This window comes from Sulfurimonas sp. (genome assembly GCF_041563495.1).
In the GTDB taxonomy this organism is placed as follows: Bacteria; Campylobacterota; Campylobacteria; order Campylobacterales; family Sulfurimonadaceae; genus Sulfurimonas.
In genome coordinates this window covers 115,344-230,686 of sequence record NZ_JBFFMZ010000003.1, presented here as the reverse complement: position 1 = coordinate 230,686, position 115,343 = coordinate 115,344, and the positions used below count along the sequence as shown (strand labels likewise).

The 115,343-nt window shown below is 35.6% G+C and carries 119 protein-coding genes and 3 pseudogenes (1 of these 122 only partly in view); 58 read left to right on the top strand and 64 right to left on the bottom strand.

The annotated features are described in order from the left end of the window. A protein-coding gene (locus ABYK18_RS04655) for a di-trans,poly-cis-decaprenylcistransferase (protein ID WP_373035487.1) crosses the window boundary here: on the bottom strand, positions 1–183 show its 5' end (the start). Its footprint begins 495 nt before the window's first position; the window shows 183 of its 678 coding nt (coding positions 1–183); it begins with the start codon at positions 181–183; its stop codon lies beyond the left edge, outside the window. A 2-nt stretch (positions 184–185) separates the two neighbouring features. Next, positions 186–1,454, bottom strand: coding sequence for a bifunctional phosphopantothenoylcysteine decarboxylase/phosphopantothenate--cysteine ligase CoaBC (gene coaBC / locus ABYK18_RS04650; RefSeq protein ID WP_373035486.1), 1,269 nt, complete (start codon positions 1,452–1,454; stop codon positions 186–188). Between the two features lie 135 nt (positions 1,455–1,589). On the opposite strand from coaBC, the gene ABYK18_RS04645 reads away from it, so the two are divergent. Then, positions 1,590–2,702, top strand: a complete 1,113-nt coding sequence (locus tag ABYK18_RS04645; protein WP_373035485.1) for a multiheme c-type cytochrome — start codon at positions 1,590–1,592, stop codon at positions 2,700–2,702. Positions 2,703–2,726: 24 nt separating this feature from the next. On the opposite strand, the gene ABYK18_RS04640 is transcribed toward ABYK18_RS04645, so the two are convergent. The 11 genes from ABYK18_RS04640 to ABYK18_RS04590 form a co-directional block, all read right to left on the bottom strand. Then, the gene (locus ABYK18_RS04640; RefSeq protein ID WP_373035484.1) at positions 2,727–2,912 is read right to left on the bottom strand and encodes a hypothetical protein; all 186 of its coding nucleotides are present in this window, start codon (positions 2,910–2,912) and stop codon (positions 2,727–2,729) included. Positions 2,913–3,007: 95 nt separating this feature from the next. Continuing rightward, on the bottom strand, positions 3,008–4,219 hold the full coding sequence (locus tag ABYK18_RS04635) for an EAL and HDOD domain-containing protein (RefSeq protein WP_373035483.1): 1,212 nt from the start codon (positions 4,217–4,219) through the stop codon (positions 3,008–3,010). A gap of 65 nt (positions 4,220–4,284) precedes the next feature. Continuing rightward, the gene (locus tag ABYK18_RS04630) at positions 4,285–5,484 is read right to left on the bottom strand and encodes a class I SAM-dependent rRNA methyltransferase (protein WP_373035482.1); all 1,200 of its coding nucleotides are present in this window, start codon (positions 5,482–5,484) and stop codon (positions 4,285–4,287) included. Continuing rightward, the gene (locus ABYK18_RS04625) at positions 5,481–7,091 is read right to left on the bottom strand and encodes a YcaO-like family protein (protein ID WP_373035481.1); all 1,611 of its coding nucleotides are present in this window, start codon (positions 7,089–7,091) and stop codon (positions 5,481–5,483) included. The genes ABYK18_RS04630 and ABYK18_RS04625 overlap by 4 nt, the downstream gene beginning before the upstream one ends. After that, the gene (locus tag ABYK18_RS04620; protein WP_373035480.1) at positions 7,091–7,726 is read right to left on the bottom strand and encodes a helicase-related protein; all 636 of its coding nucleotides are present in this window, start codon (positions 7,724–7,726) and stop codon (positions 7,091–7,093) included. Before ABYK18_RS04620 ends, ABYK18_RS04625 begins: the two co-directional genes overlap by 1 nt. Before the next feature lie 77 nt (positions 7,727–7,803). Next, on the bottom strand, positions 7,804–8,181 hold the full coding sequence (locus ABYK18_RS04615) for a VOC family protein (protein ID WP_373035479.1): 378 nt from the start codon (positions 8,179–8,181) through the stop codon (positions 7,804–7,806). A gap of 20 nt (positions 8,182–8,201) precedes the next feature. Beyond that, on the bottom strand, positions 8,202–8,804 hold the full coding sequence (locus ABYK18_RS04610) for a hypothetical protein (protein ID WP_373035478.1): 603 nt from the start codon (positions 8,802–8,804) through the stop codon (positions 8,202–8,204). Continuing rightward, positions 8,804–9,652, bottom strand: a complete 849-nt coding sequence (locus tag ABYK18_RS04605) for a L,D-transpeptidase family protein (RefSeq protein WP_373035477.1) — start codon at positions 9,650–9,652, stop codon at positions 8,804–8,806. Before ABYK18_RS04605 ends, ABYK18_RS04610 begins: the two co-directional genes overlap by 1 nt. Beyond that, positions 9,649–10,239 (bottom strand): class I SAM-dependent methyltransferase, encoded by a 591-nt coding sequence (locus tag ABYK18_RS04600; RefSeq protein ID WP_373035476.1) that lies wholly within the window; start codon positions 10,237–10,239, stop codon positions 9,649–9,651. Before ABYK18_RS04600 ends, ABYK18_RS04605 begins: the two co-directional genes overlap by 4 nt. Positions 10,240–10,253: 14 nt before the next feature. Continuing rightward, on the bottom strand, positions 10,254–10,880 hold the full coding sequence (locus tag ABYK18_RS04595; RefSeq protein ID WP_373035475.1) for a helicase-related protein: 627 nt from the start codon (positions 10,878–10,880) through the stop codon (positions 10,254–10,256). Between the two features lie 193 nt (positions 10,881–11,073). Next, positions 11,074–12,213 (bottom strand): N(5)-(carboxyethyl)ornithine synthase, encoded by a 1,140-nt coding sequence (locus tag ABYK18_RS04590; protein WP_373035474.1) that lies wholly within the window; start codon positions 12,211–12,213, stop codon positions 11,074–11,076. 307 nt (positions 12,214–12,520) lie between these two features. Here ABYK18_RS04590 and ABYK18_RS04585 point away from each other — a divergent pair, with 307 nt between their 5' ends. From ABYK18_RS04585 to ABYK18_RS04575, 3 genes are all read left to right on the top strand, one after another. Then, positions 12,521–13,105, top strand: a complete 585-nt coding sequence (locus ABYK18_RS04585; RefSeq protein WP_373035473.1) for a hypothetical protein — start codon at positions 12,521–12,523, stop codon at positions 13,103–13,105. Between the two features lie 54 nt (positions 13,106–13,159). Continuing rightward, on the top strand, positions 13,160–13,450 hold the full coding sequence (locus ABYK18_RS04580; protein WP_373035472.1) for a hypothetical protein: 291 nt from the start codon (positions 13,160–13,162) through the stop codon (positions 13,448–13,450). A gap of 279 nt (positions 13,451–13,729) precedes the next feature. Continuing rightward, positions 13,730–13,852, top strand: a complete 123-nt coding sequence (locus ABYK18_RS04575) for a hypothetical protein (RefSeq protein WP_373035471.1) — start codon at positions 13,730–13,732, stop codon at positions 13,850–13,852. Positions 13,853–13,878: 26 nt separating this feature from the next. On the opposite strand, the gene ABYK18_RS04570 is transcribed toward ABYK18_RS04575, so the two are convergent. From ABYK18_RS04570 to ABYK18_RS04495, 16 genes and pseudogenes are all read right to left on the bottom strand, one after another. Beyond that, a complete protein-coding gene (locus tag ABYK18_RS04570; protein WP_373035470.1) occupies positions 13,879–14,421 on the bottom strand; it encodes a ketopantoate reductase family protein in 543 nt (180 codons plus the stop codon). Between the two features lie 65 nt (positions 14,422–14,486). Further along, positions 14,487–14,933 carry a hypothetical protein gene (locus ABYK18_RS04565; RefSeq protein WP_373035469.1) on the bottom strand — a complete coding sequence of 149 codons (447 nt, stop codon included), beginning with the start codon at positions 14,931–14,933 and terminating at the stop codon, positions 14,487–14,489. A 56-nt stretch (positions 14,934–14,989) separates the two neighbouring features. Further along, positions 14,990–15,154 carry an ORF6N domain-containing protein gene (locus ABYK18_RS04560; protein ID WP_373035468.1) on the bottom strand — a complete coding sequence of 55 codons (165 nt, stop codon included), beginning with the start codon at positions 15,152–15,154 and terminating at the stop codon, positions 14,990–14,992. A 360-nt stretch (positions 15,155–15,514) separates the two neighbouring features. After that, a complete protein-coding gene (locus tag ABYK18_RS04555; protein ID WP_373035467.1) occupies positions 15,515–17,461 on the bottom strand; it encodes an ATP-binding protein in 1,947 nt (648 codons plus the stop codon). 23 nt (positions 17,462–17,484) lie between these two features. Next, positions 17,485–19,854, bottom strand: a complete 2,370-nt coding sequence (locus tag ABYK18_RS04550; protein ID WP_373035466.1) for an AAA family ATPase — start codon at positions 19,852–19,854, stop codon at positions 17,485–17,487. Then, entirely contained in the window at positions 19,841–20,959 is a 1,119-nt protein-coding gene (locus tag ABYK18_RS04545; RefSeq protein WP_373035465.1) for an exonuclease SbcCD subunit D, read from the bottom strand. Before ABYK18_RS04545 ends, ABYK18_RS04550 begins: the two co-directional genes overlap by 14 nt. A gap of 60 nt (positions 20,960–21,019) precedes the next feature. Then, a pseudogene (locus ABYK18_RS04540) lies at positions 21,020–21,355 on the bottom strand (CZB domain-containing protein); the annotation flags it as partial. 111 nt (positions 21,356–21,466) lie between these two features. Beyond that, positions 21,467–22,147, bottom strand: a pseudogene (locus ABYK18_RS04535) (methyl-accepting chemotaxis protein); the annotation flags it as partial. 18 nt (positions 22,148–22,165) lie between these two features. Continuing rightward, positions 22,166–22,465, bottom strand: a pseudogene (locus ABYK18_RS04530) (HAMP domain-containing protein); the annotation flags it as partial. A 126-nt stretch (positions 22,466–22,591) separates the two neighbouring features. Beyond that, on the bottom strand, positions 22,592–23,893 hold the full coding sequence (gene glmU, locus ABYK18_RS04525; RefSeq protein ID WP_373035464.1) for a bifunctional UDP-N-acetylglucosamine diphosphorylase/glucosamine-1-phosphate N-acetyltransferase GlmU: 1,302 nt from the start codon (positions 23,891–23,893) through the stop codon (positions 22,592–22,594). Next, positions 23,890–25,197 carry a purple acid phosphatase family protein gene (locus ABYK18_RS04520; RefSeq protein WP_373035463.1) on the bottom strand — a complete coding sequence of 436 codons (1,308 nt, stop codon included), beginning with the start codon at positions 25,195–25,197 and terminating at the stop codon, positions 23,890–23,892. The genes glmU and ABYK18_RS04520 overlap by 4 nt, the downstream gene beginning before the upstream one ends. Further along, on the bottom strand, positions 25,181–25,855 hold the full coding sequence (locus ABYK18_RS04515; RefSeq protein ID WP_373035462.1) for a phosphatase PAP2 family protein: 675 nt from the start codon (positions 25,853–25,855) through the stop codon (positions 25,181–25,183). Before ABYK18_RS04515 ends, ABYK18_RS04520 begins: the two co-directional genes overlap by 17 nt. Further along, positions 25,852–27,282: a glycosyltransferase family 39 protein gene (locus ABYK18_RS04510; protein ID WP_373035461.1), complete on the bottom strand. Its 1,431-nt coding sequence runs from the start codon at positions 27,280–27,282 to the stop codon at positions 25,852–25,854. The genes ABYK18_RS04515 and ABYK18_RS04510 overlap by 4 nt, the downstream gene beginning before the upstream one ends. Continuing rightward, the gene (locus ABYK18_RS04505) at positions 27,266–28,489 is read right to left on the bottom strand and encodes a glycosyltransferase family 9 protein (RefSeq protein WP_373035460.1); all 1,224 of its coding nucleotides are present in this window, start codon (positions 28,487–28,489) and stop codon (positions 27,266–27,268) included. The genes ABYK18_RS04510 and ABYK18_RS04505 overlap by 17 nt, the downstream gene beginning before the upstream one ends. Before the next feature lie 32 nt (positions 28,490–28,521). Next, the gene (locus ABYK18_RS04500; protein WP_373035459.1) at positions 28,522–29,427 is read right to left on the bottom strand and encodes a lysylphosphatidylglycerol synthase transmembrane domain-containing protein; all 906 of its coding nucleotides are present in this window, start codon (positions 29,425–29,427) and stop codon (positions 28,522–28,524) included. Positions 29,428–29,479: 52 nt separating this feature from the next. Next, positions 29,480–30,874, bottom strand: a complete 1,395-nt coding sequence (locus tag ABYK18_RS04495) for an ArnT family glycosyltransferase (RefSeq protein WP_373035458.1) — start codon at positions 30,872–30,874, stop codon at positions 29,480–29,482. A gap of 134 nt (positions 30,875–31,008) precedes the next feature. On the opposite strand from ABYK18_RS04495, the gene ABYK18_RS04490 reads away from it, so the two are divergent. From ABYK18_RS04490 to mog, 13 genes are all read left to right on the top strand, one after another. Further along, entirely contained in the window at positions 31,009–31,773 is a 765-nt protein-coding gene (locus ABYK18_RS04490; protein WP_373035457.1) for a motility protein A, read from the top strand. A 15-nt stretch (positions 31,774–31,788) separates the two neighbouring features. Next, a complete protein-coding gene (locus tag ABYK18_RS04485) occupies positions 31,789–32,568 on the top strand; it encodes an OmpA family protein (RefSeq protein WP_373035456.1) in 780 nt (259 codons plus the stop codon). Then, entirely contained in the window at positions 32,568–33,302 is a 735-nt protein-coding gene (gene fliP / locus ABYK18_RS04480; RefSeq protein WP_373035455.1) for a flagellar type III secretion system pore protein FliP, read from the top strand. The genes ABYK18_RS04485 and fliP overlap by 1 nt, the downstream gene beginning before the upstream one ends. A gap of 12 nt (positions 33,303–33,314) precedes the next feature. After that, entirely contained in the window at positions 33,315–34,424 is a 1,110-nt protein-coding gene (gene trmA / locus ABYK18_RS04475; protein ID WP_373035454.1) for a tRNA (uridine(54)-C5)-methyltransferase TrmA, read from the top strand. A 1-nt stretch (position 34,425) separates the two neighbouring features. After that, positions 34,426–35,124 carry a hypothetical protein gene (locus ABYK18_RS04470; RefSeq protein ID WP_373035453.1) on the top strand — a complete coding sequence of 233 codons (699 nt, stop codon included), beginning with the start codon at positions 34,426–34,428 and terminating at the stop codon, positions 35,122–35,124. A gap of 17 nt (positions 35,125–35,141) precedes the next feature. Then, positions 35,142–36,926: a DNA helicase RecQ gene (gene recQ, locus ABYK18_RS04465; RefSeq protein WP_373035451.1), complete on the top strand. Its 1,785-nt coding sequence runs from the start codon at positions 35,142–35,144 to the stop codon at positions 36,924–36,926. A 58-nt stretch (positions 36,927–36,984) separates the two neighbouring features. After that, entirely contained in the window at positions 36,985–38,391 is a 1,407-nt protein-coding gene (locus ABYK18_RS04460) for a COG3400 family protein (RefSeq protein ID WP_373035450.1), read from the top strand. A gap of 77 nt (positions 38,392–38,468) precedes the next feature. After that, positions 38,469–39,518, top strand: coding sequence for a 3-dehydroquinate synthase (gene aroB / locus ABYK18_RS04455; protein WP_373035449.1), 1,050 nt, complete (start codon positions 38,469–38,471; stop codon positions 39,516–39,518). Then, entirely contained in the window at positions 39,519–41,171 is a 1,653-nt protein-coding gene (locus ABYK18_RS04450; protein WP_373035448.1) for a mechanosensitive ion channel domain-containing protein, read from the top strand. It abuts the gene before it with no gap. Next, positions 41,172–42,419 (top strand): tRNA (N(6)-L-threonylcarbamoyladenosine(37)-C(2))-methylthiotransferase MtaB, encoded by a 1,248-nt coding sequence (gene mtaB, locus ABYK18_RS04445; protein WP_373035447.1) that lies wholly within the window; start codon positions 41,172–41,174, stop codon positions 42,417–42,419. After that, entirely contained in the window at positions 42,406–44,049 is a 1,644-nt protein-coding gene (locus ABYK18_RS04440; protein ID WP_373035446.1) for an AAA family ATPase, read from the top strand. The genes mtaB and ABYK18_RS04440 overlap by 14 nt, the downstream gene beginning before the upstream one ends. Continuing rightward, positions 44,036–44,557 carry a pimelyl-ACP methyl ester esterase BioV gene (bioV, locus tag ABYK18_RS04435; protein ID WP_373035445.1) on the top strand — a complete coding sequence of 174 codons (522 nt, stop codon included), beginning with the start codon at positions 44,036–44,038 and terminating at the stop codon, positions 44,555–44,557. Before ABYK18_RS04440 ends, bioV begins: the two co-directional genes overlap by 14 nt. A gap of 165 nt (positions 44,558–44,722) precedes the next feature. Next, the gene (gene mog, locus ABYK18_RS04430) at positions 44,723–45,256 is read left to right on the top strand and encodes a molybdopterin adenylyltransferase (RefSeq protein ID WP_373035444.1); all 534 of its coding nucleotides are present in this window, start codon (positions 44,723–44,725) and stop codon (positions 45,254–45,256) included. On the opposite strand, the gene ABYK18_RS04425 is transcribed toward mog, so the two are convergent. From ABYK18_RS04425 to ABYK18_RS04405, 5 genes are all read right to left on the bottom strand, one after another. Next, positions 45,249–46,025: an exodeoxyribonuclease III gene (locus ABYK18_RS04425; RefSeq protein WP_373035443.1), complete on the bottom strand. Its 777-nt coding sequence runs from the start codon at positions 46,023–46,025 to the stop codon at positions 45,249–45,251. The genes mog and ABYK18_RS04425 overlap by 8 nt on opposite strands. 88 nt (positions 46,026–46,113) lie before the next feature. Continuing rightward, positions 46,114–46,995, bottom strand: coding sequence for a CoB--CoM heterodisulfide reductase iron-sulfur subunit B family protein (locus tag ABYK18_RS04420; RefSeq protein ID WP_373035442.1), 882 nt, complete (start codon positions 46,993–46,995; stop codon positions 46,114–46,116). Positions 46,996–47,005: 10 nt separating this feature from the next. Further along, entirely contained in the window at positions 47,006–47,986 is a 981-nt protein-coding gene (locus tag ABYK18_RS04415; protein ID WP_373035441.1) for a succinate dehydrogenase/fumarate reductase iron-sulfur subunit, read from the bottom strand. 9 nt (positions 47,987–47,995) lie between these two features. Then, on the bottom strand, positions 47,996–49,708 hold the full coding sequence (gene sdhA / locus ABYK18_RS04410) for a succinate dehydrogenase flavoprotein subunit (RefSeq protein ID WP_373035440.1): 1,713 nt from the start codon (positions 49,706–49,708) through the stop codon (positions 47,996–47,998). 164 nt (positions 49,709–49,872) lie between these two features. After that, positions 49,873–51,078 (bottom strand): GGDEF domain-containing protein, encoded by a 1,206-nt coding sequence (locus tag ABYK18_RS04405; RefSeq protein WP_373035439.1) that lies wholly within the window; start codon positions 51,076–51,078, stop codon positions 49,873–49,875. A gap of 88 nt (positions 51,079–51,166) precedes the next feature. Between ABYK18_RS04405 and ABYK18_RS04400 the strand changes: the two genes are divergently transcribed. The 4 genes from ABYK18_RS04400 to ABYK18_RS04385 are packed head-to-tail and all read left to right on the top strand — an operon-like array spanning position 51,167 to position 54,681. Further along, the gene (locus ABYK18_RS04400; protein ID WP_373035437.1) at positions 51,167–51,985 is read left to right on the top strand and encodes a thiamine-phosphate kinase; all 819 of its coding nucleotides are present in this window, start codon (positions 51,167–51,169) and stop codon (positions 51,983–51,985) included. Between the two features lie 12 nt (positions 51,986–51,997). Beyond that, positions 51,998–53,074 (top strand): tRNA pseudouridine(13) synthase TruD, encoded by a 1,077-nt coding sequence (truD, locus tag ABYK18_RS04395; protein WP_373035435.1) that lies wholly within the window; start codon positions 51,998–52,000, stop codon positions 53,072–53,074. Between the two features lie 13 nt (positions 53,075–53,087). Next, entirely contained in the window at positions 53,088–53,906 is an 819-nt protein-coding gene (locus tag ABYK18_RS04390) for a phosphatidylserine decarboxylase (protein WP_373035434.1), read from the top strand. Then, positions 53,899–54,681: a hypothetical protein gene (locus tag ABYK18_RS04385; protein WP_373035433.1), complete on the top strand. Its 783-nt coding sequence runs from the start codon at positions 53,899–53,901 to the stop codon at positions 54,679–54,681. The genes ABYK18_RS04390 and ABYK18_RS04385 overlap by 8 nt, the downstream gene beginning before the upstream one ends. 13 nt (positions 54,682–54,694) lie before the next feature. On the opposite strand, the gene ychF is transcribed toward ABYK18_RS04385, so the two are convergent. The 10 genes from ychF to ABYK18_RS04335 form a co-directional block, all read right to left on the bottom strand. Continuing rightward, positions 54,695–55,795: a redox-regulated ATPase YchF gene (ychF, locus tag ABYK18_RS04380; RefSeq protein ID WP_373035432.1), complete on the bottom strand. Its 1,101-nt coding sequence runs from the start codon at positions 55,793–55,795 to the stop codon at positions 54,695–54,697. Positions 55,796–55,876: 81 nt separating this feature from the next. Further along, positions 55,877–57,811, bottom strand: a complete 1,935-nt coding sequence (locus tag ABYK18_RS04375) for an EAL domain-containing protein (protein WP_373035431.1) — start codon at positions 57,809–57,811, stop codon at positions 55,877–55,879. Positions 57,812–57,891: 80 nt separating this feature from the next. Next, positions 57,892–58,437 carry a hypothetical protein gene (locus ABYK18_RS04370; protein ID WP_373035430.1) on the bottom strand — a complete coding sequence of 182 codons (546 nt, stop codon included), beginning with the start codon at positions 58,435–58,437 and terminating at the stop codon, positions 57,892–57,894. After that, positions 58,437–60,419: a TonB-dependent receptor plug domain-containing protein gene (locus tag ABYK18_RS04365; RefSeq protein ID WP_373035429.1), complete on the bottom strand. Its 1,983-nt coding sequence runs from the start codon at positions 60,417–60,419 to the stop codon at positions 58,437–58,439. The genes ABYK18_RS04370 and ABYK18_RS04365 overlap by 1 nt, the downstream gene beginning before the upstream one ends. A gap of 103 nt (positions 60,420–60,522) precedes the next feature. After that, complete coding sequence (locus ABYK18_RS04360; RefSeq protein ID WP_373035427.1) at positions 60,523–61,059, bottom strand: GNAT family N-acyltransferase; 537 nt, start codon at positions 61,057–61,059, stop codon at positions 60,523–60,525. Between the two features lie 184 nt (positions 61,060–61,243). Continuing rightward, the gene (locus ABYK18_RS04355) at positions 61,244–61,951 is read right to left on the bottom strand and encodes a tetratricopeptide repeat protein (RefSeq protein ID WP_373035426.1); all 708 of its coding nucleotides are present in this window, start codon (positions 61,949–61,951) and stop codon (positions 61,244–61,246) included. 82 nt (positions 61,952–62,033) lie between these two features. Further along, entirely contained in the window at positions 62,034–62,903 is an 870-nt protein-coding gene (locus ABYK18_RS04350; RefSeq protein ID WP_373035425.1) for a DMT family transporter, read from the bottom strand. Next, a complete protein-coding gene (locus tag ABYK18_RS04345; RefSeq protein WP_373035424.1) occupies positions 62,900–64,312 on the bottom strand; it encodes a leucyl aminopeptidase in 1,413 nt (470 codons plus the stop codon). The genes ABYK18_RS04350 and ABYK18_RS04345 overlap by 4 nt, the downstream gene beginning before the upstream one ends. A gap of 65 nt (positions 64,313–64,377) precedes the next feature. After that, a complete protein-coding gene (locus ABYK18_RS04340; RefSeq protein WP_373035423.1) occupies positions 64,378–65,016 on the bottom strand; it encodes a hemolysin III family protein in 639 nt (212 codons plus the stop codon). Beyond that, entirely contained in the window at positions 65,000–65,596 is a 597-nt protein-coding gene (locus ABYK18_RS04335) for an STAS/SEC14 domain-containing protein (RefSeq protein ID WP_373035422.1), read from the bottom strand. Before ABYK18_RS04335 ends, ABYK18_RS04340 begins: the two co-directional genes overlap by 17 nt. A 196-nt stretch (positions 65,597–65,792) precedes the next feature. Between ABYK18_RS04335 and ABYK18_RS04330 the strand changes: the two genes are divergently transcribed. Continuing rightward, complete coding sequence (locus ABYK18_RS04330) at positions 65,793–66,362, top strand: class I SAM-dependent methyltransferase (protein WP_373035421.1); 570 nt, start codon at positions 65,793–65,795, stop codon at positions 66,360–66,362. 9 nt (positions 66,363–66,371) lie between these two features. Here ABYK18_RS04330 and trpB read toward each other — a convergent pair whose 3' ends face one another. Genes trpB through folD form a run of 7 tightly spaced genes read right to left on the bottom strand, consistent with a single transcriptional unit; the run spans position 66,372 to position 71,264 of the window. Continuing rightward, positions 66,372–67,571, bottom strand: coding sequence for a tryptophan synthase subunit beta (gene trpB / locus ABYK18_RS04325; protein WP_373035420.1), 1,200 nt, complete (start codon positions 67,569–67,571; stop codon positions 66,372–66,374). After that, positions 67,571–68,119 (bottom strand): adenine phosphoribosyltransferase, encoded by a 549-nt coding sequence (locus ABYK18_RS04320; protein WP_373035419.1) that lies wholly within the window; start codon positions 68,117–68,119, stop codon positions 67,571–67,573. Before ABYK18_RS04320 ends, trpB begins: the two co-directional genes overlap by 1 nt. A 17-nt stretch (positions 68,120–68,136) precedes the next feature. Next, complete coding sequence (locus tag ABYK18_RS04315; RefSeq protein ID WP_373035418.1) at positions 68,137–68,469, bottom strand: hypothetical protein; 333 nt, start codon at positions 68,467–68,469, stop codon at positions 68,137–68,139. A 9-nt stretch (positions 68,470–68,478) separates the two neighbouring features. Then, the gene (gene rpiB / locus ABYK18_RS04310) at positions 68,479–68,910 is read right to left on the bottom strand and encodes a ribose 5-phosphate isomerase B (RefSeq protein ID WP_373035417.1); all 432 of its coding nucleotides are present in this window, start codon (positions 68,908–68,910) and stop codon (positions 68,479–68,481) included. Positions 68,911–68,921: 11 nt separating this feature from the next. Then, positions 68,922–69,596, bottom strand: a complete 675-nt coding sequence (locus tag ABYK18_RS04305; protein ID WP_373035416.1) for a site-2 protease family protein — start codon at positions 69,594–69,596, stop codon at positions 68,922–68,924. Beyond that, a complete protein-coding gene (gene lepB, locus ABYK18_RS04300; protein WP_373035415.1) occupies positions 69,583–70,392 on the bottom strand; it encodes a signal peptidase I in 810 nt (269 codons plus the stop codon). The genes ABYK18_RS04305 and lepB overlap by 14 nt, the downstream gene beginning before the upstream one ends. Next, complete coding sequence (gene folD, locus ABYK18_RS04295) at positions 70,392–71,264, bottom strand: bifunctional methylenetetrahydrofolate dehydrogenase/methenyltetrahydrofolate cyclohydrolase FolD (protein ID WP_373035414.1); 873 nt, start codon at positions 71,262–71,264, stop codon at positions 70,392–70,394. Before folD ends, lepB begins: the two co-directional genes overlap by 1 nt. 156 nt (positions 71,265–71,420) lie before the next feature. Here folD and ABYK18_RS04290 point away from each other — a divergent pair, with 156 nt between their 5' ends. Further along, on the top strand, positions 71,421–71,765 hold the full coding sequence (locus tag ABYK18_RS04290) for a cytochrome c (protein ID WP_373035413.1): 345 nt from the start codon (positions 71,421–71,423) through the stop codon (positions 71,763–71,765). Next, positions 71,755–72,678 carry a CoA ester lyase gene (locus ABYK18_RS04285; RefSeq protein ID WP_373035412.1) on the top strand — a complete coding sequence of 308 codons (924 nt, stop codon included), beginning with the start codon at positions 71,755–71,757 and terminating at the stop codon, positions 72,676–72,678. The genes ABYK18_RS04290 and ABYK18_RS04285 overlap by 11 nt, the downstream gene beginning before the upstream one ends. Here ABYK18_RS04285 and ABYK18_RS04280 read toward each other — a convergent pair. The 3 genes from ABYK18_RS04280 to ABYK18_RS04270 are packed head-to-tail and all read right to left on the bottom strand — an operon-like array spanning position 72,675 to position 76,222. Next, positions 72,675–73,868, bottom strand: a complete 1,194-nt coding sequence (locus ABYK18_RS04280) for an OprD family outer membrane porin (protein WP_373035411.1) — start codon at positions 73,866–73,868, stop codon at positions 72,675–72,677. The two genes, ABYK18_RS04285 and ABYK18_RS04280, sit on opposite strands and share 4 nt — an antisense overlap. Then, positions 73,855–75,282 carry a DASS family sodium-coupled anion symporter gene (locus tag ABYK18_RS04275; protein WP_373035410.1) on the bottom strand — a complete coding sequence of 476 codons (1,428 nt, stop codon included), beginning with the start codon at positions 75,280–75,282 and terminating at the stop codon, positions 73,855–73,857. The genes ABYK18_RS04280 and ABYK18_RS04275 overlap by 14 nt, the downstream gene beginning before the upstream one ends. 52 nt (positions 75,283–75,334) lie before the next feature. Continuing rightward, entirely contained in the window at positions 75,335–76,222 is an 888-nt protein-coding gene (locus tag ABYK18_RS04270) for an energy transducer TonB (protein ID WP_373035409.1), read from the bottom strand. 92 nt (positions 76,223–76,314) lie between these two features. Here ABYK18_RS04270 and hemL point away from each other — a divergent pair, with 92 nt between their 5' ends. The 3 genes from hemL to ABYK18_RS04255 are packed head-to-tail and all read left to right on the top strand — an operon-like array spanning position 76,315 to position 78,422. Continuing rightward, positions 76,315–77,607, top strand: a complete 1,293-nt coding sequence (gene hemL, locus ABYK18_RS04265) for a glutamate-1-semialdehyde 2,1-aminomutase (RefSeq protein WP_373035408.1) — start codon at positions 76,315–76,317, stop codon at positions 77,605–77,607. After that, positions 77,600–77,932 carry an AtpZ/AtpI family protein gene (locus ABYK18_RS04260; protein ID WP_373035407.1) on the top strand — a complete coding sequence of 111 codons (333 nt, stop codon included), beginning with the start codon at positions 77,600–77,602 and terminating at the stop codon, positions 77,930–77,932. Before hemL ends, ABYK18_RS04260 begins: the two co-directional genes overlap by 8 nt. Next, positions 77,916–78,422, top strand: coding sequence for a hypothetical protein (locus ABYK18_RS04255; protein ID WP_373035406.1), 507 nt, complete (start codon positions 77,916–77,918; stop codon positions 78,420–78,422). The genes ABYK18_RS04260 and ABYK18_RS04255 overlap by 17 nt, the downstream gene beginning before the upstream one ends. A gap of 12 nt (positions 78,423–78,434) precedes the next feature. Here ABYK18_RS04255 and ABYK18_RS04250 read toward each other — a convergent pair whose 3' ends face one another. Both ABYK18_RS04250 and rpoD read right to left on the bottom strand, forming a co-directional pair. After that, positions 78,435–79,118 carry a hypothetical protein gene (locus tag ABYK18_RS04250; protein WP_373035405.1) on the bottom strand — a complete coding sequence of 228 codons (684 nt, stop codon included), beginning with the start codon at positions 79,116–79,118 and terminating at the stop codon, positions 78,435–78,437. Positions 79,119–79,121: 3 nt separating this feature from the next. Beyond that, entirely contained in the window at positions 79,122–80,978 is a 1,857-nt protein-coding gene (gene rpoD, locus ABYK18_RS04245; protein WP_373035403.1) for an RNA polymerase sigma factor RpoD, read from the bottom strand. Positions 80,979–81,122: 144 nt separating this feature from the next. On the opposite strand from rpoD, the gene ABYK18_RS04240 reads away from it, so the two are divergent. The 12 genes from ABYK18_RS04240 to ABYK18_RS04185 all read left to right on the top strand — a co-directional run bounded on the left by ABYK18_RS04240 (position 81,123) and on the right by ABYK18_RS04185 (position 91,254). Next, the gene (locus tag ABYK18_RS04240; protein ID WP_373035401.1) at positions 81,123–81,944 is read left to right on the top strand and encodes a flagellar hook-basal body protein; all 822 of its coding nucleotides are present in this window, start codon (positions 81,123–81,125) and stop codon (positions 81,942–81,944) included. Positions 81,945–81,955: 11 nt separating this feature from the next. Beyond that, complete coding sequence (gene flgG / locus ABYK18_RS04235) at positions 81,956–82,744, top strand: flagellar basal-body rod protein FlgG (protein ID WP_373035400.1); 789 nt, start codon at positions 81,956–81,958, stop codon at positions 82,742–82,744. Positions 82,745–82,871: 127 nt separating this feature from the next. Continuing rightward, positions 82,872–84,992, top strand: a complete 2,121-nt coding sequence (locus ABYK18_RS04230) for a methyl-accepting chemotaxis protein (RefSeq protein WP_373035399.1) — start codon at positions 82,872–82,874, stop codon at positions 84,990–84,992. Positions 84,993–85,339: 347 nt separating this feature from the next. Continuing rightward, on the top strand, positions 85,340–85,843 hold the full coding sequence (locus tag ABYK18_RS04225) for a 3-isopropylmalate dehydratase small subunit (RefSeq protein ID WP_373035398.1): 504 nt from the start codon (positions 85,340–85,342) through the stop codon (positions 85,841–85,843). Continuing rightward, positions 85,843–86,910 (top strand): 3-isopropylmalate dehydrogenase, encoded by a 1,068-nt coding sequence (gene leuB, locus ABYK18_RS04220; protein ID WP_373035397.1) that lies wholly within the window; start codon positions 85,843–85,845, stop codon positions 86,908–86,910. Before ABYK18_RS04225 ends, leuB begins: the two co-directional genes overlap by 1 nt. A gap of 15 nt (positions 86,911–86,925) precedes the next feature. Next, positions 86,926–87,174: a tetratricopeptide repeat protein gene (locus ABYK18_RS04215; protein WP_373035396.1), complete on the top strand. Its 249-nt coding sequence runs from the start codon at positions 86,926–86,928 to the stop codon at positions 87,172–87,174. Beyond that, on the top strand, positions 87,165–87,536 hold the full coding sequence (locus ABYK18_RS04210; protein WP_373035395.1) for a hypothetical protein: 372 nt from the start codon (positions 87,165–87,167) through the stop codon (positions 87,534–87,536). Before ABYK18_RS04215 ends, ABYK18_RS04210 begins: the two co-directional genes overlap by 10 nt. Then, complete coding sequence (gene purU / locus ABYK18_RS04205; RefSeq protein WP_373035394.1) at positions 87,533–88,369, top strand: formyltetrahydrofolate deformylase; 837 nt, start codon at positions 87,533–87,535, stop codon at positions 88,367–88,369. The genes ABYK18_RS04210 and purU overlap by 4 nt, the downstream gene beginning before the upstream one ends. Next, positions 88,369–88,839 carry a tRNA (cytidine(34)-2'-O)-methyltransferase gene (locus ABYK18_RS04200; protein ID WP_373035393.1) on the top strand — a complete coding sequence of 157 codons (471 nt, stop codon included), beginning with the start codon at positions 88,369–88,371 and terminating at the stop codon, positions 88,837–88,839. The genes purU and ABYK18_RS04200 overlap by 1 nt, the downstream gene beginning before the upstream one ends. Continuing rightward, the gene (locus tag ABYK18_RS04195; protein WP_373035392.1) at positions 88,836–88,985 is read left to right on the top strand and encodes a hypothetical protein; all 150 of its coding nucleotides are present in this window, start codon (positions 88,836–88,838) and stop codon (positions 88,983–88,985) included. Before ABYK18_RS04200 ends, ABYK18_RS04195 begins: the two co-directional genes overlap by 4 nt. Positions 88,986–89,207: 222 nt before the next feature. After that, the gene (locus ABYK18_RS04190; protein ID WP_373035391.1) at positions 89,208–89,867 is read left to right on the top strand and encodes a S24 family peptidase; all 660 of its coding nucleotides are present in this window, start codon (positions 89,208–89,210) and stop codon (positions 89,865–89,867) included. A 16-nt stretch (positions 89,868–89,883) separates the two neighbouring features. Beyond that, positions 89,884–91,254, top strand: coding sequence for an SH3 domain-containing protein (locus ABYK18_RS04185; RefSeq protein WP_373035390.1), 1,371 nt, complete (start codon positions 89,884–89,886; stop codon positions 91,252–91,254). Positions 91,255–91,262: 8 nt separating this feature from the next. Here ABYK18_RS04185 and ABYK18_RS04180 read toward each other — a convergent pair whose 3' ends face one another. Together ABYK18_RS04180 and ABYK18_RS04175 are read right to left on the bottom strand one after the other, a co-directional pair. Next, positions 91,263–91,568 (bottom strand): flagellar basal body rod C-terminal domain-containing protein, encoded by a 306-nt coding sequence (locus ABYK18_RS04180; protein WP_373035389.1) that lies wholly within the window; start codon positions 91,566–91,568, stop codon positions 91,263–91,265. A gap of 120 nt (positions 91,569–91,688) precedes the next feature. Continuing rightward, on the bottom strand, positions 91,689–92,888 hold the full coding sequence (locus tag ABYK18_RS04175) for a tetrahydrodipicolinate N-succinyltransferase N-terminal domain-containing protein (RefSeq protein WP_373035388.1): 1,200 nt from the start codon (positions 92,886–92,888) through the stop codon (positions 91,689–91,691). A gap of 119 nt (positions 92,889–93,007) precedes the next feature. Between ABYK18_RS04175 and ABYK18_RS04170 the strand changes: the two genes are divergently transcribed. Continuing rightward, positions 93,008–93,511 (top strand): ankyrin repeat domain-containing protein, encoded by a 504-nt coding sequence (locus ABYK18_RS04170; protein ID WP_373035387.1) that lies wholly within the window; start codon positions 93,008–93,010, stop codon positions 93,509–93,511. A 13-nt stretch (positions 93,512–93,524) separates the two neighbouring features. On the opposite strand, the gene ABYK18_RS04165 is transcribed toward ABYK18_RS04170, so the two are convergent. Next, positions 93,525–93,716 carry a hypothetical protein gene (locus tag ABYK18_RS04165; protein ID WP_373035386.1) on the bottom strand — a complete coding sequence of 64 codons (192 nt, stop codon included), beginning with the start codon at positions 93,714–93,716 and terminating at the stop codon, positions 93,525–93,527. Between the two features lie 107 nt (positions 93,717–93,823). On the opposite strand from ABYK18_RS04165, the gene ABYK18_RS04160 reads away from it, so the two are divergent. Then, positions 93,824–95,062, top strand: a complete 1,239-nt coding sequence (locus ABYK18_RS04160; RefSeq protein WP_373035385.1) for an EAL and HDOD domain-containing protein — start codon at positions 93,824–93,826, stop codon at positions 95,060–95,062. Positions 95,063–95,064: 2 nt separating this feature from the next. Here the strand turns inward: ABYK18_RS04160 and ABYK18_RS04155 are convergent, their stop codons facing one another. Continuing rightward, complete coding sequence (locus ABYK18_RS04155; RefSeq protein WP_373035384.1) at positions 95,065–95,670, bottom strand: DUF6166 domain-containing protein; 606 nt, start codon at positions 95,668–95,670, stop codon at positions 95,065–95,067. A gap of 244 nt (positions 95,671–95,914) precedes the next feature. Here ABYK18_RS04155 and ABYK18_RS04150 point away from each other — a divergent pair, with 244 nt between their 5' ends. The 5 genes from ABYK18_RS04150 to ABYK18_RS04130 are packed head-to-tail and all read left to right on the top strand — an operon-like array spanning position 95,915 to position 101,520. Further along, positions 95,915–96,202: a hypothetical protein gene (locus tag ABYK18_RS04150; protein WP_373035383.1), complete on the top strand. Its 288-nt coding sequence runs from the start codon at positions 95,915–95,917 to the stop codon at positions 96,200–96,202. 59 nt (positions 96,203–96,261) lie between these two features. Then, positions 96,262–98,649, top strand: coding sequence for an RND family transporter (locus ABYK18_RS04145; RefSeq protein WP_373035382.1), 2,388 nt, complete (start codon positions 96,262–96,264; stop codon positions 98,647–98,649). Beyond that, positions 98,646–99,428 (top strand): outer membrane lipoprotein-sorting protein, encoded by a 783-nt coding sequence (locus ABYK18_RS04140; protein ID WP_373035381.1) that lies wholly within the window; start codon positions 98,646–98,648, stop codon positions 99,426–99,428. The genes ABYK18_RS04145 and ABYK18_RS04140 overlap by 4 nt, the downstream gene beginning before the upstream one ends. Positions 99,429–99,431: 3 nt before the next feature. After that, positions 99,432–100,874 carry a DUF1302 family protein gene (locus ABYK18_RS04135; RefSeq protein ID WP_373035380.1) on the top strand — a complete coding sequence of 481 codons (1,443 nt, stop codon included), beginning with the start codon at positions 99,432–99,434 and terminating at the stop codon, positions 100,872–100,874. A 52-nt stretch (positions 100,875–100,926) separates the two neighbouring features. Continuing rightward, positions 100,927–101,520 carry a hypothetical protein gene (locus ABYK18_RS04130; protein ID WP_373035379.1) on the top strand — a complete coding sequence of 198 codons (594 nt, stop codon included), beginning with the start codon at positions 100,927–100,929 and terminating at the stop codon, positions 101,518–101,520. 5 nt (positions 101,521–101,525) lie between these two features. On the opposite strand, the gene ABYK18_RS04125 is transcribed toward ABYK18_RS04130, so the two are convergent. Together ABYK18_RS04125 and ABYK18_RS04120 are read right to left on the bottom strand one after the other, a co-directional pair. Then, the gene (locus ABYK18_RS04125) at positions 101,526–102,593 is read right to left on the bottom strand and encodes a sensor histidine kinase (protein WP_373035378.1); all 1,068 of its coding nucleotides are present in this window, start codon (positions 102,591–102,593) and stop codon (positions 101,526–101,528) included. Further along, entirely contained in the window at positions 102,580–103,233 is a 654-nt protein-coding gene (locus ABYK18_RS04120) for a response regulator transcription factor (protein ID WP_373035377.1), read from the bottom strand. Before ABYK18_RS04120 ends, ABYK18_RS04125 begins: the two co-directional genes overlap by 14 nt. Before the next feature lie 136 nt (positions 103,234–103,369). On the opposite strand from ABYK18_RS04120, the gene ABYK18_RS04115 reads away from it, so the two are divergent. Next, complete coding sequence (locus ABYK18_RS04115) at positions 103,370–104,131, top strand: hypothetical protein (protein WP_373035376.1); 762 nt, start codon at positions 103,370–103,372, stop codon at positions 104,129–104,131. A 32-nt stretch (positions 104,132–104,163) separates the two neighbouring features. On the opposite strand, the gene ABYK18_RS04110 is transcribed toward ABYK18_RS04115, so the two are convergent. Further along, the gene (locus ABYK18_RS04110) at positions 104,164–104,736 is read right to left on the bottom strand and encodes an adenylate kinase (protein ID WP_373035375.1); all 573 of its coding nucleotides are present in this window, start codon (positions 104,734–104,736) and stop codon (positions 104,164–104,166) included. 8 nt (positions 104,737–104,744) lie between these two features. Further along, positions 104,745–106,502 (bottom strand): aspartate--tRNA ligase, encoded by a 1,758-nt coding sequence (gene aspS, locus ABYK18_RS04105; protein WP_373035374.1) that lies wholly within the window; start codon positions 106,500–106,502, stop codon positions 104,745–104,747. 165 nt (positions 106,503–106,667) lie between these two features. Here aspS and ABYK18_RS04100 point away from each other — a divergent pair, with 165 nt between their 5' ends. The 11 genes from ABYK18_RS04100 (at position 106,668) to ABYK18_RS04050 (ending at position 115,075) form a co-directional block, all read left to right on the top strand. Beyond that, entirely contained in the window at positions 106,668–107,522 is an 855-nt protein-coding gene (locus ABYK18_RS04100) for an NAD(+)/NADH kinase (RefSeq protein ID WP_373035372.1), read from the top strand. 2 nt (positions 107,523–107,524) lie between these two features. After that, positions 107,525–109,060 carry an ATPase gene (locus ABYK18_RS04095; RefSeq protein WP_373035371.1) on the top strand — a complete coding sequence of 512 codons (1,536 nt, stop codon included), beginning with the start codon at positions 107,525–107,527 and terminating at the stop codon, positions 109,058–109,060. Next, on the top strand, positions 109,057–109,833 hold the full coding sequence (locus tag ABYK18_RS04090) for a TatD family hydrolase (RefSeq protein ID WP_373035370.1): 777 nt from the start codon (positions 109,057–109,059) through the stop codon (positions 109,831–109,833). Before ABYK18_RS04095 ends, ABYK18_RS04090 begins: the two co-directional genes overlap by 4 nt. 137 nt (positions 109,834–109,970) lie before the next feature. After that, positions 109,971–111,119 (top strand): LysM peptidoglycan-binding domain-containing protein, encoded by a 1,149-nt coding sequence (locus tag ABYK18_RS04085; RefSeq protein WP_373035369.1) that lies wholly within the window; start codon positions 109,971–109,973, stop codon positions 111,117–111,119. Further along, positions 111,112–111,930, top strand: coding sequence for a septal ring lytic transglycosylase RlpA family protein (locus tag ABYK18_RS04080; RefSeq protein ID WP_373035368.1), 819 nt, complete (start codon positions 111,112–111,114; stop codon positions 111,928–111,930). The genes ABYK18_RS04085 and ABYK18_RS04080 overlap by 8 nt, the downstream gene beginning before the upstream one ends. Before the next feature lie 2 nt (positions 111,931–111,932). Continuing rightward, a complete protein-coding gene (hisB, locus tag ABYK18_RS04075) occupies positions 111,933–112,505 on the top strand; it encodes an imidazoleglycerol-phosphate dehydratase HisB (RefSeq protein WP_373035367.1) in 573 nt (190 codons plus the stop codon). Then, positions 112,502–112,996, top strand: a complete 495-nt coding sequence (locus ABYK18_RS04070; RefSeq protein ID WP_373035366.1) for a KdsC family phosphatase — start codon at positions 112,502–112,504, stop codon at positions 112,994–112,996. The genes hisB and ABYK18_RS04070 overlap by 4 nt, the downstream gene beginning before the upstream one ends. A 1-nt stretch (position 112,997) precedes the next feature. Beyond that, the gene (lptC, locus tag ABYK18_RS04065; protein WP_373035365.1) at positions 112,998–113,519 is read left to right on the top strand and encodes an LPS export ABC transporter periplasmic protein LptC; all 522 of its coding nucleotides are present in this window, start codon (positions 112,998–113,000) and stop codon (positions 113,517–113,519) included. Positions 113,520–113,521: 2 nt separating this feature from the next. Continuing rightward, a complete protein-coding gene (lptA, locus tag ABYK18_RS04060; protein ID WP_373035364.1) occupies positions 113,522–113,989 on the top strand; it encodes a lipopolysaccharide transport periplasmic protein LptA in 468 nt (155 codons plus the stop codon). A 2-nt stretch (positions 113,990–113,991) separates the two neighbouring features. Further along, positions 113,992–114,624, top strand: a complete 633-nt coding sequence (yihA, locus tag ABYK18_RS04055) for a ribosome biogenesis GTP-binding protein YihA/YsxC (RefSeq protein ID WP_373035363.1) — start codon at positions 113,992–113,994, stop codon at positions 114,622–114,624. Then, positions 114,617–115,075 (top strand): N-acetyltransferase, encoded by a 459-nt coding sequence (locus tag ABYK18_RS04050; protein ID WP_373035362.1) that lies wholly within the window; start codon positions 114,617–114,619, stop codon positions 115,073–115,075. Before yihA ends, ABYK18_RS04050 begins: the two co-directional genes overlap by 8 nt. Positions 115,076–115,343 lie beyond the last annotated feature (268 nt).

The window sequence follows — 115,343 nt, the reverse complement described above, 5'->3', positions numbered from 1 at the left end:
GTTTTCAGTTGAAAAGGCATATAGTGTAAGTCTCTCTATATCTTGGTTGTTTGAGCAGTAAGTTGTTATCTCTTTAACTACCTTGGCACCTGCTTCATGTCCTTTGACTCTTTTTTTACCGCTGAGTTCCGCCCAACGGCCGTTACCGTCCATGATTATGGCAATATGTCTAGCTTTATTCATTATTAAAGACTTTTCGCATGCTTTAAGATATCAAAAGCCAGGCTTAGCTTATCGGCACTTGGAAGTGATTCTATTTTATCAGGAGTTATAAACTCTATCTTATTTGTATCGCTTCCAAAACTAGAAGAGTCTTTTAAAATATTCAGACATACTGCATCTACTTCTTTAGAGTCTATCATCTTTGAAGCATTTTTCATTGCACTCTCTTGTGCCATTTCAGCTTTAAAACCTATAGTTGTGATACCGTTTTTGTCTATGGAGTTTAAAATGTCAACATTTTGTTTCAGGCTTAACTCAAAAGTATCACCCAGCATCTCTTTTTTAAGTTTGCCTTCTTGTGTATACTCCGGGATGTAATCACTAACAGCTGCTGCCATAAAAAGATAGGGCTGCTTCTGTATCAGGTGTATCTGCTCATCCCTCATTAGAGTAGCTTTTGAGAGTTTCCCTTTTTTAGCGATGCGAATGGAATTAGTCAAATATTCCAGCATCTCATCTGAACTTTCAACGTCAATGGTGTGCATGTCTTTAGGAATATTATCTTCAAACCTTGTAGCTATAAGATTTACATCTGCGCCTTTGCAATAAAGTGCAGTTGCAAGAGATGAAGCCATCTTTCCGCTTGAGAAGTTTGAAAGATAACGGACATCGTCAATCTTTTCTATAGTCCCGCCACCCGTTACTATGACTCTTCTATTACTCCAAAACTCTTCTTGAAGGAGAACTCTGGCTCCATGCCAAAATATATCTATGGGCTCTGCCATAGCTCCATCACCCGTAGTCTTACAAGCTAGCTCTTTTGTCTGCGTATCTACCATTTCGTAGTTTGCAATAGCCAGCATCTTTAGATTACCTTTTGTAATAGGGTTTTCAAGCATATTTGTGTTTGCAGAGGGTGCTAGTATTTTAGTGTTTGGATATGCAAGTGCACATTGAAGCAGCATATTGTCTGCTATGGCATTGGCAAGTTTAGCAATGGTGTTTGCAGTTGCAGGAGCGATAATGAATATATCAGCCCACTCGGTAGTTTTTATATGATTGTGGTCAGTTACCCAAGATTCGTTTAAATCATCCAGAACCTGATTTGAAGTAAGTGTCTCAAATGTAAGAGGAGTTACAAATTTTTTGGCTGCTTCACTCATCACAACTTTTACATTGGCACCTGCTTTAACAAAGAGTCTTACAAGTTCAAGGGATTTATAAACGGCAATCGAACCAGTAACTCCCAAAAGTATTTTTTTGCCTTTGAGTAAATGTGGCGGAATAAGCATAAAATCACCTCTATAAGTATTTAATGGATTATACCAAATTTATTTGATAGAATATTTACATATTGATATATATCAAGTCAACTTCAAGAAAGTTTGATAGAATTTCAACTTATAATAACTAAAAGGATAGTTTATATGAAAACTATAATCTACATTTTGGCACTGGGTTCAATGATTTTTGCGTCTGCAAATACGGCTGATACAGCCGCTTGTAAAAAGTGTCATCCGATTATTGCTGCAGAATTTCAAACTTCTATGCATAAAAAATCTTCTATATATGAAGATAAAATCCATAAAGCCGTATGGGACAAGCATCCTGCAAAAGCTAAAGATGATTACAAATGTGCCAAGTGTCATACACCAAATGTAACACTTGAAAAAGACAGGCATGAAGGAATTACATGCATTAGTTGTCATACCATTAAGGACGTAGAAAAACATCCTAAAGCCAATAAGAATATTTACACTGATAAAGATAAGACTTTTTACTCGGCAGAAGCTGGCAGAGAAAGTGAAACAATTAAATATAAACAGACATCATCACTTTTTGGGATGAGCAAGTCAACGGTTGGTTCCGCATATCATGATATAGATTATACGAATGAAAAATTTTATAACGGTCAGATATGTATGGGTTGTCATTCACATAAACAAAACTCACATGAGTTCTCTGTTTGTACGACTGATGAAAAGGGTGCAAAAGATAAACAATCTAACTGTATAACTTGCCACATGCCAAAAATAGATGGAACTGCTACAACGGTAAGATTAAGTAAACAACATGCTTTTCACGGTTTTGCCGGTGCAAGAGTAAAACCTGAGATGCTGAGTAAATATGTAGAGTTGAGTTTTGTGAATGCAAACAGAGGCTTTGAAATCACTATAGATAATAAAGCACCTCACAACTTGATGACTCACCCATTGAGAGTAGTGCAACTAAGAGCCACGCTTATAAGAGATTCAAAACATACAGAACTAAAGACACACACTTTTGTAAAAATCATCGGCAAAGACGGTAAACCTTCTATGCCTTGGGTAGCTACGGAAGTTGTAAAAGACACTATGATAAAAGCGAATGAAAAAAGAGTAGTTAAATTTGATAAAGCTTTACAAAGCGGTGATAAGATAGAAGTAAAATTAGGTTACTTCGTTGTAAATCCTAAAGCAGTTAAAAAGTTAAATCTTCAAGATGAAAAAGAGGTTACTAAGTTTACAATACTAAAAAGTGAATACTTCAACGTAGAGTAAATAAGTATATAGAGCAAGAGGCTGCTAAGTGCAACTTCTTGCTTGAATGTTCTTAACACACTCTTTTACTTTCTTTAAAAGAGGCATCTCTTCAACAGAAGACTCCTTCATTAGACACTTTTCTTTAAAATCTGTTTCTACGCAGACAGTTTTTGATAACCCACAATATTCATCATGCTGACATGAATCATTGTTTTTTAAAGTCGACATTATTCGTCCTCATTTTATGTTGGACAATTATATGATTTTTTAAGTAAATATGCAACTTAAATACACAAAACATAACAAAAATATTGTTTTTAGATTTAAAGTTTCTCTTTGTCTATTTCAACTCCGCCATATTCAAGAGTATAAATCAAGTCTGTAGTATTTAGTTTTGCAAAATTAGCTAACATTATCTTTTTTAGGTAGTCTTTCTCAGCATCTTCTGCTCTTTGGAGACTACCTGCAAAGATGCCTTTTTTGTTAAGAACCAAAGAAGTTATGTCTTTATCCATATTTATGTGATTCATCAATTCTTTAATATCTGTCTCAAAGATAGAACTCAGCATCGAAAACATACCCGCTAAGTAAGCTTTGTCTTTATCTTTTTGCGCAGCTTCCGCTTCCATTCTTTCAGCTCTTTTGATTGCAAGAGCCAGTATTGTCTGAGAGGCAGGATTTTGTGAAGCTTCAGAGTACAGATATACCATAAGCCATCTAAGAAGCTTTGACCTGCCCATTAGAGTAATTACTTGAGTCAATGATTCTATCTGTACGTCAAATTTTTTAGAGTTGTTAAAAAATTGAACGAGTTTAAAAGACAGGTCAGGCTGTTTTTTTATGAAAGCTTCGAGTTGCTCAGTAGAGTCATTGTCTTTTATGATTTTTATTAACTGTAATATGACGACTTGAGCCGGTTCTTTTGAACCTATTATTTCCATAACAACCGGTTTATCCAGATAGTGACCTTGAAAATAATCAAATCCCATTCTTAAGTATTTTGTATGGTCATCTTTTGTCTCAATATTTTGAGCCAGCAATTTAATTCTGGTGCCTTTGAATTTTGCCATGACTCTTTCTAGATTCTCAGGTTCTGATAATACAATATCCATTTTTATAATGTCTATAAAATTAAACAGTCTGCTGAATTTTGTAATCATTTCAGCACTTGAATCAAAGTGTTCTAAGGAGAGTTTAAAACCTCTTTTTTTATATTGTATGATTTTAGCAATTATCGTTTCTGTCAGCTCTATGTCTTCTAAGATGTTTAAAACAAATCTATTGTTATCCAAAACATCCAAAATCCCTTTTTGTAGCGTCTCTTCATTTACATTTATAAAGGCTAATGTTCTTTGACCGAGCAGTTTATCTAATTCAACACTGCTGATAGAACTTATGATTAACTTCGCAGTTCCCTTGACAGTGGTAGATAAGTCGGTAGTGTGGTTTTCACTGTCTTTAAAAACAAGCTCATAAGCAAAGGTTTGATTTCTGTTATCAAATATTTTTTGTTTAGATATACTAATTATATTCATTATTTATATCCTTGCTCTTTTTGATATTATATCATCTTATACGAGCTTGATTGTTGAAAATATGATTATTTGATTTTTCTGATAATCACGACTTTAAGATAATTCCCTTCTTTAAACTTGTCATTGACCTTGAAATCTTTTGGCAAGGAGAAGCTTTTTTCTACATTATACTTCCCTTTTAACTCTCTAAAAGCCTTAGATATAAAGTCTCTAAATGTCATCATACTAAAGTTTGCAGCATTTGTAGAAGCGACAATAATACCATTTTTATTGGTTATTTGAATGGCTTCTTTTAGAAGTTTCACATAATCTTTTGAAGCACTGAATGTATGCTTTTTTGATCTTGCAAAGCTAGGTGGATCAAGAACTACCAAGTCAAATAATAGTTTTTTTCTTAGGGCATATTTAAAGTAGTTAAAAACATCTTCTACAAGAATATTTTGAGTATTGGCATCTATGTTGTTTATGCTGAATTGTTCTTGCGTTTTAGAGAGGCTTCTTTTGGCAAGGTCGACACTTGTGGTGTTTTTTGCACCTCCAAGTGCTGCAAAGACTGAAAAGGCACCTGTGTAAGAAAAGGTGTTTAATACTGTTTTGTCTTTTGCATACACGTCACGGATTGTTTTTCGCACATCTTTTTGATCTAAGAAAACCCCTACCATAGCTCCATCATCCAAGTATACGGCAAAGTTGGCTTTGTTTTCTTTTACGATGAGAGGAGAGGGTGCTTTTTCTCCACATACAAAATCATCAGCATCATCAAGATACTTTCCTTTAGTGTCAAATCTCTTTTTTTGGTAGATGCCTTTATAGTCCACCAGTGATTTTAGAGCTTCGAGTATCTCGGCTTTAAGTTCATATATCCCTATTGAATACCAGGTAATCATATAAAAATCGTCAAAGTAGTCTATGGTTAGACCGCCGACTCCATCGCCTTCACTGTTGAAGACTCTGAAAGCTGTAGTATTTTTATCTTTATAAAAGTCTTCTCTGTATTCTATGGCAGATTTTATTTTTTTTGCAAAGTAGGCGGCATCTATATTTTCATTTCGCTCGTAAGAGAGAACCCAGCCGTAACCTTTGTTCTGGATGCCGTAGTATCCTTTTGCTATAAATGTGTTTTTTGCATCTACTAGGTTTATTATTGTCCCTTCCTGTGTTACTTTGCTCCAGTCAATAACGGACTCTTTAGAGATTAGCGGATAGCCGTCTTTATAGTCAACTATAAATTCAGGCTTTATTATTAAGTCTATTTCTGTTTTCATACTTTTTTACTCTCTAGGCGGTCATACATGGCCAGTATGTTATGGTAGTCACTATGTAGAGTCGTGTTTATAAGGTAATCATCACCATCTAGTATTTGTAAAGCTTTTTGTACCTTTTCCTGCGTAAAAATATTGTAAAGAGCTTCTTCATACTCTGCAAAGTCTAATTCTGATTCTTCCATACGAGCCAACTCTACGATTATATGACCAAGTTTGTCTTCCCCAAACTCAAGCAGTTCAAGAGCCTCTTCATAGTCGTTTAGCAAGAGGTATATTTGTGCTTTAAACTCTCTCATAGTGAAGTTATTCTCAAAAATAACACCGATATATTTTTCTATATTAAGTGAGTCTTCAAGTGATTCTATACTCATCATAATATCTTGTGGATCATAATCATGGAAGTTTAAGACCATGTCACGAATCTCTTTGGCAATGTTTTTGTTGTTGTATATCAAGTCTTCTATCGGATATACCTCAGACACGCCAGGTACTATCATCTGACAAGAGTAAAAACCAAGATAGTCATACTCTCTTAAGTAGCTCTCTTTGTTCATTTTGTTTAAGATGTTCATCAGATAGTCATACTCATCTTTGCTTGTCTCGCCAGCATAAGTAAAAGGACAATACTCAAAACTTTTTTTGGCACTTAAAAATCCAAAGCCGAGTTTTCCGTTTGAATCTACAAAGTGAGATTCGAGATTGAAACTGTCAGAGACTATACTCATATCAAAAGTCGGTATTTCAAAAGTATCAAGATTTTCTAAAGAACGTCCCTGCATAAGCTCTGTCATTGTTCTCTCTAAAGAAACTTCCAAAATAGGATGTGCTCCAAAAGATACGAAAAGAGTAGAGTTTTTAGGGTTGATAAGTGAGATGGCGGTAACGGGAAACTTTCCGCCGAGTGAAGCATCCAAGACTTCGACGATATAGCCAAGTTCTCTTAGTGAGCAAACATCTTTGTAAACTCTTGAAAATGACTCTAGAGTTGTTTTTGGAAACTTTGGAAGTGCGTAACCGTTTTTGATTATCTCTATTTTTGCATAACGTTCAAAGATCTCACTCAGAGCTTGAACTTGAGCCTCTTGAGGTGTATTTCCCGTAGCCAAGCCATTACTTACATAAAGGTTGCCAAGTATATTTAGAGGTATATATACCTTTTTTTTAGTTGAGTGTTTTATAAAAGGTAGAGAAACAATCTTGTCGTCATAGTCGCTGTTAAAATCAACTAAATCATCGTCGCTTAGCTGTTTATTTGGGTTGTAAACTTGACGCAGTTCATCGTTTAAGTAGTCTCCTCCAAACTCAAAAGCGACTTCATCGGGATAGTATTTTCGCTTTGGAAGATGAAAATCTATAAAAAAATTGTTTGTCTGAAGTCGCTCTATATACTCACCCAAAGCACTTGCAACAGATGCATCTGAGACTATTCCTTTTCCGTTTGAGTATATATGTCTTGGTGCTTCGATTGAGGTAAGGTTTACGGAGTAGCAGTTTTGCAGTGGATGCTTTTGTTGTGAAAATATTGTCTCACAGCCGACATCAGAGAGTACTGCTCTCATCTTCGCTATGGACTCTTCAAGCGGTGCATTTTTAGATAAAAGGTTCATTAATCGATTTCTTTTTCAGACTTGTTTTGTGTCTTCTTTTTACCGTGACGCGGTTTCTTTTTTTTATCTTTTGCAGGTTTTTCAGTTTGGTTTGGAGTTGTAGTTACAAAGCCTTGAACTTTTTCTTGCGGGATATCCATTCTCATCATTATCTCGATAGTGCGAAGTGTTTTTTCTTCTTCGGGAGTTACAAAAGATATAGATTCTCCTATCTCATCAACATAACGAATACGCATGAAGTAGTCTTCTTCATGTGTAGGAAGTTCGTAGTTAGCCATGACTTGTATGTTGGTCAACCCAAGTGGTTTTAAAATCATATCTGTAGTTATAAGTATGTTCAGTTTAGATGCATTGAAAGCTCTGGAAGCTTCTTCTAAGTCCGCTTTTCTATGGTTTCCGTGAACTACCACAGCCTTTATATCATGAGCTTCAAGGTAAACACCGAGTTCATTCGCCGAGCGTTTGCTTCTTGCAATGACAACAGTTTGCTTTTTGTCGCTGTTTTTTAAAAACTGTTCAAACATATATGCTTTGTCGTGCTTTTGTACTAGGTAAACTATTTGTTTAGTTCTTGCGCCTACGCTTATGTTGTCATAGTACTTTTTTTTGCTGATTTTTTTAGGTTGTTCAGGCATATAATGGGTTCCTTGAAGATTTGAAGCAATTATAGCTGAGTACACATAAAAAGATGGTCCTTCAAATGTGGTAATGATTAATCTATAACATAATCTTTTGTCAGAATCTCTAAGATATGACCGTTTTCATCTCTAAAATAAACACCGCGACCTCCATAATGATTGTTTGTCTTTGCATCATCTAGTTTATAAGGACCGCTTCCATAGACGACACTCTCTTTTTTTATGCGCTCAAATATCTCATCAAACTGTTCATCACTTACTTTAAAAGCGTAGTGCATCTTGGAGAACTTTTTTTCATCACGGAAGTCTAGTGTAAGCGTAGAATTTACCTTAAGTACCGCAAAATCTTCCCATACTTTTAAAAACTTAAAACCAAATATCTTCTCATACCATTTAGCAGATTTTACTTTGTCGTATGCCGGAACAATTGTATGGTTAAGCGTTATCTCCATAATTTTCTCCTTGTGTTAACTTATGAATCCACAGATTCGGAAATAGTCAGTTTTGTATATCTGTTTTGTTTTTCGAGAATGACTTCTACATTTGCAACAACTGCATGACCTATAAGAGCTAAAGAACTCTCAAAAGATTCGGCAACATGCACAAAAGGAAGAGAAAAAGGCATGATAATCTCTGCTATGTTTTTTTCACGTATGATATCAACACAGGCATTTATCAACTCTTCGTAGACCAACTTGTTTGTAGCACGTTGTATTCTATACTCTTTCATGTACTCCAGATTGTTTATTAGGACTTCTTTTTCAAGTTCATCCAACATATCATGATTGTCTACCTCTGAAATCTCAAGGTCTAACTTGGCTTTATACTTAGAAATATGTTCACGAAAAAATTGGTCAAAATCTGGTTGGTACTTATATAGCAATTCAAAGACTTCACTCTCGTCAAGCTTTTTTTCGGGATTGATTGTGGTTTTGGTGTCTTTTTCGAGCTTCCCTAAAAAGCTAAGCATCTGAGCGGCAGGTTCTATATAGATGTATTTATCTTCTTTACCTATGGAAAAATCAACACCTGTCGAACTTATAAACGGCTTGCTTCCAACATATTTTAATCTCATTATATTTTATCCAGTACAAGCATGAATTCACCGGCTAGTGAATAGTTTGTCGGGTTGTTTGGCGGTTTTTTATATGGATGTGTCCATTTTTTGCCATCGTACAGATGCTTAAAAAAGACTAGATTATTGTCCAAATAGACGTTTAAATCACTGCTCATGCGTATGCATCCGTGTGATTGCGGATGTCCCAACGAATTACCGCTGATATGTGCATGCATCGCAAATTTTAGTTTTCCGTTTATGATCTTCCATTTTTTTGGGTCTGTGATTTTTGTGTTATTCTTATCAAAAGTATTGTAGCGAATACTCTTTTGCTCACCAAAATAAAATACATAATTGTCTTTTTTACCGTATGGCATCGTAATATTGTCTCTGTACATCTCTCCCTCAGAACGCCAACCGCTTTTGATGCTAAAAAAGCCCGCAGGTGTTTTGAAGTAGTGATCTTCCCCGTTTGTCACTTCCTTTTCCCTTTCTATGTTTCCGGTTGATATAAAGTCAAATCCTACCGGATAAAAATCTTTTACTTCGTTGTCCCACAAGACAACTATAAGCACTTGTTTTGAGAGGTCTACTAAAGTCAAAAATTGTGAAGAAGCCAAATATTTACTCTTTTTAAAAAGATGCTTTTTTGCTCTTTTCCAGTAATTGTTATAGATGCGAAACTTTTTAGCCCTTTGCTTGAGAGCTTTGTCAACCAGAGATTTCTTCCTGTACTTCGCATATAGCGGTTTTATGATGACATTATTGTAAAAATTTTGCTGAATGGCTTTTACGTTTAGTGATGATGCTTGTAAAAAAGATATTAGAAGAACAAGAGAGATAAAAATTTTTAAAAATATTTTCATCCAATCAACCTAGCTACAAGTACTTGCTTTTTCATCTTGTATATCTCATAATCCTCATTTTCAAACTCATTATAGTATAAAATCTGCCACGAATCGTCCAGCATGCTTTTTAGCTCTTGTGGTTTTAGCAGATTATCCGAATTTGATTCTTTTTTTTCATTGTCATCACTGATCATGTATGTCTCAACAAAAAGTATACCGTTTTTTTTAAGTGCGTTAAAGGCAGATGTTAAAACTGTTCTGTCGAGAAAATTTGTCATAACGATTATATTATATACATCTTTTTTGATTTCATATGTCTGCAAATCAGCTTGAGATGCATTTATCTTGGAGAGAAGGTTTTTTTTCTGAGCTTCAGCATCTAACGCTTTTATGGCTGCCTCTGCAATATCGAGTGCATCTACATCAAAACCGCACTCGGCTAAAAAGATGCTGTTGCGTCCAGCACCGCAAGCCAAATCTAAGGCTTTACTTCCTTTGCAATGTACAATGAAGTCTTGCAGGTTCTGACTAGGCTTTCGTGGTCTTAGCAGTTGACTTTTTTCGAGATACTTTGCATCCCATTTCTCTTTATCTTTAACTGACATTATCTATCTGACTTTTACTCTTGAGATATGTTTTGCGTACTCTTTTTTTTAGCGTGACGAGGTTTTTTCTTTTTGTCTTTTACCGGTTTTGGCACATCTTGAGTTGATGGCACAAAATCTTTTACATCTTCTTCTTGCATCTGTGTTTTCATAAGAAACTCTATAGTAACAAGTAGTTTTTCATCCTCAGGAGAAACCAAAGAGATGGACTCTCCTCTCTCGTCTACGTAAAGAACACGTGCATAGTAGTCATTTGGCTCTACGGGAAGGTCATAGCTTATGATTTTTTCAATATTCTTTAAATCAAGAGCCTTTAAAATCATGTCAGTAGTTATTAAAATGTTTATTTCGCCTGCATCAAAAGCTTTAGCAGCTTCAACTTGTTGCTCGGTTCGATGGTTGCCGTGTATGGAAAGGGCTTTTATATCTTTGGTTTTTAGATATGAGCTTAACTCGTCAGCGGAGCGTTTACTTTTTGTAATAATTACAATATTTTTTCCAGATGAATTTTTAATAACCTGCTCAAGCATGGCAGGTTTGTCGTGGGGCAGTACATAATGAGCAAGTTGTTTTGTCCGTTTAGCAACACTTATATGGTCGTAGTACTTTTTAGTCTTTTTTTTACTTGTTTGTTCCGGCATAAAGTTTATTCCTTGGAAGTGCTGCTTATATTTGTGAAATTATAGCTGATTGTGTATAAACAATTGTGCTATTTACAAAGTTAACACTTTCCCAGCCCTCTTCAGCACCGTTTTGCATCTATAAAGAGTGATGAAACATTTGATTTTAGGATAGCGTTTGATATCAGATGTTTCAATTTTATCTACCGAATAATCAAGAATTTATATCTTTATATACATGCGGATAATTTGCTTGACGGTTTTGAAACAGCAAAATATTCGGCTTTTTAATCACTCCATCATCAATATTTATAGCCTGTCGAATAGTTTCGTCTTTTTGCCATCCTTCTCGACCGGACATAACAGCCTCTAGATGGACAATAAGTGCAGCTGAGATTGACCTTGTAGCACTTTCCCAAAGATAGTTAGGTGTATGATCTACAGCATAGTAATCGACAACTCCCACTTTAAACATCGGCTTTTTGAATGAAGTCGGTTTTGCAAAATAAAATCCCATTCCCTCGTCGCAACTGACATCAATGATCAGACAGCCGGGCTTCAGGCATGATTTCTCACTTTCTATCACGTAGTCAATAGGCTTATCAGGCTCTTGAAAAGTTCCGTTTATGATAATGTCTGATTCGCTTATGAGGTCACACAGAGGACGTCTGGCACCATCGTGTTCTACTACAACCATACGTGATTCATCTGCTTTACCAGGAAGGATTGTTACATACTCACAGTCTAAAACCTCTTCTCTTACTTCGTGATTAGGGCGCTGAATACAGATGGTAACATCTCTAAATCCATGGGCTTTAAGTGCGTAAATAGCTCCGCGGCTGACCGCTCCGAAACTAAAAATAATGACTTTACGCTGGTTTCCGTAGTGTCCGTCTATTCCTTTTAGTTGCAAAGCATGTAGCACTGCGCAGTAACCGGCCATTTCGTTGTTTTTGTAAAAGGTGTGGCGTCCGACTTCTCCCTTTGGACCCCATACGAACATATCTTCAAAGGCGATGAGTGTTTGCTTGCGGTCGATGGCAATCTGTGTCATCTCTCGTTGTTGCACACAATGCGGATAACCCCATAAAATGCCACCTTCACGAAGCTCTAGCAAATCGGCAGGAACTGGTTTGGCTATGATGACAGCAGTGTAGTTGGAGAGAAGTTCGCTGCGAGAAGCGATGCCTCCCGTCATGTCAGCTATAACCGAATCGGCTATACCATACGGCTTTCCATAACCCTCTTCAAATATCATTTGACGGCGGACATGTTCTGGAATGCGAGCTAGGTGTTCTGGATGGATTGGCATACGTTGTTCATCTTCTTTTTTTGAAGTCCCGATGACTCCCACTGTAAATAGGTTGATAGTGTTTCCTTTTTTGAAACTATAATGGATACTTTTTTTCATGATTGAACAATCTTTTGTAGCATGAAGTAATAAAACTTTTGCTTTGTAGAAACGGAGTAAAGAGAGAGAAAAAACCTGTTAGTTAGAACATGTACGTGTTCATGAAACTATAATCATTATACCCGTTTGTTTCTAAGTAAGAGCTTGGCAGTTATTTGAGTAGTGCTGTAGCACTTACAATATCTCCAATAATAATAGCCTTATGGTAAATAATAGTATAATTAAAACAGAAAAAGTGATGGTGATTTTCATGAAAAAAGATATCATAGGACGTTATGAATGTACTGAGAGCGGAGAGATTATTGTTGATATTTCTACACAAAAGGTAGAAGATCTGTATGATGATTTTGACAGGCGTTCACACTTCTTAAAAAAAGATTTGAATCAGGATTTGGTCGAGTATATAATCGATAGTGTTACAGAGATAGATAAAAGGGAGTTCATTGTTCAGTTTAACCTCGAAGTAGCGGCGGAAAAAGAGTCTATAACCAGAGTGAAAAACAGTGTTAAGAACTTTTTTGTATATATGCAGGAACTTGAGCGCAGAAAAATGAAAGAGATGGGAAGAACATCTATAATCCTCTTTCTCATAGGATTTATCATTGCTTCGATCTCTGTTTTGATGAATCAAAGTGAGATTGTCAAGACGAGTGTAATGGCCGGCGTCGTTGCAGAGGGTTTGACTGTCGCTGCCTGGGTTTCACTGTGGGAAGCACTGGCAACTATCTTGATCAAGTGGATGCCTCACAAAAAAAAGATCTCGATTTATCAGCGAATAGCAGATGCCAAAGTAGTGTTTAACTTTCCAGATACGAGAACTATCGCCAAAGTGTAAAGTTTACAATCTATGATATAATTAAAACATGAAAACTTAATGAAGGGGTGTGTCATGAAAAAAGATGAAATGATCGAAGAAACTAAGAAACAGCTGGTTAAGTTCCAAAAAGAGATAGATGAGATTAAAGAAGCGAGTTCACATCTAAGTGAAGAAGCTAAAAAACAATTTGAGATAGGTGCGAAGGAGCTGGAAAGTCTTTATAAAGATGCAGATGAAAAACTTGGCGCTCTTTCAAATAAGGCTGAAGAAAATTACAAAGATGTAAAAGACTTTGTAGAGTTGACAAATAAAGCTCTGAAACACTCTTTTAACTACTTTATGTCGCATTATAGGAAGAAATAGAAGTCTAGAAGTGTTTCGAAAATAGCCTCGAATACTGAATATTCAACTATTGAGGTGTAGCTTTCTTGATTTGGGTAAGTGAATGGATAAATTTTTCATGGTTGAGCAATCTCTTGTAGGACACGGAGAAAAGAGAGAAAAAAAACCTGCTTGTTAGAACACACATATGTTCATGCAGCTAAAGTCAGTGTACACGTTTGTTCCTAAGTAAGAGTTTGGCGTATGTTTTACTCTACCAGTTGAAGCTGTTCTTTTGTTAGAACTTTTTTTGTATCGTAGATGCACTTCAGATGGGTCATAGTAGCTTCTGCTCTTAGTTCTGCTAACTTCTCAACATCTTCTTCTAGCTCTTCAGGTTTTGGCGGTGAAGATGGTGGGGGGAGACTGAAAGTGGATATTTAACCACTTGGGTGTAGTTTCTAAATATTTTATTCAGTCAACTTTGTCCGTAAGCCGGCATCCTTGAACATATAATCGATATAGAGGCTTTCTCCGATTAAAACAGGGTCTCCAAAAACAGCAGTAAAAACATTGCCTTCTTTGCGTATAACTCCAGGTTCTTGGATATGTGATGAGGTGTGGGCACAACCGTTAATGACTTTGGCATCAACGATATTTGCTATCGTTTTAGCATTGTTTTCCCCATCTCCAAAGAGCATTAGCACTGTATCTGGACGGATGTTTTTTTTCAGAGAAAGGACAGCCTCTTTGATAGCATGATTTTTGACACATACCAAGATCAGATCAAAAGTACCCTCTGCCTCCTCTGCGCTGCAAACAGCAGAGGGAGTTGCTGTGAACTCACCATCATCTTCGATGACTCGTAAACCGTTTGTTTTGAGTGCTTTGGCATGTTCACCTCGGGCAATGAAGACTATCTCATATTTTTTCTTTTGTGTGCCTATCAAGCTACACAACTTTGCCCCTATATAACCACCGACACCACCAATCCCTACTATTGCTATTTTCATTAAAAATCCATATAAAAAATTGTTGTTATTATATCAAAAGAGGAACGAGCTTCTCGCTAGAGATATTACCTCTTGGGTGTAGTTGCTAGATGCTTGAGTGTGTTTAAGTGTTTAGAGCTTAATGACTGCAATGAAACAGCTTGCGCTAAACTAACTATAGAGTTATAAGAGCTTAAATCTAAATGTTTTTCATATAGTGCATATTTTGCAAGTGCATCGTTTAGTTTCTCTTTAGAAATAAATATCTCCGGATAATTGTATAGGTCAGAGAGGGTATTTGCTGTATGTTTATTGTTAGAAAAAAGTTTGTTGGTTTTACTGATAGCGATATCTTTGTCAAGACCTTTGCCCATAAGTATATTTCTTATATCAATCTTTACATTTGATATTTGTAGAGCGTTTTTAACTATCGAATATGGCTCATGATGAAGTGCTAAAAGTGGATTAAATGCACTACTTGTTAATAATATTAAAAGTACAGAACGTTTTGAAAAAAATATTTTATGTATCATTTGAAATTCCTTTTATTTACTCTGTTTTCACTATGCTATCAGTCATATGTAAATCGTTAATTAACATGTTTTATATAAGCTGTATCTTCCTTCTGATTAAGAACTTTTGTCTCCACTCCATAAAGCTCTGCCAAATCTCTATCAAGCATCACCTGAAAACCACATATAGAGTAAATCTTGTTTTTAATAGTCTCTTCGTTTATAACTGCCATATCATTCATAACAAATCCTAGATACTTTTACATTTCATGGCATAAAAATTTATTTAGTTTGAAAAGTATGACAATTTGTAATATTTTTCATGATTGCTCTCTAAGGTCACAAAATGTGATCTTAGATTTTATTGTAGTTTTTCAAAGTGGAGATTTACTCACAGGGATGTAATTTAAGAACGATTCAAAAAAGTCTGTTGATACGCGGCTCACATCAAAAACTTATGATAATCCTGATTGGACGAGAAAAAACAATAATCAAGAGTATCAAAGAGATAAAATTAGAACTCACTAGGGGAAAAACTCATAAGTTAAAGTGGAGATTCACTCTCGGGGGCGTAATGAAATTTTTGATGATTTGTTTTAAATTTATCTTCTCGTTGCTTCTTCAATTTTTTCAAACCACTCTTTAATTTCTTCAAATGCTTCAATCTCATCAAGATGTTGTTTTGTTACTTGTTTAGACAACTCTTCATTGAATCTTTGTTTTACACGACTAACTTTCTTTTTCTTTTTACCTTTATCTTCGATTTCATCCCAATTCTGTTCAGAATCAGCCGCATTATTATGTACATGTTTAGCTACTTCTTCGCCTAAATCTAATTTATCCCAAGCTTGACTATACGTTATCGGAAAACCATCATAGACACAACTTATAATATCATGATGTATGTAATTTTCCATTTCCCTTTTTTTTGTCTCAAATGTAAAGTTGTTTAATCCTTGATTTTGAATTGACTCAAAGTAAGGACTATATTTATTAGGTTTATCGGAACCTATATCACTATCATAAATATGTACCTGATTGATTTGCAATTTTTTTAAAAGATTTTTATTTGCCCAATATTGAATTGTACTCCCACCCATTGGTATTATAAGTATCTCATTATTATCTTTTAGCTCAATAATATTTTTGTATTCTTTAATCTGTTCATTTATATTTAAAAGAAACTCTACATCTAATTTACCTTCTAAACAAACAATACATTTAACCTGTGATACGTTGTTTAACTCTAAACTAGGTAAAATGCCCATAGTTGAGATAATTGAACTGAATAAATCATCTTCATTATCAAATATTTTTACAACATCATCTTCTTTTATTAAAGGAATAATGTTTTCTATAGAAACCATTTTTGCAATATTTGGTGTATGCGTAGTTATAATGACTTGATGATCTTTATGATTTGAAAGTTCAAGTAATGCTTCAATTAACATTTGTTGATAATCTGGATGTTGTGATGTTTCAGGTTCTTCAATAGCATAGATTACGCTTTTGTTATACCTATCATTGACTTGCCTATCAGCTTCTGCTCTAAAATAGTTCAATAAAACAAGTCTTCTTACACCACTTCCTCTTTTGTTTAAAGGTATATCATCTCCTGTAAAAGAAAATTTAAAAACTGATTTCCAATCAGGTTCTTTGGAGTAATTAGGATTTAATGTTGAGGCTATTGCAGGATCCATTTCTTTAAGTTTGGTTAATGTGCTATCTCCAACTTGTTTAATCTGCTCTTGCATTAGCTTTTCTACTTCGGCGAGCATTACTTTAATTTCCTCATTTTGAAGTGCTTTTTGTATAGCTATTTTTAGTGGATTCTGAACATCATCATCACTATCTTTATTTGCTCTATCAGATTGAAATAAAAAATATAAAGGTAGATTCTTATCAATACTTTCTTTTAAACTCTTAGATTCATCACCTTTTGCTAAATCTATTTGAATTGTTGTTTTATTGTTTTTATCTTCATCTTCAAGTGAATATTTATACAGAGCTTGTCTCATTGGAGCATTTGTGTTTTTTGAAATTGATTCATAAACTTCTTCACTTATTACTTCATTATCAAATAAACTTTTTAGCTCTTTTTTTAAGTTTGTATTAGTAACATTTATTTTTGGATTTTCTCTCCATACTGTAGGATATTCACATTCTAAAAAATATTTTTTACTTTTTGCAGTAATATTTTTTGAACAATCCCATTCTTGAACTAATGTTAATAATCCATTGGTATCTAATAAAAATTCATCTTTTAAATTTGTAGGATTTGAAGAGTCTATTACTATTGTATCTGTATCTTCAACTTCAAAAGACAATATTATTTTTAAAGTATTAATACCATTTTCTTCTGCATAAATATTTAAATCATCTTGTTGAAGTTTCACTAAAATATTATTGAAAAAAATCTCTAATGCTTCCATAATTGTTGATTTGCCAACATCATTTTTTCCAATGATAACATTCATATTATCATCAAACATAATATCTAATTCTCTATAACTTCTAAAGTTTTCTAATCTTAATTTTTTTAGCTTCATTTTCTTCCCTTAAGTTTATGTTTCTACAACTCCACAACCCGCTCAAACATCTCTTTTATCTCCATCTCGTGAGATATGAGAAATATCTGTCTGTACTGTTCTTTGATGGTGTGGAACGCTTCTAGTATTTCCATGCGTCTTGCTTCATCTTGACTTCCGAAGACTTCATCAAACGCTAAAAAGCCTATAGAACTTGCACCGCTTAGTTCTGTGAGAGTTTTTGAGATGGCGATGCGTAGTACTAAGTTTGCCAGGTCTATCTCTCCACCGCTGAAACGCTCTATGGGGTACTTTTTACCCTCATCGTAGATGAAAAAGTCGAAGTCGTTGCTTACTTCTATGTGTTGGTATTTGCCTTTTGTTATTTGCGCGTACATCTCAGATGCGAGGCTTGAGATGCGAGGGGCAACTTTGGCATTTAGTTTTGTCTTGAACTCTGAGAGACTTGTTTTTATCTTCTCGTAGTCTTTTAGGTCATCTTTTTTTGTTTGGACTTTTTTGAGTTGAGCGTCGTTGTTATCCAGAGAGTTTTGGATGCTCTTTATCTCTCCGTCTATGGAAGCTATTTTTACCTTTATGTCGTTTAAGAGAGTTGTCTTTGAGTCTATGGTCTTGAGTATGCCCTCATGCTCTTCAAGCGTATGTGCATGCTTCACATCTTCGTAGATGACAAGCTGAAACTCTGCCTCTTTTGCTTTTTCTTGAACATCGAGTTTTTCCACTTTTTTGATGATACTTTCAAGTTCGGTTTTTACAAGCGGCATTCTCTTTAGCTCTGTCTCAAGGCTCATTACGTGTTTGTACTGCGGTTCCAGCAGAGTAAAGTTATTTTTTATGTTTTCGTGGACTTTTTCATCGTAAGAGTACTGCTCCAGCTCTTTTAGCTCTTCTTTGTTTTTTATGCCTTTTTGCTCTACCTGCTTGAAGTGTTCTTGTGCACTCTTTAGGTCTTTTAGTTTGCTCTGTGTGACTTTGATGTTGGTTTGTAGCTCGAGAAACTCTTTGTCTTTTAGTTTTTTATCTGCCTCAAATACGGCTTTTTGGCTCAACACGTTTTGCAGTTGTTTTTTGTACTCGTCTATCTTGTTTTGGTGTGTGTTGTTTACGAGGGAGACAAGAGAGTTTATGACATTGTCATACTCTTCTAAAAGCGGTCTTGTGCAGGTCGGACAGGCTGAGTCGCCTCCGAGTTCTTTGAGTTTTGCGATTTTATCGTTTGTGATGTCTATCTGTTTTTGCTCGCCGGATATTTCTGCTTTGAGTTCGTTTTCTATGGTGTGTCTGGAGTTTATGCTCTCTTGAAGCATGCCAAGAGCCAGTTCCATGTTTTTTGCATTGAAAAGAAGTTCATCGTAGTTTTCACACGCTTTTTCCAAAGTCTGAATGTCAGATTTGCCTTTGGTGTATTGCTCTCTTAGTTGTACCAGTTCTTTGGTCAGTCCCTCTTTTTTCAAGTGGAACTCTTTTAGTCTTTCCTGAGCTTTTAGCTGCTCTTGCAAAGATGCATACTCTGTTTTTACCTTGGAGAGTTCTTTTAGCTTTTCTTGTTTGTGTTCTAGCTCATGGTTTTCGGCTATGAGCTTTGCTTCGTTTAATAGTTCTATGCTTTTGCTGTTTCTGATGAGTTCAAACTCAGAGAAAAGTTTTTGTTTCTGCTCTTTGGTCTTTGCAAATACTTCAAGCTCTTTTTTTAGTTTTTGCTCTTGCAGTTTGATGGCTTCGAGCTCTTTTGTCTTTAAATCTGCATCTTTGGCAAAAGTCTCTTTAGAGGCTTTGTCTGTTTTTATCTGCTCTTGTTTTGCTTTTATCTCGTCTTTGCCAAGAAGCACTTCGGCAAATGCATTTATCTCCCGTCCAAGTGAGCGGCTTTTCTCCACGAGCTCTTTTTCTACGAAGTCTATTTTTTCAAGACCCAAAAGACGGCGTATCATCTTTTTGCGGTCTTCGTTTTTAAGAGTGCTTAGGCTTGTGAGCTCTTTTTGAGATGCAAAGAGTGTGTGCATAAAAGCATCTTTACTCATACCTGTGAGCTTTACAATGCTTGAAGTTACTTCTTTTGCTCCCGTAGTCGTAAGTTCACCGTTTTTGAAGAACTTTGCGTTTGCACTTAGAGCTTTCCCACGAAACTCTCTTTGGACTTTGTATTCTACGCCTTCAAACTCAAACTCTAGTTCTACGACTACTGCATCTTTGTCGGATGCGTTGGCATTTCGCACTAGTTCTTTGTTTCCCCGTTTTTTAGCTTCTCCATAAAGAGCAAATAGTATGGCTTCAAATATCGTGGACTTTCCGCTCCCGTTTTTACCGATGATGCCTATGAGCCCTTCGCCAAATTCGATGTCGTAAGCGGTGTACTTTTTGAAGTTTTCAAGATGCAGTCTAGTGAGTATCATCTTGCACCTCCTCATAGTCTGCAAACAGCTCTTGCACTTTGGCTTTTAGTCTGTCGTACTCTTTTTCCTCTGCATCTTCTTTTATGTGCTCTAAAAAGAACTCTTCAAGGCTTAGAGCTTCCACGTCGTTTACGTCTGTCAGGTTTGCATCTCTCTTGAACTCTCTTTTTATGCTTACACTCATCGCATCTGTAAAGAGTTCTTTGATGTCTGAGTTTTGGATGTCTATGGATTGCAGTGGTGTAAGGTTTTTTAGTCTTACTTCTACTATGGCATCTTTTGTGTCAGTCGCATCTACAGATGCTAAAGAACTCTCGTAAGCCTCACAGTCGATTTCTTTGCTCACTATTGGTCGTATCTCTATCTCTTTGTACTCTACGCTCAGAGAGCCGTTTAGGTTTAGTTCTATGAAGCCTTTTGAGTTTCGCTTGTCGTTTAGGCTTGTTCTCTCTGTTGAACCGCTATAGTAGACGTTTTCATGTTTGCCTACATTGGAAAAACCGTGCCAGTGACCAAGAGCCACATAATCCATTTTCTCAAAGATGTACTCTTTGTCGGTGGGGTAGACCCACTCGCCAAACTCCTGCATCAAGTACCAAGCTCCGACAGAACAGTGCATCATCATGATATTCTTTTTCTTTGCATCTATGTTTGACTCGCAAAGTTCTATCTGCTCCAAGGCTTTGGAATCGTCATTCATGTGGGGCAGGGTGTGAAACACTACATCGTCAAACTCTACTTTTTTGTACTCTTGGTTATATGAGACAAATATGTTTTCAAAACTCTCAAATATCTTTAGTATGGGTGAGCTTAGGTTTGTTCTTGGAGTAGAGTGGTTTCCTGCTATGAGGATGAAAGGGATATTTAACTCGTCTATGATTTTAAATTGTTCAAGCGCAAAAGTGATGGCACGGTTTGACGGACTTGCTCTGTGAAAGAGGTCGCCTGTGTGGATGATGTAGTCTGGTTTTAAAAGTTTGATCTGCTGGACAACCTGAGAGAAGGCATCGTAAAAGTCCGCCTCTCTTTGGTTGATGTTTTCATCGTTTAAAATGTCTAAGTCGTTATACCCTAAGTGGGTATCGCTAAAGTGTAATATTTTCACAAAAATCCTAATTAACAAGATTAATTAGAACATAATAGCTAAACTCACTTCAATATGCTATTAATCCCTTTTTTTGTTAGTAGGGTCAAGTTCATCTACTACGTTGTCTAAAATAGTAAATAAGTGGTCACTTGCTTCTTCCATAGCCCTGAAGTTTTCGATGATTGTGTCTTCATTGTGTGCTTCAAATACAGAGTTGTTTTCTACAAGTTTTATGTTTTTAAGTACATTGTCATGTACAAGAGCATGCGGTTTATCAACAAGTGGATAATTAGTTGTATGGCCGTATCTCTCTTTTCCTTCGCTTACGTACCATTTACCAAGACGACAACCTCTATGGTCTCCAAACGATGCTGATGCTTTTTGGGCAATAACAGACGTATATGCGTTTGACTTAAAGAGGATATGGTCAATTTTTACAAGTACCATAAATAGTGAATCACGGATAAATCCTGCATATTCGGCAGAGCTTTGCGCATTTGACTGAAAGACTCCCAAAGTATTTGCAAACTCATCAATAGTACGAGTTGCATTGTTCGCTATGCCTGACATATCTTCCGCATTTGACTGAATTTCCTGAGTCTCTTGTTGAAGAGTCTGAATAGTCACGGAAATTTCTTGAGTTGATTTTTGCGTACGTTCAGCAAGTTTTCTGACTTCATCTGCAACAACTGCAAAACCGCGTCCGTGTTCACCCGCACGAGCCGCTTCAATGGCAGCGTTAAGTGCAAGAAGGTTTGTCTGTTCCGCAATATCTTTGATGATGTCGGCAATAGCAGAAATCTCATTTGATCTTTCAGACAGAGAATTGATGTTTTGGTTTGTATCAGATACTTTTTCAGTTAGGCTGTTAAAGAGCTCCAATACGCTTTGCATAGACTCTAGAGAGTTATTTGCCTCTTCTGAAGTTTTATTAGACATTTGAGAGATTTTATTTACTTCTTCTGAGTTGTTCAAAAGATTTTGCTGTATGACTGTCAGACCGTGAGAAATACCACCGCCAAGGTCATGAAGCTTTTCAGTAAAGTTACCTCTAATTTGCGCTTTATATCCTGCTTCTATGACTTTAACAGAGTTGTTTATAGTTTCAGCGGCATCTTTTAGTGTGCTGTTTAGCCCGTCAGTATTTGCATAGTAAGATTTATGAGTATCTTCAGCAACATGGATAGCTTTTATAGTCTCGTTCATATAATGTTTTAACTGCCTAAGCATAGAGTTGAACTCTTGACCAAGTTCAAATATTTCGCCTTTGCCTATAATGGGAGCTTGAATATCAAAGTCTCCATGACTTACTTTTTCCATTGATTCTGTTACGCCTTCAACTGAAGTTTTAACAACTAAGAGTTGTGAACGAAGATATAATGCCAATGCAACATGAAAGAGTGTTATCGTGATGACGACTACTGAAAAGCCAAAAAGGTAGCTCTCAATTGCAAGACCTAAAGCAAATAAAACTAATTGCCATAGGTTTGAAAGAGCTACATTTCGTAATGTAGAATTATTCATTTATGTTCCTATTTAAGATAATTTATTTCTGTAGAATTTAAAAATGTATTTTACCTTAATTATTTCAAATAGTTGAAAAACTTATGATTCTTTTGTGAACAATAATAAAATTATTTTATTTTTTAGCTATTTTTTAAAAAATTTATAATAAAAATCTTTAATAGTTCTAAGCTTTGTTCTACCAATAGCCAATGAACCTTTCTCTACTTTTCCGCTAGTGAGTGTAGTGCCTGCTGCTATCATAACATCATCTTCGATTTGAACAGGTGCGATTAGCTGAGAATCACTTCCGACAAAAACATTTTTGCCGATGATAGTCTGGTACTTTTTAATACCGTCATAGTTGCAGGTGATAACACCAGCACCGATGTTTGTGCCTTCGTCGATTTGCGCATCTCCAATGTAGCTGAGATGCCCGGCTTTTACACCTTTTAGTGAACTCTTTTTAACCTCTACAAAGTTTCCTACATGAGTCTCTTCTAGGTATGAAGCAGGACGAAGATGCGCTAGCGGACCTACATCCGAGTTTTTAACGATAGAGTCTTCAACAACACTTCCTGCTTTGATATGTGAGTTTGCTATAAGTGTGTTACCAGTCAGGCGACAGCCGTTTTCAACAATACATTCGCCCTCAAAAGTAACTCCTTCTTCGATGTAGATAGTCGAAGGAAGCTGCATGATGACACCTGCATTCATCCAGTGTATTTTTATTTTGTTTTGCATGATGACTTCAGCGTCAGAGAGGTCTTTTTTAGAGTTTACACCTTTGAACTTTTCTTCATCTACCAAAAGCGGAGAAATGATTAAGCCGTCTGCTCTTGCCATTGAGATGATGTCGGTAAGATAATACTCTTCTTGAGCATTGTTGTTACTAAGGAGTGGAATGTATTTTTCCAAAACTCCTTTTGAAAAGGCGTAGATGCCGGCATTTACAGTTGTCACTTTTAGCTCATAAGCAGATGCATCTTTTTGCTCAACTATTCTTTTAACCTGACCGGCATCTATGATAACACGACCATAACCATCAGGATTTTCCAAATCAAAGATGGACATGATAATGTCAGAATTTGTATTTATGAAACCTTGCAGTGCATATGAAGTTATAAGAGGCATATCACCGTTTAGAACTAATACTTTTTCGTTCTTAGGTTTCACCCCCATCATAGCTCCGCCTGTTCCGGGAAAGTTGTCGGCATCTTGGACTACAAAATGTAAATTGTCAAAGAAAGAACTCATCAGCTCCATTACTGCATCTTTTTGGTGAGCTACAACTACCGTGATGTCATCAGATATTTCCAAAGAAGCTTTGATTATATGGTAAAGCATAGGTTTTCCGCAGATGCTGTGAAGAACTTTCGCCTTTGGAGATTTCATACGAGAGCCTTTTCCCGCGGCTAGGATAACTATACTTATTTTGTCTTTATTCATTTTTTACCTTGATCTGAAGTCTTTTCTTTTTTTATTGTAAACTCGTCCATAATTTTGCCATCAATACTTATGAATTTTGAATTTAGAGTCGTAGGTGTGATCTCTAACATAACAGAACCCATCATCTCAAAACTAAAAGGCAGTGCAGGGTGTTTTAAATCAGCACGGTCAAGTTTTGCCGATGAACCGCATACTTGATAGACTGTTCCGCTGTCTTTAGTTGGCTTTAAAGGTTTTGTGTAAGAGAATTTTGAGTTTTGAACAACATTTTCTTCGCTAAAAGTATTGCTTTTGCCTGTATGGTTGATTATGAGTTTTGAGCGTTCATAATCATGTGAATGTCCGCTTAAAACTAAGTCAACTCCATACTTGTCAAAGATTGGCACAAGGTTTTCACGTACTTTTTTCATCTTCCCTACACTGTCGTAATCACTGTCTGAATTGTGACCTCCGTCTGTGTATGGCGGTGTATGAAGTACGACTATGACCCAAGGTTTTTTGTTTGCATGCAAATCTTTTTTGAGCCATGTAACCATATCACTGTTTGCGTCTACTCTTATTATCTCACTGTCAAGCATAACTAGGTGCAGATTTCCGTTATCTATTGAATAGAAGTGCTCACTGCCACTTGCCACTCCGCCGCTTTCAGCATTTTTTGGAAAATTCCAGATATTGTAAAAAGCCCATCTTCTTGCATCATGATTTCCTCTTACAGCCCAAGGAACAAATCTTTTTATAAGCTCTTTGTAGGGCTCAAAAAGGGTTTTGTTATACTGCTTTTGAGTTCCGCTTCTGTAAGCGTTGTCGCCAAGAAGAACCCACATATCAAGTTTGCTAAAGTCGTTGTCTATATATTTTAGCATCTGCTCATAGACTTTTGTCTGGTCTTTACCGTGTTTTCCGCTATCGCCGATTACCCAGATTTTCTGATTGTCAGAATTTTTACACAGTGTTTTAAAGCTTCTGTTTTCATTGTCTATTTTTAGAGAACCTGATGAGACTTTGTAGTAGTATTTTGTACACTCGTTTAAGTTTGAGATAGTTATAGAATGTTTTTTTGTTTTTTTTGTATCGTTGATTTCTTTGTCTATGGTATCAGAAAAAAAACCGTACTCCACTTTACCTACTTCAAACTCTGGAGTCTGCCATTTAAGAGTTATTGAGTTTTGAGTCTGCATGACGGCATACGGTTCTCTGGGAACAAATACATAACTGTCATAAGTCACTACACCCAGTCTTCCAAGCCCGTATATTGAGGCAATAACTAATAAAACAAGAAGTGTTTTTTTAAGAAATATTTTCAATTTTTTTCCTTAACTTAGAGTATAAAAACATAGTAGAAATCGTACCTATAATTATACCTGCTAAAAGATCACTTACAAAATGGTCATTTGCAAGCAGTCTGCTGCAAGATATTACAATTGCAAGAACCAACCATAAGTATATATATCTTGGAAACAAAATAACAAGGTAAGTAAATATGGAAAAAACCGTGGTTGTATGCCCCGATGGAAATGACGTATATGTGGTCGGAGCATCTGCTAATGTTGTAAAGTGATACTTCATTTTTTCTATAAAACCCATATCCCAGTTTTGAAAAAGCAAAAATCCATAATCATCATTGCCGTTTCTAAGACCCCACGGTCTGATACGTCCAAACATGTGTTTTAAGACTAGACTGATTAATCCGGAGAAAAGATTTATGTATAGTAAAAAAAGAAATCTCTGCTTATAAAGCTCATTTTTTTTGTAAAACTTGAAAAACAGAAAACCTAAAATGGCAGTTCCTATATACCAGTGTGATTCACCGAATATGCTGATAAAATCACCTATGGGTTCGTAAGTCTTTACATCAGACAAAAAGAGGTGAGCTACACGTTCATCTAGAGTGAAGTATGACATTATTATAAGAGTTATCATAGTCAACGAGTAAGCTATGTATGCTTTTTTTGAGAAAATCATCTAAGACCTTGGTAGTTTTTACATCTAATCAGTTGTATGGTATTTACCTTCGAATTGTTTAACATTATATCAAACTCACCATGATTAATTACTTTAGAACATTTCATATATTTTTCTACATCTTTTTTAAAAAAATGTGTGTTTATGACAACCAGATCTTTACCTAACGGTTTTTCTTTTTCCCAGACATCAAACTGATCCTCTCTGTCGTCTATGAGATAAACATTTGAGTCATAATTTCGGTTATAGTAGATGGCACGGGATGCAAGAGTCCAGTTTGTAACGGCTACGGCTTGTGCGGAGGCATCTGTAATCTGCTCGTTCGCTTTTGACATGATTTTGTCCCAGCCGTAGATATCGCGATGAAGTGACTGATACTCCGGTAGAGGAATAAACTTGAAACCCAATTCTGCGTAGGCTATGGCACTTAAAATCAGTCCAAAACCGATGGCAAATTTTAGATATTTCTTAGATATTTTGAGCATGTAAAATGTACCAAGAGGAATAAAAAGCATATAAAAAAGAGCCGACCAGTGAGGCAGGGCAGTCTTATACAGAGATGCGTATGTAAAAAACGCAATCATCACCAGACCAAAGAGGGCCGTTAAAAAGATGGTGGAGTTTTGGCTTCTGAGGGCTTTGTAAAGACCATAAAAAGCGAGTGGAACCAGAAAAGGATTATAAGCTCCTGCTTGAGCGCCTATAGAACTTGCAAAACCGCTCCAGTTGATGGTGTTGCTTCCCACGACATGAGCACTTTGATAAGCAAAACTTGACCAATCATTTTGAATGTTCCATATAATGACGGGAAGTATTATGATAAAGGCAATGAAAATAGAAGGAATGATCTTTGGCGTATAAAGAAGGTCGTATCTTTTTTTCATAAGAACATAGATGATTATAGGAAATATGAACAAAACTGCTGTGTATTTTGAAAGACCTGCAAGACCTAAAAGAACACCAAGCAGAATCCATGTAGAGAGCTTGTTGCTTTTCTCAATCTCTATAACCGTAAAAATAATAGGAAGAATGAGTAAAAACAATAGTGTATCAGGCATCAGCATCAAAAACAGAGCATTAAATAAAAAAGAGGCATGAAGTGCCAAAACAGCAACAAATGCTTCATTTGCATTTTTATTGATATCGTATATTAGTTTATATATGAAAATAGAAGTGATAAATCCTATGATGATTGCAGCAACTCTTGCACCGAATTCGTCAGTACCAAATATAGAAGTAAAAATATACTGAATCCAGCCCACCAAAGGAGGATGGTCAAAGTAACTCAGGTCTAAGTTCAGTGCATAGAGCACATAATGAGCCTCATCAACACCAAGCCCGACAAAAGGGGCAAGAGTGAGCCGTAAAACGGCTACAAAGCTTATAAAATATAAAAAGTTTTGGTGTTGTTTACTTGCTAAGTTCATCAAGCTTTGGTTTTAGAGTGTTAAATACCCACTCAGGAGTAATGATTTGTATACATTGGTTGTCGGTACACGGTGTTTTTCTATGGTTTGAAGCACTTACACAAGGGCTACATGCCATTCCTGCATAGATAGGAGTAGTTGGTCCGAGTGAAGAGTAAAGTGCAGGAGTCTCAGGTCCAAAAAGAACAAAAGTGTGCATATCTGTAATAGATGCAAAGTGAGCCGGTCCAGAATCGTTTGTAAGCATAAACTTACTCACACTGTAAAGAGCGGGAAGCTGTAAGAACTTAACAGCACCTGCAAAGTTAATACATCTCTTACTGCCGACATAATCAGCTAGCATCTGAGCACCTTCTTTTTCGGCTGGAGCACCTGTTAGTAAGATGACTGCATCTTGGTTGTAGTCTAAAATAAGTTTGATGACATCACCGTAGTTCTCTTTGTCCCATCTTCTTTGAGGAAGCAGGTCAGATGCGTTAGAATTTACTAGAATAACAGGATTTTTGTCTTTGTCAAAACCTTCATACATATCAGTTATTACAGCTAAAACATCTTTTTGCTCTTCATCACTGATGACGGCTTTTGCAATTACTATCTCATCATCTGGAATGATTCTTTTTGTGAATGGAAGCTCTTGTTTTTCGCTTAAAAGAGCATCAACTAAAGATATAAAGTTTTTTGCAATGTGCTGATGAGCGTTGTAAGAGACTTTTTTGGTCAAAAAATCACCTCTGTAAAGTCCCTCGTTGTGAAATGCATGAAAACCTACACGGTTTACAGCTCCACAAGTTGCAGTTAAAAGTGCAGTAAAACGAGAAAAAAGTTCTAAATCTATTACCGAGTCTATCTTGTTTTTACGACACCAGTTTAAAAATCCTAAAGCACTCGTAGCAAGATTGAAAATCGAACTCTCATCAATAGTATAGATGTTTTTTTCTTTTACAGTCTCAAGAAGTTGCAGACTTACTTTGTTCTTAGAAAAGATTACAAAAAATAGCTCACCTTCGATATTTGCCTTTAGTTTTCTCATAGCAGGGTCAACTATGATTGCGCTACCCATCTCTGAGAGTTCTATCAGCAGTACATTTTTAGGTTTTATTTTTTTAGGAGGCATGAAAAAATCTACAGTTTTTTTAATAATAGTACCTAAAAATGTTAGCGGCACACCTGCATAGTGGTCGATATTTCTCATTGTATCTACATTCATATAATCATAATTCCTTTAAGTTGTTTAAATGTTTAAGTCGCACGTTTACTTTTTACCCAGAAGTACGAACCAGGTATAGATGCTATCATAAGTAAGAGACCATAAAGTATACTCATAGCCAGAACCTTAGTCTCATCAGCACCTACGAGCATAAAAATACCTACCATAGCACCTTCTCTGATTCCCCATCCTGCGAGGGAGATAGGAACGATAGTAAGTAGAAATACAGGCGGAATAGCTATAAGAAAGGTTTGAAACGACATGTGAAAATCAATACTAAGAGCAAGAGCGTAAAGAGAGAGAACTGTTAAAAGATGTACTCCCACAGATATAGCAATGTGTTTGTATAAAAGTGTTCTGTCCGCATAGAGTCTGTTTAATCTTCTAGCCAGTCTATGAAAAAGGTCGAGACCCTTGTACTTTGCCAAAAACTTGATTTTTTCAAGATGAAAAAGAATTGTGAACCCTATAATTCCGGCAAGTGTAATGAGTATGATAAGAAGTGAAAAGTCTTTGTCAAATGTACCGAAAAAAATGATTGTTGCGATAAGGTTTAATACTAAAAGACCGACAAGACCTACAACCCTGTCTACAAAAATACCGTAAAAAGAGTCTTTTTTGCCATAACCTTTTTGGGTAAGATCTATAATACGAACAGCATCTCCGCCGATACTGCTTGGCAGGACTTGGTTGAAAAAAGCCGCTTTAAAGTAGCTTTTGACATAGTAAGAAATTTTTTCCTTAAAAACCAACAGGTCCATAATAAGACGCCATCTGTATGCTGCGACATATGTACTTCCAAGTTGAAAGAGCAGGGCTATAAGGATTGTTCCGCCGTGGCTTTTGGCAAGTATGGATATGAGATTTTTAAAATCTACATATTGAAATAGAAAGTAAAACATAACAATAGTTATAATCAATTTTATCATATTTTTCATATTTTGCCGTATTTTAAATTAATGTGATTTTATCTAAAATAGTATTAATATTTTATTTGACATCGGCAACTCTGTAGATATATAGAGTTTTTGTTTTAGTAATACCTTTTTTAACCGTAATACTATCTATAAGTTTAACATCATTATATTTAAGTTTTAAATTTTTAAATTCAGGATCTCTTGTTAAGACTAATCCATCTTTTAAATATCCCTTTTTTCGCCACATGTCATACTGAGAAAACCTGCTTGGAACTGCTAAATCTGTATCAGGATGACCATCTAAATAGTATTTTATATATGCAGCGATTGTTAAATGATCACCGTAAAAACTATCGCCTCTTTTTGTATGAGTCTGTAAAAGTTGCACAGCTTCTCTGTTTCCATGCATCCTATCTTGAACTATTTCTAGATAAAACAAAAAAGCAAAGCGACCTAAAAGAGTAATTATTATAGCTATGACAAGTCCCATTTTAAAAGTCTTTACAAGTTTGTAATGCTCAAAAATATAAGCGGTTAATATTGCTCCTGAGATATAGGCCGGTGCTGTATAGTTTAGTTCCATTCTTGTAAAAAAACTTTTATAAAAGAAAAAAAACAAAATTACTATTGTACTAAGGGTTAAAAAAAATAGTTTGTCATTTTTGTAATATAATTTGTCTCTAAGTAAAAAGTAAAATAAAACACCGGTAAATATTGGAGAAAATGCTCCAAACTGACCACCTAAGAACTCAAAAAACAAATCTATATCTATTTCATATGTATCTGTTGAACCATGACCCAGTTGAAAAGCAAAACTAATCCAGTCATTTTGGTAGTTCCACCAGAGCATAGGTGATATAACGATAAGAGATAGTATTATTGCCAGATAAAAGTTTGCATTTAAGAGAATATCCCGTCTTTTTAAAATTATGAATACAAGCAGTGTAAATACAAATAAAATAGCAGTGTATTTGCTGAGCATCATAAGTCCAAGTGCAATGCCCGTAACTGCGTAGTCTATTGTTTTTCCATAAAATATGGCTCTGTATGAATAATAAAGAGCTATAGATGAAAATAAAATAAGCGGAGAATCAGGAGTTGTAATGATGTAGCCTGCATGTACAAGTATGATGCTCGAAAATATGAGCAAGGCGTTTAGTGCTATTTTTTCATTGAACATCTCAGATGCTAATTTAAATATGTACAAAGCCGAGATGCTCATTGAAAATACATTTACAAGTCTTACTCCCCATTCAGCTTGGGATATAAAGTTTGTAAGGTAGATCATATATGCTATAAAAGGAGGGTGATCGTAGTATCCTGTCTGAAGATGATGACTCCACATCCAATAATATGCTTCATCTCCGTGAAGCGGTAAAAAAGCGTTGTATATAGCGGAAAAAAAAGCCAGAACTATTATGATGACATAAGCATTTCTTTTTGGTTGTTTGTATAAAAGTTCTAGCATATGTGGTCTTCCCTTAATATTTGTGTAATTGTACTGTTTTAATATTCATAATTCAATAATTTTCTTTGTTTATGATAAGTGTATAATATTTTTTGTGGTATTATAAGCTCAATATTTAGTCGTAAGGTATTTGAATGGATTTAGGTACGGTTGTTGGTATAGTTCTTGTTATGGCTCTTTTACTCGGTGCTATGTCAATGGGTGTTGGTATTGGTGCATATATCGATATTCCATCTGTTTTAATTGTTATTGGTGGTAGTATCGGTTCGTTGATGATATCTTTCAAACCATCACAAATGAAAAACTTTGTAAAAGTTTTTATGGTAGCTGTTAAACCTACTGTAGAAGATGAAGTGGAGTTGATTAAAAAGCTTGTTGATTTTGCTACAAAAGCTAGAAAAGACGGTATCTTGGCCTTAGAATCAGAAGTTAATGCCGAACCCAATGAGTTTTTGAAAAAGGGTCTTTCAATGGCGATTGACGGCAGTGAACCAGATACTATCCGTGATCTTTTGGAAATAGATATGGAACAGACGAGTACTCGTCATAAAATTAACAGTTCCATCTTTGGCAACTGGGCAGGACTTGCAGGTGCTATGGGTATGGTCGGTACACTTATAGGTCTAGTTGCAATGCTTTTAAACATGGCAGATCCGTCGGCAATTGGACCATCAATGGCGGTTGCCTTACTTACGACTATGTACGGTGCAATAATCGGAAATGTTGTAGGTACACCGATATTTAATATTTTAAATATTAGAAATAATGAAGAGACTTTAATAAAAGAGATGATTTTATCTGGAATTATGTCTATTCAATCAGGGGACGCTCCAAGAGTATTAGAAGCTAAATTATTAGCTTATTTAGCTCCTAAAGACCGTGTGAGCCAATTTGATTAATAATGGACATTGCTAATGGCTAAAAAAAATAAATGTCCGGATTGTGAAACATGTCTACCCGCTTGGCTTGCTGCATTTGGGGACTTGATGTCTCTTCTATTATGTTTCTTCGTTTTGCTCCTATCTATGTCGAGCATGGATGCTAAAAAGATTTCAGAAGCCATCGGTTCACTCTCCGGTGCGATGAGTGTTTTAGAAGGCGGAACAAAGACAGAGATCTCAAAACAGAGAATACAGGAATCAACTCCTATTGAAGCTCAGGATGAAACAGCCGAAGCAGTCAATAGAGTTGCGCAGGCAGTCATAGATGCAAATGAGATGATGGAAAAGGGACATGGACCTGCCATTTCAGTAGAAGAAGCACAGGAAGGTTTTGTTATAGAACTTCCGGCTTCACTTTTGTTTAAATCTGGAAGTGCGACTATAGAAAATGAAGATGCCATACTCTTTCTTAAACGTGTGGCTTTGATTGTAGAAGAACTGCCAAATAGTATGCAGGTAAGTGTCCAAGGACACACGGATAATCAGGGACCTGGAAAGAACAGTGTCTTTAAAGATAACTGGGAGCTCTCTTCTGCCAGAGCTATATCAGTGCTTCAAGAGCTTTTACTTGACGGCGTTGATCCAAAAAGAATCAATGCTGCAGGTTTTGCCGAGTTTAAACCGTTGGCGACAAATGTTACTGAGGCGGGACGAGAAAAAAATCGTAGAGTTGAGTTGCATTTTTATGGAACTAAGACAGATGATGAAGCAAAAATTAAACGTTCTGTTTTAGATAAGGTAACACCTAAGTAATGCTGAGATTAATTGTTTTACTCTTAGCTTTTGCTTCTATTTTGGGAGCGGAAGCTGTAGCTATTCCCACTATGAACTTCAACCTTGCAGCTCCGGATACTCCACAACAACTAGTAAGTTCACTTAATGTTTTAGTCGGTTTAACCTTACTTTTTTTAGCTCCGAGTATGATACTTGTTATGACAACATTTACTCGTTTTGTCATAGTGTTTGGTTTTTTAAGGCAAGCTCTTGGAACTCAACAAGTACCGCCGACACAACTTCTTGTAATGCTTGCAATGATTTTGACTTTCTTTGTCATGGAACCGATTGGGCAAAAAGCGTACGATGACGGCATTAAGCCTTACATAGAGGAAAAAATCGGTTATGAAGAAGCCTTTGACAAGACTGCTCTGCCTTTTAAAAACTTTATGATAAGAAATACCAGAGAAAAAGATCTGGCACTTTTTTTTAGAATAAGAAATATGGAAAATCCGGCAACAATCGCTGATGTTCCTCTATCTATCATTATCCCGTCATTTGTAATAAGTGAGCTAAAAACCGCATTTGAGATAGGCTTTTTGATATTTTTACCATTTTTGGTTATTGATATGGTCGTTGCATCTATATTAATGTCTATGGGTATGATGATGCTTCCTCCGGTTATGATATCTCTGCCCTTTAAGATTCTGGTATTTGTCCTTATAGATGGCTGGAACTTGATAATCGGCAACCTTATCGCAACAATAAAGTAGGATATATAAAATATGGATTGTAAATATTTTGGAGAATGCGGTGCTTGTAGAATCTATGAAGATGGCTATGAAGCACAGCTTAATGAGAAATTAAAATTAAACAGAGATAGATTTTTACCTTTTTATAAAAAAGATATTTCAGTTTTTAAATCACCTGAATCTCATTATCGTTCAAGAAGCGAGTTTAAGGTCTGGCATAAAGAAGATGAACTTTATTATGGTATGAATCATCTTGAGCATAAAGGCGTGGTCTTAGTTGATGATTGTCCTCAGGTAAATGAATTTATACATACTCTTATGCCAAAACTTCTCATAGCCATAAAAGATAAAGAGATTGGTTTTAAACTTTTTGGAGCAGATTTTTTAAGCTCAAGTAGCGGTGAAATCGTTGTTTCACTCATCTATCACCGTAAGTTAGATGAGCAGTGGCAAGAAAAAGCTACAGAGATAGCAAAAGAACTTGGCATCTATGTCATAGGACGAAGCCGTAAGCAAAAGCTTGTTGTCGGACAGGACTATATTACTGAGAGTTTAAACATAAATGAAGAAGTATATAGGTTTAAGTATATAGAAAACAGTTTTACTCAGCCAAACTCCAAAGTCAATGAGCAGATGATTTCGTGGGCTTTAAAAAGTATGGAAAATACAGATGGAGATTTGCTTGAACTCTATTGCGGAGCAGGTAACTTTACTATACCGTTTGCAAAAAAATTCAATAAAGTCTTAGCAACTGAGATTTCCAAACCTTCCATAAACGCGGCTAAAGAGAATATGCTTTTAAATGATGTGTCAAACATAGAGTTTGTGCGCATGAGTGTCGAAGAGTTTGTTGAAGCTCTCGATGGAACTAGAGAGTTTCGTCGGATGAACGAGGTAGATATTAAATCATACGATATAAAGAGTATTTTTGTCGACCCTCCAAGAAGCGGTATGGATGAAGCTTCTTGTAGATTTGCAGCAAGACACGAACATATATTGTATATTTCATGCAACCCTGAAACATTAGTGAGGGATTTGGATATATTATGTAAAACGCATGAAGTTGTGGATATGTCCCTATTTGATCAGTTTCCGTATACTCATCATGTTGAAATGGGTGTTAAATTAGTGAGGAAAAAATAGTATGAAAGCTCTTTTTATTATATTATTGTTAATCTCATTTCTGCATTCAGATGAGATGAAAAGAATAGAATCAATTATAGAAGATATCACTAAACTTCGTATCGATTATGAAGAGTGTCAAAAGAGTTTAAAAGACAAAGAAGTTCTCAAAGCAAATATTGTAACTCTGAAAAAAGATGACTCGGAAATTGAAAATTATAGAAAATTATTAAAAGAACAAAGACAAAAAAACGTTCTTTTAAATGCCAAAATAGATCACTTGAACGAATCTTCATCAAATTATAGTAAAACTATTGGAAAATATAAAAAACTTTTAAAAATCAAAGACAAAGAGATATTAGCTTTGAAAAACAAGCTCAATAAACCAAAAAAAAAGAGCACGAAAAAGCAAAAAACAGTTGAGATTTGTCTAAAAAACGAAGATGACAATCCTTTTCCAAAACTAATGCCAAAAGAAAATACTCGTATAGAAGAAATAGTTCAAACTACTAAAGCAGCTACATTTCATCTAATAGCAGATGCTTTTATTTATGATGCACCAAACGGAAGACAGATAGATTCGTGGACTGAAAAAACTTCTTTTACATCAACCAAAAAAACTACAAATTGGATAAAGATTACAGGTCACTTTATAAACAGAAAATGGGTAAAAGCTAAAAAAGAGATGTGGATTGAAAATACTAAAGCATCCATAAAGTAATAGTTTTAAATTTATTTATGATTAAAAACAACTTATTAAAAACTACGTTTGGACATGATAGTTTTCGACAATCACAAGAAGAAGCCGTAGATGCTATCTTAGACTCAAGAGATTTGATTACCATATTACCTACGGGTCGTGGAAAATCTTTGTGTTATCAGTTGCCCTCACTTATGATGGATGGTGTGACTGTTGTCATCTCTCCTCTTATCGCTTTAATGCAAGATCAGGTAAATGCTCTTAAAAACTCTTCTATAAAGGCAGAGATGATTAACTCATCTCAAGATTTTCAAGAGATACAAGAAATAACTTCAAGACTGCTTGAAAATGATATAAAACTGCTTTATATCGCACCGGAGAGATTCAGCGCAAATGGTTTTATACAATTGCTTAAAAGAGTAAAAATAAACTTTTTTGTCATAGATGAAGCTCACTGTGTAAGTGAATGGGGACATGAGTTCAGGGCTGATTACAGAAACCTCTCACAACTCAAACAGATGTTTCCAGATATCAATATAGCGGCTTTTACTGCAACGGCAACACATAAAGTTCAAGAAGACATAGTTCGTACTTTAAACTTGGATAATCCCTTACAGCTTAGAGGAAAAACACTTAGAGACAATCTTAACATTTCTGTAGAGCAAAGAGTAGGCAACGGGCGCTCTCAACTTCTGAATTTTATATCTAAACAAGGTGGAAAGTGCGGGATTGTCTATGCCTTTAGCCGAAAAGATGTTGAGACTATTTCAGGGTTTTTAAAAACCAAAGGCTTCAAAGCAGATGCATATCATGCAGGACTTAGTAATCCGGTTAGAGAGAGAGTCTATAGAGATTTTATATACGAAGAGATAGATATTGTTGTCGCGACAATAGCATTCGGTATGGGCATAGATAAGAGCAATATTCGTTTTGTAGCTCATATGAGTATGCCAAAGACTATGGAAAACTATTACCAAGAGATTGGTAGAGCTGGTCGAGACGGCGTAGCCGCGCAGACTCTGCTTCTTTATACAAAGTCTGATGACATTAAGATGCGATCTTTTATAGATGATATAGAAAATCTTGAATATAAAGAGCTGCTTTATAACAAACTTAAAAAGATGTATAGTTACTCAAACTCAAGTGAGTGCAGACATAAGCTCATAGCGCAGTATTTTGATGATGAGATAGAGGCTTGTGATGACATCTGCGACAACTGTAAAAGAGGTGATGTAGAAAAAACAGATATTACGCTTCATTCTATGAAACTGCTCTCTTGCATCTACAGATGCGATCAAAAATTCGGGTTGGTACATGTTATAGATGTCTTAAGAGGTTCCAAAGCCCAAAAGATTTTGCAATTTGGACATGACAAGCTCTCCGTTTACGGTATTGGTGAAGATGTAAGCAAAGATGCATGGAATGCTGTTGCAGATAGACTTTTTGAACTCGAAGCCATTGAGATAGGTGAATTCAGAGCGATAAAACTCAAAAATTTCGGTGTCCAGATCTTACAGAAAAAAGTTTCTGTAGATATCGATAAGCATAAAATGGATGTTAAAACTAAAGTTAGTAAAAAAGAGAAACCCGATTGTGTTAATGATGAGCTGTTTGAGAAGTTTAGAACATTAAGAGCTGAGATCGCTTTAAAAAATGAAATACCAGCATATATAGTTTTTTCAGATAAAACACTAATAGAATTTTCTCAAAAATTACCGCAAAACAGAGATGAGATGTTAAGTGTAAACGGTGTCGGAGAGGTTAAGTATGAGAGATATGGAGAAGAATTTTTAGCCTTGTGTAAAGAGCTAAAACCGATATAAGTTAAGTCAACTTGAAAAATGATATAATGATGAAAATCTTAAAAGAGCAGAGTGCAATTTGAAAAAAATTCTAATTATTAGTGACGGTGATGCAGGCGAGCATTTTATACAAAGAGTTATTGAGACTTATACAAGTGAGAATATTTACTATGTAGTTCAATCAAAAGCTAAAGAGTATAAAGATGCAAATCCGGCACGTTTTAAGTTTTATGAATTTGATTCAACAAGCTTTTATAAACTCTCCAATCTGCTTAAAATGGAATTTGTTCAAGTCATTATTGCTATGGATGACCAGCAAGATGTCGAAAATACCATCAAAAATATCAAGATGGTAAAAAAGCATCTTCGTGTCATTGTTTTAAACAACTGGGATTTAGAAAATGAAGACCCAAATGTAGTTTTAGTCAATACAAATGAAATTTTAGCTTCGAGACTTTTAGACTATCTCCCCAATGTTCCTGTAATAGCCCAAAATGTCGGTATAGGCGAGGGTGAGATAATGGAAGTTTTAGTTCCGTTTGGAAGTTCGTTTGTTTACAGACATATTGGTGTTATTGAACAGAAAAACTGGCGCATCGTTGCCATATACAGAAACAGAAAATTATTGATGCCATCCCGCAGAAGAATGATTCAGCCAAACGATATGCTTGTTCTAGTCGGTGAACCTGCAGTTCTAAAGTCGGTCTATCGTGCGATTAAGCGTGAGCTTGGGCAGTTCCCTGAGCCTTTTGGATCAAATCTTTATCTTTACGTTGATATGAATGTAGTTAATTTATCGACAATAAAAGAGTTGATACGAAGAGCTGTTTTTGCGCATAAAAAGTTTAAACACAGTCTTATAATCAAAATTGTAAATCCAAGAGACATAGAAACACTTCAATACATAAAAGAGTTCAGAAACAGTAGTGTAATAGTTGACATAGAATACAAATCTCAAGATCTGAAAAATACTTTTTTTAGTGATATCAAAGTTTATCATGTAGGATTAGTAATAGTCTCTTCGGAAATGTTTACGGATTATGACATAAGAAAAACACTTTATGAGTCACATGTACCTGTATTAAAACTCTCAGACAGGTCTTTTTCAAGTGTCAAAGATGCCGCTCTCATACTGAGTGATAATCGTGATCTGGAAAAAATATCTACTACTATATTTGATATCTCTGAGCAGATGGGCTTTAACCTGGAAATTTACAACTATTTGAACGAACATCAAGAAGCGAAAGAACAGGTCATTGAACATTATTACAATCTTGCAACCATCTTTTCTAAAAGTATTAAGGTGATGAAAGAGAGTCAAAATCCAATCAGAACACTTAGACAAAAAGATAATTTTATACATATCCTGCCATTTACTTATAAACTTACAAAAAGACGAATATATTCTTTTTTATCAACTGATAGTGAAAAACTTTATTATAAGCTTGATGATTATCACCAAATCTTTATACCGGTTCAGCTGTAGAGGTACGATTTAGCTTTCTTTTACTCTTTTTTAAGTATTATATATTCAATTAATTAATTAAATATTCTGGATAGATAATGCAAGTAAATATTCCCCTGAAAAAAGTCGTTGACAACTCTTATGACATAACAATAGACTCACTTCCTAAAACTCATTTTGACACTAAAGTGGCCATAGTTACAAACCCTAAAGTAGCCGGTTTGCATCTTTCATACCTTCTAAGTAAAATAAGTGCAAAAGAGCTTTATATAATCACGATACCGGATGGGGAAGAGTATAAAAATCAAGAGAGCATAAATACTATTTTAGATTCTCTGTTTAACCATCGTTTTAACCGCAAGTCTATGCTGATAGCTTTTGGCGGAGGTGTTATAGGTGATATGACCGGCTATGCTGCGAGCATCTATCAAAGAGGTATTGATTTTATCCAGATACCTACTACGCTTCTTTCTCAGGTAGATGCAAGTGTCGGCGGGAAAACAGGTATGAATAACTCATACGGTAAAAACCTCGTAGGAGCTTTTCATCAACCAAAAGCCGTATATATTGACCCTTACTTCTTAACAACTCTTCCTTCCCGTGAGTTTGGTGCAGGTGTAGCTGAAATAGTTAAAATGGCAGTTACTTTCAACAAAGAGTTTTTTGAGTTTTTAGAAAGTGCCGATTTGGGTAATCCTGAGGTACTTCAAGAAGGAATAAAACAAGCTGTCCAGACAAAAGCAGACGTAGTAGCTAAAGATGAAAAAGAGCATGGTTTAAGAGCTGCTCTAAACTACGGGCATACTTTTGGTCATGTTATCGAGAATGAGACTAAATATAAAAAATATCTTCATGGTGAGGCTGTAGCTATTGGTATGGTTATGGCAAACGAAACAGCTGTGAGTATGGGGTTGATGAGTAAAGATGAAGCCTTAAGAGTCAAAACTCTTTTGGAAAAATATGATCTTCCCACGGCATACAATGTTCAAAACAGCAACAGCTTTTATGAAGCATTCTTCTTGGATAAAAAGAGTTCTGACAGCAATATAACATTTATCATACCGGTAGGAATAGGCGACGTAAGCATTACAGACAGTGTTGATATGGAACTAATCGTCTCTGTTTTAGAGAAATTCGGAGATGCATAAATGAGAAAAATAGTACTTTTATTTTTACTGCTTGCATCTGTGCTATATGCACAAGTCAGTGGTGTTCAAGTAGAAAATAAAGCAACTTTAAGCAAAGAAGAACTTAAAAATCTTGAACTTGAAAAAGAAAAACAAAGGGTTCAGAGAATATCAGAACATCTAAAAATGCTTAAAAGTATTGAAGATGAGATATCAAAAGAAAAAGTGTGGACGAAGAGTTATGCATCTTATTTGACATCTTTGGATGTTAGAGATGCTTTACAAAAAATCAAAAAACGCATAAAGTATCTTCAGAAAAAAAGAGTAAAAACTTTAAGCCAGCAAGATGAGCTTAATGCCTTGATATCAAAAGAGAAGATTTTAGCTTCGCAGATAGAAAAACTAAAAGAAAAAGACAGTGCTCCCTTTTCTAAAATAATCACTCCTCCAAATATTGAGGATAAACCCAGCATAACTAATCCGTTTGATATATTTACGGGTATTTCTCTTATTAAAACGCTGGATGCGGATTATAATGAATACATCGTTAGAAAGAATGAACTGACCGAGTTGATATCTCTTTTGCAAAAAGAGATAAATATCTACAAAGAGATAGCAACTCTTGATGTAAAAGAAGAGTATGCAAAAGATGCAGAAGCAAAGTTAAAACAGCTTGAGAGGTTTGAAACAGCTTTAGAGACAATGGAAGTAACTGCGGAGGTTTATCAAAAAAGATTAGAGATTTTAGAGATAAACGTCAACAAAGATATTGAAGTACAAATAATTAAGCTTGCCAAAATCGGTGTAGTCGTCCTTGTTGTATTTCTTATATTTTTTCTGCTTAAACTATTTGTTAAGAAGTATATTACCGATAATGAACGATTTTATATGGCAAATAAAATCATCACATTTATCAATGTTACACTTATTATTTTAATCGTATTTTTTAACTATATTGAAAATGCGAGTTATCTTGTAACCATTTTAGGTTTTGCATCTGCGGGTATTGCGATTGCCATGAAAGACTGGTTTATGAGTATTCTTGGATGGCTTGTTATCGTTATCGGCGGAAGTATCCATGTCGGTGACAGGATAAGAGTCGATATGGGAGGTATGAAGTATGTAGGTGATGTTATGGATATCTCACTGCTTCGTATGACAATACTTGAAGATATTACTTTAACGGCAATCACACAAAACAGAAGGGCGGGAAGAATCATATTTGTCCCTAACAACTATGTCTTTACGCATATGATAGCTAACTATACGCACTCTTCACTAAAAACAGTCTGGGACGGCGTTCATGTAACAATCTCATTTGATTCAAACCATAAAAAAGCGATGCATCTAGCTAAAGAGATAGTGAAAAAATACTCTAAAGGTTATACTGATATCACGAGAAAACAGTTAAACAAACTTAGAAATCAGTACAGTCTTAAAAATACAAATGTCGAGCCGAGGATCTTTTCGTTTATAGAGCCTAACGGTATATCTATTGATTCATGGTATTTGACAAATGCATATGCAACACTTACTTTAAGAAGTGTTATCTCTGTTGAAATCATAGATGCCTTTAACGCCGAAGATGATATCACTATCGCGTACCCAACTCAAAAGCTACATATTCAAGATGAGAGAAAAGAGCCTCCTTTTGATACCAATGAGGTTGTATAGTTGAAGAAGAAGGTATATTTTAAGACTTTTGGCTGTAGAACAAACCTTTATGACTCTCAAGTCATGATGAGTGCTTTAAAAGATTATGAGATTACTCAAAACGAAGCTGAAGCAGATGCAGTAGTCATAAACTCATGTACGGTTACAAACGGGGCCGATTCTCATGTGCGCACATATCTTTCACATGTTGAAAAAACAATGAATGCCAAAGTATTCTTGACAGGCTGCGGGGCGCATACCAAGGGTGAGAGTCTTTTGGCATCCGGGAGAGTCCACGGTGTCTTTGGACAGAGTGAAAAATTAAAGATAGATTCTCTGTTATCTGCTGAGAAACCATTTTACGATCCAGGCGATTTAAACCACATAGATGAAGCTGTCGTAGATGATTTTGTAGGAAAGAGTAGAGCATTTATAAAGATTCAAGAAGGATGTAATTTTCGCTGTTCTTACTGCATCATACCCTTTGTACGCGGTGATGCAAGAAGTATGGATGAAGGACGCATCTTAGAGCAGATTAGCAGACTTGCCATAAACGGTTTTGGAGAGTTTATCTTAACAGGTACAAATGTCGGCAGTTATGGACAAAAAACGGGAAGTTCTGTCGCTGCGCTTATGAAAAGAATCTCGCAGATCCGCGGTGTCCGACGTATTAGACTCGGAAGTGTGGAACCTATCCAAATCACTGATGAGTTTAAAGAGATACTCGGAGAGCCTTGGCTTGAGAAGCATCTGCACATCGCACTTCAACATACGTCGCCTCAGATGCTTAAAATCATGAACAGAAGAAACGTATATAAGCAAGATAGAGAGCTGTTTGAATTTTTGGCTTCTCGCGGTTTTGCAATAGGAACAGATTTTATTACAGGGCATCCGGGAGAAACACAGGAATTATGGGATGAAGCCATGCAAAATGTAAGAGATTTACAGCTAACGCATCTGCATGCTTTTACATACTCTAAGCGTGATGGAACACCATCGGCAACTCTCAAGCCTGAAGTAAACGGTAAAGTGGCAAAAGAGCGTTTGCATGAGCTCGAAGCAATCATCAAAGAGAAAAACTTTGATTTTAGAAAGGCTTTTGGCGGCGAACTTGAAGTTTTGCTGGAGAGTCAAAAAGATTCACTTTATATCGGACATGATCAGCATTTCAACAAGATTGTAGTTGAATCAGACGAAGACCTTTTGGGTAACTGGATAAATATAGACAAATATGAAGTTAGAGGAGAATTCAATCATGCCAAACTCTAAAACAAATAGAGTCCTGCTCTATGTTTCTGCATTTATAATAATAGCTTTAGTCCTTTTTGCGATACTTAGAGACAACGCTTCAGATATTACTCTCTACGAAGCCAAAAAAATACTTGATAACCATGCTGTAAAAAGTGTTACCGTAACAAAAGATTATGTCTACTTGAAAACCGAACATGATTTTTACAAAATAGCTTCTTCTCAAGTCACTCCCAAAATGTTTTTAAACTATAAAGTAGAAGTTGAATCAGGTTCCAGCGTTATTGTCTATATCTTATTTGGAGTATTGTTTTTAGGTATTGGAACACTTCTTCTTAGATGGTGGCAGAAACGCTCACCTATCTACGAGGGTGACGGTATGCAATCCGGATCTAAAGCTGATATGTTTCAAAACACTCCTGTCGAGGCTATTAAAAGCGATGTTACATTTAACGACATCGGCGGTATAAGCGATGTCAAAATTGAACTAGAAGAGATTATAGACTTTATGAGAAATCCAAAACGTTATAAAAGTTTTGGAGCAAGACTGCCGCGCGGAGTGCTTTTGGTCGGACCTCCTGGCGTCGGAAAGACTATGATTGCAAAGGCAGTAGCTCATGAAGCAGGAGTTCCGTTTTTTTATCAAAGCGGCGCTTCGTTTGTTCAGATATATGTAGGAATGGGTGCAAAGAGAGTTCATGAACTCTTCCATGCTGCTAAAAATAATGCACCTTCTATAATCTTTATCGATGAGATAGATGCAGTAGGTAAAAAAAGAGATGGTCAAAGAAATGATGAACGTGAAGCTACTCTAAATCAGCTTTTAACAGAGATGGACGGTTTTGAGAGCCAAAGCGGAGTAATAGTTGTAGCTGCGACAAACAAAATAGATGTGCTTGATTCGGCACTTCTTCGTGCGGGCAGATTTGACAGAAGAATCTTTGTAGAACTCCCTACAAAGAGGGAAAGAGCTTCCATTTTAGAGAAGTATCTAAACAAGATTCCGCATGATTTAGACGTAATGGCAGTGGCAAATATGACAGTCGGTTTCAACGGTGCTTCTTTAGCTGCACTTGTAAATGAAGCAGCACTTCTGGCCCTTAGACAAAATGATTTTCAAGTAAACATAGAACACTTCCACCAGGTGAAAGACAAGGTTATGTTTGGTAAGAAAAAACTGCAGATGCTCAGTGACGAACAAAAAGAGTACCGTGTGACCTACCAGGCCGCAAAAGCTATTATGGCCACTTATTTTGACTTGCCTTTTGAGAAGTTGATGTTATCAAATGAGAAACTTACCCCTAGTACCGATGAACCGCTTATCAAACACGAATTGGAATCAAGGGTTAAAATGCTTCTTGCAGGGATGGTTGCATCCAACATAAAGTATGGTGAGCATGCAAGCAGTGCAAAAGTCGATTTAGATGAGGCAAAAGAACTGGTGACAAAGATGCTTCAAGATTATGGAATGGGCTCATCATTAATATCTTTGGAGGAAGAAAACAGCATTTTAATGAGTAGATTATATGCTGAGACAAAATCACTTTTGGAATCTATGATTGCACCGATACAAGCGGTAGAAAAGATTTTAAACGAAAGAGAAAGCATCACGAAAGTAGATGTTAAAAAAGAGATAGATGCTTTTCTTTAGCGGTTTCTCTCTCGCAAGAGAAGAGTATCTTTTTGACGAGTATTTAAAAAAATCAGATTACACAGTGTCCGGTTTTAGTTACGGAGCTATTAAAGCATTTGACAATGTAAGGCAACAGCTGGCATCTTTAAAAAGAGTCGATACTTTGCAGCTTATCTCTCCGGCTTTTTTTCAAACCAAAGATTCAAAGTTTAAAAGAATGCAGATTCTAGCGTATTCAAAAAATGAAAGAGCATATATGAATCAGTTTATGAATTCATGTTTTGAGCCGTATGAGAAAAAGATAGTAGAACATAGAAATACGAGCAAAGAAGAGCTTGACGAATTACTGAACTATGAATGGGATTTAGAAGAGTTACAAAAGCTTGTAGACAAAGGTGTTAAAATAGAAGTATATCTTGGTGAGATGGACAAGATAATAGATGTAGAAGCTGCTAGAGAGTTCTTTTTACAAGTTGCAACCGTGACATACATAAAAGAAGCGAATCATTTTTTACAAACAAATTGAGAGCTGTTTACTAAGCAGATTTATTAACTCATTCTCGAAACTACATCCTTGTAGTTTCTCCGAAGCTAAAAATTGATAAAATCTCTTGTTTTATCTTTTTAATTTTTAGAACCGTTTATAAATCTACTCAGTAAATTAATTTATAATTAAATGAAGGAAAATAAAATGAGCAAAATTAAAATAGGTGTAGTAACAGCGAGTGACAGAGCAAGTAAGGGTATTTACGAAGATATTTCAGGTGTAGCTATACAAGATACTATGAAAGATTATCTGGTAAGCGATTTTGAGATAGTTTACAGATGTATTCCTGATGAGCAGGATATACTTGAAGAGGCTATGAAAGAGCTTTGTGATGAGGCAGGGTGTTGTTTGGTTGTGACAACAGGCGGAACAGGTCCGGCTCTTCGTGATGTGACTCCTGAGGCTACTGAGAATGTATGCGAAAAGATGATGCCTGGCTTTGGCGAGTTAATGCGCCAAGTAAGCCTGCAGTATGTTCCAACTGCGATTCTTTCCCGTCAGACTGCCGGTATAAGAGGAAAATCTTTAATTATCAATCTACCCGGAAAACCGAAGTCGATTCGTGAATGTCTGGATGCAGTGTTTCCTGCCGTTCCTTACTGCATAGATTTAATTGAAGGTCCATATATTGAGACGAACGAAGAAGTTATAAAAGCATTTAGACCAAAGGCTAAATAGAAATTCTTATTCCTACCGGGCAGTGGTCTGAACCTTCTATGTAATCTAAAATGAAAGCATCTTCGAGATTTTCGGCTAAATCCTCGGAGATGAAGAAGTAATCTATTCTCCATCCAACATTTTTAAGTCTTGCAGATGAACGGTATGACCACCAGCTGTATCTATCCGTCTCGTCACCGTTTACATATCTGAAAGTATCTATGTACCCATGCTCAATTAGCTTGTCTATCCACTCTCTTTCAATAGGTAAAAAACCTGAGGTCTTAGAGTTTGCTTTTGGATTTTTAAGATCAATCTCTTTGTGAGCGGTATTGACATCTCCGCAGATGATTATTGACTTTCCTTCTTCTCTAAGCTCTTGGCAGTAAGTTAAAAAATCATCATAAAATTTCATCTTATGAGATAACCTCTCATCATCTTTTTGTCCATTTGGAAAGTAAACATTAAAAAGAACTACATCACCATAGTGTGTTTCAATTATACGACCTTCATCTGTAGTATCGATATGTTGGCACGTAGAATTGTAGTCGCATTTAAGCGTAGAGTATGTGGCGGTACCACTATATCCTTTTTTAGATGCAGGGTTTACAAAAAGTTCTTGAAACTCTTTTTCAAACATATCATTTGGAATTTGGCTCTCAAGTGCTTTTATCTCTTGGAGGCATAATATGTCAGGTTGATGCTCATCTATCCATTTAAGAGCTTCTTTATTTGCGACAGCACGAATACCGTTAACATTCCATGAGATGATTTCTATTGAGTTTGACATATGGATTCCATTTATGAGGTGTGTATATTATCAAGAAGATGTTGATAATGTGTCAGTGCAGCCAAAGGAAGTAAATCCCTTTGGTATATTATATAAAATTAACTTTAGATACGTGGTGCTGTAGACCTAATTCTTTATGAGAACAGCCTAAGGCAAGACCGATCATCTGTTGCATGTGAAGAACAGGAAGTTTAACTTCACGCCCAATTGCTTCAGATGCATGATGAGTCTGTGTATCAAGTTTTAAATGACATAACGGACATGGAGTTACCATCCAGTCAGCATTGCCATCCATCGCTCCTGCAATAGCATTTCCAGTTAAGATAGAAGCAGTTTTTGGAGCTTGAAGTTCAACGTGGAAACCACAACATTTGTTTTTTTGTTCATAATCAACCGTGTTCCCTCCACAAGCAATGATTAAATCATCAAGTGAAGTAGGGCGGTAAGCACTCTCTTTTGTTTTGTGAGAGTGGTCATGAAGTTCAGACGGACGAATGTTATGACAACCGTAGAATGGTGCAATATTAAACTGGCTAAGTGGAGTAACTACCATCTCTTTGATTTTATCAAGACCTATATCATCTATAATCGCGTATAAAAAGTGAATAATATTTGAAGTACCTTTGTACTCTAGACCGACTTCCGCAAGTTTCTCGTTTACTCTGGCTTTTAACTCTGCATTGTTATCAAGGCGGTGTTTTGTCATTGCTGTATTTAGCTGACATGTGTTACAAATAGTGACCATTGTAAGTTCATGCTTTTCAGCATAAGCAATGTTTCTCGCATTTAAAACCAGAGATAAAAAATCATCATAATCTTGCAGGTGAGAAGCACCACAGCATGATGCTTCCGTAAGCTCTACAAGTTCTATATTTAGTTTTTCAGCTATTGCTAAAGTTGACATCATCTGCTCTGGAGTACTCTGCTTAGCAGTACATCCTGTAAAAAGTGCATATTTTAATTTTTTCATATTTTTACTCCTAGAACTTTGCAGTTGATGATGATTTGATTAGTTTTTGAATTTCATCAAGATTATCAGATTTTGGCATATTCCAAGGCATAACAATCTTACCTTTTCTAAACATCTGCAGTGCCACAGGGATATGTTTAACAATTGACGGACCTTCCGAATAAAGAACTAGGCCGCCTTCATCAAGCATACCGTGTTTTGCAATTGAGTGTTTGAAACCGACAGCATGACGAGTAGCTACATTTGAAGTCGCAACTCCTTCACGAAATAGCATTTGATGCAGTTTTGTAATCTTGTCAATAGGATTAACATCTTTAGGACAAACTTCTGCACACTCAAAACATTTAACACAGTCCCAGAGACCTTGTTTTTCTTCATGTAAATTAAGAAGTCTCTCTGTATGTGCTTCATCACGAACATCAGCCTCAAAACGATAAGCTTTAGCAAATGCAGCAGGACCGAAGAAATCATCATTTACTTCTACAACAGGACAAGCGTAATGACAAGCACCACATTGAATACACAAGTCTGCTTCATTTAGTTCTTCCGCTTCTTCCGGTGTCACTATATGTTCGTGTTCAGGATGCTCTTGAACGTCAGATATCAGGTAAGGATGGATTGAGTCGTGCTTTTCCCAGAAATCACCTTTATCTATAATCATATCTTTTACGGATCTTTTTATGCTTAGAGGCTCAATAGTAAGTTCATTACCGAAAAGCTCTACCATTGTAGTCATACTTTCCTTACACGCGAGAGTAGAACGACCGTTTACTTTAATGGCACAAGCGCCACAAATACCGTGACGACAGCTGCGACGGTAAGAAAAACTACCGTCGTGATCCCATTTGATTCTGTTTAATATATCTAATACAACTTCTTCCGAAGTTACTTCCATATTATAATCTTCGTAGTATGGAAGATAATCTTCATCAGCATTAAAACGAAATACTTTGAAGTTTACTTTTTGTGTAGTTATTTTATTTGTACTCATAAGTTCTCCTTAGTATGTTCTTGCTTTTAGTTCATGTTTGCCAAGTGTAACATCCATATAATCAAGTTTGATGTTTCCGTTTTCATCCATGTAAGCCATAGTGTGTTTTAAGAAGTTCTCATCATCACGAGTATCAAAATCTTCTCTATAGTGAGCACCACGACTCTCATTTCTAGCAACTGCACTCTCAACTATAAAAGCAGAATAATCAAGCATATGACCAAATTCTATTGCTTCTTGAAGTTCAGTATTGAATACTTTTGATTTGTCTTTAATACGGATGTTGTTAAATCTTGTACGAAGTTCTTTAACTTTTGCAATTGCAATATCGAGAGTCTCTTTAGTTCTAAATGCTCCGGCATTATCTGTCATACATTGTTGAAGTTCTTCTCTAAGACCTGTTATGGTTTCATCCCCGTTGTTGTTTAAAACAAAATCTATTTCAGCTAATGCAGTTTTTGCGTCTTCTTGTGTTGCTACACGAAGCTCAATATCATCAATCTCTGCAACCATCGTTTTACCGACAAAACGACCAAACAGTAAAGCCTCAAGGACTGAATTGGCACCAAGACGGTTTGCACCGTGAACTGAGACACAAGAACACTCACCTGCTGCGTAAAAACCTTCTACAAATTCATCATTGTTTTTGCGGACATTACCGGCAATGTTAACAGGAATACCACCCATAGAATAGTGAGCAGTAGCAGAAATTAAGATAGGCTCTTTTATCATATCTAAACCTAAGAAAGTGATAGCCAAATCACGTAGTTCAGGAAGTCTTTCCATAATAATATCTTTTCCAAGATGAGTTACATCGATATAAACTGCATCTTTTCTTGGACCTACACCGCGACCTTCTCTAATTTCATTTAGAATTGCACGACTTACAACATCACGGGATGCAAGTTCCATAGCGTTAGGAGCATATTTCTCCATAAATCTCTCACCCTCTGAGTTGAAAAGGCGACCGCCTTCTCCACGAGCAGCTTCAGAGATTAAAACACCGTTTCCGGATAGCCCGGACGGGTGAAACTGTACAAATTCCATATCTTCTAGCGGAAGGCCGTGACGAGCTACTATAGATAGTCCGTCACCGGTATTTGCGTGAGCATTTGAGTTAATCTTATATGAACGAGCATAGCCGCCTGTTGCAAACATTACTGACTTTGCATTAAAAATGACAGTCTGCATATCACGAATATTAAAAGCAACAATACCGCTTACTTTACCATCTTTGTAGATTAGATCAGCTGCATACCACTCATCCCAAAACTTAACACCTGCGCGGTGAGCTTGCTCATAAATAGTTTGAAGCAGTGTTAAACCGGTTCTGTCTTTTGCATAACATGCACGAGGAGAAGATTGACCTCCAAACGGTCTTTGAGCAATTTTTCCATCCGGTGTACGACTAAATGCCGCACCCATTCTTTCTGCCCAACGTATGGTCTCAGGAGCTTTTTGACACATAAACTCAACAGCATCTTGATCTGCTAGATAGTCAGAACCTTTTACTGTATCAAACTCGTGTAATTCAATACTGTCTTCATCACTAAATGCTGCATTAACACCACCTTGAGCTGCACCGGAGTGACTTCTTAATGGGTGTAGTTTTGTAATAACAGCGACTTTTTTTCCTGCATTTTGCAACTCTCTTGCAGCGGCACAGCCTGCTAGACCGGCACCGACAACTATTGCATCGTAAGTATAAATAGGAATACTCATTAGCTTTCCTTCGTTAAAGATATAAAAAATAATGCTGATTATATCGCGATAAGCCTTTATGAATGTTAAATGTAGTCTTTGAAATAAGGAAGTTTGAGTTTGTTACTATTTAGGACATATATAACTATTTGGAATATATAAGGTAACTTTTTGTAACGTCTATTTTAAAGCTCATGCTCTGCAAGGTCTCTGATCTGAGAAATAGTGTTTTTACCTTTTTTCTTAGAATGATGCAGAACTTCCTTAGCTTGTCTTAGAGACTCTTCTAAAGATTGGTTATTAGGTTTTATAATAAAACCACCGCTTACGGTAATCGTTATCGGGCTTCCGCCTGGAGCTTTAAATTTAATCTCTGAAATACTTTGACGAATGATGTCTATATCTTTAAATGATTGCTCTTTAGAAGCTCTTGAAAGAATAACTGTAAATTGGTTATAGTCCGTTCTTGCTATAACGTCTGTCGCTTGTTCGTGCAGAGATATCGTAAATGCGACTTTTTTCAAAATTGCTTGCGTAAACTCTTGAGAAAAAGCTCTGTTTTGTTTAGAAAAATTATCTATTTCAAAGATCGTTACTGACGTAAAGTTGCTGTCTTTCATGCCTTTTTTATTAGCATAGGCACTTAACATTCCTTTGTGATTATTAATCTGTGTTACAGGATCTACCATAGCAGGATTCTCTGTCGTCGCAGGTTTTCTGCTCATTCTAAGTTTTATGGCATCTGCTTCTTCTGAAAAAATTTCATAATCTTTTTTGTTTTTATCAATAGCGTATAAATATAAGATGTCTGTGTATATAGAATTTAGTCTTTTTCTATACCAAAGCGTAACAAACAACATAAGAATAAAAGCAAAAACAGTTACCTTTTCAACGATGTGAAATTTTTCTTCATTGTATTGTGAGTTTTTTATAATCATCGAATCTAAAAATAGGTTGATTGAATTAAAAGAATTGATCAATTCTTGATTTTTCTCTTCTTCATTTTTGAGATTTTTAATATAGTAAGCATGTGCAGACTCATTAAATCTGGTAGTTAGTTTTGAGAGATTATCCAAGTCTGACAAATACTCATCTGAATTATTGAATATAAATTTTGAAGTATAATCATATTTGTTCAAGTTGCGAAGCTTGTCAGTTTCGTGCTGAAGCTGAGTGCTTTTGCCGTTGAACTGTATCAAAGCCAACTCTATATCATCTTTTTGAAGATTTGCTAAACTGTTAATAATGACTTTTTGATTCTTCAAATTATTTATTTTTGAATATGTTAAGTTCTGCTCTAAAATCAAAAGCGTCAATACGGCTGAAGTAAGAGTTATGATGATTAAAAAAAGAGATAGGTTGCTAAAAATCTTATTTATAGAATGTTTCATTTTATTTTTCCTAAAAATGATATAATTATAAGCATTTTATATCTATAGCCTTTAATCCTTACTTAAAGGTACTTTTAAAGAAGTTTATTTGAATTTAGAAAACTATTTTATATCGCAGTTTAATAGCAGTCTCATCGGTGATGATGCTGCTGTGATCGGTGAGCATGTTTATTCTAAAGATGCATTTTTTGAAAATGTGCATTTTAAGACTAAATGGCTCAGTTACTATCAAATAGCTGCAAAAGCAATGATGATAAACATCTCTGATGCAATCGCTATGAATGCCCAGCCAAAGTACGCATTGTTAAGTGTAGCGATGCCTAAAGATATTTCAAAATCACAGATGCGAGAATTAGCTTCAGGGTTTGAAGATACTGCTTTTAAGCATGGAATTGAGATAATAGGCGGAGATACGATAAGCAATATTAAGCTAGACATTACAATCACTATAATATCTTATAGTAAAAGACCACTTTATAGAAGTGGAGTTAGACATGGGTATCTTTTAGCTCATACGGGAGATTTGGGTAGAAGCAAAAAAGATTTGCAACGTCTGAAAAATCTTGGACACTTACATACTAAATCTAAGTTTACTAGTATAAAATTAAGAGAAGACTTTGTAAAACATTCCAGAAGATTATTGAGCTCGGGTATGGATATATCTGATGGCCTTTTTAGTGATTTGGACAAACTTTCAAGTGTTAATAAGTTAGGTTTTAAATTTCATAAAAAAATCCCAAATGCTGTTTCTTGCAGCGGAGAAGAGTATGAGATGCTGGTAGCTTTTGACAAAAGAAATAAAAAAGCTCTTATAAGACGGGCAGCGCTTTCAAGAACACCGTTTAATATTTTTGCGACCAGTGCAAGAGTTAGATATACAAATAGATGTAAAGCACATCATTTTTAAAAAGGCAAATATATGGATAGGTTTTATTCGCTAGACCACGCTAGTATAGATTTTCACTTTAAACAGACACCTAGAGATTTCGTAGTAGAAGAGATTCCTCTTTATGAATTTTCAGGGGAGGGTGAGCATCTGATTCTTTTTGTAAGAAAAAAGAACCTTACTACTGCTGAACTAGTAGGCATACTCGCTAGATATCTCGGTATACAAAACAAAGAGATAGGATATGCAGGCTTAAAAGACAAGCATGCTATGACAAAGCAGTACATCTCTTTACATAAAAAACATGAAGAGAAGCTCGAAAACTTTACGCATGAGAATATAAAGATAGTTTCTAAGACTTATCACAACAATAAAATACGAATAGGGCACTTAAAAGGTAACAGATTTTTTATAAAAATTAAAAAAGTAAACCCTACAAGTGCTCAAAAAATAGATGAAGCTCTTAAAAATATAACTAAATTCGGTATGCCCAACTTTTTTGGATATCAAAGATTCGGTAATGACGGAGACAATCATATACTAGGAGAAAAAATAGCTAAAGGTGAAGCCAGAGAGCGAAACCCGAGAGTAAAAAAACTTCTTATAAATGCTTACCAGAGTCATCTGTTTAATCTTTGGCTAAGCAGAAGATTGGAAATAAGCAGACTTGTTAATAACTTTGAAGTATCAGAACTGGAATCTGTTTTAAATATGCCAAATGACGAAGTTGCAAAACTAAAAGCGCAGAAACATCCTTTTAAGCTCATCAGCGGAGATGTGATGGAACACTATCCAAATGGAAGGTTATTTGATTTTGAAGCTACCGAACATGACTTTAACAGATTTAATGAGAGAGATATCTCTGTCACAGGTCTTTTATGCGGCAAAAAAGTCAAATTGGCATCAGGTGTGGCTAGAGATATAGAAAAAGATTTTGATGATGAGATAAATGCGGATGGTGCAAGACGTTATGCATGGATTTTCCCTGAAAATATAGAGGGACGATTTAAGCCTATTGAAGCTCAATATGAGATGAACTTTACGCTTCCAAAAGGATCGTATGCAACAGTTCTTGTTGAAGAAGTAGCAAAAAGAAAAATTAATGAATAGGACATATATATAAATGAGTAGACATATAACATCAGCAATTTCACAAAGTTTCGGTAAGTTTGCAAACAAAGAATTCCCGACATGGTTTCAAAAAGTAGTAAATAGCTCGTATGTAAAACTAATGGGACTTGATATGAGTGAATTTCACTCCCCAAGTACATATAAAAGTTTAAATGCCCTTTTTACAAGAAAGTTAAGAGAGGATAGAAAGTACTCTTTGGATTCAGAGGCATTCATCTCACCATGTGATTCTTTAATCTCGGAGTGCGGTACATTACAAGAAGATTATGCACTTCAGATCAAGGGTATGAGATACTCCAGTGATGAGCTTTTAGGTGAACACTTTAGCAGTGATGAGAAAAAGTCTATTCATGATGGAGAGTTTATAAACTTTTATCTCTCTCCAAAAGATTATCATCGCTACCATATACCGACAAATCTAAAAGTCTTAAGAGCCGTTCATATCCCGGGCAAATTATATCCTGTAAATTTTCCTTCATTAAGAAAAAGGCTAAATCTTTTTATAGAAAACGAAAGAGTTGTTCTGATGTGTGAAAATGCTTCTGGCAAGAAGTTTTACATGGTGCTTGTAGGTGCTTTAAATGTTGGTGTTATGCAGGTTGCTTTTGAACCTAAGATAAAAACAAATGCCGATGCTGTGACTTCCAGCGTATATGATTACAAAGATTTATACCTAAACAAAGGAGATGACTTTGGATGTTTTGAGATGGGATCAACAATCGTTATTTTGGCGCAAAAAGGGATGCTTGAATTTAAAGAGCTAACAGGTAAAAATGTTAAGTATGGAGAAACTATAGCAAACAATGTTTAGAACACAAGAAGAAAAGCAAAAATATATTGAAAAAATCTTTAAAGACAGAGCACTGTTTGAGTGGGAAGTTTTACATGTTTCTTCTCACTATGATAGACTCGAAATTATGGAGATACTTGCTAAGCATATAGTTCAAGGTAAATTAAGATTTGAAACAAACTTTTTGTACTTAGAGAGTTTCAAAGATTTTAAGTTTTCACAAATTGTAAATATAATGTTTCATGAGATAGCAAATGAATGGGTAAGCTTTGCAACAGAGGTTTTATATTATCCTAAAAGAGAAGCTGTCAAAGAAATACAAGATAAAACAAGAGTTAAGTTTATACATTCTTTGGCTTTGGATTATTATGAAAAATACAGAAGAAAAATCTATGAAGAAATTGCCGATACCTTCATAGAACTGGTTGCTAGTGAAAGAAACGATGTAGATACAAATAAGCTTATACAAGATGTTTTGCAAAGTGACTTGGTAAAACATAGGCAAATATTGGAAATGCACAATTTTTCTCAGTTATTTAGCCGTGTTAAAGCAGCTCAGAATATCAAAAACACTGATACACAGAGTGTTAAGATAAAGATTTCTCAAATAAAAGAGAGGTATCAAAAAACTAAGCTTGAAATAGATGAAAAACAAAAACTTCTGGGATTATTGGAAAAAGCAAATAAAGAACTGGAGAATTTAAAACATTCTGGACTGGATAAATTTGACCCTGCAGTTAAAAGATTAAAAGAGACTATGGTTCAATCCATGATAAGAATGAACCGTCTTCCTTAAACATACAGTATATTTAAACGTTAAACCTAAAGTGCATTACATCGCCGTCGTTAACAATATAATCTTTACCTTCTAGTCTCATTTTTCCGGCTTCTTTTGCCTTTGCTTCTCCGCCAAGCTCTACAAAGTCGTCATATGATATAACTTCTGCACGAATAAAACCTTTTTCAAAGTCGTTGTGTATAACTGCAGCCGCTTTTGGTGCAGTAGTGTTTTTTCGTATAGTCCAAGCGCGAACTTCTTTAACTCCTGCAGTAAAATAACTCATAAGACCAAGTTTATCAAAACCTTTATGTATGATTTGTTCCAGCCCAGACTCTTCAACACCGAGATCTGTTAAAAACTCTTGTGCTTCATCATCATCAAGGCCGATTAGTTCTTCTTCAACTTTTGCACAAAGTTTGATAAGTTCGCAGTTGTTTTTATTTGCATGTTCTCTAAGAGCTATTACATACTCATTATCTTCTAATAGACCATCTTCGTCTGTGTTCGCGCCATACATAATCTCTTTTTGAGTTAAAAACCTGACTTCATTGTTAAGTAGTTGGTATGTATCACTGTCCGCATCTTTAAAGTTTCTTGCCAGATTGCCTTCGCCTAAAAATTCTAAAAGTTCTTCTGCCATATCCAGGGCAGCTTTAGCACTCTTATCAGCTTTAGCCTGTTTTTTCAGCCTCTCTATGCGATTAGAAAGAACTTCAATATCAGCAAGAATAAGTTCACCTTCAATAATTTCAACATCACGAAGCGGATCTATGCTTCCTTCGTTGTGAACAATATTTTCATCATCAAAACATCTTACAATCTGCAAGATGACTTCAGTCTCACGAATGTTAGATAAAAACTTGTTTCCGAGTCCTTCACCTTTAGAAGCGCCTTTAACAAGACCGGCAATGTCAACAAAGTCTAAAGTTGAGTATTGAATTCTCTCTGGATTAACTATTTTAGCCAATTCAGCCAGTCTTTTGTCCGGTACGGGAACAACCGCCTTGTTTGGCTCTATCGTACAAAACGGGTAGTTTGCAGCTTCTGCATTTTGTGCTTTTGTCAGTGCATTGAATGTTGTTGATTTACCTACGTTTGGAAGTCCTACTAGACCTATGCTTAATCCCATTTGAGCCCTTTATAATGCTTATAAAATTTTTGTAATACTATCTAAATTATACTTTGTTTATTTATAAAGAGTCTCTTGTAGTTATATTTTGTCTTGTGGTTTGGCTAAGAAAAATCCCTGAGTACGATCAATCTCGAGTTCTTTTACCTTTTTATAAACAGCTTCATTGTGCACAAATTCTGCAACGGTTAGTATATTCAGTCTCTTGGCAAAATCAACAATTGTCTCAACAACAGTTTGAGCATTTGAATCATAATCAATATTTTTTATAAGGGTTCCGTCTATTTTTATGTAGTCTATTTTTAGTTGAAGCAGATGCTCAAAATTGGAGTATCCTGAACCAAAATCATCTATCGCTATTCTGCATCCAAGAGTGTGCATTTCATTTGTAAATATTGACACTTCCTCGTAGTTTTCTATACCTTCAGACTCCAAAATCTCAAAGATTATTTTTTTAGAAACATTATGTTCTTTAACTTTTTGCTTTATGTATTTTACAATGTCTTTATCTAAAATATCTTCTACTGAAAGATTAACAGAAAAGTCAGAATCAATATGCTCGAAATATTGACAGCTTTTTTCAATCATTATTTTTGTCAGTTTACTATATAGTCTGCTTTTTTTAGAAATAGTTAAAAATTTATATGGGCTAATGATGATGTTTTCTTCATCAATTAAGCGAATTAAGCACTCATAACTTGCAATTTTATCTGAACTATTGTCATATATCGGTTGAAAGAAGGGAACAATTTTATCATTTTCAATAGCAGTTTTAAGCTTCTTTACCCACTCAATATTACTTTTGAATTGTTCTTCAATTTTTAATTTTTTATCATAAAGTAAAAAAGAGTTCTGTAGCTTTTTTGCTGATTTTAGAGCAATATCTGCTTTTTCAATAATATTTTGTATTTGATATGATCCACCAGCCGTAACTCTTATTGAAAGTTGATTGTTTTCATAAGTAAAGCTCATCTTTTCTATGTCGGATATGAGTTTTTTTGCTATTTCTATAAAATTGTCCAAAGATGGTTTTTTTATAAAAAATATTGCAAATTCATCACCTGAGAGCCTGCTTATAGTTATGTTGTCGTCTTTATAAAATATATCACCAAGTTTATATGCAAGATCTTTCAGTATATCATCTCCTGCAATTTGACCAAAAAAGTCATTTATTTCTTTAAAGTCATCTATATTTATTATAAGAAGTGCTCCATCATCACTGTTGTTGATATCATTAAGTAAACTATGTCTGTTTGGAAGTTTTGTAAGTGTGTCCGTATATAGTTGTTTGCGAAGCTCGAGTGTTTTTTCATTTACCTGGTCTTCAAGATATTTATGAATGTTTTTTTGTTCCTTTGAATAGTGAGAAATTTTTTTCTGCATATTGTTTAAGGCTTTTGATATGAGCCCGATTTCATTATTTTGTGATGCATAGGGAATGTTAATAACTTGCTCCGGAGAGAATTTTTTTAATGAGCTTGCTATCTTCCTAAGAGGTAACAAAAGTTTTTTTATATACAAACTAAAAAGTATAAAAATAACACTGAAAATAGCAAACATAATGAGTAGTATTTTAGTATATTTGTTTATTAGTTCTTTATACTGTTTATTTGAATATGAGATAATAAGGGAACCTATTTTTCTTTTTGAGTTTGGCTGGCTTATAACCTTTTCTATGATAAATGACTCTTCAATGTAAGTCACATACTCTGTTGATTTTATCTCATTTATTATCTTGCCGTTTTTCATAACTTTTACGGCGAGTATGTTCGGATTTTCTAAAAGTTGAGTTATGATTTGATCGGTCTTTTCCTTCATATCAAGGTATATATTAAGGGCAATTAGCGGCTCAATAGTTCTGGCGACAAGATCCGCTTTTTCCATTTCAATGCTATAAAATGCTTTTTTATTAACTCTTTCAAAAACACTAAATATAGTCAAAACACTAAGAAGTGATATTATTATTATTAATAATACAATTTTACTAGAGAGAGATTTTATTTTATTTATTTTCATACAGAAACCTCCCCCTAGTAAAATACACTGCCGTATTTCTACAAGGCTATTTTAACATATTTTAGTAATATGAAAGACTATTATAAATTATTTTTGTCTATAAACCTTACCATTTGCAGTAAGGAGTCTACAAAATCAATTTTTGTACTTTGCAAATTTTCTTTGTTTAGGTATAAAACTGTTGATTTTTCAAGCATTAAAGAAAACAATAGCCCTTTTTTTAAATTTTCAATATCGTAAGAAAAAGATATGATTCCTTTTTCTCTTGCAATATTCGCAACTTTATCTATTTCTGTATTAGAGTTTAGTACATAAATTGCCGTAGCTTGTGTTTTGTTTGATAAATCAGAAAATTCAACTAAATTAATTTCATACAGATATTTGTCAAAATATCCTCCATTATTTTCGTCTATGAATTCTTTTATATCTTGAACGATATGCAAATCACTTTTATCGTAAACAATTGTATAAATGACTTTTCCGTCTACAAGTTTGTTTTTTATCTTTTTATCCAAGAGCATTATTTTGGGAAAAATTGATGCCTGAGCTTTTAGTAAGATATCATTGTAATTGTATCCATAAGCTACATTTATGATAATTAAGCATAAAAAAATGATTTTATTCATTAAAATTTCTTTGTCATAGCTATAAGAAAGTTTCTACCTTCTTGCTTGTAATCGTTTGAGTATGTATTTAGCGGAGATGGAAATTTGACTGTTGCATCAAACACATTTTTTAAACTTAATGCAATCATATAATCATATTTCTTATTTTTATAGTTAATAGACGTATCTAATGTAGAGTATGCTTTCAATGTATCTCTTGTATCTCCGGATACTCTTTCTTTTGAACCGACATATTTGGCAACGCCGCTAAGTGATATAGAAGTATTGAAGTTGTATATATAATAACCTTTGGCTAAATGGTTTGCAACATTAGGCAGCGATTGACTTTTGTGCTCGTCTTTAATGTAAGAAGTTCCCCCAACATAAGAGTAGTTTAGATAAAGCTGGTCTGAAGATGTAAGATTTCCTTTGTATTCAAGCTCAAAACCATAGATGTCAGTGTCCACAACGTTTCTAAATATCGGATCTGCTGCAGTATTGTATATCTGATCTTTATTCATTAGATAAAAAATATTTGTCTGAAGATATGCATCGCTTGATAGTTTTTTAATGTATGTAACCTCAAAAGCATCGACTTTTTCAGGATCCAAATCTGTATTTCCAACTCTTGCTAAGTTGTTCATAGTATACATTTCTTGCCATGAGGCATCTCTATGAGAACGACTGTAAATCGCCTTAAAAATATCATTGGTATTATGTTGATAAACCATTGATACTCTAGGTTCAAGACCTGCAGTTTTATAAGTGTTTGCTTCATAATTAAAACCGTATATAAAACTAAGTTTGCTGTTATATTGAAATTCATCTTGCAGAGATAATACAATAGTATTTCGTTTTGCATTTTTGTCAAAAAACGGCAATGTATCCGTATAGTCAACAAGTCCGGCATCGCCTGTTGATCTGTTTGATAGCTTTGAAGTCATATCAATTGTCTCTTCATTGCTAAAGCGATAGCCTACTGTGATTAGATGCTTGTCAATTCCTTTGTATTTAACATATGAAGATTGATACAGCTCTCTTTGACCTGCAAAATGTTCACTGTATACACCGTTTGGAAAAAGAGTTGGTCCTGAGAGAATCGTATTGTCTGGAGCTAATTTAGCTTTAGAATCAAATGCACCGTACTTAATACCGGCCTTTATATCAATAATATAGTCGCTAATCTCTTTATTATATCCAAGTTCAAGATAGTAGTTGGGGATTTTTACTCTATCGTCATCTTGTGGCAGGGAAAGATTTACACCATATGCACTACCTTGGGTATGCTCATGCAGTCTTGCTTTTACAGATATATCCTTGTATTTTATATTTAAACCAATGGAGTATTCTTTTAACCAGACAGGAGCATCTCCTGTTTGAGATCTTGGTATATTTACGGCACCAAGAGCACCTTGTGATAAACCGTCTGGACCGGCATATAGTGTTTTGTCATCTTGTTGATAGTGAAAATCTGTAAAAACTTTTAAATCTTGTGTTTTGAAGTTTTTTACAAATCCGCCCATTTTATAATCGTATGAACCGTATTTAAATACTACTTTGTCATTGTTTTCAAAATTTTTGAAATCTTCGGCATATGTAATAATATGAATTGAACCTGCATAGGCATTAACACCGTTTGTTTTACTACCAGGACCTCTTGTTACTTCTATACGTTTAATCATCTCTATCGGGAATGAGAGATACTCAAAATAAGCATCAAAAAATACACTGTTTACAAGAACACCGTCAATAAAAAGTTTTGATTGTCCGTAAGCAAGAGGGTTTGAACCTCTAAAAACAGGCGATTGGTTGTTGAAATTATCTGTAGCAATACCTACGCCAGGTACAAGGACAAGCGCTTCTTTCAGATTTGAGACACCCAATTTTTCTAGTTCTTTTCCCTGAAAGACAGAGACAATATAGGGTTGATAATGCTCATTTTGTTTAGTCTGTGTTGCAACTTTATTAAAGTGGGTCATTTCACTGGAAATAGAATCAAGCAATGCATTCGTTTGTGAATTTAAATTGGTTAAACTAAATAGTGTAAACAAAAAAAAGCTAGACTTAGTGAAATTGTTTAATGTAATCTTTTTTATGATAGTCCTCCTATTGTTTTTTTAGACTTTTATTTTTAAGAGTAATTTGGTCTGTATGTAAAATACATGGATAACGTAGACCGAAATATTTATGAACTTGTTCATCGCCTATTGTTATATAGTTAAATTTATAAATTCTTAGTAATCTTAAAAAGTTTGACTCTAGTGAACCGTAAGTATATTCTATGCCGAGTAAAAGCATTTTTTCATAAATCATTTCAATAAAATTGTAGATTATGACTTTTGAAGTGCTTATTCTTCTGTATTTAGGATCTATAAATATTCTTGATATTTCTCCAAGTTTATCCCTTTCAAAATTATCATTGTCTACTTTCATGTAGTTTTCAGTCGGATATCCAAACGGGGAGTTGTATATAAGCCTAACCGTTGCACAGATTTCATTATTTTCATCTAAAGCAGCATAGTGAATTGCATATCTGTCATATTTGTCTTGTTCTTCTTTTGACCCTAATTTTAGGCTTTGCAAATATTCAGGGTAAATTTCTAAAAAAATCTCATATCTAAATTCAAATACTTTTTTTAACAAATTGCTATCTGTGACTTCTAAAAAATTAAAATTCAAGTTATGCTCTCTTGTCTAGTTTATAAACCAATTAAATAAATATACACTATATTAGCCATAGTTAGTGTCAAATGACGCTAAAAAATGCTCAAATTTGTGCATGAGTGCAAAATTAACCCAATTATTTTAAAAGAGTATTTTTTTATATTTATTTGAGTTTTTTATAGTGCTCACATGCGGTGCTTATTCCATCATCACAAGCTTTCAAAAACAGTTTTTTTGCAGTTGCTTTATTCTGTTTTACGCCTAGACCATCAAGATACAAAATACCCAAATTGAGACAGCCGTAAGAAAGACCGCCGTTGCAAGCCTTGCTAAAGAGTTTTTGTGCTTCAATGTATTCTTTTTTTCCTCTTACATACAAGTTTCCAAGTTCATAACAAGCAGGCATATTGTCGGCATTACATGATTTGGTAAAATACTTTTTTGATTTTTCAAAATGCTGAATAACTATTTGTCCGTCTTTATATATATTTCCAAGGTTGTAACAGGAGTAACTGTGTCCAGCTTCACAAGCTTTATCAAAATAATCTACTCCTTTTACATAATCTTGTTTAATTCCGCTACCTCTCAAATTCATAACAGCAAGACTAAAACAGCTAGTAGATATCCCTTTTTCACAAGCTTTTGAGAAAGCTTTTGCAGCTCTTGGATAATCCTGCTTTATATTTTTACCAGTATAGAGTATAAGACCAAGATTATGGCATGACTTAGCATCACCTTTATTGCAAGCCCCATCCCAAAGAATCATAGCATCTTCATAATTACCTGCGTTGTATTCAAAAGTTCCATCGGCAAAATCAGCATATAAATTTATACTAAATAAGAGTATAGTTCCCAATATAAGCTTTTTCATCTTATTCCCCTCTATTAAAATATAACTGCGTACGTTAAATATTATAACGAAAAAAAACTTGAAAAGAAAATATATAAATATTCTACTGTTTATTTAGAGGTTTTGTTAAAAGATATCCGCCTACAAGTATAGGTATTATTCCCAGCACCTGACGAAATTCAGGTATTTCATCCAAGTAAATAAATGCGAAAAAAAGCGTCATTGGCGGCACTAAAGCAATCATAGCACTAATTTTTGTTATAGAGATGCGATGAAGCGCTTCCATCCATAGAATTTTAGAGATGCCAAAAATCAACAGACCTATGAGAAAAACTTGCGGTAAAGCTTTTTGTGTATCATCTAGCGTGATTTTAGGCTCTATAATCCAAGCCAGCAGGGCAATTACAGGAAGCGCAATAATTGTTCTAAACCCAAGTATTGTCTCGGATGAACAAAAAAATCTGGCACGTTTTGAGTATAAATTTGCAAGTGGAGCTATAACAGCTGCTATAAGGATTATGAGATCACCTTTATTAAACACCATGTTGTCAGGTATTAATATTATTAGTGCTCCGATTCCCATAATAAAGGCGCCAATACTATGAATAAAGTCCATTTTCTCTTTGCCAAAAACATTGAAGTACAGATAAGAGAAAAAAAGTTGCATGAATATGATAACGGACATATTACCTGCTGTTGTAAACTGCATTCCTATAAACACTAATGTAAAAAGTGTTGTAATCCAAAAACTTGTAAGAATCAGGTCTTTATATGCATCTGTGTTTTTTAACTCAACAAAAAGTTTTTTCTTTATCATAATAATCAAAAAGAAAAACAGTGATACAAAAAGTGAAAAAGCGTAAGTATGCAAAGCACCTATATGAGAGATTGCTATGATTGAAAGTATTGGAAACCAACTCTCCAAGATGGAGAGTCCTATCATTAAAAGTTCGCCTTCGCGCTCTTTTGTCATATATTTTTTAAGTACTCACTCATTAATCGTACACCGGCTCCGGTTCCGCCATAAATATTACAATCCCATGCTGCTTCAGTATAAGCTGAACCTGCTATATCAAAGTGCATCCACTTGTTTTTGTTTTCATCTTTGATAAATTTATCTAAAAACATACCCGCCGTGATGGCACCGCCAAAAGGTTTAGAAGCTACATTAGATATATCGGCTATTTCGCTTTTTAGAAGTTTTTTAAGATGTCTGTTAAATGGAAGTGAACCGATTAGTTCTCCAGATGCACTGCCTGCTTTTGAAAAGTCATGTTTTAGTTTATGAGAGTGTCCCATCATCCCTGTAGTATATTGACCGAGAGCAACCATACAAGCACCTGTAAGCGTAGCAAAATCAAAGATTCCGTCAGCTTTTACATTTTCTTGAGCGTAAGTAAGAACATCTGCCAAGACTAAACGTCCTTCGGCATCTGTGTTTCTTACTTCTATAGTCGTTCCGCTACGTGAGACAAGAACATCATCAGGCTTATAAGCATTTCCTCCGACCATATTTTCAACTGCACCTATAAATGCGTGAACTTCAACATCTAGTTTCAATTCACTTACTGCCTTTATGATTCCTAAAACTGCACAAGCTCCGGCTTTGTCCATTTTCATCGTTACCATATTTGCCGCAGGTTTAAGGCTTAGTCCACCACTATCGTAAGTAAGACCTTTTCCTACAAGAGAGATGACCTTTTTAGGATTTGCAGGTTTGTAAGCAAGGTGGATAAGCTGACTTTCATGGATAGAAGCACGACCGACTGCAAGCATAGCATTCATATTTTCATTTTTTAGTTCATTTTCTGCAAGTATGTTGCATTCGAGTGAGTTTGTATTTGCTAGTTTCTTAGCTAAAATGGCAAAAGTCTCAGGATTTAGTTCTTGTGGTGCCTTGTTTACAATATCACGGGTATAACAAGTTGCATTTGCAACTATGAGGGCTTCATCAAAAGTTGTTTTTAGCTCATCATACTCAAGCTCATTAGATGCAAGAGAAATATCTTTTAGCGTTATTTCTTTTGGCTCTGATTTATATTCATTGAACTCATACCCGCCTAATACTACGCCTTCAACCATTGCAGCGAGTGAACTGTTTTTTAACACACTAAATGCTGCACTCTCGTAGTTTGAAGATTTAAGCGCTTTGACCATGGCAACTGTTGCACTTCTCACGTCATCACTTTTTTTGCTGTCTGTCCCGCAAAAAAGTAGACCTTTTCCATGTAAAAAACAGATAGAATCCTGTTCTGCTTTGAATCCTGCCTGGTTTAAAAGTTTAGCCTGTGTGTGTTCTTTTAGGGCATCTGGAGTTAAAAACTCTACTAAGATATCAGCTTTGATATCAGAAATATTTTTGTTTAATAGTTGAATGTTCATAAAGTTTCCATTGGATTAAATTATTTTGCAAGATAGTATCTAAAAGAGTATAAAAGAGAGTTTATTTATATGATGTAAAAGAGTGTCATAAAGAAATGAAAGATACTTCCTCCAAGTACAAAGAGATGCCAGATGGCATGATAAAAGTTTTTGTGATCATTTATGTAAAAAAAGACTCCAAATGTATAAGATAAACCGCCGGCAACAAGAAGGTATATACCTCCAACTTCCATAGACTCTCTAAGAGGTTCTATGGCTACTACGATGCTCCAACCCATAATCAGATATAAAAAAAGAGATAATCTTTCAAAACGATTAGAATAGGCAAATTTCATATAAACGCCAATAAATGCTGTTGTCCAGATAGCAGATGCAATTGAGTAGCCCCATAGTCCCTCAAGAGAAACAAGAGTTATTGGAGTGTAACTTCCTGCTATTAAAAAGTATATAGATGCGTGATCAAATTTTTGAAATAACTCTTTTGCCTCCTCATGCGTAATAGCATGGTAGAGCGTCGATGAACCATACATCAGGATAAGCGTTGTTCCAAATATTGCACTGCTTATTACAGCCATGACTGAACCGTCCATAGTTGCAAACGAAACTAATATGACAAGTCCGGCTATACTTAACGCTAAGCCTAGTCCATGGGAGATGGCATGCCAAATTTCTTCAAGAATTGAAAAATTATTTATATTTTCCATCCTTCACATCAGATTTTATCTCTTGGAGTTTTTCTTCTAAAATATTTACTAGGATTTCAGAAGCATCTTGGTCGTCCGGTTCTGGTACATTCCAATCAACTATCTTTAGATTAGACTTAAAGAGTGATTCAAGTTCATCTCTTATCTCTTCTTTTCTGGCACGCAAATCTTTTTGTACGGCAGTTGTCTGTGCAGCTTCTTCTTGGTTTAACCATTCGTATGCATCATCAAGAGATTTAAAGAACCTCATATCTCCACTCATAAACCAGCTTCCTATTTTTACGGCATATTTTTCTACTGCACAGGTCCCAACAATGGCTATTTTGCTAAAGAGTTGTCTAAATTCCATTCCAAATTTAAAATCATCCCAGGCAGCTCTTAGTTCCCAGCCGTCAAATTCGGTAACATCTATAAGGACCCTTACATCAGGTTCCTTAACTCCTTCAACGGAGCTTCTTAGCATCGGAATCATTCTTTCATAATCTTCATGTGCCAGAGTCCCCTTGATTTTTATCTTCATAAAAAAGAACACATTTACTCTGCTTATACCTATGGAAATACCATGTTCTACTATGCTCATAACATTCTCCTGTAAATAGTCTATATTTATATTGTAACTAAAGAGTGTATTTAAATTGTCATATTTAGAAAAAGAGTTTATTTAATGTAAATATAGTTGAAGGTTCTGTAATATTTTTGTATTAAGAGTATATCAGATTGTATCGATATAATTAAATTCGATTATATATTTTATTTGTAATACAAGGAAAATAATCATGATTCCATTTAATTATCTGGGATATTTCTTTAAGCATTTTGGTTCTCTCATCTATCCAAAAGAGGTTTTAGAAGAGTTGTGTATATTTTTAAAACCATTATCCGATGAAGCTTCTGTTTTAGATATAGGGGCAGGGACAGGCGTAATGAGCGAGTTTGCCCATAGGTGCAACTCCAAGTTTAGGTATGTGGCAGTTGATCCGGCAGAGGGAATGCTAAAATATATGCCTGAATATGTGCAAACACATTTGGCATCTGCAGAATCACTTCCATTTGAAGATGAAAGCTTTGATGTTATGCTTATGGGAGAATCACTGCATCACTTTAAAGACCCTAAAGTTGCAATAAAAGAAGTTGTACGGGTTTTAAAGAAAGACGGAAAACTTTTTATTTATGATTTTGATTTGGGAACGTTTAGAGGAAAGGTTATCTGTAAAATGGAAAAACTCTTAGGTGAACCGGGTCATTTTTACGAAGCAGACGCTCTGAAAAAGATGCTTGAAGAGCATGGTTTTTCTGTAAATATAAGTAAACACAAGTGGCGTTATACCGCAAGTGCTTATTTATAAATATTGATTTTAGTCGAAGTGTAGAATATCTTTAGCCTGAATCATATCTTTGTCACCGCGACCTGAGAGGTTTACGATGACAAGTTTATCTTTTATGTTTGGCATCTTTTTAAGATATGCTACAGCGTGGGCACTCTCAAATGCGGGAATGATTCCCTCTTTTTGTGACAACCATACAAATGCATCTAGAGCTTCTTGGTCTGTCGCATTATCATAAGTTACGGACATATTGTCATTGTGAAAAGAGTGCTCCGGTCCGATGCCTGGGTAGTCAAGACCTGCTGAAATAGAGTGAGCTTCGAGTATTTGTCCGTCTTCATCTTGAAGTGTGTAGCTCATCTGACCGTGCAGAACACCTGGGCGTCCTTTTTCTAAAGAGCAACCATGTTTATCTGTATCTACGCCAAGCCCGCCAGCCTCGATGCCGATACATTCCACTTCTTCATCTTCTAAAAAGTGTTGAAACATTCCTATAGCGTTTGAACCGCCGCCTATACACGCTATGACATGATCCGGAAGCCTTCCTTCTTTTTCTAGTATCTGCGCTCTTGCTTCCCAGCCGATGATAGCTTGAAAGTCCCTAACCATCATTGGATACGGATGTGGTCCTGCAACAGTCCCTATGATATAAAAAGTATCTCTGGCATTTGTTACCCAGTGACGGATAGCTTCATTCATTGCATCTTTAAGTGTACGTGAACCGCTCTCAACAGCATTTACTTTAGCACCTAGAAGTTTCATACGAAATACGTTGAGTTCTTGTCTCTGTGCGTCTTTTGCACCCATAAATACTTCACATTCCAAATCCAAAAGAGCGCAGATAGTAGCAGTAGCAACACCGTGTTGTCCAGCACCTGTTTCAGCGATTATCTTTTTATATCCAAGTCTTTTAGCCATTAGTCCTTGTGCTATTACATTGTTTACTTTGTGGGCTCCTGTGTGATTAAGGTCTTCACGTTTAAAGTATATTTTAGCACCTAGCTCTTTAGAGATATTATCGGCATAGTAGAGTGGAGAAGGGCGACCGACATAATCTTTTAAGTAGTAATGAACTTCTTTCCAAAAATCTTCATCAAAACGAATCTCTTCGTATTCCTCTTTTAGTTTTAATAGTGCCGGCATAAGCGTTTCTGGAACGTAGCGTCCGCCAAAGATTCCAAAGTGTCCATTTTCATCCGGATCAAATTTTGAAGCTGAAGGAATATACATCAATTAACCTCTATAAGAGAGTAAACATCGGTTTTCTCTTTTAATATTTCAGCACCGCCCAAGAAACCAAGGCCTATTATAAAACAGGCTTCAATACATTTAGCGCCTGTTTGATTAACAAGTGTAGCAGCTGCATTTGCAGTCCCTCCTGTAGCTATCAGGTCATCTATAATAAGAACTCTTGCGTTAGGAATCTCACTAAAAGCATCTATATGAACTTCAACTTCATCCACACCGTATTCTAGTGAGTATTTTTCGCTGATTGTCGTGTATGGAAGCTTTCCTTTTTTGCGAATAGGAACAAAACCTATTCTTAGCATCTGAGCTAAAGCAGCACCGAAGATAAAACCTCTTGCATCTATGCCCGCAATATAGTCTAAGTTATACTCTTTGTATCTTTGGTACAGGTGGTTCATAAGTACACCATAAGCTTCTCTGTTGTTTAAAAGAGTTGTAATATCTTTAAAAACTATTCCAGGTTTAGGAAAGTCTTTAATATCTCTGATTGAACCTTCTATAATTTTTCTTTCTGTTTTACTTAGTATCATGTAGTTGTTTCCCCTTTTTATAGTAGAGCGTCTATACGACCCTCTAAGGCCTTAATTTTGCTGGTTAATCGGTCAGTCTCTTGTCTGTGTTTAGTATTTCTCTGTTTTAAGACTTTAAGCTCATTTCTGAGTTTTGTAAGTTCTTCACTTAAAATATCAACATTACCCAATGCACGTTGTAATTGGATTTGATACTTTCTTATAAGTATTTCGGCTTCTTGAAGCGTTAACTTCATCAAATCGTTACCTCTTTGTTCCTTATTTGTGATACTTTTAAAGTAATACATTTTAACAAAAAGATAAACGGATAAAATTGACAGTATAGTTAAAAGTGACCATTCCCAAAACATAAAAAATCCTTATTTAATTTCTATTTTTTCAACACGACCACAGTGTCTTCCACCATCAAAAGAGCCTGCAATCCAGGCATCTATAATTGATTCTGCAACACCTTTTCCTACGATACGCTCACCAAAACATAAGACGTTCGCATCGTTATGTCCTCTTGCAACAGTCGCAGTATAAGCGTCATGACAAAGAGCAGCTCTGATGCCTGGATGACGGTTTGCCGCCATGCTCATACCGATTCCGGAACCGCATATTAAAATACCTTGCGTTCTTTCATCATCCAAGACTTCTTCGCAAAGTTTGTGCGCATAGTCTGGGTAATCAACTCTGTCGGTTGTAAAAGGACCCAAATCTATGACTTCATGCCCTTTTTGTTTTAAAAGCTCAACTGTATAGTCTTTTAACTCTATTCCAGCATGATCTGTGGCTATAAAAAATTTCATTCTTTCCCTTTTTATATTAATAATTGTAAAATAGCTTGTACCGGCAAAAGCAACAGGTAATTTTTAAGCGGCGTCATCAAGATGATTAAAACTATAATTATTCCATATCTTTCATTTTTGTAAAAGAATTCCGCGACTTTATTTACTCTGTATTTCAACGCCAGATGCATTATGAAGTGTGCTCCGTCAAACTGAGGAATAGGAAGCAGATTAAATACTCCTAAAACAACGTTTATAATTATAAGCTGAAAAACAAACAGATATGCAAAAACATAGACTAAACTGTCAGCAGTCGTCGGCTGAGCCATAGCAACAACGGCAATAGAAGCAAAAGTCGCCATAGTGAAGTTGTAAACAATTCCTGCCAGATCTACTTGCATTGCAGCATTGTACCCACCGTTTCTGACTACGGTTGCGGTATTGATAGGTACAGGTTTTGCCCAACCAAATAAAAATCCGCTCTCTCCGCCAAGAAGCATAGGTAAGAAGTACATAGTAGCAGGAACAATGATAGTACCGACTAAATCAACATGTATAAGAGGGTTTACGGAGAGTCTTCCCGCATTTTTGGCAGTCATGTCTCCATACTTGTAAGCTACCCATCCATGCATTATTTCATGCCCTATGATTGCTATTGCTAAAGCAGCTACGGCTGCTAAGATTTTTATTAAATCAATAGATTCCATGATCATCTTTATCTTTTTTTAGTCTTTCTTCTCTTGCTAAATCAAGGTGATAGTCTGACTCTAAGTCTGTCGGTGTTTTTCCGACTCTGTCCCATCTGATTTCCCAATCATCGTTGATAGAAAAATAAACAAACCACGGTGTTCCTTCTATGTTTTCGTAAGGAACTGCTCCCCAGAAACGACTGTCATTCGAGTGATCTCTGTTGTCACCCATCATAAAGTAGTTGTCTTTGTCTACTTTTATAGGAGAAAAGTAAAAAAGAGGCATTGGATATCTGCCGTTGTTAATGATTTTATCATCATGGTGGATTCCCTTATGCTCTTTCATGTAAGGATTTTTAACCCACAGTTTTCCAGAAAAAGTTATGATCTCAAAACCTTTAAAGTGCTCTTTTATCCACTCATCACCTTCGTTGTGATGAAGATATAGGTCTTTTTCTGAGATGAAAAGTTCATCCTCTGGAAGGGCTACGCATCTTTTTACAAAGTGTTGTTTAGTATTTCCCGGATATCTAAAGATGACGATATCACCGCGTTTTGGAGTATCTCCGTCAACTAAACGAAGTCTGTCGCTCCACGGCATGATTGACATCTCAATGAAAGGGATATGAGGCATAGAAATACCGTAAGCGAATTTTTTGGCAAAAAGATGATCACCTATTAGAAGCGAGTCTTTCATAGAACCTGAGGGGATTCTAAAGGCTTGAGCTATAAAAAATATAATAAAAAGAACTATGATTATAGTTCCAGTCCAAGAGTTCGAGAATTTATAGGCTTTGTGAATTGCTTCTTTCATTAAGACTCTTTTGACTCTGAGAGTTTTTGCGCATTTATTTTTGCAGCTTTTAAAGTGTTGCTAAGAAGCATTGCTATTGTCATGGGACCGACGCCCCCTGGGCTTGGAGTAATATATGAGCTTTTCTTACTCACGTTTTCAAAATCGACATCACCTACAAGTTTACCTTCTTTAGTTCTGCTTACACCAATGTCTATGATGACAACATCATCTTTAACCATATCTGCTGTTATAAGGTTTATAACCCCTACACCACACAAAACAACATCTGCATTAAGTGTGTGTTTTTTCAAGTCATCAGTGAAAATATGGCATATTTCAACTGTTGCATCTGCATTTAAAAGCAGGGCAGCCATAGGTTTGCCAACTATGTTTGAAGCACCGACAACTACACAGTTTTTTCCCTTAACATCTATGTTGTACTCACGTAATAGTTCCATAACACCTAGGGGCGTACAAGGTACAAAACCATCAAGATTTGTAACTAATCGACCAACATTATATGGATGAAATCCATCAACATCTTTCTCCGGTGCTACAAGTTCTAAAAGTTTTGTTGTGTCAATATGCTCAGGTAATGGAAGTTGGATCAAAATACCATCGACATTTGTGTCGTTATTTAGCATTACAATAGTTTTCTCAATAGCTTCTTGAGAGATTGTCTCAGGCATATCATGCGTGATAGAGTAAAAACCGACTCTGTCACAAGCTTTTTTCTTCATGTTTACATATGCAGCACTTGCAGGGTCCTGACCGACCAAAATAACCGCTAAACCGGGCGTACATCCACAAGTTGATTTTAAATTTTTTACTTCTTGAGCAACTTGATCTTCTATTTTTTTTGAGAGTGCCCTACCGTCTAGTATCTGCATTTAAACCCCATAAATAATTTTTTTATTATTATACCAAGCTAATAATAATAAGGCGCTTTATAAAGCGTGAAGCTTTTGCAATAGATAGATTATTGGTTTAAAGCTCATAAATAATTTTTTTGTTATTATACGGTTATATATTTAGAGGGTCACTGTATGAAATATCTCTTGCTTTTTCTTTTTTACTCCGTCTTGTGGGGAGAAACATCTTTTATAACTCCCATGGAGTATGCATCTCAGCTGTACAAAAATCCAAGGGGCATCGGATGTCATCTGTGTCACGGTGAAAAAGGCGAGGGGAAGCTTGTTGCGACTTACGTGCATAAAAAAAAGAAGAAAACTTTTGAAGGCCCGATTATAAACAACCTAGATTTTAACACATTTTATGAAGCACTAAATAAGAGAAAAAATGCCATGCCGAGATACTTTTTAACAAAAAAAGAGGTTCAGGCTCTATATCTTTACCTTCAAGAGACTAAAGGCAAACCGGATGCTAAGTAAGATAGAACAAGCATATGAAGCCAGAGATTTAGCAACTCTTGATGCTCTGGCAAAACCAACCTTCAGAGTCTTAAACAAAAAAAACAATTTTCGCTCCGTTTTAATGCTTTCGTGCGACAAGTTGAAGCACTTAAACAAGATAGAGAGTTTAGATGCTGATTGTATTATGCTAAATCTTGAGGATGGTGTCAGCAAAGAAGACAAGCATTTTGCACTTGTCTTATGCGCTATTTTTTTAACAATACACAAAGAGTGTGATAAAAAGCTTGTTGTGCGCGTAAATGCCTTGGATGAAGGCGGATATGAAGAGATAACCTACTTAAACCAGTTTATGCCAGATGCCATCCGCGTTCCCAAGATAAAAAATAAAAAAGAAGTAGAGAGTGTACTTGCTCTTTTAAACGAAGAGATAGAACTGCATCTCTCCATTGAGACATCAGAAGCCTGGCATAATCTCTCTTCTCTTAAAAGAGACCGCAGAGTCACTGCCTTTTATCTTGGGATCTTGGATCTGTTTGCAGATATGAAACTATCTCAAAGCCTTATTAACCTCAACAATCCAACAATGCTTTACATGCTTTCTCACTTCTTGGTTACATCAAAAGCGATGAGAGTCAAGCCCGTATCTTTTGTATATCAGGATTTTAAAAATCTGGACGAGTTCTCTCTTTGGATAGAACTTGAAAAGAGTATGGGTTACGATGCAAAGGGTTGCATCTCTCCAGATCAGGTAAGACTTACAAACAAGATGTTTGTAGATGCAGAGGCCGAGATTAAAAGAGCTAAGGTGATAGTAAAACTTTTTGAGATGCATAGAGATAGCGGAGTGACAGGCTTTGTTGATGATGAGTATGGTTTTATTGACGAGCCGATATATAAAGGCGCTTTAGCACTTCTGGAAAATAAATCTTAAAATTTATAAGTCGCGATTGCTCTAAAGTAAGAGGCATCGCTTTTGTCGGTATCGTACTGAAGATTTTCGTATCTTAGATATATTGACGCTTCTTTGCTGATGTAGTGTTTAAAGTGTAGATAATAGGCCTTGAAACCATCTCCTCTTGAATCATGAACTCTGGTATTTGTATATCTAAATGCAATTTCACTGTTGTATGAGTTCAAAGGCAGGTTGTAAACACTCTTTATCATCCAAGTCTCAGGCTTGTAATTTCCACGGCCGTTTGCAATCATTGAAGTTGTATAGACTTTTGCCAAACCTCCGTAACCCTTTACTATTCCACTGAGACCAAAGTTTTGAGAGTAGTTAATAGATATCGTCCAATCATCCGTATCAATGGAAGTTCTCAGTGCCAATAGATTTATATCATCTCCTCCATTTTTATTTTCTCTGACTGCATATTTACCGCCATCGCCGCTCCTAAAATATTGCAAGCCTGCACAAAATAGGGCATTCTTGCTTACAGAGAGCTCATAATCAGCTTGTGCCACAAATGTAGAGTAAAGCTCGGGTGCATAGTAGTAAAAAGCCTGAGTTTTTAGGGAGTTGATACCGTTGTAGTGAAGAGAGAGCATGCTTATACCGCTATCTCCAAACTCACCGCTGGCACTCTCTTGTTTATATGTGTCAGACGTGAAGGAGCGGATAGCTCTTATGTGGTAAAGCTGAACTTTCATATCTTTTATACTCTGTCCCGTATACGTAAAACCCTGATAGCTCCACGGGACTATCCTCGTTGTATCGTCATTCATCATAGGAGTCTTAAGCATAACGTTACCGATTCTCATAATCCGGTTTTTTGTTTTGTAAGCCAAAAATGATTCACTGATTGTTGTAAGAGCTTCAGCGTTGTTGTCATTGTTAAAGAGAGAAGTATTTGCTTTATTTAGGTTGCCTCCAACTGGATTTGAAGTGTGAAATCTAATAGATGCAAAGAGTGGGTTTTTAGTGTCCGTAGTGTATTTTATATAACCGCCGAGGGCTGTTGCATATGCATCATTATCTGTTTTTTTGTCTATGTCATAGTAGAAAAGTTGAAGTTGTGCATCTACATTGCCTTTAGAAAAAGCTTGTTCTATCTTTGAATCTGCCGTGAGTGTGACACTAAATAAGCACAAAAGCCAAAGTTTTAATCTATAGTTTAACATCTAAAATCAATAATAACCAAGCTGTTCCTATAGTCAAAAAGACTATGGTGTTTATCAGGGTGATAATAGCACCGACTTTATAGATCTCTCCGGGTTCTATGTAACCGCTACCAACGTATATGACATTTGCGGAAGAGCCTTGAGGTGTGATGATAGCGTTAAAGTTTGTTGCAAAAAGAAGCATCAAAGCCATAAGTTCTGCAGGAACACCGGCCGTAACGGCAACACCTAAAAATACAGAAAATAGTGCAAGCATCTGAGCAGTCTGGGATACAAAGAAGTAGTGGATTAGGACGTAACCAATAGTCAGTCCTACATAGACCACAGGCCAGCTAAATCCTATAATCATATCCGATATATGCATCCCCACCCATCCCATAAAGCCAAATTTCTCAAGATAAACACTCATCGCAAATAAAATAGCAAACCAGACTAGAGTTGAGAGAGCATTACCTTCACCTCGCATATCTTCAAGTGTAAATATATTTGTGAGCATTAAAATGCCAAGTCCCAAAAAAGCAACGGCAGTTTTGTCAAGACCTAAGTTTCCAGACATAATCCACAAAAAAACCATACCAAAAAAGGTTCCTGCCGTAATATACTCATTTTTATGGACAGGTCCCATATGTTCCAGCGCTTCTTGTGCAATCGCCGGTGCTTCGGGTGTCTCTTTAATCTCTGGCGGATAAATCTTGAATATAACCCACGGAACGAGAAAGAAAAGAACCAACACAGGCACAGATGCACCAAGGGCCCATGAAGCGTAAGTGATATTTACTCCGAATTCTTTAGCCATTTTCGCACCTGCCGGATTTGCAGCCATTGCCGTAAGCCAAAGTGCAGATGAGAGAGTAAGTCCTGCCATCGAGGACATCATTAAAAAAGAACCTAGCTTTTTACGGGTTCCATCTGCAATTTTAGAGCCGCTATCAACTGCAAGAGCATTTACAATCGGGTATAAAACTCCTGAACGTGCCGTGTTACTCGGAAAAGCAGGGGAGATAAACATATCAGCCGCTATAATAGAGTATGCAAGTCCCAGGCTTGATTTTCCAAATCTTTTAATGATTAAAAAAGCGATTCGTTTTCCGAGACCAGATTTTATAACACCTCTGGCTATTAAGAATGCAACGATGATAAGGAGTATAAAGCCTTGAGAAAAACCGCTGTAAGCTTGTTCTGTTGTAAGTGTCCCTGTTAAAATAGAAACAGAAAGAGCCAAAATAGATGATGTAAAGATAGGCATTGCTTTTAGGATAACGGCAAAAATGGCACTGATAAAGATTGCAAAAAGATGCCACGCTTGAGGGTTTAGACCATCAGGAACAGGAGAGAACCATATCAATGCTCCAAATGCAAAAATAAATATTTGAAGATAGTGTTGTTTTATCGTTTGTAATGGATGGTGTGACATAACCGTCCTTTATGATTTTTAAAATTTTCGTTCAATTTGCAAGCTTACTATATCAGTATCTTGCTAAATTGTAAAATACATTATATCTTACTAAAGTCTTCTCGGTAGGTCTTGGATATCTGCTGTAAGCGTATTCTATGGTTTCTTTTGTCGTATCATCCAGAACATAATAACCACTTTTTTTTAAAAATCTAAAGTCGCTCATGTCTCCGTTTGGATGGAGGTAAAACTCTATGACGTTGGTTCTATTGACATTCAAATCTCTTGGAAGGTTTACTCTTGCTACACGGGTAAGGACTTGTTGAGTGATTCTTCTCATAATCTCTTGATTGTCTAAGATATATTTTTGCTGTCCCGGACTCAACTTTCCAAATTCATCACCGTATAACTCTTTAATGTTTTGATTGATACTGCTTCCTGTGTATGTCTTTTTCTCTTCTTTTTCTTTTTCTTGACTTGATTTATCTTGAGAGAGCATTGCATACAGTGGATTCACGGGCTTTTTGGTCTCTTTTTCTTTTTTTGGTTTAGGTTCTGGTTTGGTTGTGTTTACATCTTTTTTTGGAGCCAGTGCTATATATGGTTTTTTAGGCAGTGGTTCTATTTTTGGCTTCGGTTTTATTTGTTTGGGCTTCGGATTTAACTTTGGTTTTTTAACAGGTTTTGCAGGTTCATATTTAACTGGCGGTTTTACTATTTTTTTAAGCTGAGAACCTTTTGGCATTGGGGGAGCTATCGGTGTGGGCTTAATTTTCTTTTTTATATCTCCGGATTTTTTCTTTAGTTTTGGCATCTCTTTGAGTGAGATTTTAATTTTATTTTCCTCTGTCTTAACAGGTTTTTTTACCTCAGGAATAATGCTCCCGAGTAACCAAAAAATCAACAAAAGCAAGATGTGTATGAGAAGTGCTACAAATAAAGCAAATGAAGATCTGTTCAAATTTTTCCGTTTATCGTTATTTTTAACGATTATATCAAATATAAATTAATAGTAGTTGGCTATAATAATAAAAAAATTATTAAGGTCTTTAAATGAGCACTCAAGCATCGTCAAAAGCATTTGAACAAGCACAAAATTTAATTCCAGGTGGAGTCAACTCTCCGGTTAGAGCATTCTCAAGCGTTGGGGGAACACCTCTTTTTATAACAGAAGGTAATGGAGCTTATTTAACTGATATAGATGGAAACAAATATGTTGATTATGTGCAGAGCTGGGGACCGCTTCTTTTTGGTCATAGAGATGAGAGCATTGAAGCGGCTGTCATAGAAGCTGTAAAACACGGACTTAGCTTCGGTGCACCGACTCAGGCTGAGACAGATTTGGCACAGCTTGTTGTATCTATGTTTGATTCTATTGACAAGATTAGATTTGTAAGCAGCGGAACAGAAGCGGTAATGAGCGCTATCCGTCTTGCTCGCGGTTTTACAGGACGTGACGACATCGTAAAGTTTACTGGATGCTATCACGGACATAGTGATTCACTCTTAGTTCAAGCTGGAAGCGGTGCTGTTACTTTTGGAAATCCAAGTTCGCCTGGAGTACCTGCCGACTTTACCAAACACACTCTTTTAGCAACATATAACGATATAGAGAGTGTAAAAAAATGTTTTGCAGACTCTGATGACATCGCTTGTGTTATTATAGAACCTATTGCAGGGAATATGGGACTTGTTCCTGCAGATAAAGAGTTTTTGGCAGAGCTTAGAAAAATATGTGATGAAAATGGTACTTTACTGATTTTTGATGAAGTAATGAGCGGTTTTAGAGCTTCGATTAACGGTGCAGAGTCTATTACAGGTACGACTCCGGATATTGTGACTTTAGGCAAGGTTATCGGCGGCGGTATGCCGGTCGGTGCTTTTGGAGCACGCGCAGAGATTATGGCAAAACTTTCTCCCGAAGGTCCGGTTTATCAAGCAGGTACTCTTAGCGGAAATCCGGTAGCAATGGCAGCAGGTTATGCGGCACTCAGCAAACTGAAGAAAAATGCACCTGTCATGAATGTTTTAAACGCTCGGGCAAAGAGATTAGTAGAAGGAATGCAAGCTGCTGCATCTGAATGCGGGATAACTATGCAGATAGATACAAGAGGAAGCATGTTCGGTTTCTTCTTTAATGAAGCACCTGTTAAAAACTTTGCTGATGCTTGTAATTCAGATGCCGAGCTTTTTGCTAAATTTCACTCAGGCATGCTTAAAGAAGGTTTTTACTTTGCATGTTCACTTTATGAGACAGGTTTTATCTCAACAGCTACAACAGATGAGATGATAGAAGATACAATCAAAGCCAGTGCTAGAGTCTTTAAGGCAATAACAAATGCCTAAAGATGAAACTAAGCAAGAGCATAAACCTAGAATAAAACCTATTATTGAAGCTGCCGACAGTCTTTCTCTTGGCATCTCTATGGTCGTTGCAGTTGTTATGGGTGTCGGTATAGGTTATCTGCTTCGCAGTCTAACCGGAATCGGATGGTTGTTTTGGGTCGGTGTAGGTATCGGTATCGCAGCTGCAATTTTGAATGTCTACAAAGCTTACTCAAAACAGCATAAAGTATTTGAAGAGTTGGCCAAAGAGCCTAGATATGCTATTAAAAAGCAACTAGAAGAAGATTCTGAAGATGATGAGGATTACGGTGCCAAAGGGTATTAAACTTATTGCTATTTCGGAATTTTTGATTTTAGTAACTTATCTTTTCTCGTTTAGTTTTTTTATTAATCTGCAGATTGCATTTTTAAGCAGTCTGTTTGTAATTTTAGGTTCTTCATATGCCTATAGAAAGATGGTCAACAGTGCGGTTGAATCTGACATGCTTGAGGAAAAAAGAGATATTCTTGATGAGATAGAAGACCCGTATGAGCTATATGAAGAAGACTCTATAAACTATGCTCCCGCTGAGGAGTTAGACCTAAAAGCTATTGTAAAAGAAGAGAAGAAAAAAATAAAAACTTTTAGTCTTGATAGCATGAAACACGGAGCTAAAGGCAGTTCATCGTTATTTAGACTTCTGCCATATCTATTTCTGGTTTTGGGTTTTATAGCGCTTAAAAACAATGAACTACTAGATATTGCTGTCTATCTGCCGTCTTTGCTGGTTGGAATTGTTGTCGGATCTGTGAGCGGTAAGGAACTGTTCTCTTAAAAGAAAAATCTTTTAAGAGGTAATCATCGGTATATTTATTGTTATCTTATTTTGTATATCTATGTAAAAATTTGTGTTGGCAGCAAGAATTTCTAATTCGTTAGTTTTTTGTTGATTTATTTTGTCTGCTTTTATTTCAACTGAGAAAATACTATATTTTTTATTTTCAAACTTTATATGTTCACCGACTCTATAAAATATCTTTGTATTTATCTGCTCGTTCTCATCAAAGCAAGAGTATATTTTATTTAAAAGCTTTATAAACGAGTTTGTATTTATTACTATCTCAGGAATAGTAGGGTCAAATTCTTTTGTATAAATAACATTAGAGCTAATAGAGTTCGTTGAAATGCATAAATCCACAAGAGTGTAGATATTTGTCAATTCACCTACCGGCTTAGGGTTGTTGAGTTTAAATGATGGTGATTGATATAGTTTTATTCCTATTTCATCTTCATTTTCGTAGCCGATCGTGACGGCAAAAAACTTATATCTGCCAAACTCTAATTCTAAAAAAGTTGTTTTAAAACCAAAAGAGATATTTGCATATGCAGTTGTAAGTTCAAAAAGTTCGTTTGTAGATGCCACACCGAGAAGAAACTGTGCTTCGGCATTTAATGATAGTATTTTTCCATTAGAGCTAAAGAGTATGAAAGGGTTATAATCATACTCCAGCCATTGTTGTTCAAAAGTCACAGTTTATTCTTCTATATAACTTTTAAGTTTTCTACCAACTTTAGGGTGTTTTAGTTTCTTAATAGCACTTGATTCAATTTGACGAACACGCTCACGAGTAACGCTGAGTTCTTTTCCTATCTCTTCTAGTGTTCTGTCACTTTCATCATCCATAATTCCGAATCTAAGTTTTATAACGGCTTTTTCTCTCTCGTTTAGCTGCTCTAAAACACCTTCGATCTGAACTCTTAAATCATCTTTTAATATAGCATCTGAAGGAGAGATAGATGATTTGTCTTCAATGAAATCACCAAATCTACCATCATCTTCATTACCGATAGGTGCTTCAAGCGAGATAGGTTCTTTTGTTATTTTAATGACATTTTTAACTTTCTCAACCGAGAGTCCTACTTCTTGAGCAATAACCTCTACATCCGGTTCTTTTCCATGTTCTTGAAGATGTTTACGCATAATCTTGTTAATACGGTTTATAGTTTCAATCATATGAATAGGTATACGAATTGTTCTAGCTTGGTCTGCAATTGCACGGCTGATAGCTTGACGGATCCACCAAGTGGCATAAGTTGAGAACTTGTAACCTTTTTGGTACTCAAATTTATCGACAGCTTTCATAAGACCTATATTTCCTTCTTGAATAAGGTCAAGGAAAGGTAATCCACGGTTTGTATATCTTTTAGCAATAGAAACAACAAGTCTAAGATTTGATTTTGCCATCTTTGTTTTAGAAATCTCAGATATATTTTTACCGCGTTTTATCTGTTCTAAGATGTCAAGAAGTTTTTCAGGTTCCATATCAAAACTGTTTTTTGAAGCTTCTTTTGTTTGAACAAGCTTTTTAATCTCCATATAAGTACTGACCATAGTAGCTTCTGGAACCATTCCTGCAATGTCTTCTTTTGATAAATCACAGATTTTTTCTACCAATATTTTATGATTTGCCTTCAATGTAGCATTAAAAAGAGGCAGTTTATATTCAAGTCTTTTAAGTTCTTTATCGTAGCCATCATCACTCTTAAGTGCTGTTTCCATAGCCTTAACAAGCTCATTGATAAGTTTTGAAGTCGGTCCCAGATCTAATAGTTTCTCTTTTAAAACTGATTTTTTAAATGTTACACTAAGAAAATAATGAACTGTGTCAGGTGTGATTTCACCGTCTAAATCTTCAGGCGCTTTTTCAGCCAGCTTAATCCATTCTTTTTTCGCTTTTTCCAGTGCTTTAAAGCTTAGAGTTACTTTTTCAACTCTGCTTTTGTCTTTAGAAGTTAATGCTTTTTCTTCATCTTCTTCTGATATATTGTCACTCTCATCTATATCATCACCATCTTCTTTTTCATCTTCAAAACTTTTGAAAAGCTCTTTAACCCTTCTTTCACGATTGATAAGAGGTTCTTTATAGTCCAAGATGAATCTTATAAGATAAGGAACAGAACATATAGCATCGATAATGATACTCTCTCCACCTTCTATCTTCTTTGAAATTTCAATCTCTTCTTCTTTTGTAAGAAGAGGAATCTGTCCCATTTCGCGAAGGTACATACGAACTGGAGAATCTGAACGAGACCATTCAAGGAGTTCGTGTTCTTTTAAGATGTCAAAATTATCAGATTCATTGTTGGCAAGCATCTTTCTTTGAGCATCTTTTCTTGCTTCAGCTTCTCTGTCATTTAATTTCTTGGCATGTTCACTGGCTGTATACAAACAAGTTTTATGTTTGACCATCAGTTTGTGAATGTTTTTTGCTTGTGCTGCTGTAGGTTGTTTATCGAAAAGGTCAATTAGAGATTCGTAGGTTCCGCAATCTTTTGATTTGTGATCCGCAAAATATGAGTCTATAGCTTTGTTGAGTTCTTTTGCTGTCATATTAAAATATGCCTTGATATTTAAGATTTTTTAAAGAGTGGATTATACCGAGATTATTTTAAATTGGTCTTAAATTTGTATAAAAGATTTTTTGGAACGAGCTTTGCTCTTGTACAAAATAGATATGCGAAATAAAGGGATTTTATGCAAAGCGGATATTATAGTTCAGCAGCCGGTATGGTTACACAGTTTAACCGTTTAGATACGATTGCCAACAATCTTGCAAACGTAAACACGGTCGGTTTTAAAGAAGATAATCTTATTGTCGGTGATTTTTCACGTCTTTACAAGGAAGCTAGAGACGAGTTGCCAAATGCAAATCATTCCGAAGATGGAGCTCAGTTTTTAAACAGAGCCATGACAAAAGCTCCTCAAGTAGTAGATGCATATACTGATTTTAGTGTGGGTAATACTCAAAAAACTGATAATAGTTTGGATTTTGCACTCTCAAGAGAAGGCCTCTTTTTTCTGGTTAAGACTCCCCAGGGTGTAAGATTAACTAGAGACGGCTCATTCACAAAAGATGACGAGGGAAGGCTTGTGACGAAGAGCGGTTATGAAGTTTTGCCAAATGATTACTTTGAAGCAGGCGGAAACATAGCTATCAGCAACGATGAAAACATCATTAAAGTAGACAAAAGTGGGCAAATGTACAAGAACATACCTAACAGTGTCAAATTGATTCCTGGTTCACATCTTTTCATTGCCCAGCCTGACAATGTAGCTCTTTTAAAGAAAGAGGGCGATAATCTTTACAGATATGACGGAACAGCAGATTTGAAAAGTTTGGATGGAACAGAAGCAGTTTTACAAGGTTTTGTTGAAAAAAGTAATGTTAACGCCGTTAATATGATGACACAGATGATCGAGACAAATCGTTTAGTCGGAATGTATCAAAAAGCTATGGATACACAGATGAACGATATGAACCGTGACGCAATAGAAAAATTAGCTAAGAAAGCTTAAGGAGTTTAATCATGATGCAATCACTTTATACTGCCTCTACCGGAATGTTAGGGATGCAGACACAGATAGATACAACGGCAAATAATATCGCCAATGTTAATACAATAGGTTTTAAAAAATCCCGTGCGGAGTTTTCTGACTTGATGTATAAAGTTATGTCATATGCGGGAACTGCTACAAGTGATGTCACTAAAAGTCCTACGGGTATAGAAGTCGGACTCGGTGTAAGACCTACGGCTATAAACAAGATCTTTTCGGAAGGAAGTCTTAAGCAGACAGACAATCAGCTTGATATTGCCATAACGGGTAAAGGATTTTTTAAACTGGAACTGCCTGATGGAACTGAAGTATACAGTAGAAACGGTGCTTTTAAAGTTGATGACAACGGAAGTATCGTAAACAGTGACGGCTATAAACTAATTCCGGAAATCGTTATACCTTCAGATGCCACAAATATAAGTGTCGGTACCGACGGTACGGTTACTGTCGTTCAACCAGGACAAACTCAAGCGACTCAGATTGGTCAAATTACTTTGACTGATTATATTAATCCGGCAGGATTGCACTCTTTGGGTGACAACTTGTTTATTGAAACGGACTCTTCAGGACAACCTGTAGAAGGAGTTCCGGGAGTTGAGGGACTTGGAATTATAAGACAAGGGTTTGTTGAGCTTAGTAACGTTGAACTCGTTGTTGAACTTACTGATCTTATCACAGGTCAACGTGCATATGACTCAAACTCAAAAGTAATCACGACAAGTGATGAAATGCTACAGACTACAAATAACCTCAAGCGATAAAAATAACCCTGATTAAGTATTGGATTTTCCAATACTTAAATATGACTTTTTATTTTATTTATTTATAATAATATTGCTGTTCTTTTAGATATAATGATTTAATATATTCATTACTAAAGGGGTAGTTATGAACTCAATATCCATAAAAATGAAGATGATAATCCTCATTATATCAACCGTTATAGCAGTCTCCATAGCGATTATTTTACAATCCATACATGGTATTAACGAGATGACAGAGCAGAATGTTGCAAAATACAAGGCTGAAGCTTATCTTAACAAAGAACTCGAACTTAAAAATTACGTAAGTGTTGCTGTTAAGTCATTAGAATCTTTTTATCTTAGAACCTCAGAAGAAAAAATAAAAAAAGAAGTTGAAGCTGATCTTAAGAAGCAGACAGAATTTTTATTTAGAATAATCCAAAATGCCTACGATAAAAATAAAAATACAACTTCTAAAGCGCAACTGCAAAAGCATATACAATATGTAATTGCATCTGCCAGATATGGTAAAAATGGTTATTTCTGGATAAATGATACAACTCCTAAGATGATAATGCATCCTATCAAACCGGAACTTGACGGTAAAGACTTATCTACCGTAAAAGATCCAAACGGTGTATACCTTTTTAAAGAAATGGCAAAAGCCGTAGAATCAAAAGATGACGGCGTAGTCAACTATTATTGGTCTAAACCAGGTTTTGAAAAGCCTCAGCCAAAAGTCTCTTATGTAAAAGTATTTAAGCCTTACGGCTGGATAATAGGTACCGGTGCTTATGTTTCTGATGTAACTACAAAAATGAAAGAAGAGGCATTAAAAACAATCTCACAAATGCGCTTTGGTAAAAGTGGTTATTTCTGGATCAACGACACAACACCTACAATGATAATGCATCCTATCAAGCCGGAACTTGACGGTAAAGATTTATCTACTGTAAAAGATCCAAACGGAATATATCTTTTTAAAGAAATGGCAAAATTGGCAAAAGAAAAGGGGATGGGCAAAGTAGAATACAGTTGGTCAAAACCCGGCTTTGATAAACCTGTGCCCAAGATGTCTTACGTGATGCTTTTTAAAGAGTGGGGATGGATAGTAGGTACAGGAGAATACATCGACAACATAGAAGCGAGTATACAGCAGATGAGAGATGATGCAACCGAGCAAATAGTGGCATCTACCACTCAGATAGTATTAACATCAATGATTCTCGTGTTTATAATAACTCTTATTGTAGGTTTTGCCGCTGATAGAGCCATAGTGCAGCCTATTAGAAATATTCTGGAAGTTACAGAGGATTTGGCAAGAGGTAACGGTGATTTAACAAAAAGAGTCATTGTTAATAGTAGAGATGAGATTAAAGATGTTGCAAATAACATCAATCAGTTTATCGAAAAAGTTCATGGAAGCGTTGATGGAGCTAAAAAATCAAGTTTTGAAAATTCTTCCGTATCAAATGAACTGTCATCTACTGCGCTTCAAGTCGGAACAAATGTTGAAAAATCTGTACAGATTGTAAAACAGACTACTGATCATGCGACTCAGACACATACTCAGATACAAATAGCAATAGAAGATGCCAGCAGGTCTAAGCATGATATGCTAGATGCAAATGAGATGCTAAATAATGCAAGGGATGAGATAATAGCGTTAACATCGAAGGTTCAAAGCAGTGTCGAATCAGAAGTTCAGCTTGCACTAAAAATTGAAGAGTTGTCAAAAGATACTGAGCAGGTTAAAGATGTTCTTATAGTGATTTCGGATATTGCGGAACAGACTAACTTATTAGCATTAAATGCAGCTATTGAGGCGGCTAGAGCAGGTGAACATGGACGTGGTTTTGCTGTTGTGGCAGATGAAGTCAGAAAACTTGCAGAGAGAACACAAAAGTCGTTATCAGAAATCAATGCAACCATTAATATAATTGTTCAGGCTACAAATTCTGCGAGTGATGAGATGGGTAAAAGTTCTAAAGAGATGGAAGAACTCTCCTTTATTGCATCGGAAGTTGAGAGTAAAATAAAATCAACTACGGACATTGTAAATAAAGCGACAGAAGCAAGTGATAAGTCTGTGCAGGATTTTGAACATACCGGTGAACAGATTAATGCAATTGTAAAAGGTGTTGAAGAGATAAACATTATATCGCTAGAAAATGCAAGAAGTGTCGAAGAAATAGCTAGTGCAGCTGAACATCTAAATAATATGACAGATGATCTTTCAACTAAATTAGAACAGTTTAAAACATAAAAATGGAAAAACAACCTTCATGACAGAATGTCATGACTGTGCAATGGATTGCTTAATTAAATACGAGACGAGGATATATTGTCTCGTATCTAAGATGATGAGTTTATTGTAGTTTTTAATGAATATTTAGAAGAAAAAAATTCTAATATTATCTTTAATAGAATCAATACGCTGTTTAAAAAAGTTTCAAGATAAAGGCTCAAACAAGAATTTAAAAAAGTAAATACCTGATCTTGCTACAGAGCCAAAAAGTTAATAGAGGAGGCTGTGCTCAAAGCTTTAAACTAATACCAATCTCATTTTGGATATAATCGCAGAAATATTTTAAAATATATCTAGGATTTTATATGCAAAAAGCAAATATTGACGGAAAAGTTTGGACTTTTGGAAAAGATATCGATACAGATTTAATAATAGCAGCTCGCTATCTTAACACATCGGTACCGGAGGAACTTGCAAAACATGTTATGGAAGATGCTGACCCTGAATTCGTAAATAATATGAGCAGGGGCGATATAATAGTTGCCGGAGAAAACTTTGGTTGCGGCAGTTCAAGAGAACATGCACCAATAGCACTTAAAGCTGCCGGTGTTGCCGCAGTTATTGCACCGACTTTTGCAAGAATCTTTTATAGAAATTCTTTTAATATGGGTCTGCCTATATTTGAGCTAAAAGAGAGTGCAGAGATAAGTGAAGGTGATGAAGTCAGTATTGATATGAATGCAGGTACTATTACAAATAAGACTACAAACAAATCATACGACTTCACTCCAATCCCGGAATTCATGCAAGAGCTTATTGATGCAGGCGGATTAATGAATTTTGCACAGAATGAAATCAAAGGTAAATAATGAAAAAATATAAAATAGCCCTAATCAAAGGTGATGGAATAGGTCCAGAGATTATTGATGAAGCAGTTAAAGTCTTGGATGCAGTATCCTCATGTTGTGGCTTTCATTTTGAGTATGAAGAAGCTTTAATGGGCGGTTGTGCTTATGATATTACCGGTGATCCGCTTCCTCAGGAGACTGTTAACATCTCACTAAACTCCGATGCCGTACTTTTTGGTGCAATCGGTGGAGAAAAATGGGATTCACTGCCTCGTGAAAAAAGACCTGAGAGTGGACTTTTAAGATTTAGAAAAGAACTCGGTGTTTATGCGAATCTTCGTCCTGCCGTAGTTTATGATGAGCTTGTAAATGCTTCATCACTTAAACCTTCCGTTGTTAAAGGCGTTGATCTTATGGTTGTTCGTGAGCTTATCGGCGGTATTTATTTTGGTGAACCTAAAGGCCGCGACGAGAATAAGGGCTGGAACACTATGGTCTATACCCGTGATGAAATCATTCGCATCGCACATCAAGCTTTTAAAATAGCTATGACAAGAAATAAAAGAGTTTGCTCTATTGATAAAGCAAATGTTCTAGATGTTTCTCAACTCTGGAGAGAAGTTGTAGAAGAAGTGGCAACTGAGTATCCTGAAGTCGAACTAAGTCATATGTATGTTGACAATGCGGCAATGCAGCTTATCCGTGACCCTAAGCAGTTTGATGTAATGCTTACAGGAAATATCTTTGGAGATATTTTGAGTGATGAAGCAAGTATGCTTTCTGGTTCTATCGGTCTTTTACCTTCAGCATCTGTTGGAGCTAAAATAGGTGTTTATGAGCCTATTCATGGTTCAGCACCTGATATTGCAGGACAGGGGATTGCTAATCCTATAGCTACTATCGCTTCAGCATCTATGATGCTAAGATATGCTCTTGGCGAGATTGTAGCAGCAGATAAAATAGATGAAGCAATCAAAAAAGCACTTAGCGAAGGTTACAGAACACAGGATTTAGCTCAGTTTGATGCTAAAGAAGTTTGTTCAACAAGCGAAATGGGCTCTATTATCGCTAACTATATAGTAAGATAGAAATAGAAAGCGTAGATGCAAACTCTTACATTAGCAAATATTTATGAACTTCAGGGTCTAAAAGAAGAGGCCTTGGATATTTACAAAGAAGTTTTGAAAAAAGACCCTTCTAACAGTGACGCAAAAATTGCCATTAGAAGGCTTTCGGGAATGAGAAAAAAGTTTTCAAATGTAAATACCCAAATGAAAGATTTCTTTTTAAAGATGGAAGCAGACGTAGAGTTTAATGAGTTTGAAAGGTGGTTATTAAGATCATGGAATTAAAAGATGTAATATTATCAACTTTAGCGGAAATGGAAGATAACGAGACTACAAAGAAAGTTTTGAACAGTTCTATTAATCCTAAAGAAATAAACATAACAGAAAAAAAAGAAATAAATATACTAAAACCGGAGCCTTCAATAATAGAGCCGACTGCTGATGAGCTTGAAGTCTCCACTTCTGATTCTGAAATACTATTTTTGAATTCTTTAAGAGAGAGACTTCTTGTCCTATTTGAGGGTTTTCAGGCACCAAATAATACTAATATTGAAGCAAAAGTGGATATGACTCTAAACTTTTTAGAATATGCATTGGCAACAATAGACTTAAGAGCAGAACAGCTAGAAAAAGGAAAACAAAAGTGAGTCAATACAGAGTTCTTATAGATGCAAATGATGAAAAAGGACTGGTATATAAAGTATCAACTGTTTTTTTCAATAACGACTTAAACATTTTATCTAACAGCGAATTTGTTGATAAAGAGAATAATAAATTTTTTATGAGAAGTGTTGTAGACGGAGATATAGATTTAAAGGAACTTGCAAAAGTCGTTAAAAGCGTTTTACCTGAGAGTGCGGGTGTAAAAGTTATTGAGCCAAAGAAAAAGAACATCATAATAATGGCGACAAAAGAACTTCATGCACTAGGAGATATTCTTATTAGACATGAAGCCGGTGAGCTGGATGCAAATATTTTAGCGGTTGTGTCAAACTATGACAGTTTGGAATCATTAGTCTCTAAATTTGATATTCCATATATAACAGTTTCACATGAAGGTCTTGAGCGATTAGAACACGAACAAAAGATTATTGAGTGTATAGACAGCTTTAAAGATGTAGATTATATTGTTTTGGCTAAATATATGCGTATTTTAACTCCTAGATTTGTAGAGACGTATGAAGACAAGATTATAAATATACATCACTCTTTCTTGCCTGCTTTCATCGGTGCAAATCCTTATAAACAAGCATACAACAGAGGTGTTAAGATTATTGGTGCAACAGCTCACTTTGTAAATAACAACCTTGATGAGGGACCGATTATAGCTCAAGAAGTTATACATGTTGATCATGCTTACAGCTGGAAAGATATGCAGCGTTCAGGTAAAGATGTAGAAAAAGTTGTTTTATCTCGCGCCCTTAAGTTGGCTTTGGAAGACAGAATATTTGTATATGCAAATAAAACGGTCATATTCTAGTGTTTAACCTTGTTTTAGTAAATCCGCAGATACCGAATAATACCGGTGCCATAGGGCGTTTATGTGTAAATGCTGGAGCCTCTTTGCATCTGATTAAACCTATTGCTTTTGATATAGATGAAAAAGCAGTTCGTAGAGCAGGTCTTGATTACTGGGAAAAATTAGACCTTCATGTCTGGGAAAATATAGAAGAGTTTTTTGTTAAAAATAAGATAACCGACAATGCTTATTTTGCTACCACAAAAACAGATAGACCATATTTTGAAGCAGAGTTTAAAGAGGGTGACTTTATCTTCTTTGGCAGTGAAACAGCTGGTATACCGGAGAATATTTTAAATGCTTACAAAGAGCAAAATATAACTATACCCATGACAAAAGAAGGTAGAAGCCTGAATCTTGCCATAAGTACAGGTATAGTTCTGTATGATGCCATAAGACAAAACTACAATAGTTTCAAGGAGTCACAGTGAACCCTATAATTGATGGAATAATGATTGTTCTTTTTGTATTGTTTATGATATTTGTTTTTGGCGGCTATCATAAAAACAAATCTGCACAAAGAGAAGAACAATTTAAACAAGAAGAAGATAAGGCTAATACTCAAACAAAAGAGTAAGCCTTAGAAAATTCTACTTGCCCATTCTTCAATAGAATTTTCAAATCTTTCAAATAGACTTTCTGCGTTTTTAATAATCATTGACATAACAAATCCTTTATTAAATATACAAAATACTACACATTTTTTCATTTTATTTTAAAAAACTTTGCATTTTGTCATAAATATTTTGACTTTATTGCAGATTTCTATTATAATTGAAAAAAAGATGGGAGAAGTGTCATGAAAAGTTTTTTAGAAATCGTTGAAGAAATCAAGAGTATAGTCTCTTTAGAATTTGATTCTAAAAAGATATTTGATAAAGATGTAGCTGATGTGTTGGGTATATCACAAATGAACTTTGCAACTATGAAAAAAAGAAACAAAGTTCCGTTTGGGGAACTTATGGACTTTTGTGCTGCTAGAAGCATATCTATAAACTGGATGCTTTACGGTCAATCACCTGAGAGTCTTGTGGAAGCAACAAACAAGTTCTATATGGTAAAGTACTTTAGTGATGTAAATGCTTCTGCCGGCGGTGGTGCTGATGAACAATGTGAAGAGATTGAAGAACTGGAATTGCCGGAGCAGTTTGTTTTTATGCTTGGCGGAGAGAGCGAGATGAAAAATATAGAGGCTATTAATGTCTCCGGTGATTCTATGGAACCAACTTTTAGTTATAATGACATTGTTTTTATAAATAGAGCAAAAACTGACCTCCAAAGAGGCGGAGTATTTACTATTAGAACAGAAGCAGGGCTTTTTATAAAGAGAGTCCAAAAAAGAATAGACGGAAAAATTGATATAATATCCGATAATCAAGTATATTCTACGCAAACTCTTGATCCAAGTGAAATAGAAGTGATTGGTAGAGTTGTAAGCAGATTTGGTGATGTAGATTAAAATAGGAATAGTAACTTTGAAATATATTTTTTTAGTTTTGTTGACTTTGATATTAGTTTCATGTTCTTCAAAAGAGCAAGTAGCCCTCAAAGAAAAGCAGAAAGAGTGCAAAGAGGTCAAGCCTGTAGTAGAGCTAAAAGAGAACATGGAGATAACGGAAATAGAGGATTTGGTTACCATACCTCAAGACGTTGAGTTTTTTACCAAGCAGTTAGATTCTGATGCAAAAATCTATGATATTCAAAAAAAATATGAAAAATATTATTTTAGTGTGTGGAATGATATAGAGCCTAGAGAGATACTTGAGGATGTTAAGTGGCCGTTTGACTCTTACAGAGCAGGTGACAGTTACGGAGAAAATCTTCAATTATTAAAACAAGATTTCTTTGATGAGATGTTTGAGAATGCCAACTTTGACAAGTATGCGACTCTAAATGCAAAAGCGATAACTCTCAGAGCTGTTGATATAAGGGCTTTTCCAACTATAAAACCACTTTTAAAAGACCCGAAAATAGCTGGAGAGGGTTTTCCTTTTGATTATCTTCAAAACTCTACACTTCAAGCTAATAAACCGCTTTTTGTTTCACACTACTCCAAAGACAAAGCATGGGTTTATGCTTTTAGCAGTTTTGCATCGGGGTGGATAAAGTCCAGCGAAATAGTATTTTTAAAGACAGAGTACACAGATGCATGGCAGCAGGCACAACAAATTTTTCTTACAAAAGAAAACATTCCTCTTTATAGCACAAGTGGAAATTTTTTGTTTTACTCAAAGATAGGTATGATGCTAGCCCTAATATCAGAAGACGATAAAGATTTTACGGCTTTGGCTATCTCATCTTACAAAAAATCAAATCCAATGTTTGAGCAGATAAAAATACCCAAAAATATAGCAAGCAAAAATATTCTGAAGTTAAACAGAGAAGCGTTGACTAATATAATGAGTGAGATATTTAAATCAAATTACGGCTGGGGCGGGATTTATGGACAGAGAGACTGTTCATCTATGCTTCGTGATATGTACGCACCGTTTGGAATATGGCTACCGAGAAATTCGTCACAACAGGCTAAGGTAGGAAAAATAATTTCTTTGGATAATATGAGTGATGAAGAGAAAATATCTACTATCAAACAAAGAGCTATTCCCTTTCAAACTCTTCTTTATAAGCAAGGGCACATACTTCTCTATGTTGGGATACTGAATGATGATATTATTGTTTTTCACGACACGTGGGGAATAAAGACTAAAAAAGACGATGCAGAAGGAAGAGTTGTTGTAGGCAAGACAGTTTTTAGTACTTTAAGACTCGGAAAGAATGTACAAAACTATGATAAAGAAAGTGAAATACTTCGAAATTTAAAGAGTATGAATATCATAACCCAATAAAAAAAGGGTTATGCTTTAATATCTAAAAGTGATCCTAGCATCTCATCTTGTGTTTTAATTGCCGACACGTTCACTGCAGTAGCTCCCTGTGTAACAATCTGGTCCGGAATCTCTTTAGCTAAATCCGTTTGACTAGTTTTTGAACCGGTATCGTCTGCTTTTCTTACATTCGCACTCACTGTGCTCTCATTACCGGATATTCTGGTGTCTGACGGAATGAAACCGTCAGTATTAACATTCGCCACATTATTAGCATTTGTGTTCATCATTGTCTGGTGAGCTTGTATCGACGACACATTACTTGATATATTCATAATAGGCTCCTGTTTAAAATTATTAAGCCTCCGGAGTCGCTAAAGCGACTTAGGAGACATTTAGGCTACTATTCCTAGTACTCATTATAATACTATGTTTCTGAAAGTAAGTTTATACTTTTAATGTAAATCAGCGTTAAGTTTAATCTCTCTGGTAGAGCGAGAAGCAGTAATCTCACCTGTTAAAGAGTTTTGTCTGAAGTGAAGACCATTTAGTCCGGCAAGACTTTTACCTTTAAATATCTCACCTTCCATTGTAAGGTTTTTATTTACTTCTTGGATTTTAGGAAGTTCTTTAGGGTAGATTCCCACTTTTGTTCCTTCCAAAATTGCTAAACCTGCATCTATAATACAACCGTCACCTAGAGGGATACCACAAGTAGAGTTTGCTCCTAAAAGTGTATTTTTACCGATAGAGATAGGATTACCGTCAGTTCCGCTTAAAACACCAAGGATTGAAGCTCCACCGCCGACATCTGAACCTGCTCCGACTATAGCAGAGCTTGAGATACGACCTTCAACCATAACTGCACCCGTTGTTCCTGCGTTAAAGTTTATGTATGAAGCACCAGGCATTACAGTTGTTCCCGCAGCAAGCTGAGCACCGAATCTTACTTTTGACGTATCAAGGATTCTAGTGTTGTCTGCAGGAATCACATGCTGTAAAAATCTTGGAAATTTATCTACAAAATCAATGTGAGGGTATTCATTTGCAAGTTTTAACTCAATTTCAAACTCTCTTAAATAGTCAAGTTCTATTGGTTGACCATTTGACCAAGCAACGTTAGGAAGTGCTCCAAATGCACCGTTTAGGTTGATACTTCTAAGTTCAACTTTTGCCTGACTCATTGCATATAGTTTTAAGTATGTAGCTTCAACGCTTTTAAGTGCTTCGTCTGCAAAAATAAAAGTCACTTTAAACTCACCTTCTAAAGAACCGCTATTCATGATCTGATTATAAAGTGCAGACACTACTTGAATGTTTTTGTGAGCATCTCCGTAAGCTTCATCAGCGTAAGGCGTGAATGCATTTAGACAACTCTTTAAAAATGCCGCGTTTATGTTACAAACAACTTCACTCTCAGTAAAATCAACTTCTATACCTTGCTCCGCCAATGCTTTTATGAAGATAGCAGCACTACCGAAGTTTTCATTCCAGTTAATCAAAGGATATGTAGCCTGAAGTGTTTTCTCAATGTTTATCTGACCTAAATCGACTCTACAAATACCAAATGCTAAAGGGTCTTTATAACCAGGTGTTTCTGACTTGATATTTTCTATCAATGCTTTAAAAGCATCTGTTGTTTGTATTATTTCCATGAATTCTCGCTTAATAATTTATTGGTCGCATTATACTTAAAAACTACTAACAAGAATTTATATATGATATGTTCTAGGTTATAATAACTAAAAAATTTACAATAGAAAAAGAGATTGAAGTGCATAATTGGATAGAATTTTTAAAAAACAATGATTATATGAGCGTTAAAAAATATATTAAAGACGGTGCAGATGTAAATGACACCAATGAGAATGGAGAGCCTGTCCTCTCATGCGGACTTAGATATAGATGCGATATGGATTTACTAATGCTTCTTATAGATAACGGTGCAGATATATATGACTTTGATGAAGAGGGTGTAAGTATATTTGACATGGCAATTACATACAATAATATAGAAATGGTAGAGTACATTTTAGAGCAGGGTATAGATGTGAATGTTACAAAAAGAAGAAGCAGATTTACTCCGTTAATGGCAGCTGCATCTTATGGAAGAGTTGATATTGTCAGACTGCTTTTAAACTATGGAGCAGACCAAAAGCTGACCGATACAAAGGGGTTTACAGCTGTTGATTTTGCCAGAAAAATGAATAAAAAGAGTATTTTAGAAATTTTAGAATACGATGCAGACAGCCCGGTAAATAGGTCTTATACTAGATAATATTAGAGTTTGTCTAATGGAAAAACTTACCCTGTTTTTCGTTGTCAAGCGGCTTTCTTTTTTCTTTAGCCAACCACTCTTGCAGAAGTGATTCTACAACCTTGCTTAAACTCATTTTATATCTGCTTCTAGAGTATTTCATAGCTTCATCCCAGGTGCTTCTGTCAATTAGCAGACTTCTGGTTATTTCATCTTTTGGTTTCATTAAAGAGTCCTTACTATATAGTAAATTATATAGTATCAAAGAATGACTTTTTATGAGCTTAAGAATATTTTTGTATAATATAATAAAAATTCTCAAAGAGATTAATAATGAATTCAAACTTATATATAGCTAGACAGCCGATTCTAGATAAGTATAACAACATATTTGCATATGAGTTACTTTACAGGGATTCGGCACATAGTTCAAATATTAAAAATGACAGGCACGCCACCGTAACGGTTTTAAGCAATGTATTAAATAAATTTGGTGTTAAAAATCTACTGGGCAATAAAAAAGCATTTATAAAAGCAGACAAAAAATTTCTAGGTCATGATGTAATATTTTACATACCAAAAGAGCATTTTATCTTTTCCATGCAGGCAAATATGGAGCTGACGGAATCTCTTAAAAAGAGAATAGCGCAATTGCATGAAATGGGCTATATATTAGCTATAAATGATGTATTGATAACCAAAGATGTATGTGAGAAATTTTTTGATATTATGAAATATATCACTTATATAAAAGTTGATATAAATACAAAAGATGAAGAGCTTGCACTGCTTAAAGATTACGATATAAGTGTTATTTTTACAAAAGTGGAGACTCACCCTATGTATGATAAAGCAGTGTCCTATAATTGTGATTATGTTCAGGGTTACTTCTTTTCCAAACCAAAAGTCTTAGAACAAGAAAAATTTGACCCAAGCAGTTTAAAAGCAATTAATCTTTGTAACTATATTATGAGTGATGCCAGTATTGATGATATTGTGAAAGAGTTTGAAGAGAATCATGCAATATCTCTACAACTTTTAAAATTTGTCAATTCCGGTTCTTTTCACTTTAGACATAATATCTCTTCAATTAGACAAATCCTGACACTTATGGGAAAAACACCGCTAACTCAATGGCTTATGCTGATGGTTTATTCAACAAACGGGTCTATTAATGAACATGAATCAGAATCTCCTTTGATGCAACTTTTAAGAAATAGAACAAATTTAATGGTTGAAGTATCAAATCAGATTAAAAAAAGTGAGGTTGAAGATTTGTCTTCCAAAGTCTATTTTGTAGGGGTAATTTCTCTTCTTGATACTCTTTTTAATGTTTCTATGGAAGTTATTTTAGATGAGTTAAATATAGATACTGAGATAAAAGATGCATTGACAGCTAAAGTCGGTATTCTTGGTGAAATTTACGGATTTGCAAAAAACTTGGAAAAATTCGATATTAAAGCAGTAGAAGATTTTTGCGATAAGTATGATATAGAGACAGAAGAGTTGGAAAAACTTACTTTTGAAGTTATTCGGAGTGCAAATGAGTTTGAGGACTCAAGAGGCGCATAAGACTATGCGCTTTGAAGTAATTTAACAAAGTTTTTGTAACTGTCTACTACATCTTGATTTCTTTTATTTTGTATGTAAAATTCAATTGCTTTCTTACCAAGTCTCGGTATTTCATTTTTAACAGCCCAGCTACTGACCGTGCCCTCTGGGACTTCAAGGATTTCAGCAAGATTTTTTTGAGTAATCGAGAGCTGACGACATACATCTTTAACAATGTTTGTCTTTGCTTTTTTAGGTTTTTGTGTCGGTTTAGCCATATCCATAGGCTTTGAAAACATATATGGTCTGTTTACATCTTCGGAATTTTTTTCGATCCAGCTAATTACATCAGAAGCATTAAGTATCCAATCTCTGGAATTTAATGATTTTATAACCTCATTGCAAAACTTAGAAGCATGTTCTGTAGCAAACTCTGCGTCACTTAGTTGATGAAGTATAGAAAATGCCAGTTGCATAGAAGCAGAACCGTTGTACCCCCAGTCAAACCCATCTTTTGACTTAGAAAAGAGTTCATATTTTACAGGTAGTTCAACTTCTGCGTAAGTTACATACCTGTTTCCCAGTAGTGTTTTATGCCCTTTAAATACGTGATTATTCCTGATAGCCATCATAATTCTCTCTTATATTTTGAAAGTATAATGTTGATTTGATTCTTTTGTATCTACGCTTGTGGTAGAAAAAGACACTCTGTAAACAACATAACTGATCACCACTAGCAATAAAAATACCAATAACCAAACTAACATGATAATTTTCCTTGATTTATGATATGTTTATATCGACATAATCTATAGTTTATTAATTCTTTTGTCTTTTTTTAGTATTATGTCGCAAATAATTTAAGGATATTACATGTCAAATGTAGAAAAATTAGAAGAACTGCTTACTAAAAGTGTTATTCCTGATATAGATGAAAGATTGGATGAGATATTTGAAGAGATTGCTGACAATAAGGAAGCAAGCGAAGATGCAAAAGAAGAGATAGAAGAGCTTCGTGAGTTTAAAGCAGACCTGCAAGATGTATTAGAAGATATAAAAACAGGCGATATTGATGAAGAAGAAGCTAAAGAACTTATAGATGATATTTTAGAAGCCCAAAAAGGCGATGAAGAAGATTTCGGATTTGTAGAAGAAGACTAACATTAACATTCCCCTAACATTGATATAATACTATTTTGTATTATTAAATAGGGGAAGATATGAACTGGCGCACTAAAACTGAGACTTCTTTAGAAGCAATGGGTGAAGTAATCACCCAAAATCCAAAAAAAATAATCTTTTTAATTTTGATATTCAGCATGCTTATAATATCAAACTTACCAAAAATCACAATAGACACTTCCACTGAAGGTTTTTTGCATCACGAAGATCCTGCTTTAGTCAGATATGAAGCATTTAAAGATCAGTTTGGACAAGATGAAAAGATTATGGTTGTTGTCAAGACAGACAACATCTTTAATTTTAAATTTTTAAAAAAGTTCAAAGCTCTTCATAAAGAGTTGGAAAACAACATACCGCATCTAAACGACATAACATCACTCATCAATGCCAGAAATACAAGAGGTGATGGCGACAGACTTATAGTCGAAGATCTGTTTGAGAACTGGCCGCAAAATGAAAAAGAGCTAGAAGCGGTAAAACAGCTGGCAATAAACGGTGAGATGTATAAGAACCTTCTTTTAAACAACGATGCGACTCTGGCTACCATTATCCTGGAACCAAGTGCATATGAAGGTTCATCTTCAGCAGACGCACTCTCGGGTTTTACGGATGATGCAAACCCAAAAGAAAAGCTAGAATTTTTAACAGATAAATCTAAAAGCGAGATGGTTAGAGCAGCTGATGAAATTGCAAAAAAATTCAGCGGAGATGATTTTGAAGTTTTTATTGCAGGTTCTTTAGCGGTTAACGATTACAACAAAAAAGCTATTCAAAAAGATATCCAAAAGTTTATAAAACTTGTCCTTTTAATGATGGCAATATTCTTATTCATCGTTTTTCGCCGTATAAGCGGTGTTCTTTTACCTATGTTTATCGTGCTTATCTCACTTTTGATAACTATCGGGGTCATGGCTTTAACGGGTACGCCTCTCACCCTTCCGACTCAGATACTTCCATCTTTTCTTTTAGCCGTAGGTATTGGTGCTACGGTTCACCTGATGGCAATATTCTTTAAACACTTTAACAAAGGAAGCTCAAAAGAAGAAGCCGTCATATACGCTTTGGGACATTCAGGTTTACCTATAATCATGACTTCATTGACAACGGCAGCCGGTCTTTTATCTTTTAGTACCGCAGAAATCTCACCTATAGCAGATTTAGGATTGTTCGCTGCTCTTGGTGTTATGGTTGCTCTTGTAAATACTATAGTACTTTTACCTGCGATGCTAACAGCTTTACCGATAAAGCAGGCAAAAGAAAAGCATATGGATAGATCTCAGAAGATGGATAACCTTTTAATATCAATCGCTGACTTTAGTCTGAATCATGCGAAGAAGATAGTTCTTGGCGGAGCTGTTGTATTTGTAGTGTTTTTGTATTTTGCTTCGCAGCTTGAGTTTAAGCACGATACACTGAGTTGGCAGCCTGATGATTCTCCCATAAAAATATCTACCAATATTGTAGATAAAGAACTTAAGGGTTCTGTGACAATGGAAGTTATTATAGATACAAAAAAAGAGAATGGGCTTTACAACTCACAACTTCTAAAGAAAATGGACAATGTAAGAAAAAGAGCCGAAGCAATAAATAATGACAAATATTTCGTCGGTAAAGGGTGGGGCGTTGCTGAAGTCTTGAAAGAGATTCACAGAGCTCTTCATGCAAATAACCAAAAATACTATGCCATTACAGACAACGATGCTCTTATTCCGCAAGAATTCCTGCTTTTTGAAAACAGCGGAAGTGATGATTTGGAAGATGTGGTAGATGCAAGTTTCTCAAAAGCAAGACTTACTTTTAAACTTCCTTGGATGGAAGCAGGAAAGTATGAAGCACTATCTCAAGAGTTGACGTCTCTTATGAAAGAAGAACTTGGAGATGAAGTAGATATAACGATTACGGGAATGGTTCCTCTTTTTCAAAGAACGCTCGTAGCAGCTATGGATACTATGGGGACAAGTTATGCCTCAGCTTTCTTTCTTATAACGATCATGATGATTTTACTTCTTGGAAGCGTAAAAGTCGGACTTGTAAGCATGATTCCAAATGTTCTTCCTGTAGTGATGTCTTTAGGTTTTATGAAGATGTCGGGAATGCCGTTAGATATGTTTACGATGCTTATAGGTGCTATTATCATTGGTCTATCTGTTGATGATACAGTGCACTTTTTTCACAATTACGAGAAGTACAAAAAACAAGGGATGAGTGCCAATAGAGCTGTTGAAGAGACTATGCTGGGAACCGGTCGTGCAATGGTAGCAACAACTATTGTATTGTCTCTCGGTTTCTTCATATATACATTTGCTTCACTAAACAATCTCATAAATTTTGGTATATTGACAGGTGGAGCTATTATAATAGCTCTTATATCTGACATTATATTGGCTCCGGCACTATTAAAACTACTATCAAAGGATAAAAAATGATTTTAAAAACACTGCTTATAGCTAGTTTAACACTAAGTTCGCTTTTTGCTATTACAGGGCAAGAGATAGCTCAAAAGGTACATGACAGAGATGACGGTGATAACTCTACCGCAAACATGAAGATGATTCTTATAGACAAAAACGGTAATGAAAGAGTACGTGATTTGCATACCTATACAAAAGACAAGGGTGAAGATGAACTAAAGCTGATGTTTTTTCTAGCTCCTGCAGATGTCAGAAATACTGCTTTTTTGACTTACGACTACGAAGACTCAAACAAAGATGACGACCAATGGCTCTATTTGCCGGAACTCAAAAAAGTAAAGAGAATAGCATCCAGTGATAAGAGTTCATCTTTTATGGGAAGTGATTTTACTTACTCAGATATGACATCAAGAAATGTAGAAGATTATACATATGAGATAATGAAAGAGCCAGTTGTAGGCGGACACAAGACTTGGCAGATGATGGTTATTCCAAAAAAGGACAAAACCATAGAAGAGACAGGATACACTAAATCCATAGTATTTGTCCGTCAAGATAACTTTGTCATCATTCAAGCTCTGCACTACATAAAGGCAGGCAATAAACTAAAATATATGCAAATCTTGGATTTAGAGAAGATAGATAATGTCTGGACGACTAAAAAGATTCAGATGACTACAAAAAAAGGCAGAAAGACTCTGCATAAGACTATCTTTGAATTTTCAGATATTAAATATAACCAAGACCTAAAAGAGTCGTTTTTTACTACACGTACATTGGAAAGAGGTTTATAGCAGATGCAGACCAAAGTTCTTTTATCTTCTTTAGTTGCTGTTAGTCTGGCATCTACAACTATCTACGCTAAAGATAGTATAGAAGATGATTTAAGCGGGTTTGAGAGTGAAGTTGTCACTACTCAACCTAGTTCATTAGATGCAGACTTGGCAGGTTTTGGCGATGAAGAACCGCAAAAAACAGAGTCTAAAGATGCTAGACCTAAAATCGAGGAAGAAAAAAAAGTAACCATCAGTGGAGATTTGGCTTTTAAAACGTCAGCAGGGTATCTAGGACACAAAGTTGATGGCATAGAGTACTCTGGAGTCAATCAGGCTCAAACATCGCTTTTTTTAGAGCTGAATGCAAAACTCTCTGATAACTGGAAACTAAAGATAAGCGGAGATGCTTTTTACGATGCCATTTACGATATACACAGCACAAACAACTACAGTGATGATATCTTAGATGCATACAAGACTCAAGCTAGACTTGATGACACATACGTTCAAGGAAAGATAACATCATCTCTGGATGCAAAGATAGGGCGTCAGATAGTCGTTTGGGGAAAGTCGGACAGTATCAGGGTTACAGATGTTATTAACCCGCTTGATAACCGTACTCCCGCAATGACTGATATAGAAGACCTTAGACTTAGTGTCGGTATGGCAAAGTTTGATTATTATGTCGGTGCCTGGAATTTATCGGCTATGATAATCCCTGAGAACCGCATCATGATAGAAGCTCCCGCAAGAAGTGAGTTTTTTCCGGTAGATGAAGTCTTCCCTTCAGCTCCGAATCCTTTTTTAGATTTGGTAGCTCCTGCGACTTCAATTGAGAATACGCAGTATGCTTTTGGAGCAAACGGTATTTTTTCAGGCTGGGATCTCTCTTTTTACGCTGCTGACGTACTTGACCAGAAATGGCATATAAATCCGGCTACTATGAAAAGAGAAGTCTCTAAGGTACAGATGCTTGGATCTGCCATAAACATCGCTACGGGGAGTTGGCTTTTAAAGAGTGAGATTGCTCTGCTAAACAGTGTTAAGTACAACTCGACTACAGATGAAAAGAGCCGCTTAGATGTGCTTGTCGGTTTTGATTATATGGGCATCAAAGACACTACGTTATCTGTTGAAGTGGCAAACAGACATATATTTGATTATGAAACTCAGATGTCAAAAGTCGTAGCAAGACCTGATTATGTAGATGAAGATGAGGTTCAGACAGCTGTTCGTGCTACGAGAAGTTTTTACAATGACACGTTGATTGTCACGGCACTTTTAAGCATCTCTGGTTCAAAATGGCAAAATGGCGGTTTTGCAAGGGTCTGGATGGAGTACGATGTAGTAGATGCGGTTGGTCTAAACATTGGGATAGTTGATTATATAGACGGAGACAAGCCTTTTGCCGGGGCAATAAGAGACAACGACAGGATATTTGCAGATATAACTTTTAGTTTTTAATCTGTTTGTGTAGTTTTTATCTGTATCATACTCCAACAATGGAGCTAAACAGATGTTTGATAATAAAATTGATGAGATAACAGCAAAAATAATAGTCTTGGAAGATGAACTGCTTAGCGAGTTCAATCGAAAACAAAAAGATCTTCTCTTAAAGCTCGAAGATGAGAAAAAAGAGTTTGAAAAAACTGTCCTTAAAGAGGGCAGGTCTAAGATAATCAGTTCTATAAAATATATATCGTCCCTTCCAATAGGTGCGACACTTACTATCCCTTTTATCTGGGCTATGATAATACCGATTGTAATAATAGATGTGATGGTGAGCATATTTCAAGCAGTCTGTTTTCCAATATATAAAATCCCAAGAGTAAAAAGAAAAGATCATGTAATCATAGACAGATATAACCTATTTTATTTGGGTAGAGTGGAGAAAGTAAACTGCTTGTATTGTGAGTATTTTAATGGTGTCACCTCTTATGTGCGGGAGATTGCTGCAAGGACTGAGCAGTTTTGGTGTCCTATAAAACACTCAAAATCACTTAAAGAGAACCACTCAAGATATAACAACTTTTTTGATTATGGAGACTATCTAAAATATGAAGAAGAATTAAATCAAATAAGAAAAGATTTTAAAGATATAAAAGAATAGTTTCATTAGCCTTTAAACTTCAGGCTTACAGTAGTACCGACCTCCGTTTGTGAAGTTGCAGATATCTCTATATCCATAGCTTCACAGAGCCTTTTTGTGATATCCAGACCTATTCCCGTTCCGCTTTTTTGTTCCGTGTAAGAGCGGTTAAATATCTCACTTGGGTTTTTAATCCCGATGCCGTTATCTTCGACATATAAAACTCTGTTGATGGAGTAGATTTTAATAAACCCGTTCTCTTTGTTGTACTTACTTGCATTTGAGATTAGATTTGTAAGAACCTGAGTAAAAGCGTTTTTGTTTACAGATGCATAGAACTCTTTTAGCTCTATCTCATACTCTAGATGCGAATATATTTTTTGATGAGTCAGTACTACATCTTCAATGATTTTGACGATGTTTTGCTCGCTGACGAGCATCGTGTCTTCTTGAAGCAGGGTGGTGAGGTTGTTGTGAAGCTCCGAGATGTTTTCAACATTCTTTTTGATTCTGCTGAGCGGTTTGTTTTCATCAAAATCGCTGTTTTTCTCAAGAAGTTTCATGTTTAAAAGAATGGAAGTCAGAGGTGTGTTTAAGTCATGAATGAGGTCTTTTGAGAAGTTGTCAAGCTTTATGATGGCCTCTTGCATCGGTCTAAGTGCGCGAAGAGCAAGAAAGTAACTAAGTGTTGCAAAGAGCAAAAGTAAAAGTACTTGAGCAGATATAATCTTTAGTTTAACAGAAAAAAGATTTTTGTAAAACTCACTTTTGTCTTTTTTGACAAGTATATAACCACCTTCCCATTTATATGGCATATACTTTTCAAAATAATTCTCTTTGATGGTAAAGTTGTTCATATTGAAGTCTGGTATTTTTATGTCAAGTATCTCATAAGTAATGGAACTGGTTTTTGGCATCGGCAGTTTCATCTTAAACTGTCTGATATGGTCTATCATAGAAAAATGCTCTTTTTTTATGAACATCTGCTTCTGTTCTTCAAAGTAAAAGAACCCGGATGCCAAGATAAGTATGGCTACACTGCCAAAGTAGGTGGCAAAGAACTTTATAAACGCTTTTTTCTCATGCTTTAACAAGTCTGTATCCTGTCCCTTTGATTGTCTCTATCTCTAAGCCTGCTTTTCTGAGCTTTGTTATGTAGACTCTCAACGCACCTTCGCTAGACTCGTTTATGCTGTCTAGCTCGTGAAGAAGCTCTTGCTTTGTTATAGTCTCATTTATGCGTTTAAAAAACAAAGAGAGCAGTTTTTTCTCTTGTGGAGCAAGTTGGACAAGCTTACCTGCATTTAGGAGTTCATTTGTCGAGATTTTATAGAGTAAAGAGTTGTATTTTATCTCATTATTTTGAGCGTTAAACGACTTTCTAAGAAGTGCTTGGATTCTAATGAGAAGTTCATCAAAATCAAATGGTTTTTTGATGTAGTCGTCCGCACCGACTTCAAAACCGCGTGAGAGAGATGCTATGTCGTTTAAAGAAGTTAAAAAAATAGAAGGCGTTTTGTTTCCTGCATTTCTTAGCATCTGCAGCAGTTCAAAGCCGTTTTGATCGGGTATGTTTACATCCAGAAGCATAAGCTCAAACTCGTTTGAGTAAGTAGCTTCTACGGCTTCATCGGCACTTTGAACAAGGGTTATGCTGTATCCCTCATCTTCGAGCAACTCGACAAGTGTTTCGGAAAGTATTTGGTCATCCTCGACCAAGAGTATTCTCGCCACTGTAAACCTTTTTAAAATATTTTAGATTATAGCAGGCATCTACAAATGTTGGCTTAATAGTGTATATTTCTATAATAAGGTTTTTATGTATATAATGTGTTTGAATAAAGAGTTACATACATTTATGGAGATAAATATGATAAGTCAATCAAAAAAACATTTTGTTGACAATAATTTAAATAATTATTTTGGTGACACGCGAATATTAGAACTTTTAAAATATGACAAAAAAGGTCAATTTAAGTGTGTCTATTGCTATGAAAAAGCTGATAGCAGAGAGCACCTGCCTTCTAAAGTATTTTTGGATGAACCATATCCAACCAACTTGGCAATACTTCCTTCTTGTACTATCTGTAATAATTCATATTCAGAAGATGAACAATATTTAGCTTGTTTAATTGATTACGTTCAATATAAATTACATAATTTAGAAACTTTAAAAAGAAGTAAAATACAAAGAGCATTTAACGCAAGACCCAATATTAAAAATGAATTTGAGAACTCAACAAAGTATGCTAATAATGGCAATATAGACTACATTCAATATGATGATGATAGAATCAAAAATATTTTATTAAAATTAAGTATAGGTCATGCTACTTATTCTTTAAGCAGCATTCATTTAGATGAACCAAGTGTTATAAATTATAAATTTGCTACGGAATTAACACAAGAAGAATCAACTAGTTTTAATTTAGAACCAATTTGTGATGTTATACCTGAATTAGGCTCAAGAGAGGGAACTTATATTTCTGTCTTAGATGATGGTACACCTATTACAACGTGGAAAATAATTCAAGATGGACAATATCGATTTTTAGCATATCAAAATAAAAGTAGCATTAATATAAGAATAGTTATTGGTGAATATTTTTATTCGGAAGTGATATGGAACTAGGAAGAATATCCAGAAAAACTCTGGATAACTAGTTATATTTTAGATTCTATAAAAGTTCCCATCTCAGCAACTATCTCTTCGATAGTCCCTTCGCCAGAAATCACTTTTAAAATACCTTTAGCATTATAAAAAGCTTGTATGTCTGCCAGAGGCTCTGTGTAGACTTTCATACGGTTGTCAAACACTTCTGTGTTGTCATCTGCACCGCGGGCACGACCTAGAACTCTGTCTCTTGCAGTCTCTTCGCTGACTTCAACTTCTATGACACTGCAAAGCTCTAAAGACGAGTCATCACCGTTTAGGTACTCGTCTAAAGCATTTAACTGTTCCATGCTTCTAGGATAACCGTCTATGATGATAATATCAGTAGGTGCATTTTTTATAGCGTTTACGATAGTCTCTATTGCTATTTTGATAGGAACGATAAGACCCTTGGAAATGTAGTTGTTTATCTCAAGTCCGAGTTCACTGCCGCTTGCAACTTCTGTTCTAAGCATATCGCCGGTAGAGTAGTGTGTTATTTCGTCGTTTTGCTCTGCAATAAGTTCAGCATCTGTAGTCTTACCGGAGCCTGGAGCTCCGATAATAAGAAATAGTTTTTTCATGATTGAGATTATGCTTTTATTTGTTCGCGTAGACGAATGTGAAGGTCACGCAGTTGAGTGTTGTCAACTTCACTAGGTGCTTTTGTCATGATACAAGAAGCTTTTTGTGTTTTAGGGAACGCGATAACGTCACGGATGCTTGATTTTTTAGAGATAAGCATCATCATTCTGTCAAAGCCCATCGCAAAACCACCGTGTGGAGGAGCACCGAACTTAAGTGCATCTAGTAAGAAGCCGAATTTTTCTTGTGCTTCTTCTTCATCGATTCCAAGAAGTTTAAATACTTCATTTTGTACTTCTTCTTTATGGATACGGATAGAACCGCCGCCAAGCTCAGTACCGTTTAAAACGATGTCGTAAGCGATAGACTCAATGTCTTCTACATCGTCTTTGTCTGTATCTTTAGGCTGTGTAAACGGATGGTGAAGTGCTTTTACTCTTCCGTCTTCTACTTCAAACATCGGGAAGTCAACTACCCATACAAATTCGAAAGCATCCGGGTCTATAAGATTCATTTTCTCATGCTCAGCAATGAAGTTTCTAAATCTACCCATATAATCCCATACAGTCTTTTTATCACCTGCACCGAAGAATACAACGTCACCGACTTCCATGCCTAGTCTCTCAACCAGAAGTGCAATATCTTCTTCTGTAAAGAATTTAATAAGCGGACCTTTTAGACCGTCTTCTTTCATCTGGAAGTAACCAAGACCGTGTGCACCAAACTGTCTTACAAAGTCTTCGAAGCCTTTCATCTCACGCTTAGAAAATACTAAGTCAGCACCAGGAACTTTAAGCGCTTTGATGCGGTTAACATGCGGTTTCTTAGCGATGTTTGTGAAGATCTCATTGTCGCATCTCTCAAAGATATCGATAACGTCAACCATTTTAAGATCATATCTTAAGTCTGGTTTGTCAGAACCGTATAACTCCATTGCATCGTTATGAGTGATGCGGTTAAACGGTGCTTGTATGTTTATATCACAAGCTTTAAACATAGCAGTTAGAAGGTCTTCTGCCACTTTGATTACATCTTCTTGGTCACAAAAACTCATCTCAACGTCTATCTGAGTAAACTCAGGTTGTCTGTCAGCTCTTAAGTCTTCATCACGGAAACATTTAGCTATCTGGAAGTAACGGTCAAATCCGCCTACCATTAGAAGTTGTTTGAAAAGTTGCGGTGATTGAGGAAGTGCATAGAACTCGCCGTTGTGAACGCGAGACGGAACTAGATAGTCTCTAGCGCCTTCAGGAGTTGATTTTGTAAGTATAGGAGTCTCTACTTCTAAGAAACCGTTTTCATCAAGAATATTTCTTGCTGCGATTGCCGCCTTTGAACGAAGACGAAATGTTTCGTACATCTCAGGATCACGAAGCTCTAAGTAACGGTACTTAAGTCTTGTCTCTTCACCGACGTTTTTATCACCGATAACAAAAGGAACAGGAGCGCTTTTGTTTTCAATAGTCAATTCGCTTACTATTACTTCAATAGCACCTGTCTTAAGACGCGGGTTAGTAAGACCTTCACCACGACGACGGACTTTACCTTTTGCTATTAAAACGTACTCATCACGAACACCGTTAGCTACTTTATGAGCTTGTGCGCTGTCTTCTGGGTCACAAGTTAATTGAATAAGACCTGTTTTATCTCTTAAATCGATGAAAATAATTCCACCATGATCACGGTAGTTGTTTGCCCAACCAGTTAGAACAACGTCTTCGCCTACATTTGCTTCGCTTAAATCTGTACAATAATGACTTCTCATAAAAATAGAGTCCTACTAAATAATTTTTTGCGATTATATCTAAACTTGGCTTATAGAAGTATGAGATTGAAGTGTTATAAAAATTTAGCATGACATTTTGCAATATTTTTAGTTTTTTAACTACAAAAGTGTATAATCTAAAAAAATATTTATAAAAGAGTAAGTTTGCAAGCAAGTAATATAAAAAAGATAGGTGTTCTTTTAAGACCATCGACTCCAGAACTTAAAAACAACTACTACACACTTGAGAAGGTTTTTAAGAAGTATGGCATTGATGTTTACGTAGATAGTATCAGTGGCGCTATGATAGATATCATGGGTATGGATTTTGATGCTTTATGCGAGCATGTAGATGCTCTTGTGACACTTGGCGGAGACGGTACTCTTATATCTGCCGTTAGAAGGTCTTTTGAATATAATATCCCTGTATTGGGTGTTTATGCGGGAAGTTTGGGTTTCTTGGCCGATGTAAATCTTGACGAGATAGATGAGTTTGTAAGAAACATGGTTAAAGGCAAGGTCAGGGTAGATGAACGTTCTGTCTTGGAAGTAAGAATCGTAAGTGAGTCTGGCGAGAGAAAGATGTATGCCTTTAATGACATGGTTTTAACTCGTCCTTCCGTATCAAATATGATACATATCGAAACACTTGTAGACAGCAAGGCTTTTAATACTTACTATGGTGACGGTGTAATCGTTTCAACTCCTACCGGATCGACTGCTTATAATGTCTCTGCAGGGGGTCCTGTTTTGTTTCCTCTCTCAAAAGTTTTTGCTCTGACTCCTATTTGCCCTCACTCTTTAACACAAAGACCGGTCGTGTTGCCGGGTGAATTCTCGATTGAGATGAAGACACAAGAGCCTAGGGCTTTGGTAATCATAGACGGTCAAGATATGCATGAACTAGAACAAGGTCAAAGCGTTCACATAAAGTTGGCAACAAAAACAGCAAAGCTTATTCACAGAGAAGAGTTTAACTATTTCGACGTACTTAAAGAAAAACTTCGTTGGGGAGAATAAGCATGATTGAGAGGTTTTACTTAAAAGACTATCTTAGTTTTAAAGAGATTGAACTAAACCCGACTGCCGGACTCGTTGTCTTTACGGGTCCAAGCGGCAGCGGAAAGTCTATTCTTATGAAGTCCATACTCTCGTCTTTGGGTGTGGATGCCTGTGAGGCTGCTTTGTGTGAGTCCAGTGTTACTTGGGAGCTGGATGCTGCTGAGACCGGCATAGAAAACGATGATATTAATATATTCAAACACATAAAAAAAGAGAAGTCCAGATACTTTATAAACAATCAAAGTGTTTCTAAAAAAGCCATATCAGGGCTCTCTTCAAACTATTTAAGACACTTGAGTCTAAAAGATTTCAGTGATTTTGAAAATGAAAACCTTGTCTCAATCATTGACACAAGGATACAGAATAAATCAACAGATATTCAGAGAATCAAAGAGAGTTATAAAAAATCTTTTTTAGAACATAGAGACGTAAAGATTGAACTCGATAAAATCGAAGAAGAAGAGCGCAAAATAGTAGAACTTAAAGAGTTTGCCGCTTTTGAGATAGGCAAGATTCAAGATATAGACCCTAAAATATCTGAAGATGAAGAGTTGATTGAAATAAAAAAAGAGCTCTCAAGAAAAGAAAAAGTCATGGAGACTATATCCTCTGCAAATGCTATTTTTGAGAGTGAACATCTTGTCAGCAGTGCACTGGACTCTCTAGATGCAGACAGTTCATTCTTTGATGACGCTATGAATGAACTGAGAGCTTTGTTTGAGAGTGCCGAGGCAAGATTTAACGAACTTGAAGAGATTGACATAGAAGAAGTTTTAAACCGCATAGAAGAGCTTGGCTCTCTTAAAAGAAGATATGGAAGCATAGAAGAAGCTTTGGCGTATAAAGAGCAAAAGATTCTTGAGCTTGCAAAGTATGAGAATATAGAAATAACAAAAGATGAGTTAGTTAAAAAAGAAGCTAAGCTCAGCAAAGAAGTCCAAGAATCTGCAGAGTTGTTAAGTGAGCTTAGAGCAGGGGAACTGGCTTCTTTTTCAAAAGACTTAAACTCATATTTAAAAGAGTTGTATCTAAGAGATGCGCAAGTATCTATGCAAGAAACAGAACTTAGCACTTACGGAAAAGATGAGATATTGATTAATTTGAACAATACCGAGTTGCAAAAAGTAAGTACGGGGGAATTTAACAGACTTCGTCTTGCTCTTTTAGCAGTTAAGTCGGAGTATATGAGCCAAAACGGCGGCATCTTGATGCTTGATGAGATAGATGCCAACCTTAGCGGTGAAGAGTCTATGAGCGTTGCAAAAGTACTCAGACAACTATCTAAACACTTTCAGATCTTTGTCATTTCTCACCAGCCGCAGCTGACTTCCATGGGTGAACAACACTTTTTGGTACATAAAAATGAAGATGAGTCTATGGTTAAAGAGCTTAGTTTTGAAGAGAGAATCGATGAAATAGCCAGAATCATAAGCGGGGACAGCGTCTCAAACGAAGCTAAAATCTTTGCAAAAGAGTTATTGGAGGCCAGCAGATGATAATCGACACGCATATCCATCTGGATGACAGCAGATACAACGATGATTTAGACAAAGTTTTAAACAGAGCAAGAGAGGGCGGAGTAAAGAGGTTTATAATACCCGGAGCACATCCTGATACACTGCCCAGAGCTTTGCAGATAGCTGAGGCCAATAGCGATGTTTACTTTGCGGTGGGTGTACATCCCTACGACATGGAATCCTTCGATGAACTTGACTTTGAGAAATATGCAAAGCATGAAAAATGTGTAGCAATTGGAGAATGCGGGCTTGATTACTACAGGTTAGAAGGCAGTGACGATGAAAAAGAGAAAGAAAAATCAAGACAAAAAGATATTTTTAAGGCTCAGATAGAACTTGCAAAGAAGTATAAAAAACCTTTAATCGTTCATATAAGAGATGCATCCAGAGACTCCAAAGAGATGTTGTTAAACTCAGATGCTAAAGAAGTAGGTGGAGTTTTACACTGCTATAATGCTGATGAAGAACTTTTGTCTTTGGCAAAAGAAGGCTTTTATTTTGGAATCGGAGGGGTTTTAACCTTTAAAAATGCAAGAAAACTGCTCAATGTTTTACCCAAGATTCCCACAGAGAAACTTCTTATAGAAACTGATGGCCCGTACTTGACTCCGATGCCTCATAGAGGGGAGAGAAACGAACCTTTTTACACTACGTTTATTGCACAGAAAATGTCTGATTTACTGGAGATTCCGCTTAAAGATGTCAAGGATATAACAACACAAAATGCCCAAAAGCTCTTTGATTTACAGTGATTTTAATGTTTTTTTAGGTAGAATCTAACCTTTAAATTTAAAATCAGAGTTATTGAATGATAAAATATTTTTTTCTACTCCTTTTACCAATCCTCGTTAGTGCTAACTTAACATACGTTTTCAACCACAATAAGGAAGTGGCTCTCTTAGAGTCATTTGATATTGAAGCTTCTTTTCTTTATGACCCTATCATGAACAAGATGAAGAACAAAAAATCGACTATACAAAAGAATAAACACTTCTTTAAAGCTATGGATGAAGCGTATACGTTTATTCCTGCAATAAAAAGTATTTTAGCCGAACACGGTGTTCCTCCCGAGTTTTTATATCTCGCTATGGCGGAATCAAACTTTTCTACAAGAGCCTACTCTAAAAAAAGAGCTTCGGGTCTTTGGCAGTTTATGCCTGCAACTGGAAAGCTTTATGGATTAAAGATTGATGAGTATGTTGATGAGAGACGCGACCTTATCAAATCAACTAAGGCGGCAGCTAAATACTTGTCGCATCTGCACAAAAGATTTGGTAAATGGTATCTTGCGGCAATTGCATATAATTGCGGCGGCGGAAGACTGAATTATGCTATAAAAAAGGCGGGAAGCGATGAGCTCTCTGTTTTACTTGACCCAAAAAAGAAATATATTCCAAGAGAAAGCAGATACTACATAAGAAAAATTGTCGCACTAGCTATGATAGGGCATGATGAGCAGTTTTTAATGCACAGTGAGTATGAGCATCTGCTTAATCGAGCCAATGCTTACTCGATTTCAACAGTACAACTCTCTAGCGGTGATTCAATCAAAAGAGTATCAAAGATGGTCGGAATACCTTTAAAAGAGTTACAAAAGCTAAACAGACACTTAAAATATGATTTTGTTCCACCATATGCAAAAAAATATGACATATACATTCCCTATATCAAATTAACAGAGTTTAAACAAAAGTATCATCCTGAACCGATGCAAAATATTTACAAAGTTCATGTGGTAACAAGAGGAGACAACCTCTCTTATATAGGTAAAAAATACGGTGTTTCATACAAGGTGATTAAAGATTTCAACAAACTTAAAAGCTATCGCTTGAGTCTAAAGCAAAGACTTATTATTCCAATAGACAGCAGACTTAAAAAAAGTAAGGTTGATACAAGAGATTACTATATGGTTAAAAAAGGGGATACGCTGGATTCAATCTCAAAAGCCCACAAAGTAAGTATTCAAAATCTTAAGCTTCAAAATCATCTTAGGGGAAACATGATTAAGATAGGTGACAGGTTGAAAATAAATGAATAAATTAATAACTTTTTTATTGGTTATTTTAATTGTTTTTTTTACTGCTTGTAGTTCAAGAGGTACAAGAGTTTACAACGCTCATAAATATTCTGCGCCAAAACATTATTCATCAGACAGAAATGACCATAGCTCTGTTATGGACAAAAAAACATATTCTCATCCCACAATGAGACCATATGTTATACGAGGCAAAAAATATTACCCCAATGTTGTTAGTGTCGGTGATGAGTTTAAAGGCAGAGCTAGCTGGTACGGTCCGGATTTTCACGGCAAACACACTTCTAACGGTGAGATATACAATATGTATGATATGACGGCTGCACACAAAACATTGCCAATGAATACAATAGTAAAAGTCACAAATCAAAGCAATGGAAAGAGTACTGTCGTTAGGATTAATGACAGAGGACCGTTTGTAGGTACAAGAATTATTGATTTGTCTAAATCAGCAGCCAGTAAAATTAATATGATTGCAACAGGAACTGCCCCTGTTCGTTTGGAAATTTTAGGGTTTTACACTAAAGGCAAAAAAAATATACCGACAAAAAAAGAGTTAAAAGAATCACCTCAAGTAGCTCCTGAAGGTAATTTTGCACTGCAAATTGCTTCTTTTACCAAAATAGACGGAGCTATAAAAACACAAGAGCTTCACGACAATACAGACGGCTATAAAACGATTATAAAAGATATGGAAAATCAACAAGGCAGAATCTTTAAAGTCTGGATTAAAGGTTTTAAAAGTGAGCATGAAGCAAGAGATTATAAAGCACAAGGGCATTTTAAAAATGCATTTATTGTAAGAGAGGATTAAACATGATTAGCAAAAGCAGAAAGACGAAAGAGACGGATATTACGATTTCATTGGAGTTATATGGAAAAGGGGAAAGCAACATTGACACAGGTGTCGGCTTTTTAGACCATATGCTTGAGAGTTTTTCCAAGCATTCATTGATAGATTTGAACATTAAATGTATTGGCGATACCCATATCGATGACCATCACAGTGTTGAAGATGTCGGTATTGTTTTGGGTAGCTTGATTGCAGAAGCGATATATCCTGTTGAAAACGTGGAGAGATTCGGTAGTGCAAATATAGTAATGGATGAAGCCTGCGTCTCTTGTGATTTAGACCTTAGTAATAGACCGTTTTTGGTGTATGAATCTGATGTAGCAGGTAAGGTCGGTAATTTTGACACTGAACTTGTTGAAGAGTTTTTTAGAGCATTGGTATTAAACGCAAGAATAAGTACGCATATAATCACTCTTCGAGGAAGAAATAAGCACCACATCATTGAAGCATCGTTTAAAGCGCTTGCCGTTGCTATTCGTCGTGCAATCACAAAAAATGAGAGAGTCGGTATTCCTAGCACAAAAGATGTTTTATGATTAAACTTATTATTTTAGACGTTGATGGCTGTTTAACGGACGGTGGACTTATTTACTCTGCAGATGCCATAGAGAGTAAGATTTTTAATGTAAAAGACGGATTAGGCATCAGTACTTGGATTAAGACGGGCAACCAAGTTGCAATTATTACAGGCAGAAACTCTAAGATTGTCCAAAGAAGGGCAGAAGAGCTTGGTGTTCAACATATATTTCAAGGTGTAAAAGATAAAGACAGAGTTTTAAAAGAGCTAGTCAGTTCACTTGGTCTTAACTTTTATGAAGTAGGTGCAATCGGTGACGACTTAAACGATTACAATATGCTAAACTTAGTCGGTAAAAGTTTTACACCAAAAGACGGTGTAAAAGAAATTAAAGAAATCGTAAACAAAGTATTGTCTTATAATGGCGGAGAAGGTGCTGTTAGAGAGATGATTGATATTTTGGTTGAAGAAAACGACCAAAAAGAAGAGTTTATGGCAGTTTGGATATAGCTTGAATATAAATGTTTTTTTTGTAGGAATCTCACTAGCTTTGTTAATGATATTTATAGGCTTTAAACCCTTAGATATAAAACAGCAAGAGTTTGTTGATATACCACTCTTTCAACTCGAAGATTTCACTCTTCATGAGTTAAATGAAAAAGGCCTTATTACACTTATGAAAGGTACTAAAGCCACTAGATATGCTAATCGTTATAAAGTTGCAAACATGAACTATACGGACAATTCAAAAGAATTCGTTGCCAATATGAAGTCAGATGATGGAGTATATAAAGATAAAGAAGAGGTCATAGACTTAAAAGGGAATGTTCTTTATAATAGAGAAGACGGACTAATTTTTGAATCGGATGAGGCCTCCTATAATAAAAAGACATCAATAGCCAAAACAAACAAAAATTATGTAATATATAGAGATGCCAACAGGGTTGTCGGTACATCTTTGATATATAATAATAGTTTAAATAGAGTAAAATCTAAAAACGTAGTAGCAAAATACCAAATAAAAGAGAGATAATTATGAAATTTTTAGCAATTATGGTAATTTTTTTAGCGTCATCTTTAATATCGCAAGAGTTAAAGATCAAGGCAAATCAATTTGATGCAGATGAAAAATCAGGCATATCTATATTTACAGGTAAGGTAAATATTATTAAAGGCAATGATGAACTCAATGCTACAAAAGTAACAGTGTATACAGATGCAAAACATGAACCAATCAAGTATATTGCAGAAGGCAATGTTTCGTTTAATATAGAGACCAAGAAAGGTGCTCTATATCAAGGTGTAGCAGGGAAGGCCATATATATGCCGACTGTTAAAGAGTATCACTTTTTTACAGATGTTCATTTAAAGCAGATAGATGAGAAAAAAGAGATTATCGGTGATGAAGTTGTCCTAAAGACTATTGAAGGAAAAGCATATGCTAGAGGTGCTACAAAAGAGCCTGTTATAATGATTTTTAAAATTCCTGAGGAGAAGAAATAATTATGGTTGAAATAGTAGACGCAAAGTTTATTACATCTGCACCAAACATAGATGCTGCTCCAGATACGGACGAACAAAATGAAGTTGTCTTTATGGCTCGCTCAAACGTTGGTAAAAGTTCTCTCTTAAATGCACTGACAAATCATAAGGGACTTGCGAAAGTATCCTCTACGCCCGGAAAAACAAGACTTATCAACTACTTTGATGTTACTTTTTTGGATAGAGACAGCTCTCAAAAAAGTACTGCCAAATTTGTGGATTTACCAGGTTTTGGTTATGCAAAAGTTTCAAAATCCATCAAGTATGACTGGGAAAAAAATCTTACTGACTATATATCTCAAAGAGAGCAGATAAAGCTCTTTATACATCTTGTAGATTGTAGACACCCCGATCTTGATATAGACACTTCCGTAAGTGAATTTTTATTTGACAACTGTGCTCCAAATCAGTATATACTGCAGATTTTCACAAAAGTGGATAAGTTAAACCAAAAGGAGCAAAGTGCACTTAGAAAGAAATTTCCAAACGCTATGATGGTTTCTAGTTCTAAAAAAAGAGGGATGCAAAAGGCTATCAAAGTTATTTACGATATTTTGCATGAAGATGAGCAAGAGCAAGAGGGCATTGATGATTAGATATCAAAAGGCAAAACTTAGTGATATAAAAAGTATGCAGGAACTTGTTTTACCTGAAATAGAATCGGGAATTATATTAAACAGAAGCAATGATGAAGTGGCTACAAATATCAGATCGTATACTTTGTGCTATAAAGATAACAAATTGATCGGTTTTTGTGCTCTGCATATTCATACTGAATATCTGGCAGAAATCAGATCTTTGATAGTAAAAGAAGAATATAGAGGTCAAAAGATAGGTGAAAATCTTGTTAAAACCTGTCTTGATGAAGCCGTTACTTTAGGTCTCCAAAAAGTACTATGTCTTACATATAGACAGCCTTTCTTTGAGAGACTTGGTTTTGTAGAAATTTCAAAAGAGTCCCTTCCCGAACATAAGATTTGGGCCGATTGTATTAAGTGTAAACATTTTCCTGTATGCAACGAAGTATCTCTAATCAAAACTCTTTAGCACCCTTTATATATGTTATATTATTTATAGCATATGAGAGTCTAAGCAGTATATACCTGTTCTTACCGCCACTTTTTGCAGTACTCCTTCTGCTTTTTATAGAGGCACTGAAAAAAGAGAACAGCTTTCTTATATTTTTAACTGCTTTATGTCTCGTAGTTTTTGAATCTCAAATGGGTTATCCGTTATTTAGCTCAATTATATATTTCGGTTTGATATATAAGTTTGTAATCCCGAAACTAAAAAAGAATTTTGGTTGTGTATCTTG

What these genes read in the sequence shown, in the direction of transcription:
- ABYK18_RS04280 (WP_373035411.1), bottom strand. Translation starts at nt 73,868, where the DNA reads ATGTTAAACTATAGATTAAAACTTTGGCTTTTGTGCTTATTTAGTGTC.
- ABYK18_RS04150 (WP_373035383.1), top strand. Translation starts at nt 95,915, where the DNA reads ATGTCAAATGTAGAAAAATTAGAAGAACTGCTTACTAAAAGTGTTATT.
- ABYK18_RS04450 (WP_373035448.1), top strand. Translation starts at nt 39,519, where the DNA reads ATGAGAAAAATAGTACTTTTATTTTTACTGCTTGCATCTGTGCTATAT.
- ABYK18_RS04585 (WP_373035473.1), top strand. Translation starts at nt 12,521, where the DNA reads ATGAAAAAAGATATCATAGGACGTTATGAATGTACTGAGAGCGGAGAG.
- ABYK18_RS04500 (WP_373035459.1), bottom strand. Translation starts at nt 29,427, where the DNA reads ATGAAAAATATGATAAAATTGATTATAACTATTGTTATGTTTTACTTT.
- ABYK18_RS04370 (WP_373035430.1), bottom strand. Translation starts at nt 58,437, where the DNA reads ATGAATAAAATCATTTTTTTATGCTTAATTATCATAAATGTAGCTTAT.
- ABYK18_RS04485 (WP_373035456.1), top strand. Translation starts at nt 31,789, where the DNA reads ATGGCTAAAAAAAATAAATGTCCGGATTGTGAAACATGTCTACCCGCT.
- ABYK18_RS04425 (WP_373035443.1), bottom strand. Translation starts at nt 46,025, where the DNA reads ATGTCAAACTCAATAGAAATCATCTCATGGAATGTTAACGGTATTCGT.
- ABYK18_RS04180 (WP_373035389.1), bottom strand. Translation starts at nt 91,568, where the DNA reads ATGAATATATCAAGTAATGTGTCGTCGATACAAGCTCACCAGACAATG.
- ABYK18_RS04510 (WP_373035461.1), bottom strand. Translation starts at nt 27,282, where the DNA reads ATGAACTTAGCAAGTAAACAACACCAAAACTTTTTATATTTTATAAGC.
- glmU (WP_373035464.1), bottom strand. Translation starts at nt 23,893, where the DNA reads ATGAATAAAGACAAAATAAGTATAGTTATCCTAGCCGCGGGAAAAGGC.
- mog (WP_373035444.1), top strand. Translation starts at nt 44,723, where the DNA reads ATGAGCAAAATTAAAATAGGTGTAGTAACAGCGAGTGACAGAGCAAGT.
- ABYK18_RS04605 (WP_373035477.1), bottom strand. Translation starts at nt 9,652, where the DNA reads ATGAAAATATTTTTAAAAATTTTTATCTCTCTTGTTCTTCTAATATCT.
- yihA (WP_373035363.1), top strand. Translation starts at nt 113,992, where the DNA reads ATGGTTGAAATAGTAGACGCAAAGTTTATTACATCTGCACCAAACATA.
- ABYK18_RS04345 (WP_373035424.1), bottom strand. Translation starts at nt 64,312, where the DNA reads ATGAACATTCAACTATTAAACAAAAATATTTCTGATATCAAAGCTGAT.
- folD (WP_373035414.1), bottom strand. Translation starts at nt 71,264, where the DNA reads ATGCAGATACTAGACGGTAGGGCACTCTCAAAAAAAATAGAAGATCAA.
- hisB (WP_373035367.1), top strand. Translation starts at nt 111,933, where the DNA reads ATGATTAGCAAAAGCAGAAAGACGAAAGAGACGGATATTACGATTTCA.
- ABYK18_RS04275 (WP_373035410.1), bottom strand. Translation starts at nt 75,282, where the DNA reads ATGTCACACCATCCATTACAAACGATAAAACAACACTATCTTCAAATA.
- ABYK18_RS04615 (WP_373035479.1), bottom strand. Translation starts at nt 8,181, where the DNA reads ATGGAGATAACGCTTAACCATACAATTGTTCCGGCATACGACAAAGTA.
- ABYK18_RS04285 (WP_373035412.1), top strand. Translation starts at nt 71,755, where the DNA reads ATGCTAAGTAAGATAGAACAAGCATATGAAGCCAGAGATTTAGCAACT.
- ABYK18_RS04095 (WP_373035371.1), top strand. Translation starts at nt 107,525, where the DNA reads ATGATTGAGAGGTTTTACTTAAAAGACTATCTTAGTTTTAAAGAGATT.
- ABYK18_RS04415 (WP_373035441.1), bottom strand. Translation starts at nt 47,986, where the DNA reads ATGAGTACAAATAAAATAACTACACAAAAAGTAAACTTCAAAGTATTT.
- aspS (WP_373035374.1), bottom strand. Translation starts at nt 106,502, where the DNA reads ATGAGAAGTCATTATTGTACAGATTTAAGCGAAGCAAATGTAGGCGAA.
- ABYK18_RS04215 (WP_373035396.1), top strand. Translation starts at nt 86,926, where the DNA reads ATGCAAACTCTTACATTAGCAAATATTTATGAACTTCAGGGTCTAAAA.
- ABYK18_RS04110 (WP_373035375.1), bottom strand. Translation starts at nt 104,736, where the DNA reads ATGAAAAAACTATTTCTTATTATCGGAGCTCCAGGCTCCGGTAAGACT.
- ABYK18_RS04160 (WP_373035385.1), top strand. Translation starts at nt 93,824, where the DNA reads ATGAATTCAAACTTATATATAGCTAGACAGCCGATTCTAGATAAGTAT.
- ABYK18_RS04440 (WP_373035446.1), top strand. Translation starts at nt 42,406, where the DNA reads ATGCCAAACTCTAAAACAAATAGAGTCCTGCTCTATGTTTCTGCATTT.
- ychF (WP_373035432.1), bottom strand. Translation starts at nt 55,795, where the DNA reads ATGGGATTAAGCATAGGTCTAGTAGGACTTCCAAACGTAGGTAAATCA.
- ABYK18_RS04575 (WP_373035471.1), top strand. Translation starts at nt 13,730, where the DNA reads ATGCACTTCAGATGGGTCATAGTAGCTTCTGCTCTTAGTTCTGCTAAC.
- ABYK18_RS04640 (WP_373035484.1), bottom strand. Translation starts at nt 2,912, where the DNA reads ATGTCGACTTTAAAAAACAATGATTCATGTCAGCATGATGAATATTGT.
- trpB (WP_373035420.1), bottom strand. Translation starts at nt 67,571, where the DNA reads ATGTATATTCCTTCAGCTTCAAAATTTGATCCGGATGAAAATGGACAC.
- ABYK18_RS04555 (WP_373035467.1), bottom strand. Translation starts at nt 17,461, where the DNA reads ATGAAGCTAAAAAAATTAAGATTAGAAAACTTTAGAAGTTATAGAGAA.
- ABYK18_RS04210 (WP_373035395.1), top strand. Translation starts at nt 87,165, where the DNA reads ATGGAATTAAAAGATGTAATATTATCAACTTTAGCGGAAATGGAAGAT.
- ABYK18_RS04190 (WP_373035391.1), top strand. Translation starts at nt 89,208, where the DNA reads ATGAAAAGTTTTTTAGAAATCGTTGAAGAAATCAAGAGTATAGTCTCT.
- bioV (WP_373035445.1), top strand. Translation starts at nt 44,036, where the DNA reads ATGCTTTTCTTTAGCGGTTTCTCTCTCGCAAGAGAAGAGTATCTTTTT.
- ABYK18_RS04515 (WP_373035462.1), bottom strand. Translation starts at nt 25,855, where the DNA reads ATGATTTTCTCAAAAAAAGCATACATAGCTTACTCGTTGACTATGATA.
- ABYK18_RS04115 (WP_373035376.1), top strand. Translation starts at nt 103,370, where the DNA reads ATGATAAGTCAATCAAAAAAACATTTTGTTGACAATAATTTAAATAAT.
- aroB (WP_373035449.1), top strand. Translation starts at nt 38,469, where the DNA reads ATGCAAGTAAATATTCCCCTGAAAAAAGTCGTTGACAACTCTTATGAC.
- ABYK18_RS04305 (WP_373035416.1), bottom strand. Translation starts at nt 69,596, where the DNA reads ATGGAATCTATTGATTTAATAAAAATCTTAGCAGCCGTAGCTGCTTTA.
- ABYK18_RS04375 (WP_373035431.1), bottom strand. Translation starts at nt 57,811, where the DNA reads ATGAAAATAAATAAAATAAAATCTCTCTCTAGTAAAATTGTATTATTA.
- lepB (WP_373035415.1), bottom strand. Translation starts at nt 70,392, where the DNA reads ATGAAAGAAGCAATTCACAAAGCCTATAAATTCTCGAACTCTTGGACT.
- ABYK18_RS04340 (WP_373035423.1), bottom strand. Translation starts at nt 65,016, where the DNA reads ATGGAAAATATAAATAATTTTTCAATTCTTGAAGAAATTTGGCATGCC.
- ABYK18_RS04600 (WP_373035476.1), bottom strand. Translation starts at nt 10,239, where the DNA reads ATGTCAGTTAAAGATAAAGAGAAATGGGATGCAAAGTATCTCGAAAAA.
- ABYK18_RS04175 (WP_373035388.1), bottom strand. Translation starts at nt 92,888, where the DNA reads ATGGAAATAATACAAACAACAGATGCTTTTAAAGCATTGATAGAAAAT.
- ABYK18_RS04145 (WP_373035382.1), top strand. Translation starts at nt 96,262, where the DNA reads ATGAACTGGCGCACTAAAACTGAGACTTCTTTAGAAGCAATGGGTGAA.
- ABYK18_RS04420 (WP_373035442.1), bottom strand. Translation starts at nt 46,995, where the DNA reads ATGAAAAAATTAAAATATGCACTTTTTACAGGATGTACTGCTAAGCAG.
- leuB (WP_373035397.1), top strand. Translation starts at nt 85,843, where the DNA reads ATGAAAAAATATAAAATAGCCCTAATCAAAGGTGATGGAATAGGTCCA.
- ABYK18_RS04130 (WP_373035379.1), top strand. Translation starts at nt 100,927, where the DNA reads ATGTTTGATAATAAAATTGATGAGATAACAGCAAAAATAATAGTCTTG.
- ABYK18_RS04630 (WP_373035482.1), bottom strand. Translation starts at nt 5,484, where the DNA reads ATGAAAACAGAAATAGACTTAATAATAAAGCCTGAATTTATAGTTGAC.
- ABYK18_RS04335 (WP_373035422.1), bottom strand. Translation starts at nt 65,596, where the DNA reads ATGAGCATAGTAGAACATGGTATTTCCATAGGTATAAGCAGAGTAAAT.
- ABYK18_RS04495 (WP_373035458.1), bottom strand. Translation starts at nt 30,874, where the DNA reads ATGCTAGAACTTTTATACAAACAACCAAAAAGAAATGCTTATGTCATC.
- ABYK18_RS04050 (WP_373035362.1), top strand. Translation starts at nt 114,617, where the DNA reads ATGATTAGATATCAAAAGGCAAAACTTAGTGATATAAAAAGTATGCAG.
- ABYK18_RS04230 (WP_373035399.1), top strand. Translation starts at nt 82,872, where the DNA reads ATGAACTCAATATCCATAAAAATGAAGATGATAATCCTCATTATATCA.
- recQ (WP_373035451.1), top strand. Translation starts at nt 35,142, where the DNA reads ATGATTAAAAACAACTTATTAAAAACTACGTTTGGACATGATAGTTTT.
- ABYK18_RS04570 (WP_373035470.1), bottom strand. Translation starts at nt 14,421, where the DNA reads ATGAAAATAGCAATAGTAGGGATTGGTGGTGTCGGTGGTTATATAGGG.
- ABYK18_RS04225 (WP_373035398.1), top strand. Translation starts at nt 85,340, where the DNA reads ATGCAAAAAGCAAATATTGACGGAAAAGTTTGGACTTTTGGAAAAGAT.
- ABYK18_RS04610 (WP_373035478.1), bottom strand. Translation starts at nt 8,804, where the DNA reads ATGAGATTAAAATATGTTGGAAGCAAGCCGTTTATAAGTTCGACAGGT.
- ABYK18_RS04090 (WP_373035370.1), top strand. Translation starts at nt 109,057, where the DNA reads ATGATAATCGACACGCATATCCATCTGGATGACAGCAGATACAACGAT.
- ABYK18_RS04620 (WP_373035480.1), bottom strand. Translation starts at nt 7,726, where the DNA reads ATGCCTGAACAACCTAAAAAAATCAGCAAAAAAAAGTACTATGACAAC.
- ABYK18_RS04560 (WP_373035468.1), bottom strand. Translation starts at nt 15,154, where the DNA reads ATGAATGATATGGCAGTTATAAACGAAGAGACTATTAAAAACAAGATT.
- rpoD (WP_373035403.1), bottom strand. Translation starts at nt 80,978, where the DNA reads ATGACAGCAAAAGAACTCAACAAAGCTATAGACTCATATTTTGCGGAT.
- fliP (WP_373035455.1), top strand. Translation starts at nt 32,568, where the DNA reads ATGCTGAGATTAATTGTTTTACTCTTAGCTTTTGCTTCTATTTTGGGA.
- ABYK18_RS04155 (WP_373035384.1), bottom strand. Translation starts at nt 95,670, where the DNA reads ATGGCTATCAGGAATAATCACGTATTTAAAGGGCATAAAACACTACTG.
- ABYK18_RS04635 (WP_373035483.1), bottom strand. Translation starts at nt 4,219, where the DNA reads ATGAATATAATTAGTATATCTAAACAAAAAATATTTGATAACAGAAAT.
- coaBC (WP_373035486.1), bottom strand. Translation starts at nt 1,454, where the DNA reads ATGCTTATTCCGCCACATTTACTCAAAGGCAAAAAAATACTTTTGGGA.
- ABYK18_RS04580 (WP_373035472.1), top strand. Translation starts at nt 13,160, where the DNA reads ATGAAAAAAGATGAAATGATCGAAGAAACTAAGAAACAGCTGGTTAAG.
- ABYK18_RS04385 (WP_373035433.1), top strand. Translation starts at nt 53,899, where the DNA reads ATGTTTAGAACACAAGAAGAAAAGCAAAAATATATTGAAAAAATCTTT.
- ABYK18_RS04165 (WP_373035386.1), bottom strand. Translation starts at nt 93,716, where the DNA reads ATGAAACCAAAAGATGAAATAACCAGAAGTCTGCTAATTGACAGAAGC.
- ABYK18_RS04505 (WP_373035460.1), bottom strand. Translation starts at nt 28,489, where the DNA reads ATGAATGTAGATACAATGAGAAATATCGACCACTATGCAGGTGTGCCG.
- ABYK18_RS04350 (WP_373035425.1), bottom strand. Translation starts at nt 62,903, where the DNA reads ATGACAAAAGAGCGCGAAGGCGAACTTTTAATGATAGGACTCTCCATC.
- ABYK18_RS04550 (WP_373035466.1), bottom strand. Translation starts at nt 19,854, where the DNA reads ATGATACTCACTAGACTGCATCTTGAAAACTTCAAAAAGTACACCGCT.
- ABYK18_RS04260 (WP_373035407.1), top strand. Translation starts at nt 77,600, where the DNA reads ATGCCTAAAGATGAAACTAAGCAAGAGCATAAACCTAGAATAAAACCT.
- ABYK18_RS04390 (WP_373035434.1), top strand. Translation starts at nt 53,088, where the DNA reads ATGAGTAGACATATAACATCAGCAATTTCACAAAGTTTCGGTAAGTTT.
- ABYK18_RS04330 (WP_373035421.1), top strand. Translation starts at nt 65,793, where the DNA reads ATGATTCCATTTAATTATCTGGGATATTTCTTTAAGCATTTTGGTTCT.
- flgG (WP_373035400.1), top strand. Translation starts at nt 81,956, where the DNA reads ATGATGCAATCACTTTATACTGCCTCTACCGGAATGTTAGGGATGCAG.
- ABYK18_RS04135 (WP_373035380.1), top strand. Translation starts at nt 99,432, where the DNA reads ATGCAGACCAAAGTTCTTTTATCTTCTTTAGTTGCTGTTAGTCTGGCA.
- ABYK18_RS04405 (WP_373035439.1), bottom strand. Translation starts at nt 51,078, where the DNA reads ATGAAACATTCTATAAATAAGATTTTTAGCAACCTATCTCTTTTTTTA.
- ABYK18_RS04320 (WP_373035419.1), bottom strand. Translation starts at nt 68,119, where the DNA reads ATGATACTAAGTAAAACAGAAAGAAAAATTATAGAAGGTTCAATCAGA.
- truD (WP_373035435.1), top strand. Translation starts at nt 51,998, where the DNA reads ATGGATAGGTTTTATTCGCTAGACCACGCTAGTATAGATTTTCACTTT.
- ABYK18_RS04565 (WP_373035469.1), bottom strand. Translation starts at nt 14,933, where the DNA reads ATGATACATAAAATATTTTTTTCAAAACGTTCTGTACTTTTAATATTA.
- sdhA (WP_373035440.1), bottom strand. Translation starts at nt 49,708, where the DNA reads ATGAGTATTCCTATTTATACTTACGATGCAATAGTTGTCGGTGCCGGT.
- ABYK18_RS04315 (WP_373035418.1), bottom strand. Translation starts at nt 68,469, where the DNA reads ATGTTTTGGGAATGGTCACTTTTAACTATACTGTCAATTTTATCCGTT.
- ABYK18_RS04470 (WP_373035453.1), top strand. Translation starts at nt 34,426, where the DNA reads ATGAAAGCTCTTTTTATTATATTATTGTTAATCTCATTTCTGCATTCA.
- ABYK18_RS04240 (WP_373035401.1), top strand. Translation starts at nt 81,123, where the DNA reads ATGCAAAGCGGATATTATAGTTCAGCAGCCGGTATGGTTACACAGTTT.
- trmA (WP_373035454.1), top strand. Translation starts at nt 33,315, where the DNA reads ATGGATTGTAAATATTTTGGAGAATGCGGTGCTTGTAGAATCTATGAA.
- ABYK18_RS04140 (WP_373035381.1), top strand. Translation starts at nt 98,646, where the DNA reads ATGATTTTAAAAACACTGCTTATAGCTAGTTTAACACTAAGTTCGCTT.
- ABYK18_RS04645 (WP_373035485.1), top strand. Translation starts at nt 1,590, where the DNA reads ATGAAAACTATAATCTACATTTTGGCACTGGGTTCAATGATTTTTGCG.
- hemL (WP_373035408.1), top strand. Translation starts at nt 76,315, where the DNA reads ATGAGCACTCAAGCATCGTCAAAAGCATTTGAACAAGCACAAAATTTA.
- ABYK18_RS04070 (WP_373035366.1), top strand. Translation starts at nt 112,502, where the DNA reads ATGATTAAACTTATTATTTTAGACGTTGATGGCTGTTTAACGGACGGT.
- ABYK18_RS04080 (WP_373035368.1), top strand. Translation starts at nt 111,112, where the DNA reads ATGAATAAATTAATAACTTTTTTATTGGTTATTTTAATTGTTTTTTTT.
- ABYK18_RS04625 (WP_373035481.1), bottom strand. Translation starts at nt 7,091, where the DNA reads ATGAACCTTTTATCTAAAAATGCACCGCTTGAAGAGTCCATAGCGAAG.
- rpiB (WP_373035417.1), bottom strand. Translation starts at nt 68,910, where the DNA reads ATGAAATTTTTTATAGCCACAGATCATGCTGGAATAGAGTTAAAAGAC.
- ABYK18_RS04595 (WP_373035475.1), bottom strand. Translation starts at nt 10,880, where the DNA reads ATGCCGGAACAAACAAGTAAAAAAAAGACTAAAAAGTACTACGACCAT.
- ABYK18_RS04490 (WP_373035457.1), top strand. Translation starts at nt 31,009, where the DNA reads ATGGATTTAGGTACGGTTGTTGGTATAGTTCTTGTTATGGCTCTTTTA.
- lptA (WP_373035364.1), top strand. Translation starts at nt 113,522, where the DNA reads ATGAAATTTTTAGCAATTATGGTAATTTTTTTAGCGTCATCTTTAATA.
- ABYK18_RS04290 (WP_373035413.1), top strand. Translation starts at nt 71,421, where the DNA reads ATGAAATATCTCTTGCTTTTTCTTTTTTACTCCGTCTTGTGGGGAGAA.
- ABYK18_RS04355 (WP_373035426.1), bottom strand. Translation starts at nt 61,951, where the DNA reads ATGAAAAAGCTTATATTGGGAACTATACTCTTATTTAGTATAAATTTA.